Source organism: Pseudomonas sp. FW300-N2A2 (assembly GCF_017351735.1).
Lineage (GTDB): Bacteria > Pseudomonadota > Gammaproteobacteria > Pseudomonadales > Pseudomonadaceae > Aquipseudomonas > Aquipseudomonas migulae.
Genome location: NZ_JACNDU010000003.1, coordinates 114,317 through 229,659, shown reverse-complemented (window position 1 = coordinate 229,659; position 115,343 = coordinate 114,317). Strand labels below are relative to the sequence as shown.

Genomic DNA, 115,343 nt, shown 5'->3' with positions numbered 1-115,343 from the left:
CCAGCGGGCGCAATACAGACACCATTGGCGGCTACGTGCTGGGTCTGGCGGCGCTGATGTCGATCATCCTTATCGGGATGGTGATGGTGCGCGAAACCAATCGTCAGTTGCGCGAAACCGCCGAGAAGAACGAGCGCAACCAGAACGCGATCATGCGCCTGCTCGACGAGATCGAAGACCTGGCCGACGGCGACCTGACCGTAACCGCTTCGGTGACCGAAGACTTCACCGGGACCATCGCCGATTCGATCAACTATTCCGTGGACCAGCTGCGCGATCTGGTGGCGACGATCAACCTCACCGCCGGCCAGGTCGCCGCCGCCGTGCAGGAAACCCAGGCCACTGCCATGCACCTGGCGCAGGCCTCGGAGCATCAGGCGCAACAAATCAGCGAAGCCTCCACCGCGATCAACGACATGGCGCAGTCCATCGATCAGGTGTCGGCCAACGCCGCCGAGTCTTCGGCGGTGGCCGAGCGCTCGGTGGAAATCGCCAACAAGGGCAACGAGGTGGTGCACAACACCATCCACGGCATGGACAACATTCGCGAGCAGATCCAGGACACGGCCAAGCGCATCAAGCGCCTCGGCGAGTCTTCGCAAGAGATCGGCGACATTGTCAGCCTGATCGATGACATTGCCGACCAGACCAACATTCTTGCACTCAACGCCGCGATCCAGGCCTCCATGGCCGGTGATGCCGGGCGCGGTTTTGCGGTGGTGGCTGACGAAGTGCAACGGTTGGCCGAGCGCTCGTCCGCCGCGACGCGGCAGATCGAAACCCTGGTGCGGGCGATCCAGGCCGACACCAACGAAGCGGTGATTTCCATGGAGCAGACCACCACCGAAGTGGTGCGTGGCGCGCGTCTGGCGCAGGATGCCGGTGTGGCTCTGGAAGAAATCGAAGGCGTGTCGAAAACCCTCGCGGCGTTGATCCAGAGTATTTCCAACGCGGCACAACAGCAGACGTCTTCGGCCGGGCAGATTTCCCTGACGATGAACGTGATCCAGCAGATCACCACGCAGACCTCGTCCGGTTCCACCGCTACGGCCGAGAGCATCGGCAACCTGGCGAAAATGGCCAGCCAGCTGCGACGTTCGGTGTCCGGTTTCACCTTGCCGGCCGCCAAGGCGCAGACTGTGGATAAAGTGTGAGGCGCCCGAGGGCGTTCGAACGATGAACGGAGTGGTTATGGGTGATCGGCACGACTATGTGGCCCTCGAATGGGTCAAAGGCGAGATTGCCGAAACACTGAAAGTGGCGCACCAGGCGATTGAAACGTTGCTTGATGACCCTCAGGCGACGCACGCCCTCAGTGAATGCCTGGCGTGCATCCATCAGGTTCACGGCAGTTTGCAGATGGTCGAGTTCTACGGCGCGGCCCTGCTCGCCGAAGAAATGGAACAACTGACCGCCGCCTTGCAGCAGAACCGCGTCATTCATCGTGACGAAGCGATCCACTTGTTGCTGCAAGCGATCGGTCAATTGCCGATCTATCTCGACCGCGTACAAGGCGCGCGCCGCGACCTGCCGCTGGTGGTGTTGCCGTTGATCAACGACCTGCGCAGTGCCCGTGGCGAAAGCCTGTTATCGGAAACCAGCCTGTTCACCCCGCAATTACCGGACTTGCCGCCACTGGATGACGAGGCGCTGGCGCTGCTGGAGCCGGCGGATCTGCCGAACGTGCTGCGCAAATTGCGCCAGATGTTGCAGATGGCCCTGGTCGGGTTGCTGCGCGAACAGGATGACGACACCCATCTCGGTTACCTGAGCACCGTATTTTCACGCCTCGAAGGGCTGTGCGGGAATGCGCCGCTGAGCCCGTTGTGGCACGTTGCCTCGGCGCTGGTCGAAGGCATGCGCGGCGGCTCGATCGCCAACAGCCCGGCCCTGCGCAGCCTGTTCAAGGACGCCGACAAAGAACTCAAGCGCCTGCTTGAACAGGGCATGTGCGCGATCAATCAGCCGGCACCGCCGGAGTTGCTCAAGAGTTTGCTGTTTTACATCGCCAAAGCCGAACACCCCACCGGGCAGATGCTGACCATGAAAGATCGCTATGGACTGGACGATGCGCTGCCTGACAGCGCGATGGTCGACGAAGAACGGGCGCGGCTGGCCGGCCCAGATCGTGATGCCATGCGCTCGGTGCTGGCCGCGCTGTGCGAAGAACTGGTGCGGGTCAAAGAACGCCTCGACCTGTTCGTGCGCAGCGACCGCCAGCATGCCTCGGACCTCGATAGCTTGCTGGCACCCTTGCGGCAAATCGCCGACACCCTGGCGGTGCTCGGTTTTGGCCAGCCGCGCAAGGTCATCATCGATCAGCTCGCGGTGGTGTTGAGCCTCGCTCAGGGGCAACGCGAACCCAACGACGCGATCCTGATGGATGTCGCCGGCGCCTTGCTTTACGTCGAGGCGACGCTCGCCGGGATGGTCGGCACGGTCGAACCGGAGAGCCAGGAAGACAGCCGCCTGCCGACCACCGACCTGACGCAGATCCACCAGATCGTGATCAAGGAAGCACGCATCTGCCTGCAACAGGCCAAGGACATGATCGTCGACTACATCGACGCCGACTGGGACCGCCAGCATTTGCAACCGTTGCCGGCCTTGCTCACCCAGGTGCGCGGCGCGCTGGCGATGATCCCGCTGAGCCGTGCGGCGAGCCTGATCGACGCCTGCAATCACTTTATCCGCGAGCATCTGCTGCTGGACCCGGACCAGCCTGGCTGGCAGGCGCTGGATAGCTTGGCCGACGTCATCACCAGCATCGAGTATTACCTTGAACGCCTGAGCGACGACGCTGAAGCGTCCGGTGAACAATTGCTCGACGTTGCGGAAAAGAGCTTGGCAGCGCTCGGCTTTTTCCCCAGCGAACACAATGTCCCTGTGCTGGATGAAGTGCTCAGCCCGAGTGAGGCGCAGGTGATGCAGGACCAGCAGGAACTGGACGATCCCGACGTCGTCCAGACCCTGGCCGATGTCCTCGCCAACCCGGTGTCGGCGGTCAATCCACCCGCCCTGAATACGCCGGGCAGCCTGTTGCCACCGCCTCCGGGTGAAGAACCGGTGGACGATGAACTGCGTGAAGTCTTCCTCGAAGAAACCGACGAGGTCCTGGAAATCCTCCGGGAATACTTGCCGCGCTGGGCGGCCAACCCCGAGAGCGAATCGACCCTGGGCGAACTGCGCCGAGCTTTCCACACCCTCAAAGGCAGTGGCCGGATGGTGCGCGCGCTGGTGTTGGGTGAACTGGCGTGGGCCGTGGAAAACCTGCTCAACCGCGTGCTGGAACGCAGCGTTGAACCGGGGCCGGCGGTGCAGCAACTGCTCGGCGATGTATTGAATCTGCTGCCGGAACTGGTGGCTGAATTTGCCGGCAATGCTCAGCGTCAGCGCAACGACGTCGACCAATTGGCCGCCCGCGCACACGCACTCGCCAAGGGTGACAAGCCGTTGGCCGACGAGGACGTGCAGGATGTCGCCGCCCTCGATCCGTTGTTGCTGGAGATCTTCCGCAACGAAGCCGAAACCCATCTGGCCAGCCTCAACCGCTTCCTCGATCAGGCCGCCGAACATGTGCCGTTGCAGGCCAGCGACGAACTGCAACGTGCCTTGCACACGCTCAAAGGCAGCGCCTCGATGGCTGGCGTGTTGCCGATTGCCGAGCTGGCGACGCCGCTGGACAAACTGGCCCGTGAATACAAGGCGCACCTGATCGCGCTGGACCTCGACGAAGTCGAGCTGCTGCTGGAAGCCGAAGGCGTGTTTCGCGTCGGGCTGCGACAGCTCAAGGTCGATCCGTTGGCCGAGATTCCCGGGGCCCGTTCGTTGATCGATAGAATCCAGGCGCTGCTGGCCGAGCGCCTGGAAGCCCTGTTGAGCACGCCGAGCATGGCGCTCAGAACCAAGCGCGATCCGCAGTTGATCAACAATTTCCTGGCCCAGGGCATGGACATCCTGCTGGACGCCGAAAGCCTGTTGCAGCGTTGGCAGCAGCACCCCGGTGAACGTCAGGAACTCAGCGCGCTTCTGGATGAATTGACCACCCTCGGCGAAGGCGCGCACCTGGCCGATCTGCATCCGGTGGATGAGCTTTGTGAAGCCTTGCTCGATCTCTACGGCGCCGTGGAAGAAAGCAGCCTGGCAGTCAGCGACCGGTTTTTCCACGAGGCGCAAAGTGCCCACGAAGCGCTGATCAACATGCTCGACGAACTCGCGGCCGGTCAGGAAGTCAGCCCGCAACCGGAGCGCATCCGGGCCTTGCGCGGCTTGCTCGATGAGAGCCTCGACCCATCAGCCATGGGCCTGATTCGCAGCGACGGCAGCCGCACCCTGAGCATTCGCGAACTAAGCAGCGCCACCGCCGAACTGGCACAAACCCCTGTAGGAGCCGGCTTGCCGGCGATGGACTCACAGGCGCCGCATTCATCCAGTGAAAACGCGTCATCGTTAACGACCATCGCCGGCAAGCCGGCTCCTACAGTGGACAGCGCTGTTGATCTCGACGACGAGATCGTTTCGATCTTCCTCGAAGAAGCGGTGGACATCCTCGAAAGCGCCGGTCAGGCCTTGCAGCGCTGGCTGAAAGACCCGGACAACGCCGCGCCGTTGTTGTCGTTGCAGCGGGATCTGCACACGCTCAAGGGCGGTGCGCGTATGGCCGAAGTCGAGCCGGTCGCAGGCCTCGCCCATGAGCTGGAAAGCCTTTACGAAGGGCTTGTCGATCGCCGTTACTGCCACAACGAAACCCTGGCGCAGCTGTTGCAACAGAGCCATGACCGACTGGCGCAACTGCTTGAGCAATTGCAGCACCACAAACCACTGGATGATCCGGGTGAGCTGATCGAAGCCATTCGCCAGTTCCGCCAAGGCAACGCCAGTGCGCCAGAAGTCGCCGAGCCTGTGCGGGTCGAGGACTCGCCGGGGCATGATCCGGAGTTGCTGGAGATCTTCCTCGAGGAAGGTTTCGACATCATCGAAAACTCCGGCGCTGCGCTGGTTCGCTGGCAGGCCGAACCTGCCAATCGTCAGGAAATGGAAACCCTGCTGCGCGATCTGCACACCCTCAAGGGCGGTGCGCGGATGGTGGAAATCGGCCCGATCGGCGACCTCGCCCATGAGCTGGAATTTCTCTACGAAGGCTTGTCCGCCGGTGTGTTGAAACCGACCGCCGCGCTGTTCGGGCTGTTGCAAAGCAGCCATGACCGACTGGCGCAGATGCTCGACGCGACCCGCGCCGGTCAACCGTTGCCACCAGCGGATCGGCTGATCGACGCGATCAGGAATTTCAGCCATCCGGAAGTGCTGGAGTCACCCGTTGCCGCACCGGTTGCACCCAAGATCGAGCCGCTTGCGCCGCAAGCCGATACCGGTGCCGACATGGTCAAGGTCTCGGCAGAGCTGCTCGACGATCTGGTCAACCTGGCCGGGGAAACTTCAATCTTCCGTGGCCGAATCGAACAGCAGGTCAACGATGCGCGCGTGGCGCTGAACGAAATGGAAACCACCATCGAGCGCATGCGCGATCAATTGCGCCGGCTCGATACCGAAACCCAGGGCAGGATTCTCAGCCGCCAGCAAGTCGACGCCGAACGCTCGGGCTACGAAGAATTCGACCCGCTGGAAATGGACCGTCACTCGCAGTTGCAGCAGCTGTCGCGGGCACTGTTCGAATCTGCCTCTGACCTGCTCGACCTCAAGGAAACCCTCGACCGGCGCAATCAGGACGCGGAGAACCTGCTGCAACAGCAAGGCCGCATCAACACCGAATTGCAGGAAGGCCTGATGCGCTCGCGCATGGTGCCGTTCGAGCGGATGTTGCCGCGCTTGAAGCGCATCGTCCGCCAGGTCTCCAGCGAGCTGGGCAAGGAGGTGGAATTCGTGGTCGGCAACGCCGAAGGCGAGATGGACCGCAACGTCCTCGAACGCATGGCCGCGCCGCTGGAACACATGCTGCGCAACGCGGTGGACCATGGTCTCGAATCCGCAGACGTGCGCATCGCGGCCGGAAAACCGGCGCAAGGGCGGATCACCCTCGACCTGTCCCGCGAGGGCGGCGACATCATTTTCGACATCCGCGACGACGGCGCCGGCGTGCCGCTGGACGCGGTGCGGCGCAAGGCAATCAAGCGCGGGCTGCTCGCCGCCGACAGCGACATCAGCGACCGCGACGTGCTGCAGTTCATCCTGCAACCGGGGTTCTCCACGGCCGAGAAAATCACCCAGATTTCCGGGCGCGGCGTGGGCATGGACGTGGTTCATGAAGAAGTCCGGCAACTCGGCGGCACAATGAGCATCGACTCTGTGGCGGGGCAGGGCGTGCATTTTCGCATTCGCCTGCCGTTCACCGTGTCGGTCAACCGGGCGCTGATGGTGCAGTGCGCTGAGGATCAATATGCGATCCCGCTGAACACCATCGACGGCATCGTGCGTGTGTTGCCCAACGAACTCGAAGGGCATTACCGGCTCGATCCGCCGACTTACAAATACGCCGGGCAGCACTATGAACTGTGCTACCTCGGTGAACTGCTGAAAACCAGTACACGCCCGAAACTGTTGGGCCAGAGCCTGCCGTTGCCGGTATTGCTGGTGCAATGCAACGAGCGCCAAATCGCGGTGCAGGTCGATGCCATGGCCGGCACCCGCGAGATTGTGGTGAAAAGCCTCGGCCCGCAATTTGCGGCCGTGCAGGGTTTGTCCGGGGCGACGATTCTGGGCGATGGCCGCGTGGTGCTGATTCTCGATCTGCTGGCGCCGATCCGCGCGATGCAGGCGCAGGTGCCGCAACGACGGCTGCTTCAAGACCCTGAACCCGAGCCGCACAAGCCCTTGCTGGTCATGGTGGTCGACGACTCGGTCACCGTGCGCAAGGTCACCAGTCGTTTACTCGAACGCCACGGCATGAACGTGCTGACGGCCAAGGACGGCGTCGATGCCATGCTGCTGCTCGAAGACCACATGCCGGACCTGATGCTGCTGGACATCGAAATGCCGCGCATGGACGGTTTCGAAGTCGCCACCCAGGTGCGCGCCGACGAGCGACTGCAACACCTGCCGATCATCATGATCACCTCGCGCACCGGCCAGAAACACCGCGACCGCGCCATGGCCATTGGCGTCAACGACTACCTCGGCAAGCCGTATCAGGAATCGGTGCTGCTCGAAAGCATTGCCCTGTGGAGCAAAACCCATGCTTGAGCATCGCACCAGCAACCTCACCGGGCTGCTGCTACCCCTGGCCGACCGCAACCTGATTTTGCCCAACGTCGCGGTAGCGGAGTTGATCGACTATCAGCCGGGGGCTTTCGATCTCGATACTCCGCCGTGGTACCTGGGGCGGGTGAGTTGGCGGGAGCGGCAGATTCCGTTGCTCAGTTTTGAGTCGGCGTGCGGCGATAAAATCGTCATTGGCGAGCGCGCGCGGATCGTGATTCTCAATGCCCTGGGCGGGCGGCCTGAGCTGAAATTTATCGCGTTGCTGGTGCAGGGGATTCCTCGTTCCTACAAGCTCGACAGTCAGCTCAGCTATGTGGATGTGCCGTTATGTGCGCTGGAACAGGCGGCGGTGCAGGTGGGCGATCAAGTGGCCAAGGTGCCTGACTTGCTGGCGCTGGAGGAGTTGCTTGTGAGTGCCGGGTTGACCTGACTGGCCCCTTCGCGGGCAAGCCTCGCTCCTACAATGGATCGGGGCGCACACAAAACCCCTGTAGGAGCGAGGCTTGCCCGCGAAGGCGTCTGTCCTGCCAACCATTACCCTGACCGTAACGATCCGTCTCTCTGCTTGATTGATGCCCCCCACCCAACCCTCCTAATGTGACTCCCACGACAGCGAACCCGTGGAGTGGTCATGACAACAACAATATCCCCCGACTCGCGATGGACGCGGCGGCGCAGCGAAAAGCAGCGGCGTCTGGCGTTGGTCAAGGGCCTGGCTGACGGTGTGGTGCTGCCCACCGACAACATCGTGGCAGCGCTGGAGGCGTTAATCCTGCCCGGCGACCGCGTGGTACTGGAGGGCAACAACCAGAAGCAGGCGGATTTCCTTTCGCGCTCCCTGGCCAAGGCCGATCCTGCCAGGCTCCACGACCTGCACATGATCATGCCCAGCGTCGGGCGCTCCGAGCATCTGGACCTGTTCGAACGCGGCATCGCCCGCAAGCTCGATTTCTCTTTCGCCGGCACCCAGAGCCTGCGTATCAGCCAATTGCTGGAAGACGGCCTGCTGGAAATCGGTGCGATCCACACCTACATCGAGCTCTACGCACGATTGGTGGTCGACCTGATTCCCAACGTCGTGCTCTCGGCCGGTTTCATGGCCGACCGCGCCGGCAACATCTACACCGGCCCCAGCACCGAAGACACGCCTGCATTGATCGAACCAGCGGCCTTCAGCGACGGCATCGTCATCGTTCAGGTGAACCAGCTTGTAGACGACGTCACTGACCTGCCTCGCGTCGACATCCCCGCGTCCTGGGTCGATTTCGTGGTGGTGGCCGACAAGCCGTTCTACATCGAGCCGCTGTTCACCCGCGACCCACGGCACATCAAGCCTGTGCACGTGCTGATGGCGATGATGGCGATTCGCGGGATCTACGAAAAACACAACGTGCAGTCGCTGAACCACGGCATCGGTTTCAACACCGCCGCCATCGAATTGATCCTGCCGACCTACGGCGAATCCCTCGGCCTCAAAGGCAAGATCTGCCGCAACTGGACACTCAACCCGCACCCGACCTTGATCCCGGCGATTGAAAGCGGCTGGGTCGAAAGCGTGCATTGCTTCGGCACCGAACTGGGCATGGAAAACTACATTGCTGCGCGGCCGGACGTGTTCTTCACCGGGCGCGACGGGTCGCTGCGTTCCAACCGGATGTTCAGCCAACTGGCGGGGCAATACGCGGTGGACCTGTTCATCGGCGCGACCCTGCAAGTCGATGGCGACGGCCATTCTTCCACCGTGACTCGCGGGCGCCTGGCCGGTTTCGGCGGGGCACCGAACATGGGGCATGACCCGCGTGGGCGGCGTCACGGCACGCCGGCCTGGCTCGACATGCGCCACGGCGATGCGCCGGAACCCTTGCTCGAACGCGGCAAAAAACTCGTGGTGCAAATGGTCGAGACGTTCCAGGAGGGCGGCAAACCGACCTTCGTCGAAACCCTCGACGCGATTGAAGTGGCGAAGAAAAGCGGCATGCCGCTGGCGCCGATCATGATTTACGGCGACGACGTCACCCACCTGCTGACCGAAGAAGGCATCGCCTATTTGTACAAGGCGCGTTCGCTGGAAGAGCGTCAGGCAATGATCGCCGCCGTCGCTGGCGTGACTGCCATCGGCCTGCGTCACAACCCGAAAGACACCGCCCGGATGCGTCGCGAAGGCTTGATCGCCTTGCCTGAAGACCTCGGCATCCGGCGCACCGACGCCACCCGCGAATTGCTCGCCGCCAAAAGCGTGGCCGATCTGGTCGAGTGGTCCGGTGGTCTCTACAACCCGCCCGCCAAGTTCAGGAGCTGGTAATGCACGCATTCAACCTGCAACCCAAACCTCTGTCGCTGGCCGAACGGCTGGCGGACCTGGCAGTGGACGCGCTGATCGACGAAGCGGACCTGTCGCCGAAACCGGCGCTGGTGGATCGTCGCGGCAATGGCGCACACACCGATTTGCACCTCGGGCTTATGCACGCTTCGGCGTTGTCGCTGTGGCCAGCATTCAAGGAAATGGCGGAATCGGCCATCGCGTTTGGCGAAGTCGGTGTACCGCTGCGCGAAGCGATTGGGCGGATTGGCCGGGAAGGCGAGCAAACCATGCTCGGCACCACTAACGGTGTGAATACACATCGGGGCGCGATCTGGGCGTTGGGCCTGCTGGTCACTGCCGCCGCGCTGGACTGCTCGAATATCCACGCAAGCACGGTGACGTTGCGCGCCGCCCGACTGGCGATACTCGACGACCGTTTCGCCCCGCGTCCTCTGAGCCACGGCGCGCAAGTCGCCCAACGTTACGGCGCGCGCGGTGCCCGTGAAGAAGCCCAGCTCGGTTTCCCTTCGGTGATTCAACGCGCACTGCCGCAACTCAAACGCAGCCGCGCCGCCGGCCATGGCGAACAGAACGCCCGGCTCGATGCGCTGCTGGCGATCATGACTCAACTGAGTGACACCTGCGTGCTCTACCGCGCCGGCGAACAAGGCCTGCACACCATGCAACTCGGCGCCCAGGCAGTGCTCGACGCGGGTGGCAGCGCCAGCCTTGCCGGTCGCCGTCGCTTGCATGAACTGGACGAACAATTAATCGCGTTGAATGCCTCGCCCGGCGGCGCTGCGGACTTGCTCGCAGCCTGCCTGTTCATCGACCGCATTGCGTCGGCTGACGGCATCAACCAGGGAGCGTTTTGATGGAAACCTTATCCTTTGAATTCCCCGCCGGGCAGCCGCCACGCGGTCGCACGCTGGTGGGTTGTGTCGGTTCGGGCGATCTGGAAGTGCTGATCGAACCGGGTCAGGCCGGCAAGCTGACCATCAAGGTGCAGACCTCGGTCAATGGCGCCGAACAACGCTGGCAGCATCTGTTCGCACGGATGTTCGACGGCCAGACACCACCGGCAATGGCCATCGATATCCACGATTTCGGCGCGACCCCCGGCGTGGTGCGCTTGCGTCTGGAACAAGGCTTTGAGGAGATCGGCCATGACTGACAGTGCAGCGCTCCTCCACAAGCACAGCTTCATCGAGCTCGGCGCCCGACACCGGGCGAAAGCCTTGCTCGACGCCGGTACCTTCCGCGAATTGCTTGACCCGTTTCAACGCGTCATGTCGCCCTGGCTGTCGCGCCAGGGCGTGGTGCCGCAAGCTGATGACGGCGTGGTGATTGCCAAGGGCAGCCTCGGCGGTTTGCCGGTGGTGATCGCCGCCATCGAAGGCGCTTTCCAGGGCGGCAGCCTCGGTGAAGTCGGCGGGGCGAAGATTGCCGGTGCGCTGGAACTCGCCGCTGAAGACAACCGCAACGGCATTCCAACCCGCGCCGTGTTGCTGCTGGAAACCGGCGGCGTGCGCTTGCAGGAAGCCAACCTCGGGTTGGCGGCGATTGCCGACATTCATGCGGCGATTGTCGATCTGCGCCAGTACCAACCGGTGATCGGCGTGGTGGCGGGCAGCGTCGGCTGCTTTGGCGGGATGTCGATTGCCGCCGGGTTGTGCAGCTATTTGTTGGTGACTCAGGAAGCGCGTCTTGGCCTGAACGGCCCACAGGTGATCGAACAGGAAGCCGGGCTTGAGGAATACGACTCCCGCGACCGTCCGTTCATCTGGAGCCTGACCGGTGGCGAGCAACGCTTTGCCAGCGGTCTGGTGGATCGCTTTGTCGCTGATGACGTGGCGCAGGTCCGGCAACAGGTCAGTGAGTTGCTGCAACAGGGCTTGCCGGAACAACAACGCAGTCGTCAGGCCGATCTGTTCCTGCAACGGCTGGCCCGCCTGGACGCCGAACCGCAAATCGATGCGGCGACGGTTCGGGATCTGTATCAAGGAGAGCGCTCATGAGTTCGTATTCCCTGCGAGGTTTGAACTGGTTCAACGCCTTGAGTGCAGGCGCGAAACCGGTGGAGGGTTTGCCTGCATCACTGAAAGCCGCTGATGGTGTGGTGGGCGAACAACCGGTCCGGTTTATCGCGGTGGTGGCAGATCCCGACAACCGTTTCGTCCGCGCTCGCAACGGTGAAGTGGGTTTGCTGGAAGGTTGGGGGTTGGCCAAGGCTGTGGATGAAATCATCGTGGCTGACGCTGATAAATCGCATAAGCGCGCCGTGATCGCGATCATCGATGTGCCGAGTCAGGCTTACGGTCGGCGCGAAGAAGCGTTGGGCATTCATCAGGCACTGGCCGCTGCGGCGGACAGTTATGCCCGCGCCCGGTTGGCTGGCCACGCCGTGATTGGTTTGCTGGTGGGCAAGGCGATGTCCGGAGCGTTTTTGGCTCATGGCTACCAGGCTAACCGGCTGATCGCCCTGCGTGATCCGGGCGTGATGGTGCATGCGATGGGCAAGGCGTCAGCGGCGCGGGTGACCTTGCGCAGTGTCGAAGAATTGGAAGCACTGGCCGCCAGCGTGCCGCCGATGGCGTATGACATCGACAGTTACGCCAGTCTCGGTTTGCTGTGGGAAACCTTGTCGGTGGACCAGATTGAGCAGCCAACATCAGCGGATCTGGCGCGGGTGACGGAATGCCTGAATCTGGCGATTGGCGATGTTGCCGCAAGCGGTCGCGATTTGAGCAGCCGCTTGGGCGCGAGCAACCGCGCCGCGTCGAGCACGGTTCGCCAACTGCTGAGAGCGCAGTGGTGAGCACGTTTCTGGCTCACGACCTGCTGTGGGGGATGACCCCGGAGCAGTTGCCTGCGCAGGCGCCTGCGTGGGTGATCGAGTCGATCCGCGTGGGTCAGCCGGTGGTGGTTCGGCGTGCGTTGAGTACGCCGGGTTTCATCGCGGTCGGGGTGCGTGGACGGTTGCGTGAGCAGCGGTATGCGACGGTGATGGCGGTCGATGCGGTTCAGCGTCGGGTCACACCGGAAGCGCTGTGTCATGTCTCGATCGATCGGGATTTGCCCGCCGTGCAGGCCCTCAACCAGTTGCGGCCGTTGCTCGATGGCTGCGGTTGGGTGTGGGGCGTCAGCGGCAGTGCCGGATTTGAATTGGCCAGTGGCGTTGTTGCCTTGCATGAGGGCAGCGATCTGGATCTGATCCTGCGTACGCCGCAGGTTCTGGAACGGTTGAAGGCGCAGGAACTGCTGAAAATTCTGGACCGCGCCAAGTGCCAGGTGGACATGCAATTGCAGACGCCATTTGGTGCCGTCGCCCTGCGTGAATGGGCCGGTCCTGCGCGTCGGGTGTTGCTGAAAAACGCCAGTGAAGCCTGTCTTGTGATTGATCCGTGGAACCCGCAGGAGCAAGCAGCGTGAGCAGTTTGCTGGTGTTCCCCGGCCAGGGCGCGCAGCAGCCGGGCATGCTCCATCGTTTGCCTCGCGAGACGGTGATCGAGGCGAGCGAAGTGCTTGGCGAAGACGCATTGCAGCTGGATTGCGCTGAAGCATTGAAATCGACACGGGCGGTTCAGCTGTGCCTGTTGATTGCCGGTGTCGCGGCTTCGCGTCAGTTATCGATGACGCCGGATTACGTGGCGGGCTTGTCCATTGGTGCTTATCCGGCCGCCGTGGTTTCGGGTGCCTTGAGCTTCAGCGATGCGCTGCATCTGGTCAGCTTGCGCGGTGAATTGATGCAGCAGGCTTATCCACACGGCTACGGCATGACCGCGATCATCGGTCTCGATTTATCCACAGTGGAAGGCTTGCTGGCGCAGGTTCACAGCGTCGATACGCCGGTTTACCTGGCCAACATCAACGCCGATAACCAGGTGGTGATTGCCGGCAGCGACGGTGCGATGAAGGCCGTCGCCGAGTTGGCGAAAGGACGCGGCGCAGGCCTGGCCAAGCGCCTTGCCGTCAGCGTGCCGTCGCACTGTCCGTTGCTGGATGCGCCGGCGAAAACCCTGGCCGAAGCCTTCGCCAATGTGAAATTGAAAGCGCCGACGGTGGGCTACCTGAGCGGCAGTCGCGCGCGGCCAATCATCAACATCGAAGCCTTGCGCGAAGACCTGGCTTACAACATGTGCCGCATCGTCGATTGGCGCGGCACGGTACAAAGCGCCTACGAGCGCGGCGTACGGCTACAGATCGAACTGCCGCCCGGTGCGGTGCTGACCGGGCTGGCGCGCCGGGTGTTCGAGCAGGGCACCGTGATTGCCTTCGACGGGGCGCGGCTCGACACCTTGCAGGCGCTGTTGCGTGAGGAGGGAAGCCACCAACTCTAGACCTCCGACTCAGGCCTTCGAACAACAAAAACAACATTCGACGATGCACTTTGAGGACTACAACAATGATTATTTACGGTGTGGCGCTGTTGGCGATCTGTACGCTGGCTGGGGTGATTCTGGGCGATGCGCTGGGCGTATTGCTGGGCGTCAAATCCAATGTGGGCGGGGTCGGGATCGCGATGATCCTGCTGATCTGCGCACGGTTGTGGATGCAAAAGCGCGGCGGCATGACCAAGGATTGCGAGATGGGCGTCGGCTTCTGGGGCGCCATGTACATTCCGGTGGTGGTGGCGATGGCGGCACAACAGAACGTCGTGACCGCCTTGCACGGCGGCCCGGTGGCGGTGCTCGCGGCCATCGGTTCGGTGGTGCTCTGCGGCTGCACCATTGCCCTGATCAGCCGGACCCACAAAGGCGAACCGTTGCCTGATGAGCCTGCGGAACTCACGCCCCTCGGCACGCCAGTAGGAGGCCGCTGATATGTTGGAAGTCATCGAGAAAGGCTTGGCAACTAACGGTCTGGTCACGGCGTTCGCGTTCGTTGGCGTGATCATGTGGGTGTCGGTGGTGTTGTCCAAGCGCCTGACGTTCGGACGGATTCATGGCTCGGCGATTGCCATTGTCATCGGCCTGGTCCTGGCGTGGGTCGGCGGCACCATGACCGGCGGGCAAAAAGGCCTGGCGGACCTGACACTGTTCTCGGGTATCGGTTTGATGGGCGGCGCGATGCTGCGCGACTTTGCCATCGTCGCCACGGCGTTCGAAGTGCAGGCCACCGAAGCGAAAAAGGCCGGGATGATCGGCGTGATCGCGTTGTTGCTGGGCACGGTGTTGCCGTTCATTGTCGGGGCGAGCATTGCCTGGGTGTTCGGTTATCGCGATGCAATAAGCATGACCACCATCGGTGCGGGCGCGGTGACGTACATCGTCGGGCCGGTGACTGGCGCGGCGATTGGTGCGAGTTCCGATGTGGTCGCATTGTCGATTGCCACCGGGTTGATCAAGGCGATTCTGGTGATGGTCGGCACGCCGATGGCAGCGCGCTGGATGGGGTTGGATAACCCGCGCTCGGCGATGGTGTTTGGCGGGTTGGCCGGCACGGTCAGCGGTGTGACCGCCGGGTTGGCGGCGACGGATCGGCGGTTGGTGCCTTATGGGGCGCTGACGGCGACGTTCCACACCGGGCTTGGGTGCTTGCTTGGGCCATCGTTGTTGTACTTCATTGTTCGCGGGATTGTTGGTTAGTCCGGGAGTTGTAGCGATTGTTATGACGCCATCGCGAGCAGGCTCGCTCCCACAGGGGATTGCATTCCAAATGTGGGAGCGAGCCTGCTCGCGATGGCCGCGCCTCGGTCTTAAGCCTGGCGATTGGCATACATCCGACACTCCGCCAGCAGCGCGAGCAAATTCGGATCGCGCTCCTTGGCCTTCAAAAACACCACGCCGATGTGCTGCTGCAACCGATACTTTTCCTGCAACGGAATCAGTTTCACCCGGTTCTCATACACCGCTGCAATCCTTCCTGGCAGCAACGCATAACCCACCCCCGAACTGACCATGCTCAGCAGGGTGAAGATGTCGTTGACCTGCATCGCCACCTTTGGCTCGAACCCCGCCTGTTTGAACACCCGATTGCCATCCTGGTGCGTGGCGAAGCCTTGGGTCAGGGTAATGAACGTCTCGTCGCGGACTTCGGCCAGATCGACTTCCGTGCGTTGGGCAAACTTCGAGTCCGCCGGGGTGGCCAGGAAGATGTCATCGGAAAACAGCGGGATCTGCTCGCAATCCGGGTCATTCACGCTCTCGTCCAAAGACACCAGGATCGCGTCGACTTCCATGTTCTTGAGCTTGTACAACAGGTCGAAGTTCGAGCCGAGGATCAGGTCGATGTTGAGTTCGCTGCGGCGGATTTTCAGGCCCATGATCAGTTGCGGCACGGTCTTCACCGTCAACGAATACAACGACCCCAGCTTGAAGCGCTCAGCCGAGAAGCCAGCGGCTTCGCGGGTCAGGCGCACGGTTTCGACTACGTCCTGAATCAGCTTTTGCGCCCGTTCTTCCAGCACGTAAGCACTTTCCAGCGGCGTCAGGTTACGGCCTTCGTGCTTGAACAGCGGGCAGCGCAGGGCACTTTCCAGGGAGTGGATCGCCCGGTGCACGCTGACGTTGCTGGTCTGCAATTCGGCAGCGGCGCGAGCCAGATTGCCGGTGCGCATGAAGGCGAGGAACACCTCGAGTTTTTTCAGGGTCAACTCTTCATCGATCAGCATGGGCGTGACTCTTATTCGAATGGCTCGATTGTGCCTAATTCCTCAAGAAGACGCAGACCTTTGTAGGAGCCAGCTTGCTGGCGATGGCGGCCTTGAAATTATCGTAACGCTTGAGGGCCAATCGCCGGCAAGCCGGCTCCTACAGGGTGCGAGGGTGTACTGAAGAGTTGCGCTTTTACGCTTGAGGCCTGAGCCTTGCGCAACGCTGCATTGGATTGTGAGGTGAGCAACACATGTACCACGGGGAAAGATTGAACGCCTGGACGCATCTGGTCGGGGCGGTGGCGGCGACGGTCGGGGTGGTGTGGATGCTGGTGATCGCCGGCATGGACGGCAGCCCTTGGAAGATCGTCAGCGTGGCGATTTACGGGTTTACCTTGATGGTGCTCTACAGCGCGTCCACCGTTTACCACAGCGTGCGCGGGCGCAAGAAAGCGATCATGCAGAAGGTCGATCACTTTTCGATCTACCTGTTGATCGCCGGCAGCTACACACCGTTTTGCCTGGTGACCCTGCGCGGGCCGTGGGGCTGGACGCTGTTCGGGATTGTCTGGGGGCTGGCGTTGATCGGCATCCTTCAGGAGATCAAGCCGCGTTCGGAAGCGCGGATCCTGTCGATCGTGATTTACGCGGTGATGGGCTGGATCGTGCTGGTGGCGGTCAAGCCGCTATTGGCGGCGCTGGGCACGGCCGGGTTTGCCTGGCTGGCGTCGGGCGGGATTTTGTACACCGTAGGGATTATCTTTTTTGCCCTGGATCATCGGTTGCGGCATGCGCACGGGATCTGGCATTTGTTCGTGATCGCGGGGAGTTTGCTGCACTTTGTGGCGATTATGTTTTACGTCCTGTAAACCGCGTCGCGGCCATCGCCGGCAAGCCGGCTCCTACAAGGATATGTGTTGCGAATACGAACCCTGTAGGAGCCGGCTTGCCGGCGATGGCGTCCTAGAAGTCACCCCACAACTGCTGGGCCACCGCCAATGCCACCACCGGCGCGGTCTCGGTGCGCAACACCCGAGGCCCCAAGCGCGCAGCGTGGAACCCCGCAGCCTTGGCCTGATCAACCTCAGCATCGGACAACCCACCTTCCGGCCCGATCAGAAACGCCAGCGTCGCCGGTTTGGCATGACTCACCAACGGCTCAGCCACCGGATGCAGCACCAGCTTCAACTCTGCCTCGGTCTGCTTCAACCAGTCCGCCAACAACACCGGCGGGTGAATCACCGGCACCCGTGAACGCCCGCATTGCTCGCACGCGCTGATCGCCACCTGGCGCCAGTGCATCAGGCGTTTGTCGGCGCGCTCGTCCTTCAAGCGGACTTCACAGCGGTCGCTGAAGATCGGGGTGATTTCGGTCACGCCCAGTTCGGTGGCTTTCTGAATCGCCCAGTCCATCCGCTCGCCACGGGACAGGCCCTGGCCGAGATGGATCTGCAGCGGCGATTCGATTTGCCCGGCGAAGCTTTCGTCGATCTGTACCACGACGCGCTTCTTGCCGACCTCGACCAGCTTCGCGCGAAACTCATGACCCGAACCGTCGAACAGTTGCAACGCATCACCCTCGGCCATGCGCAGCACGCGGCTGATGTAATGGGCCTGGGCCTCGGGCAATTCGTGCTCGCCAGTGCTCAGGGGGGCGTCGATAAAGAAGCGGGACAGTCTCATGCGGGTTCTCTGAAAAAGGTGTTGGTCGTCTTTGTGGGAGCGAGCCTGCTCGCGATAGCATCACCGAGGATGATCAGAAAGACCTCGGCGTCTGCATCGCGAGCAGGCTCGCTCCCACATTGATCGCTGTGTGTGATCAATCAACCCGGATCGCGGAAACCGGGGTGGAAATCCTGCGGCACCGACACGCTCACACTGTTGCGTGTCGCAATGTCGATCCCTTCACTGGCCACTTGCGCCAGAAAGTCGATCTGCTCCGGGGTGATCACGTACGGCGGCAGGAAATACACCACGCTGCCGAGCGGTCGAAGTAAAGCACCGCGCTCCAGCGCGTGCTGGAACACCTTCAAGCCACGACGTTCCTGCCACGGATAAGCTTCCTTGGTCGCCTTGTCCTTGACCATCTCAATGGCCAGCACCATACCGGTCTGACGCACTTCCGAGACGTTCGGATGATCGGCCAGGTGCGCGGTGGAGGAGGCCATGCGCTGGGCCAGCGCCTTGTTGTTCTCGATCACGTTGTCTTCTTCGAAGATATCCAGCGTCGCCAACGCCGCCGCGCACGCCAGCGGATTGCCGGTGTAGCTGTGCGAATGCAGGAACGCACGCAAGGTCGGGTAGTCGTCGTAAAACGCGCTGTAGACATCTTCCGTCGTCACGCACGCCGCCAGCGGCAGGTAACCGCCGGTCAGGGCCTTGGACAGGCAGAGGAAATCCGGGCGGATGCCGGCCTGTTCGCAGGCGAACATCGTTCCGGTGCGGCCGAAGCCGACGGCGATTTCGTCGTGGATCAGGTGCACGCCATAACGGTCGCAGGCTTCGCGCAGCAGTTTCAGGTAAACCGGGTGATACATGCGCATGCCGCCGGCGCCCTGGATCAGCGGCTCGACGATCACCGCCGCGACGGTGTCGTGATTTTCGGCCAGGGTCTGTTCCATCGCGGCAAACATGTTCCGCGAGTGTTCTTCCCAGCCCATGCCTTCAGGGCGCAGGTAACAATCGGGGCTCGGCACCTTGATGGTGTCCAGCAGCAACGCCTTGTAGGTTTCGGTGAACAGCGGCACATCGCCCACCGACATCGCCGCCATGGTTTCGCCGTGGTAACTGTTGGTCAGGGTGACAAAGCGCTTCTTGTTCGGCTGGCCGCGGTTGAGCCAGTAGTGAAAGCTCATTTTCAGCGCGACTTCGATGCAGGACGAACCGTTATCGGCGTAGAAGCATCGGGTCAGGCCTTCCGGCGTCATCTTCACCAGACGCTCGGACAACTCGATCACCGGCTGATGGCTGAAACCGGCGAGGATCACGTGTTCCAGCTGATCGACCTGATCCTTGATGCGCTGGTTGATGCGCGGGTTGGCGTGGCCGAACACGTTGACCCACCAGGAGCTGACGGCGTCGAGGTAGCGTTTGCCTTCGAAGTCTTCCAGCCACACGCCTTCACCGCGCTTGATCGGGATCAGCGGCAGCTGTTCGTGGTCTTTCATCTGGGTGCAGGGATGCCACAACACGGCGAGATCGCGTTGCATCCACTGATTATTCAGGCCCATTTCCAGTCTCCTCGAGGCGGTCCGCGACAGGCGCGGACATACAATCGCGCAAGCCTATGCAATGCGTGGCATCGGGACAACCCATTGTGTCGAATGAGCTACTTTGTATAGGGCGATAGACGTCGCTGGCGGGCCTTTGATGGCTGACGTATTCTTCGCGGTTCTTTGAGTCGTCTGACTCGCAAAACCGCTTTTTTCTACGTGTATTTCCGGAGTTCGCTGAATGTCTGCTGGTTGGCTGCGCGCCTGTGCGCTGGTGATGTTGGGGCTGTTCAGCGTGTCTGCGCTGGCCAAGGATAAAACGGCGATCGTGATCGGCGGCGGGCTCTCGGGCCTGACGGCGGCCTACGAACTGCAGAACAAAGGCTGGCAGGTGACCCTGCTGGAAGCCAAGCCGACCCTGGGCGGTCGTTCCGGCATGGCCACCAGCGAATGGATCGGCAACGACAAGACTCAGCCGGTTTTGAACAAGTACGTATCGACCTTCAAGCTGAGCACCACGCCGGCCCCTGAATTCGTGCGCACACCGAGCTACCTGATCGACGGCGTGTATTACACCGCCGCTGACCTGGCCACCAAAGAGCCGGCCACCGCTGATGCGCTCAAGCGTTACGAGAAGACCCTGGACGACCTGGCGCGCTCGATCGAAGACCCGCTGAACCCTGCCGCGACCAGCGCGCTGCATGCCCTGGATCAGATCAACGTCTCCAACTGGCTCGACCGTTTGACGTTGCCAGCCACGGCTCGCCAATTGATCAATCAGCAAATCCGTACCCGTTATGACGAACCTTCGCGCCTGTCGTTGCTGTACTACGCACAACAGAGCCGGGTTTACCGTGGCGTGTCCGACCGAGACCTGCGCGCTTCGCGCCTGCTGGGCGGCAGCCCGGTGCTGGCACAAGCCTTCGTCAAACAGCTGAAAACCATCAAGACCAGTTCCCCGGTCTCGTCCATCACCCAGGACAAGGACGGCGTGACCGTCAAGGTCGGCAGCGTCGGCTATCAGGCTGACTACGTCGTGGTCGCGGTGCCGTTGCGCGCCCTCAACAAAATCGTGATGACCCCGGCACTGGATGCCCAGCACATGGGCGCGATCAAAGGCACCAACTACGGTTGGCGCGACCAGATCATGCTGAAGTTCAAGACGCCGGTCTGGGAAAGCAAGGCGCGCATGTCCGGCGAGATCTACAGCAACACCGGCCTGGGCATGTTGTGGGTCGAGCCGGCGCTGAAGGGTGGCGCCAACGTGGTGATCAACCTGTCCGGCGACAACGCACGAGTGATGCAGGCCTTCGGCGACAAGCAGATGGCCGATCAGGTGCTGATTCGCTTGCACACGTTTTATCCACAGGCGCGCGGTTCGTTCACCGGTTATGAAATCCGTCGCTACAGCACCGACCCTTCGATGGGCGGCGCTTACCTGGCCTTCGGTCCGGGCCAGATCAGCAAGTTCTGGCGCCTGTGGGAACGTCCGCTGCAACGCGTAGCGTTCGCTGGCGAACACACCGACACCTTGTACCCGGGCACTCTGGAAGGTGCGTTGCGCACTGGTCAGCGTGCAGCCGGTCAGGTTGAAGACCTGGCGGCCGGCAAGTCGTTTGAACCGGCGAAGGTTGTTCCGGCAGCGACTGCTGCAGCAGCCGGCGCAGTGGCGGCGAAGAAAGGCAACTTCTTCAGCAACCTGTTCGGTGGTTCTTCGGACGACGACAAGAAGCCGGAACCCGTGAAAGCGCCAGAGCCCGTCACACCGCCAGCCCCGGCACCGGCTCCAGTAGCAGCCCCGGCCCCTGCGCCAGTTGAAGCGCCGAAACCTGCCGCCCCGGTGAAAGCCGAGCCGGCCAAGAAGGCTGCGGCCAAGGCTCCGGCGAAAAAGCCTGCTGCCGAAACCAAAAAAGCTCCGGCGAAACCGGCGGCAAAGAAAGCTGAACCGGCGAAGAAACCAGCAGCCAAACCTGCTGCGACCCCGGTAGCTGATACCAAAGCGCAGTAAGCGTCTGGATTAAAGAAACGCGGCGCAAATGCCGCGTTTTTTTATGCCCGAAGAAAAGAATTGAATAAATCTCATGGCATTGGTGTTCTTGATCTGGACGTCATTTTTTTTCACACATTGGTCGTTAATCTTTCCTTAACTCACCGATTTCAGACTCTTGATCGTATTTCTCGATATTTCAAAGCGAAATTTTCCGCTTTAATTCGATAGATAACTCGATAGTCTTGGTCGCAATTCTCACAGGATTTGGGCATGCAGCTACGTAACTCTTCTTCCCGCTACGGTTGGGTCAGCATCTTCATGCACTGGGGCGTGGCGCTGGCGGTCTTCGGTCTGTTTGCACTGGGCCTGTGGATGGTCGATCTCGACTACTACAGCACCTGGCGCAAAGATGCGCCGGAGCTGCACAAGAGCATTGGCCTGGTGTTGCTGGCCGTGATGGTGCTTCGGGTGCTGTGGCGCTTTATCAGCCCACCACCGCCAACGCTGGAAAGCTATGGCCGGCTGACGCGCATGGGCGCGAAGTTTGGCCATTCGTTCCTGTACCTGGGTCTGTTTGCTGTGATGATTGCCGGTTACCTGATTTCCACCGCAGATGGTGTCGGGATTCCGGTGTTTGGCCTGTTCGAAGTTCCTGCACTGGTTTCCGGACTACCGGACCAGGCAGACACCGCCGGTGAGATTCATCTGTATCTGGCATGGGTGCTGGTAATTTTTTCCGGTCTCCATGCGTTGGCAGCATTGAAGCACCACTTTATCGATCGTGATGCGACCCTTACTCGAATGCTGGGTCGCAAAGCCTGAAGTTCAACCTCGACTCCAAAGGAATAGAAAGCATGTTGAAAAAGACCCTCGCCGCTTTGGCAATCGGTTCCGCTCTGCTGTCCGCCGGTAACGTAATGGCCGCTGATTATGTCGTCGACAAGGAAGGCCAGCACGCCTTCGTTGACTTCAAGATCAGCCACCTGGGCTACAGCTTCATCACCGGTACCTTCAAGGATATCGATGGCAAGTTCAGCTTCGACGCTGCCAAGCCTGAAGAAGCCAAGATCGAGTTCAATGTGAACACCGCCAGCGTCTTCACCAACAACGCCGAACGCGACAAGCACATCGCCAGCGGTGATTTCCTGAACGCGAGCAAATTCGCTAAAGCCACCTTCGTTTCCACCAGCGTCAAATCCACCGGCAAAAACGCCGCTGGCAAAGACACTGCGGACGTGGCGGGTGATCTGACCATCGCTGGCGTGACCAAGCCAGTCGTGGTCAAGGCGACCTTCCTGGGTGAAGGCAAGGATCCATGGGGCGGCTACCGTGCCGGCTTCGAAGGCACCACCAACCTCAAGCGTTCCGATTTCGGCAAGCAGAAAGACCTGGGCCCAGCGTCCGACGCGGTTGAACTGTACGTGACGTTTGAAGGTGTCAAAGCGAAGTAATTTTCGCGCCTGACACAAAAACGCCCCCGATCTCACGATCGGGGGCGTTTTTTATTGCCTGCCAAAAGAATGGGTACTGCACATCCCTTGTGGGAGCGAGCCTGCTCGCGATGAGGCCATCACCTTCGATAGATATGTTGGCTGACAGTCCGCCATCGCGAGCAGGCTCGCTCCCACAGGGGGTTTGCGTCATGCAGAAAAAAATGCCCCGGATCGTGAGATCAGGGGCATTTTTCATGGCTGGGTAAAACTCAGCGGTTGCGAGTCAGCAACGCTGGCTTTTCACCGCGCGGACGGCCTGGCAATTGATCAAGCTGTTCAGGTGTCGGGAAACGATCGGTTTTCGACTCCTTGTGAATGATCTTCGGAGCCGGGCCGCGCGGGTTCTGCACAGCCGGTTCCGAGCGTGACTGCTCGTCACGTGCCGGGCGACGGTTGCGGCCTTCTTCGCGACGGGCCTGACCGTCACGTGGCGCACCGTTGCGTGGACCGCTGCGCTTGGCTGGCGGCGTGCCAGTGGTGGCGCCGTCGCTGCTGCGTGGACCGCTTTGGCGACCCTGAGGCTTGCCGCCGGTGCGTGGAGCACCTGCGCCAGCGGCCGTGCCTTGTGCCGGAGCACCCGGACGGCGGCCACGGCCCTGGGCCGGTTTGGCTTGAGGCACGTAGTCGACGCGGTTACCGAAGTTATCGATATCGTCGTCCAGGAACTCGTCCGGAGCGCGATCAGCGGCAGCGCGTGGCGCCGGGCGTTGTTGCTCGCGGGCAGGCGTGCCTTCGCGTGGCTTCTGCTCACGTGCCGGGCGCTCGCCACGGCCGCTGGCCGCCGGTTTTTCCTTGCCGCCCTTGTCCTTGCCCTTGTCTTTACGACCGCCGCCACCGCCGCTGCCGTTCGGACCGTCGCCGCGCGGGCCACGTGGGTTGCGCGGGTTACGCACGTCCGGACGCTCGCGCACTTCCGGTTTCTCGGCTTCCACGGCGCTGGAATCGAAGCCCATCAGGTCGCCGTCGGCGATTTTCTGCTTGGTCATGCGTTCGATGCTTTTCAGCAGTTTTTCTTCGTCCGGAGCCACCAGCGAGATCGCCTCGCCCGAACGACCGGCACGGCCAGTACGGCCGATACGGTGCACGTAATCTTCGTCGACGTTCGGCAGTTCGAAGTTGACCACGTGTGGCAACTGGTCGATGTCGAGGCCGCGCGCGGCGATGTCAGTAGCGACCAGGATGCGCACTTCGCCGGCCTTGAAGTCGGCCAGGGCTTTGGTGCGCGCGTTCTGGCTCTTGTTACCGTGGATGGCAACGGCGCTGAGGCCATGTTTATCCAGGTATTCGGCCAGGCGGTTGGCGCCGTGCTTGGTGCGAGTGAACACCAGCACCTGTTCCCAGGCGCCCGCGGTAATCAGGTGCGCCAGCAGCGAACGCTTGTGGTTGGCTGGCAGGCGGAAAACCCGTTGCTCGATACGCTCGACCGTGGTGTTCGGCGGCGTCACTTCGATGCGTTCCGGGTTGTGCAGCAGCTTGCCGGCGAGGTCGGTGATGTCCTTGGAGAACGTCGCCGAGAACAGCAGGTTCTGACGCTTGGCCGGGAGGCGGGCCAGGACCTTCTTCACGTCATGGACAAAGCCCATGTCGAGCATACGATCGGCTTCGTCCAGCACGAGGATTTCCACGTGTGACAAATCGACGCTGCCTTGGCCGGCGAGGTCGAGCAGGCGGCCAGGGCAGGCCACCAGCACGTCAACGCCACGGGACATGGCCTGAACCTGTGGGTTCATGCCGACGCCGCCGAAGATGCAGGCGCTGACGAACTTCAGGTCACGGGCATAGACCTTGAAGCTCTCGTGTACTTGAGCCGCGAGTTCGCGGGTAGGGGTCAGGACCAGTACGCGCGGTTGGCGCGGGCCGTGACGCTGGGATTTGTCCGGGTGACCGTTAGGGAACAACCGCTCCAGGATCGGAAGGGCGAAGCCACCGGTTTTGCCAGTACCTGTCTGAGCCGCAACCATCAGGTCGCGACCTTGCAACACGGCGGGAATGGCCCGCTGTTGCACCGGAGTAGGCTCGGTATAGCCCGCTGCCTCGATGGCGCGGACTAAAGCCTCGGAGAGACCGAGGGAAGCAAAGGACATGAGTAATCCTGTTTTAGTTAGGGCTTGGCCCAATGGGAGTCTTGCCTGGCGCGAATGGCGTTTAAGAGGACGCAATCCCGTCCGGTCCTGCTGGGCCTCGAAGGCTCGTCTGGAGCGCTCGCGCGGGCTGAAAAGCTGCGCTGTAGCGGGGTCGAGATGCCTTGAACAAGTCCGAGCGTCCGGGCGTGAGCCTGGCGGGAAGGCCGGAGTATAACAGAGCAATCACTGCGCGCCGCTTTCCTGCTGCTCAACGGTTTTTTCGCGGGCAGCGGTGGCCCCGGCAGTTTTCGTGCTGGTAGCCGGACCGGCGCCATAACGGGCGCTGAGTTCGGCGTACGCGGGTTCACGCTTGAATCGTTTGAGCTCGGCGCCGAAACGCTGCACCAGCAAATCCATGCCCGCGTTGCGGCGCACCGCCAGAAACTGGCTCTGCTGGCTGATGACGGTCGGGTTTTCGCTGATCTGGTCGCGGATATTCAATTCGTCGAGCAAATGCTGGCCCACCCGGCGGTCGGTGATCAGCAGGTCGATCCTGCCGCGCACCAGTTTGCCGAAGTTGGCTTCATGGGTGGGCGCCGGTTCGCGCGTGAACAGCGTCGATTCACGGAAGTCCGGGCTGTACAGATAACCCGGCGAGGTGCCTATCGTCAGGCCTTTCAGGTCGTCGAGGGTGCTAAATGGATGCGGGCGTTCGTTGGCGTAGAACAGCACGAACTGGACTTCCGAGAGCGGTTCGCTGGGGTAGAGCAGGGTCGCCTCGCGCTCGTCGCTGTGAAAAATGTCCAGCGCGCCATCGGCCTGGCCGGTTTCAAGCATCGACAGGCAGCGTTTCCACGGCAGGAACTGCCACTCGACTTCGATCCCCAGGCGCTTGAAGACGATGGCCGTGGTTTCGTAGTCCAGGCCCAGTGATTTGCCATTTTCCTCGTAGACATAAGGCGCCCACGGTTCAGTGACAATGCGTAGCTTCTCGCCCCGAGCGGCGAAGCTCAGGCAAGTGAAAACCAGCACGGCAATTAACTGTGGGATCAAAGGCATGGGCTTGAGATTACGACGAGAAACGGGAAAGAGCCAGAAACCGACTGCAGATGCTCTATCTCCGTGTGTTGCATCACAATAAAAGTACGTAGAAAGCAAAAAATCGCAGCCTTCGACCGCTCCTACAGGGATTAAACATGCCCGAATGTAGGAGTGGCCGAAGGCTGCGATCTTTTGATCTTGCTTTAAACGTTTATCAGCGCGGCAACTTCAGGTTGTTCCACACCGCCAGACTCGCTTCAGCCTGGTTCAGTGTGTAGAAGTGCAGCCCTGGCGCACCACCTTGCAGCAGGCGTTCGCACATTTCGGTGATGACTTGTTCACCAAAGCCTTGAATGCTCTGGGTGTCGTCGCCGTAGGCTTCCAGTTGCTTGCGGATCCAGCGCGGGATTTCCGCACCGCAGGCATCGGAGAAACGCGCCAGCTTGCTGTAGTTGGTGATCGGCATGATGCCCGGCACGATCGGGATGTTCACGCCCATCGCCCGTACACGCTCGACGAAGTAGAAATAGCTGTCGGCGTTGAAGAAGTACTGGGTGATCGCGCTGTCGGCGCCAGCGTTGGCTTTGCGCACGAAATTGGTCAGATCGTCTTCGAAATTGCGCGCTTGCGGATGCATTTCCGGGTAAGCGGCGACTTCGATGTGGAAATGATCACCGGTCTCTTCACGAATGAATTCGACCAGGTCGTTGGCGTGGCGCATTTCGCCGCTGGCCATGCCCATGCCCGAAGGCAGGTCACCGCGCAGGGCAACGATGCGCTTGATGCCGGCAGCCTTGTATTGCGCCAGCAGGCCGCGCAAGTCGTCCTTGCTGTCGCCTACGCAGGACAGATGCGGTGCGGCAGGGACTTTGACTTCGCTTTCGAGCTGCAACACGGTGTTGAGGGTTCGATCACGGGTCGAACCGCCAGCGCCATAGGTGCAGGAGAAGAAATCGGGGTTGTACGTGGCCAGCTGACGAGCAGTGGCGAGCAGCTTTTCATGCCCAGCGTCGGTCTTCGTAGGGAAGAACTCGAAGCTGTAGCGACGGTCTTGGGACATGGTCATATCCTTGGAAACGCGTAAGCCTGTGGGGCCGGTTTGTCCGCAATCGCCAGCAAGCCGGCTCCTACAGGGTTGCGTCCGTACACGTTACTCGCATACGACCGCTCCCCTGTAGGAGCCGGCTTGCTGGCGATGCAGGCGACGCGGTGCATCAGAACACCGCGCAGCCGGCCAGCGAATCAGTAGCGGTAAGCGTGCGGCTTGAACGGACCTTCGACAGTCACGCCGATGTAGTCGGCCTGGGTCTTGGTCAGTTGAGTCACGACGCCGCCGAAACCGCGGACCATTTCCAGGGCCACTTCTTCGTCGAGCTTCTTCGGCAGTACTTCAACAGTCAGGCGCTCGGCTTTCTGGGCTGGCGACAGGTCGGCGTACTTCTGACCGAACAGGAAGATCTGCGCCAGAACCTGGTTGGCGAACGAACCGTCCATGATGCGGCTTGGGTGACCGGTGGCGTTACCCAGGTTAACCAGACGGCCTTCGGCCAGCAGGATCAGGTAGTCGTCGTTCTGGGCATCGAATGCGCCAGGACCGGTACGGTGGATTTTGTGAACCTGTGGCTTCACTTCTTCCCATGCCCAGTTCTTGCGCATGAAAGCGGTGTCGATTTCGTTGTCGAAGTGGCCGATGTTGCAGACAACAGCGCGCTTCTTCAGGGCTTTGAGCATGTTCGCATCGCAAACATTGACGTTACCGGTGGTGGTCACGATCAGGTCGATCTTGCCCAGCAGCGCTTTGTCGATGCTTGCTTCGGTACCGGTGTTGATACCGTCGATGAACGGCGAAACCAGTTCGAAACCGTCCATGCAGGCTTGCATGGCGCAGATCGGGTCGACTTCGGAGACTTTAACGATCATGCCTTCCTGACGCAGGGACTGAGCGGAGCCCTTGCCCACGTCGCCGTAACCGATGACCAGCGCTTGCTTGCCGGACAGCAGGTGGTCGGTGCCGCGCTTGATCGCGTCGTTCAGGCTGTGACGGCAGCCGTACTTGTTGTCGTTCTTGCTCTTGGTCACCGAGTCGTTGACGTTGATGGCCGGGATTTTCAGCTCGCCCTTGGCCAGCATGTCCAGCAGGCGGTGAACGCCAGTGGTGGTTTCTTCGGTCACGCCGTGAACGCGATCCAGAACCTGTGGGTACTTGTCGTGCAGCAGCTGGGTCAGGTCGCCGCCGTCGTCGAGGATCATGTTGGCATCCCAAGGCGCGCCATCTTTCAGGATGGTTTGCTCCAGGCACCACTCGTACTCTTCTTCAGTCTCGCCTTTCCAGGCGAAAACCGGGATGCCAGCAGCGGCGATAGCAGCAGCGGCCTGATCCTGAGTCGAGAAAATGTTGCAGGACGACCAGCGAACTTCGGCACCCAGGGCAACCAGGGTTTCGATCAGCACGGCAGTCTGAATGGTCATGTGGATGCAGCCGAGAATCTTGGCGCCTTTGAGCGGCTGCTCACCGACGTACTTGCGGCGCAGACCCATCAGGGCTGGCATTTCGGATTCAGCGATGATGGTTTCGCGACGGCCCCAGGCAGCCAGGGACATGTCGGCGACTTTGTAATCGTTAAAATCTGCAGGCGTGATAACAGCGCTCATGAAGAGCCTCCATTCGTAATGTATGCGAATGGGCGCCGTTGTGCGTTTAGTGTCTGGCCGTGGCCAGTCAACGCCCCATCCGAGCCTGACAGGTTGAACCTGCTGCAGCGCCCCTCGGACAGGTGGCGGGAAAACGGTATCAATGGAACGTTACCGTTTTGAAACGGGGGCGATTATAGCGGGCTATGCTGATCTTCCAAAGCGTTTCTGTCGGTCAATGTCCGAACGGTAATCGTGACCATAGACGATGCTTAATAGAGCTCTAGTCCGGGCTCTGCCATGATGGCACCCATCATTCGGCAAGACGCTCAGGAGTGAATATGAATTTCCACACCCGCAAATGGGTAAAACCCGAAGACCTCAACCCCAACGGCACGCTGTTCGGCGGCAGTCTGTTGCGCTGGATCGACGAAGAAGCGGCGATCTACGCCATCGTCCAGTTGGGCAATCAGCGCGTGGTGACCAAGTACATTTCCGAAATCAACTTCGTCAGCGCCTCGCGCCAGGGCGACATCATCGAACTGGGCATCACCGCCACCGAGTTCGGCCGCACCTCGATCACCCTGACCTGCGAAGTGCGCAACAAGATCACCCGCAAAAGCATCCTGACGGTGGAGAAGATGGTCTTCGTCAACCTAGGTGAAGACGGCCTGCCCGCCCCACACGGCCGGACCGAGATCAAGTACGTCAAAGACCAGTTCAAGGACGAGTAATGCGAGTTCCGTAGGAGCCGGCTTGCCGGCGATGGCGCCATAAGCGTCACCGCAAAAACCGAGTCGCCCCCATCGTCGGAACGCCGCCCGCAGCAAGCCGGCTCCTACAGAAACCAGCCAGTGCACTGAACAAGCGCCGAACCCCGCGTGTCGTACCTACATGACACGCCACCGGTTCCGGAGCTCTATGGACGCGCAAAAAGACGGCAAGACCCCGAACCTCTCGGCTGAAGAACGGCATGACGTCGAAAAAAGCCAGCCGCCACGTGCGGCTGTATTGCACGAAATCATCCGCACCCAGGGCGATCAGGAACTGGAACGCAGCGTCGCCGCACTATGGTGGTCAGCGCTCGCCGCCGGCCTGACCATGGGCCTGTCGCTGATGGCCATGGGGTTGCTCAACTCGCGCCTGCCGGACGACGAACACTTCAAGGTGATTGCCAGTTTCGGTTACTGCGCCGGGTTCCTTGCGGTCATCCTCGCCCGCCAGCAATTGTTCACCGAGAACACCCTGACGGCGGTGCTGCCGGTCATGACCAAACCCACCCTGAACAATTTCGGCCGATTGTTGCGGCTGTGGTCGGTGGTGCTGGTGGGCAACCTTTGTGGCACCTTGCTGGTCGCGTATGTGATGTTGCACCTGCCGATTTTCGACACCAGGACCGACCTGGCCTTCCTCGATATCGGGCGCAAGGTCATGGAGAACGATGCGAGCAAGATGTTCGCCAAAGGCATTGTGTCGGGCTGGATGATCGCGACCATGGTCTGGATGATCCCGTCCATGGAGAGCGCCAAGATGTGGATCATTATCCTCATCACCTACCTCATGGCGCTGGGGGATTTCACCCACATCGTCGTCGGTTCGGCCGAGGTGTCGTATCTGGTGTTTGCCGGCGAGTTGCCGTGGAAGGATTTCTGGCTGGTGTTCGCAGGTCCCACGCTGGCGGGGAACATCATCGGTGGCAGCTTTATCTTTGCGCTGTTGAGCCATGCGCAGATTCGCAGCGAAAGCGGGCCGCCGAAGCAGTCTGCGGATCGGGAGCCCGACCCGCAGAAGGTCAAAAAGTAATCAGTGATGCCCGGCCTGTGCCGCTGGCGCAGGCTCATCCCGGGTCACGTGCTTGACCAGTTTGCCGATGCTCAAGCCCTGCAACAGGATCGACGACAACACCACGATGTAGGTGATGCTCAGCAGCAAATCACGCTCCGGGCCCAATGGCAGCGCCAGGGCGAGCGCTACCGAAACACCACCGCGCAAACCACCCCAGGTCAGAATCCGGATCGTTCCGCGCGGCACTGTGCGCCAGCGTCGCAGCAGGAGGATGGCTGGTGCCACGGTCAACAGGCGCGAGAGCAGAATGGCCAGGGCCAGCAAACTTGCCGCCAGCACGTGCAGCCAGTTGAACGGCAGCAGCAACAGCTCCATGCCGATCAGGGCAAACAGCAGGGCGTTGAGCATGTCGTCGAGCAGCTCCCAGAAACCGTCCAGGTACTTTCGGGTCATGTCGTTCATCGCCAGGTTGCGCCCCAGATTGCCGATGATCAGGCCGGCGACCACCATCGCGATCGGTGCGGAAACATGCAGCTCCGACGCCATGGCCGAGCCGCCGATCACCAGTGCCAGGGTCAGCATGACTTCGATCTGATGCTGCTCGATGCTCTTGATCATCAGGTACACCAGGTAGCCGATCAGCCCACCAAACAGCACGCCGCCAATTGCTTCGTGCGCGAACAGCAGGGCCGTGGCGCCTACGGTCGGGGTTTCACCGAGTTGCGCGATACCCAGCAGCACGGTGAACACCACTACCGCGGTGCCATCGTTGAACAGCGATTCACCAACAATCGTGGTTTTCAGCGGTTTGGACGCGTTGGCGGTCCGCAACACGCCGAGCACCGCGATGGGGTCGGTCGGGGAAATCAGCGCGCCGAACAGCAGGCAGTACAGAAAGCTCACATGCCAGCCGAACAGGGCAAAGATGTAATACGCGAGGCTGCCGATCACGGCGGTGGCGATCAATACACCAAATGTTGCGAGCAGGCCGATGGGCCAGCGATAGCTGCGCAGGTCATTGAGATTGACGTGCAGCGCGCCGGCGAACAGCAGAAAGGACAGCATCCAGTTCATCAGCAGATCACCGAAATCGATCTGGCCGATCAGCTGTTGCACACGCTCTTCGAGGCCGGGGTAACCGAGGAAACTCAGGCCCTGCAACAGCAGGGAAAACATCAGCGCGGTGACCATGACGCCGATGGTCGGGGGCAGGCCGATGAAGCGGAAATTCACGTAGGTGAGGAGGGAGGTGAGGCAGATAAACGCAGCGACAAGTTCAAGCATCCGGGGTCCTTGGATGAGGGGAGAGATTAGTTTTCAGGTAGGTGCACCGAGTCGGCTTCTTCGCGGGCAAGCCTCGCTCCTACGGGATCTGCGCGATCCTGTAGGAGCGAGGCTTGCCCGCGAAGGCAATTATTCAGGCGGACACATTGACCGCAGCCGCACCGCGACGTTGCAGGTAAATGAAGAAAAGCGCTGTCAGCACCGTCAGGCCACTGACCAGCGCGCCGGTCCACGGCAAGTCCGCCAGATCCGCGCCGCTGGCGACCACCAGCCCGCCAATCCACGCGCCCGCCGCATTACCGAGATTGAAAGCGCTCTGGTTCAACGTTGAGCCGAGGTTCGGTGCTTCATGCGCCTGATCAATGATCAGCAGTTGCAGAATCGGGCACAGGGCGAAGGCAAAGATCCCCCACAACACCAGCGTGATCGCCGCCGGAATCACCGAGTGACTGGTCTGCGTGAACGCGGCCAGCACGACCACCACCGCCAACGCCATGCCCACCAGCGAAGGCAGCAAGCGACTGTCGGCCAGGCGGCCGCCGAGCATGCTGCCCGCCGTCAAACCGACGCCGAACAACAGCAACATAATGGTCACGCCGTGCGGGCTGACCCCGGTGATGTCCTGCAGGATCGGCGCGATGTAGGTGAACACGCTGAACAGGCTGGTCGACGCCAGTACGCTCATGCCCAGGGCCAGCAGCACATTGACCTTGCCCAGCACCTTGAACTCGCTGGCGAGGTTGGCCTTGTCCATGGCGATTTCCTTCGGCAGCCAGACCCACTGCGCAATCGCGGCGATCACCCCGATCACCGACACCGCCCAGAACGTCGAACGCCAACCGGCGTATTGGCCGAGCGCGGTGCCCAATGGCACGCCGAGCACATTGGCCAGGGTCAGGCCGGTGAACATCATGGCAATCGCCTGCGCCCGTTTGTTCGGCGCGACCAGACCGGCCGCGACCACCGAACCGATGCCGAAGAACGCCCCGTGGCACAACGCGGTAACCACTCGCGCGGCCATCAGCGTGGCGTAGTTTGGCGCCAACGCGCACAGCACGTTGCCGAGGATGAACATCAGTGTCATGCCCAGCAGGGTGGCTTTGCGCGGCATATTGGCGGTGCCGACCGCGAGGATCGGCGCGCCGAACACCACGCCCAGGGCGTAACCGGTGATCAACAGGCCGGCGTGGGGAATGCTCACGGCGAGGTCGCGAGCGACGTCGGGCAGCAAGCCCATGATGACGAATTCAGTGGTGCCGATGCCGAACGCGGCAACAGCGAGGGCAAGCAATGCGAGTGGCATGCGCAAGGTCTCTGTCGGTAGTCTTGACGCTGTGATCAGGCATACGCAGGCCGACGACCGTTCTCGAAGAGAGCGGGCCATGGCAGAAATTATTGGAATTAGTCTGTGCGCAACTGAGTGCGGCGTGGTCGCTTGCAGTATAAACAGCTGCTGACATATGGCGAATCAATTATCTCCCCCCGTCCCTGTAGGAGCACGGCTTGCCGGCGAAAGCGGTCTGAAGTACGCCTTCGCCGGCAAGCCGTGCTCCTACAGGGTGAGGATGATGAACAAAAGGAGTGTGCCGTGCTTGCGACGGCGTTGGTGTTGGTGGCGGCGCTGTTGCACGCGGCGTGGAACACCCTGATTAAATTCAGTGCGGAACGGTTGTTGGTCGTGGCCTGCATGGACAGCGTGGCGATGCTTTTTGTCGCGCTGATGCTGCCGTTCGTGGCGCTGCCACCGATTGAAATCTGGCCATGGATTCTCGCATCGGCCGCATTCGAATTGCTTTATCGCTATCTGCTGATTCAGGCCTATCGGGTGGGTGATCTCGGTTTGGTGTACCCGCTGATGCGTGGCTTGTCGCCGTTAGTGGTGCTGGCCTTGACGCTGATCTTTGCCGGGGAGGTGCTGACGAATCAGCAGATCTTCGGAATTCTGCTCATCCCGTTGGGCATGCTGTGCCTGCTGTGGCAGGGCGGTGGCGGTACGCGTTTGCCGTGGTCGATGCTGCCGGTGGTGGCGCTGATTGGCCTGTGCATTGGCTGCTACACCTTTATCGATGGCCAGGCGTTGCGGCGCTGGTCGCATCCGCTGGACTACCTGGTCTGGGTGACGTTGCTCAGCGCCTGGCCGTTTCCGCTGCTGGCGTTGGTGCGCAAGCGGCCGGCGTTCATGCTGTTCTGGCGTGAACAATGGCGCTTGGGATTGGCGGTCGGGTTCTGCGTGTTGTTCAGCTACGCTCTGGTGCTGTGGGCGATGCAGCTGGGGTCGATTGCAGAAGCGGCGGCATTGCGCGAGATCAGCGTGATTCTGGTGGTGCTGTTTGGCATGCGCTATCTGAAAGAACCTTTCGGTCGGCCGCGGCTCTTGGCCTGTGGGCTGGTGCTGATCGGCATGTTGGTGATGAAGTTTTGACCGGAATCCGGATTTTATAACTCGAAGAAAGGGACTGCGATATGACGGTTGCTCTGTGGTGCATTTTGATTGCGTTCTTCCTGCCCTATCTCTGCGTGGGGATTGCCAAGATCAGTGGCCGTTTTGGACTGAAAGACAACCATGACCCCCGGGATTTTCTCGAGTCACTGAATGGTTTGGGCCGGCGCGCCTATGCAGCGCAATTGAACAGTTTCGAAGTGACCCCGGCGTTCGCGGCGGCGGTGATCGTGGCCCACCTGGCCGGCAACGCCGAGCTGGTGACGATCAATGTGCTGTCGGTGTTGTTCATCACCAGCCGTCTGCTGTACATCATTTGCTACCTGGCGGACTGGGCGATTCTGCGGTCGCTGGTGTGGTTTGTGGGGATGGGGTTGATCGTGAGTTTCTTTGTGATTTCGGTCTGACATATCTGCGGTGTTTTTACTGACCCCTTCGCGGGCAAGTCGGATCGCCGCCCGCTCGCTCCTACAGGTATTACAGTCGATCACAATTGTGTGATCGCCGCAGATCCCTGTAGGAGCGTGGCTTGCCCGCGAAAGCTATCTATCTGCCGCCACAGTAATTAAGGGTTGGCTTTAACCGCATCAGCCACCTGAGGCACTTGCGGCAAGGCCGCGCCTTTGGGCCAGAGCATCCAGATCTGCCCCTGCTGCTTCATGTCGCCAGCCAGTTGACCCGCCGCTTCGCCGGTGCCCCAGAACAAATCCGCACGGACTTCACCGGCAATCGCGCCGCCAGTGTCTTGAGCTGCCACCGGACGAACCAGTGCAGTGCCGTCCGGCCGCGTTGTGGATAACCACAACAGGCTGCCCAGCGGAATCACTTTGCGATCCACTGCCGCGCTGTAACCCGCCGTCAGCGGTACGTTCAGCGATCCGCGAGGGCCTTCATTGCTGTCCGGGTTGCGGGTGAAGAACACATAGCTCGGGTTGCTGCCGAGCAGTTCCGGAATGCGCGCCGGATTGGCCTTGGCCCAGTCGCTGATTGCGCCCATGGTCACGTCTTCTTTCTTCAGTTCGCCTTGCTCTACCAGCCAGCGGCCGATGGGGCGATACGGATGACCGTTCTGGTCGGCATACGCAATGCGCAACTGGCGACCATCGTCGAGCTGAATGCGACCGGAACCCTGGATTTGCAGGAATTGCAGGTTCATCGGGTCGGTCAGCCACGCCACGACCGGCGCCTTGACCCCTTTGGTTTCGATGGTTGCTGCATCGTCGTAAGGCTTGAGCACGCGACCTTCGAGCCGTCCGCGCAGGCGTTTGCCTTTGAGCTCCGGGTAGATGCTGTCCAGAGAGACGATGATCATGTCTTCTGGAACCCCGTATACCGGGATGTTCGCCACGGCAGTTTGGGTCAGGCTGCCGGGGTAGACCGGTTCGTAGTAACCGGTGATCAAGCCGTTGGGATTGTCGTTGGCGGCGCGCAGGCCGTAGACGTCGAGGTTCTGTTTGAGGAAGCCGCGAATGTCACTGGCGGTTTGCGGCACGTTGGTGGCAGCAGCGCAGGTCGAGCCCCAGATCGGGTCGGCCTTGAGTCGGGTGCAGGCGCTGCGCCATGAACCGAAGCCGGCGACCAGGTCGTTATCGGACACCGTCGGCAGGGCTTCCCAGGTGGCGCTGGAATAAGTCGCCAGCGCGTGGGTCTTGGGTTTGTTGTTGTCACCGCCGGTGCAGCCTGCGAGCACGGCCACCATCGGGAGGGTCCAGGCGAGGCGGTGACGCCATGCCTTGAAACGGCTGTTCATGGAGTAATTCCTTTGTCGATTGCCTGAGTGCTCCATGCGCTCAAACAACCCGTATTGATAATAGGGCTATTGGTCTTTGCCGATGACGCGAGGATACTGGCCGCCGTTTCCCGTGACCTGAAGCCACCATGACTCTTAAAAGACTTTCCGTTGTATTGCTGGCCTGCCTGACCTTGTCCGCGTGCGGCGGTGTCGATCCGAATTCGCCACTGGGCCAGCGCAAGGCAATCTTCAAACAAATGCTCAAGACCGGCGAAGACCTGGGTGGCATGTTGCGCGGCCGCATTCCATTCGACGGCCCGAAATTCGCTGACGGCGCGGTGAAACTCGATGCGCTGTCCCAGGAACCGTGGAAGCATTTTCCGCAGGTGCGCGAAGAAGATCACACTAGCGCCAAGGGCGATGTGTGGCAGAAACAGGCACGCTTTCAGGAAATGGCCCGCACCCTTGAAGCCGCCACCGGTGAATTGGTGATTGCCAGCAAGGTTCAGCCATACAAGGCCAGCAACCTGGGGCCGGCGGTGCAGAAGGTCGAAGATGCCTGCAGTGCGTGCCATAAGGAATTTCGGGATCATTGATTTGCAGCGCTCTTGCTGACGCTTTCGCGAGCAGGCTCGCTCCCACATTGGAATGCATTCACCTGTGGGAGCGAGCCTGCTCGCGAAGCTCCCTGAAGAACGCTGCAAATTCCTGACTTTACCTTTTCTTATTTATCCAGCTCGTCGAGCGCGTCTTGCAGTTCCTTGCGCGACTCGGCCAGTTTGTCTTTGCGCTTGTTGATCTTCTCGGGGTCGCCTTTCTTCATGGCTTTGTCGAGGTCGGCCTGGCGCTGGCTGACGTCATGCTTGGCGTCGAGGACCTTGTTTTCCCGCTCCTTCTTCAGCGAAGCGTCGGTGCAATGCGCGGTGACTTCGCTCAGTGCCGTTTCCAGGCCTGCCTGCTGTTCGGCGTTGCCATGGGATTTGGCCAGTTCGATCTGGTTGATGATGCCCTGTTTCTTGGCGGCACAACCGGTCAGCCCCGGGGCCTCTTCGACGGCCATCAGTGGAGCGGCCATCACGCTGCAAAGGGTCAGCAGGGCGAGCGGTGAAAGAAATTTCATAAAAGCTCCATGTGCAGGTGCAATCGGGTCGATAGGGCGATGGGCGTTTGAGCTCGTCGGCCTCTTTGGGTTCCCGGGCGGGCGAGAATCTGCGGTTGCTAAAAACCGTCGATCCCCGCCGCACGTAATGTGTCGCTCAAGGCCAGGACCTGCGGGTCGCGGAAAAATGCGCTCAATTGCGCCGCGCGTCCCGGGCCGATGCCGGCTTCGGCCTGCCATTGTTCGGTGTTTCGTTGTGCCAGTTCCTGCCAGGAGTCGGCGAGGTTTGCCTGGCCGGTCGGTGGTAAACCCAGGGCTTTGAGCCAGCGAGCAAAAGGGCGTTGGCGGGCACTGTTGAAACTGTTTAGAAGACGAGTACTGCTGCGCTCGCCGAAGCCGTTAATGTTAGCAAGCTCTTGAGCATCGAGGGTCAACCAATCCAGCAGGCCGTTCAGGTGGCCTGTTTCGAAAAGTGTCTCCCATGTTCCCGGGCCGACATGAGGCATGGCCAACCCTTGCTTGCCACTGAGCCAGGTCAGTCGCGCGAGAAACTGGCTTTCGCAGCCCGGCGTCGGTTGCCAGCAACTCAAATGATGAAAGTCCGCTGCCAGCGGCGTGTTCAAGGCTGGGCGTTCGGCGGCGCGTAGTACGACGCCGTCGAGCCGGGGAATGGTCAGCCCCGCGAGGCTGATGGACACCTGATCACCGGGGCGGATGTCCAGCTCCTCCCAGCGCCGCAGTGAGCTGACGCTGACACGCTTGATCTGCCGGTCATCGAGCGTCACCGGTTTCAAGTCCAGCACGGGGGTGATCCGTCCGGTGCGGCCGACCTTGAAGTCGACTTTGCGTACTTCGGCCAGCGCCTGGGCAAAGGGGTATTTCCAGGCGACGGCCCAGTACGGTGTTTTTGCCTGCCAGCGCTCGGCCGAAGGCCGTTGGCTCTGGCGCAGGACCACACCGTCACTGGCAAAGGGCAGGGGCGAGCGGTACCAGTAATTGCGCCAGTGTTCAGCATCGGCAAACGTCTGTACCGGCTGACTGTAAGGCGCGATGCTCGGCAAACCCAGCTCATCCAGAGCGGCGATGCGAGCAGGCAAACCGGCCGGGCCTTGTGGCCAGTCCCAGATAAACAGGCCGATGCCGGTCGCCTGCTCAGGGCTGAGTTCCTTGCGCGCCATCAAACCGGCCACGGTGGCGCGGGCATTGAGGCTTCTCGCCTTGGCTTGCACATGGTCGGCCAGTCGCCAATAGAGTTCGCCTTGAACCAGCAGGTCCAGCGGTTGCGACAGTTGCCGGGGGATGGCGGGGATCAGTCGCGCCGAGGCCGTCCAGTCTTGCCCGTTTATTCCGTCGCCGCGACTGATTGCCTGGTGCAGTACGCCCTTGCGGTAGATCAGCGTCACCGCCACACCATCGACTTTGGGTTGTACCCAGAGGTCCTTGCGATCGCGCATCCAGGTTTCGGCTGCACGACCATCTCGCACTTTTTCCAGTCCGGTGTGGGCAATGGGGTGGGCAGTTTTGCCGCCAGCCGTGCGTAATGGTTCGGGCGTCAGGCCCAAGTCAAAGCAACTGCGCCATTCGGTGAGGCGAGCGAGGGCTTGATCGTAAAGTTCGTCGGCAACCAGCGAGCGGCCATGGTGGTGATAACTGTCATCCCAGGTGTCGATCTGTTTTTGCAGGGTGGTGATTTCGTCCAGAGCCCTGTCGGGTAGCCAGTCGGGGCAGTCGGCTGCCTTTGATATCGAGCAGACCAAGGTCAGGAAGAAAACAAAAAACAGGCGCAGAAGCATCGTGAGCGTCCTTGCTCAGGGGGATGCTTGAAGGCTAGTCAGTATTTTCTGGCGGGGACGGTGGGTGTTTTGCCTGGTGTTTCCGGGTGACTGGGCTGGCCTCTTCGCGAGCAGGCTCGCTCCTACAGGGAAATGCATTCCAATGTAGGAGCGAGACCGGCTTGCCGGCGATGGGGGCGACTCGGTCTCAAAGGCAAGACAATAAAAAGCCCCGCACGGCGAACCGTGCAGGGCTTTTGGTACCGCCGGGGAGGTCTTACAGGCCGGCAGCCGAACGCAGGTCGTCGGCGCGGTCGGTTTTTTCCCAGGTGAACGTGGTGAAGGTGTCTTCGCCCACGGTCTTGGTCGCCGGGGTGCGACCGAAGTGGCCGTACGCTGCGGTTTCCTGGTACATCGGGTGCAGCAGGTCAAGCATGGTGGTGATTGCGTATGGACGCAGGTCGAACACTTCGCGAACCAGTTTGACGATTTTGTCGTCGCTGATTTTGCCGGTGCCGAAGGTGTTCAACGAGATCGAAGTCGGCTGGGCAACACCGATCGCGTAGGAAACCTGAATCTCGCAACGCTCGGCCAGGCCAGCAGCGACGATGTTCTTCGCCACGTAACGACCGGCGTAGGCCGCGGAACGGTCAACCTTCGATGGATCTTTACCGGAGAACGCGCCGCCGCCGTGACGGGCCATGCCGCCGTAGCTGTCGACGATGATCTTGCGACCGGTCAGACCGCAGTCACCCACTGGGCCGCCAATGATGAACTGGCCAGTCGGGTTGATGTGGAACTGGGTGTCTTTGGTCAGCAGTTCGGCAGGCAGCACGTGCTTGACGATCAGCTCCATCACGCCTTCGCGCAGGTCTTTGTACGACACTTCAGGGTTGTGCTGGGTCGACAGTACAACGGCGTCGATACCGACAACCTTGCCGCCTTCGTAACGGCAAGTCACTTGCGACTTGGCGTCCGGGCGCAGCCAAGGCAGCAGGCCGGATTTACGGGCTTCGGCCTGGCGCTGAACCAGTTGGTGCGAGAACGTGATCGGTGCTGGCATCAGCACGTCGGTTTCGTTGCTGGCGTAGCCGAACATCAGGCCCTGGTCGCCGGCGCCCTGATCTTCAGGCTTGGCACGGTCAACACCCTGGTTGATGTCAGGGGACTGCTTGCCGATGATGTTCATCACACCGCAAGTGGCGCCGTCGAAGCCGACATCGGAGCTGTTGTAGCCGATGTCCAGAATGACGTTACGCACGATTTCTTCCAGGTCGACCCAGGCCGACGTGGTGACTTCACCTGCGATGATTGCCACGCCGGTTTTTACCAGCGTTTCGCACGCCACACGGGCGAACTTGTCTTCAGCAATGATGGCGTCCAGCACCGCATCGGAAATCTGGTCGGCGATTTTGTCCGGATGCCCTTCGGACACGGACTCGGAGGTGAAGAGGGAGTATTCGCTCATCTCGATTTTTTCCTGAATTTACCGATGGTGAGTGTCGCCAGTTGGCCGCTGAAAGTGGCGGACCTGAATCTGGAAACCATTACGTAAGCCTACATAGAGGCTTTCCCCGGGAACGAGTCCCGCAGCGGTGGCCCAACGGGCCAGATCGTCCTGTTCAAACCCCAACCAGAGATCACCGCAGGCCTCCCTGGCCCAACTCTGGTTGTGGCTACATAACTCTGTCACAAGCAGGCTACCGCCCGGTTGCAGCAATTTGGCCATGTGCTTGAGCGCATCGGCCGGCGCGGCAAAGTGGTGCAGCACCATGTTCAGTACAACGCAATCGGCCTTGAGGCTTACGCCATTCAATGCATCGGCCAGTTGCAGGCTGACGTTAGCCAGCGTTTCACGTTCGCAGACCTGCCGCGCCAATTCGAGCATCGCCTGGCTGTTGTCCAGCGCGGTGACGTGAGTGAAACGGCGCGCCAGTTCCGGCAGAAAAGCACCGTCGCCAGGGCCGACTTCGATGGCCGTGGCGCCTTCGCTGAAGCTCAGTTTATCGAGCAAGGCCACCACGCTTTCGCGGTACTGCGGCAGGCCGGCAATCAGGTCTTGCTGGGCGCGAAACTTCTCCGCGACCCGTGAGAAAAAGTCTTGGCTGGCCGCTGCGCGTTGCCCGTGGACCTGACCGATCCGCGACTGCACATCGGCAGGCAGGGTCAGGTTGTCCACTTCTTCGAGCAGCGCTGCGTGCAACTTGCCGCCGAGCAGGTCGGTGTGGGGCAGGGCGCGACGGTAGAAAATCGCGTTGCCTTCACGGCGCGTCGCCACCAGGTCGGCCTGGGCCAGTACCTTGAGGTGATGACTCATGCCCGACTGGCCAATACCGAAGATCTGCGCCAGCTCGAGTACGCCAAACGAGTCGTTGGCCAGCGCGCGCAATACATTCAGCCGCAGAGGATCGCCACCGGCCTTGCACAGGGCCGCCAGCTCATCGCTCTCGTCATGTTGAATGGAAGGCACGCGTAAATTCATAGGGCCAGCAGTCTAGTGACGGTCAGAAAGTACCGCAAGAGCAATATCAAAAAGTTTTGATATTGCTCGATGGGTGGCACTTCTGATGACTTGTTCCGCTCTACAAACGAATAGCAGAAAGGTTTCACCAGCCGAAACCGTCTTTATCCATTGGAAAAACGCCTTCAGATGACTATCTGTCATTGCCGCGAGGCATGCCTGTGAGGGAAAATGCTCGCCTTTTTTCCGTTTCGTTTTATTCAAACCCTAGGAGATCAGCGATGCCCAGCCGTCGTGAGCGTGCCAACGCCATTCGTGCCCTCAGCATGGATGCCGTGCAAAAAGCCAACAGCGGCCATCCCGGTGCCCCGATGGGTATGGCGGATATCGCCGAAGTACTTTGGCGTGACTACCTGAAGCACAACCCGAGCAATCCATCGTTCGCCGACCGTGACCGCTTCGTGCTGTCCAATGGCCACGGCTCGATGCTGATCTACTCGCTGCTGCACCTGACCGGCTACGACCTGTCGATCGATGACCTGAAGCAATTCCGTCAACTGCACAGCCGCACCCCGGGTCACCCGGAACTCGGCTACACCCCGGGCGTTGAAACCACCACCGGTCCACTGGGCCAGGGTCTGGCCAACGCCGTGGGTTTTGCCCTGGCTGAAAAAGTCCTGGCGGCGCAGTTCAACCGTCCGGGCCACAACATCGTTGACCACCACACCTATGTGTTCCTGGGTGATGGCTGCATGATGGAAGGCATTTCCCACGAAGTCGGCTCGCTCGCCGGTACTTTGGGCCTGGGCAAACTGATCGCCTTCTACGATGACAACGGCATCTCCATCGACGGCGAAGTCGAAGGCTGGTTCACCGATGACACGCCGAAGCGTTTCGAAGCCTACAACTGGCAGGTGATCCGCAACGTCGACGGTCATGATCCTGAAGAGATCAAAATCGCCATCGAGACCGCTCGCAAAAGCGCGCAGCCGACCCTGATCTGCTGCAAGACCACCATCGGTTTCGGTTCGCCGAACAAGCAAGGTAAAGAAGACTGCCACGGCGCCCCATTGGGTGACGCGGAAATCGCACTGACCCGTACTGCACTGAAGTGGAACCACGGTCCGTTCGAAATCCCGGCCGACATCTACGCCGAGTGGGACGCCAAGGAAGCCGGCCGCGCTGCCGAAGCCGAGTGGGACCAGCGTTTCGCTGCCTACTCCGCCGCTTTCCCGACCGAAGCGAACGAACTGATTCGTCGTCTGAGCGGTGATCTGCCGGCCGACTTCACCGAGAAAGCCGATGCTTATATCGCTGAAGTCGCTGCCAAAGGCGAAACCATCGCCAGCCGTAAAGCCAGCCAGAACGCTCTCAACGCGTTCGGCCCGTTGCTGCCTGAGTTCCTCGGCGGCTCCGCTGACCTGGCCGGTTCCAACCTGACCCTGTGGAAAGGCTGCAAAGGCGTCACGGCTGAAGACGCCAGCGGCAACTACATGTACTACGGCGTACGCGAGTTCGGCATGACCGCCATCATGAACGGCGTTGCCTTGCACGGCGGCCTGGTGCCTTACGGCGCGACCTTCCTGATGTTCATGGAATACGCCCGCAACGCTGTGCGCATGTCGGCCTTGATGAAGCAGCGCGTGATCCACGTCTACACCCACGACTCCATCGGTCTGGGCGAAGACGGCCCGACTCACCAGCCTATCGAGCAACTGGCCAGCCTGCGCTGCACGCCAAACCTCGACACCTGGCGTCCAGCCGACGCCGTGGAATCGGCGGTGAGCTGGAAGTGCGCACTGGAGCGCAAGGACGGTCCTTCGGCCTTGATCTTCTCGCGTCAGAACCTGCAGCACCAAACCCGCAACGCGATTCAGATCGAAGAGATCTCCCGTGGCGGTTACGTGTTGAAGGACTGTGCAGGCGAGCCTGAGCTGATCCTGATCGCCACCGGTTCCGAAGTCGGCCTGGCGGTTCAGGCTTATGACAAGCTGACCGAGCAGGGTCGTAAAGTACGCGTCGTTTCGATGCCGTGCACCAGCGTGTTCGATGCCCAGGACGCCGACTACAAGCAATCGGTCCTGCCGTTGCAGGTCAGCGCCCGCATCGCCATCGAAGCCTCTCACGCGGACTACTGGTACAAGTACGTGGGCCTGGAAGGTCGCGTCATCGGCATGACCACCTACGGCGAGTCGGCGCCTGCGCCAGCCTTGTTCGAAGAGTTCGGCTTCACCCTGGAAAACATCCTGGGTCAGGCTGAAGAGCTGCTGGAAGACTGATCCAGAAGTTGCGTCGTCTGATCTGACGCTATCGCGAGCAGGCTCGCTCCCACAGGGTTCTACACCGTCCATGTGGGAGCGAGCCTGCTCGCGATGACGATGGAACATTCAACGCTGCACTAACGGATTCACCACGGTAATCGAGAACCCCATGCCTCAACCGCGTCCCTACAAAGTTGCACTCAACGGCTACGGCCGGATTGGTCGTTGCGTCTTGCGTGCGTTGTTTGAGCGAGGCTCGGCGGCCGGGTTTGAAATTGTCGCGATCAACGATCTGGCGGACATGGCCAGCATCGAATACCTGACACGCTTCGACTCCACTCACGGGCGTTTTCCCGGCGAGGTGAAGGTCGACGGCGATTGTCTGCATATTAATGGCGACTGCGTGAAGGTCCTGCGCAGTGCCACCCCCGAAGGCATCGATTGGGCGTCCCTGGGCGTGGATCTGGTGCTGGAGTGCTCCGGCGCTTACCACACCCGTGAAGACGGTCAGCGTTTCCTCGACGCCGGCGCACCACGCGTGCTGTTTTCCCAGCCGATGGCCAGCGAGGCGGATGTCGACGCCACCATCGTCTACGGCGTGAACCAGGATTGCCTGACCGGCGACGAGCTGCTGGTGTCCAACGCATCCTGCACCACCAACTGCGGCGTGCCGCTGTTGCGCCTGCTGGATCAGGCCATCGGTCTGGAGTACGTGTCGATCACCACCATCCACTCGGCGATGAACGATCAGCCGGTGATCGACGCCTATCACCACGAAGACCTGCGCCGTACGCGTTCGGCGTTTCAGTCGGTGATTCCGGTGTCCACTGGTCTGGCGCGCGGCATCGAACGCCTGTTGCCGGAACTTGCCGGGCGAATTCAGGCCAAAGCCGTGCGGGTGCCGACGGTGAACGTGTCTTGCCTCGATATTACGATGCAGACCGTGAGCGATACCGACGCCACCGAGGTCAACCGGATTCTGCGCGAGGCTGCCACCAGCGGCCCGCTCAAAGGCCTGCTGGCCTACACCGAGCTGCCCCACGCAAGCTGTGATTTCAACCATGACCCACATTCGGCGATCGTCGATGCCAGTCAGACCCGAGTTTCCGGCCCACGGCTGGTGAACATCCTGGCCTGGTTCGACAACGAATGGGGTTTTGCCAACCGAATGCTGGACGTTGCAGAACACTATCTGCAAACAGCAACTTCAAAAAAACCGTAGGAAGTGCGACCCATGACCGTGTTGAAGATGTCCGACCTCGATCTGCAAGGTAAGCGCGTATTGATCCGCGAAGACCTCAACGTCCCAGTCAAGGACGGTGTTGTCACCAGCGATGCGCGAATCCTGGCCTCGCTGCCGACCATCAAGCTGGCCCTGGAAAAAGGCGCGGCCGTGATGGTCTGCTCGCACCTTGGCCGTCCGACTGAAGGCGAGTTCTCGGCCGAGAACAGCCTCAAGCCTGTCGCTGACTACCTGAGCAAGGCCCTGGGCCGCGAAGTGCCGCTGGTTGCCGATTACCTGGGCGGCGTTGACGTCAAGGCCGGCGACATCGTGCTGTTCGAAAACGTGCGCTTCAACAAGGGCGAGAAAAAGAACGCTGACGAACTGGCCGAGCAATACGCCGCCCTGTGCGACGTGTTCGTGATGGACGCCTTCGGCACCGCTCACCGCGCCGAGGGTTCGACCCACGGCGTGGCCAAGTTCGCCAAAGTCGCGGCCGCGGGCCCGTTGCTGGCCGCTGAACTGGACGCACTGGGTAAAGCCTTGGGCGCTCCGGCTCAACCAATGGCAGCCATCGTTGCCGGTTCCAAGGTATCGACCAAACTCGACGTGCTGAACAGCCTGAGCCAGATCTGCAACCAGCTGATCGTCGGCGGCGGCATTGCCAACACCTTCCTGGCCGCAGCCGGTCACCCGGTCGGCAAGTCCCTGTACGAACCGGACCTGCTGGACACCGCTCGCGCCATCGCCGCCAAAGTCAGCGTGCCGCTGCCGGTCGACGTGGTAGTCGCCAAGGAATTCGCTGAAAGCGCCACCGCCACCGTCAAGCTGATCGCCGATGTGGCGGCAGACGACATGATCCTGGACATCGGCCCACAGACCGCGGCGAATTTCGCCGAGCTGCTGAAGTCGTCCAAGACCATCCTGTGGAACGGCCCGGTCGGCGTGTTCGAATTCGACCAGTTCGGTAACGGCACCAAAGTCTTGGCCCAGGCCATCGCTGAAAGCTCGGCGTTCTCCATCGCGGGCGGCGGCGACACCCTGGCGGCCATTGATAAATATGGCGTAGCGGATCAGATCTCCTACATTTCTACCGGCGGCGGCGCATTCCTCGAATTCGTCGAAGGCAAAGTGTTGCCGGCCGTAGAAGTCCTGGAAAGTCGGGCCAAGGCCTGAGGTCGCTGATTTGACCAGGCAAAGGAGTGTTCAGATGGTCAAGACGCTAGCGCTGTTGATCGTCGCCGGTTCACTGGCGGCTTGCGGGAGTAACCCGAAGGCCGCACCGGAACCTGCGCCGCAATCGGTACAAAAAAGCTGCTACCAGGCTGACTGGCAAGCGGAAACCAACCCGGTGCTCAACAAGCGTTCCGGGCCTGATGGCCTGGACAAATACGAAACACAGACCCCCGCCAAGGAACATGGTTGTCCTTGACGGGTCTGACTCCTTACTCAGGGCTGGCAGCGTGCGCCGTCAGTCGAGGAACACGGATGAAAGGTTTTATCGCCATCACGGCGCTGGTGCTGCTGGCAGGTTGCTCGAATTTTGACCTGTTCAAGCCGGCCCAATCAACGGACAGCTGGGCCACCTGGACCTGCGACAGCCAGGCCAAAGTGGTCTGGCGCTACACTGACGACAGCCATAAGGCCGTCGACGTGCGCCTCGGTGGGGCCGATCAGGTCTATCGCCTGAAGCTTGAGCCAGGCGCCGAAGGTTCGCTGTACAGCAACGACATGCTGGCGTTTCACATAAAAGGTGAGGAAGGCCTGGTTTACTGGGTCGCCACCAACGATTTGATCGGCCGCGGTTGTAAAGCCGAGTAATTGAAGGCTTGTGCCAAGCTTGTAGGAGCGAAGCTTGCTCGCGAAGAGGGCGCCACATTCAACGCATGTGGTGTCAGTTAAACCGCTTTCGCGAGCAAGCTTCGCTCCTACAGGGTTTCTGCGTAATACCGAATGAGCGGACTGGATTAACCCCCGATCTGCAATAACTTGAATAGCCGCCGCCGCTCCGGCAGGCTGGCACGATTAACGACCCAAACCGGGAGAGACACACACAATGGCACTTATCAGCATGCGCCAGATGCTGGACCACGCAGCCGAGTTCGGCTACGGCGTTCCAGCCTTCAACGTCAACAACCTTGAGCAGATGCGCGCCATCATGGAAGCCGCTGACAAGACTGACTCCCCGGTGATCGTCCAGGCGTCGGCCGGTGCTCGCAAATACGCCGGCGCACCGTTCCTGCGTCACCTGATCCTGGCGGCAATCGAAGAATTCCCGCACATCCCGGTGTGCATGCACCAAGACCACGGCACCAGCCCTGACGTCTGCCAGCGCTCCATTCAACTGGGCTTCAGCTCGGTGATGATGGACGGCTCCCTGGGCGAAGACGGCAAGACGCCGACCGACTACGACTACAACGTCCGTGTTACCCAACAAACCGTAGCCATGGCTCACGCCTGTGGCGTATCGGTAGAAGGCGAGCTGGGCTGCCTGGGTTCGCTGGAAACCGGCATGGCCGGTGAAGAGGACGGCATCGGCGCTGAAGGCGTTCTGGATCACAGCCAGATGCTGACCGACCCGGAAGAAGCTGCCGACTTCGTCAAACGCACTCAAGTTGACGCCCTGGCCATCGCCATCGGCACCAGCCACGGCGCGTACAAGTTCACCAAGCCGCCTACCGGCGACGTGCTGGCCATCGACCGCATCAAAGAAATCCACAAACGCATCCCGAACACCCACCTGGTGATGCACGGTTCGTCTTCGGTTCCGCAAGAGTGGCTGGCGATCATCAACCAGTACGGCGGCGACATCAAAGAAACCTACGGCGTACCGGTTGAAGAAATCGTCGAAGGCATCAAGCACGGCGTGCGCAAGGTCAACATCGACACCGACCTGCGCCTGGCATCCACCGGTGCGATGCGTCGCCTGATGGCCACCAACCCGAGCGAATTTGACCCGCGTAAGTTCTTCGGCGCGACCGTGACTGCGATGCGTGATGTGTGTATCGCTCGCTACGAAGCCTTCGGCACTGCCGGTAACGCTTCGAAGATCAAAGCGATTTCGCTGGAAGGCATGTATCAGCGTTATCTGAAAGGTGAGTTGAACGCCAAGGTTAACTAAGCCTTCAGCGTTTGAGTTGCACAAAAAACCCGCCGAGAGGCGGGTTTTTTTATGGGCGATGACTCTTGGTTAAATGCGGTCATTGTAGGAGTGAGCCTGCTCGCGATGGCGGGGTGTCAGGCGACTTCAACGTTGAATGACACTCCGCCATCGCGAGCAAGCCCGCTCCCACAGGTTCAGCCGTGATTCACATCACTTATCGTGATCAATATCCAGTTTGCTAAATGTCACTTTACCGCCTTCACTGGTGTACCCGGTGTTGTCCTGCACATACACCCCGGCCTTGAAGTACAGGGGTTTGACCCGCCACGTGGCGCTGATGTTGGTGTCCCACTGATAACCCGCGGCACTGATGCCCAGCGCACCGCCAGGGCTGAGGTGGATGAGGTAGGAGAACTCCTGATCCAGTTTCACGCCGGTGGCGATGGTGATTACCCGGCCTACGTCGTCATCGGGGTGCATGCGCACTTTGGCGACGATGTTGCCGGTCTTGGTGGTGGTCTTGTACTGATACTCGACCTTCACCATGGGTTTCTGGCTTTCGTAGGCGTGGATCTGGCCGATGACGATTTTGCCGGAGCTCGGCACCTGGTTCACCGCCAGGGTGGCGCGCAGGGAATTGTCGGCGTCCGGGTAGTACCAGTTTTTCAGGGTGCCGTTGCTGTAGGTTTCCCGTAGTTCGGTGCGGGGGTATTTGGCATTTTCGGTGCGGGTGCCAGTCACCGGCGACCAGAAAAACAGTGTGCCGGTGTCGGAGTGGAAGTATTGATCCTTGAACCCATTCACCAGTTTGGCCGTTTCAACGGTGTACGGCGGGTTACCGACGGGAACGCTGAGGTTCCAGGATGCGAGATCGATCATAGGCAAAGCTTCCACGAATTTTTGCGGCACGGACGTACCAGAAGCTCTAGCACGCGCCTTTGGGGGCGGTCTTTATAAGCGTAGAAGGCTATTTTGTTAACGTCTGTCTGACAAATGGATGACGTCAAAATCCTGTTAAAAGGCCATCTTTCCCGGTTTTAGCGGGCTGTAGAGGCGACCGTTAGTCGGGCAATGAACCCTTTAGTTAAATGATGGCGTACTGATATCTTCTGCTTTCGCGAATCCCGGTCTAGAGTGAAGACGTAACATTTGTCCGGTTTTCACGAGAAACCGGCCTGACGCCCCGACATAGAGAAGCAGCATGGAATGCGCGCAACCCACGCCAGCCGAAGGCAGCTCAACCCTTTTAATCGTCGATGATTACCCTGAAAACCTGATCAGCATGCGCGCGTTGCTGCAGCGCCAGGACTGGCAGGTCATTACTGCTGCGTCCGGTTTCGAAGCCCTCGGCCTTCTGCTCGAACACGATATCGACCTGGTGCTGCTGGATGTGCAGATGCCGGGCATGGATGGCTTTGAAGTGGCGCGCCTGATGCGCGGCAGTCAGCGCACCCGTCTCACGCCGATCATTTTCCTCACCGCCAACGAACAGTCCCAGGATGCCGTGATCAAGGGCTACGCCAGTGGTGCGGTGGATTATCTGTTCAAACCGTTCGACCCGCAGATTCTCAAGCCCAAAGTCCAGGCGCTGCTGGAGCATCAGCGCAATCGCCGGGCGTTGCAGCGCCTGAGCCACGATCTGGAGGTCGCGCGCGCCTTCAACGCCTCGGTGCTGGACAATGCCGCCGAAGGCATCCTGGTGGTCGGCGAGGACGGCCTGATCCGCTTTGCCAACCCGGCGATGTCGCGACTGCTCAATGCCACGGTGCAAGACCTGCAAGGCAAAGAGTTTCTGGATTACCTGCAAAAGCCGCATATTCCGGTCTGGGCCGATTCAGAACTGCTGGCCGGTTACAAACGCGGCGAAACCCTGCGCCTGCACGATGCGCTATTGCGTACAGCGCCGGGCCAGCAGGTGCCTGTCGCACTTTCATGCGCGCCGTTGCCAACCGAGCAACACGCGATGGTGGTGACGGTGCTGGACATGTCGGTGGTGCGTCATCTGCATCAGCAGCTGGAGTTCCAGGCGGTGACCGACCCGTTGACCGGCCTGCTCAATCGCCGTGGTTTCTATCAGACCGTGGAAAACCTGCTGCTGCGCGGTGAGCGTAACGACAGCGCCTGGGTGTTGCTGTACCTCGACCTCGACGGTTTCAAACGGGTCAACGATTCCCTTGGTCACGATGCCGGTGACCGCGTGTTGCGCTGGGTGTCCGAACAGCTGAAGGCTTGCTTGCGACCCTTCGACATTCTGGCGCGCATGGGCGGCGATGAGTTCACGGCGCTGCTCGATCTGGAGTTCCCCGAGCAAGCGGCCAAGATTGCCGAGAAGCTGATTGAGCGGGTGTCGATCTGTCAGCAGATCGATGGGCTGGATATCGCCCTCGGGGCCAGCATCGGCATCGCCACGTATCCGGATTGCGGGGCCAATCTCGATGGTTTGCTGCGAGCGTCCGACATCGCCATGTACGAAGCCAAGCGTGCCGGGCGTCAGCAATATCGCTTCTATGACCATGACATGAACGGTCGCGCGCGCTCACGGCTGATGCTCGAAGAAAGTGTGCGCACCGCCATCGAAAACCGCGATTTCAATCTGGTGTATCAACCGCAGGTGGCCATTGCCGGAGGGCAGATTCGCGGGTTCGAAGCCCTGCTGCGCTGGCAGCATCCGAGCGTCGGCGACGTGCCGCCGGGGCTGTTTTTGCCGTTGCTGGAAGAGGCGCGGTTGATCAGTCGTCTGGGCAGCTGGATTTATCATCGCGGCGCCGGGCAACGCAAAGCCTGGGAAACCTTGTTTGCCGAAGATTTGGTGCTGGGCGTCAGCTTGAGCAGTACACAGTTCGGCATGCCAAATCTGGTCACCGAGTTGCGTCAGGTACTGGAGCGCCATGGCTTGCAGGCGCGGCATCTGGAGGTCGAGGTAACGGAAGAGGCCTTGATGCACAATCCCGATGAAACCCGCAAACAACTGCGCCTGCTGCGCAATCTGGGGGTGCGGGTGGCGCTGGATGATTTCGGCTCCGGGCCGTGCTCGTTATCGCATCTGCGGGACCTGGAACTGGACACGCTCAAGCTTGACCGGCATGTGATCGCCCGGTTGCCGGACTCTTCGCGGGATGCGGCGTTGGTGCGCAATGTGATCGACTTGTGCAAGCAGTACGGAATGCTGGTGATCGCCGAAGGCGTGGAAACCGTCGCGCAATATGAATGGCTGCAAGCCAATGGCTGCGAGTACGTGCAAGGTTTCCTGGTGGCGCGGCCGATGATGGCCGAGGACGTCGGCGACTTTGCGCGGCCCTTCGACTGGAGCACGTTGGTCGACTGAATTCGCTACACTGGCGGCCTTTCAGTAATTGATGTTGCCTATCCCGATGACCGCGTTGAAATACCTTCAGGCCTATCCCGTAGAGTTGCAGGACCAGGTGCGCTGGCTGATCACCGAAGGTCGGCTGGGCGATTACCTGGACAAACGCTACCCGCAAAAGCACGACGTGCAGAGTGACAAGGCGCTGTATGCCTATGCCCTGGACCTCAAGCAGGAATACCTGCGTAACGCCCCGGCCATCGACAAAGTGTTGTTCGACAACCGTCTGGACCTGACCCACCGCGCCCTCGGCCTACACACCACGATCTCGCGGGTGCAGGGCGGTAAACTCAAGGCCAAGAAAGAAATTCGCGTGGCCTCGCTGTTCAAGGAAGCGCCTTGCGAGTTCCTGAAGATGATCGTGGTGCATGAGCTGGCGCACTTCAAGGAATCGGATCACAACAAGGCGTTCTACAAGCTGTGCGAACACATGTTGCCGGGGTATCACCAGGTCGAATTCGATTTGCGGGTGTACCTGACGTGGCGGGAAATGCAGTAGCCAAGGAGTGTGTGGATGGACGTGAGCAAGACCAAGAGCAGCTTCTATCGCCGTTTGTACGTGGCGTACCTGATCGACAGTGGGCTGGCCAGCAGCGTCCCGGCATTGACCGACGTGACCGGCATGCCCCGGCGCACGGCGCAGGACACCATTGCGGCGTTGGCGGATCTGGATATCGTTTGCGAGTTCAAGCAGGAAGAGGGCGCGCGCAACCATGCGGGGCGTTATCGGATTCGCGAGTGGGGAGCGATTGATCGGGGATGGATCGAGCGGAATCTGCGGCAGATTAAAGCGGTGTTGGAATATCCCTAGCTCCTGCGGTGTTTGATCTGGCGCCTTCGCGGGCAAGCCTCGCTCCTACAGAAACAGTGAAGTCTGTGTAGGAGCGAGGCTTGCCCGCGAAGAGGCCCTCAAGAACGACGCATCCCGATATGCGGAATACCATCTTCCACGTATTCCTCACCCGCCACGACAAACCCGTACCGCCCGTAATACCCCTGCAAATGCGCCTGCGCCGACAGATAAACCGGCACATCAGGCCAACGCTTCGCAGCCTGCTTCAACGCCAGGGCGATCAGCTCATGACCCAACCCTTTGCCGCGCGCCTGCGGGGCGGTAAGCACCCGGCCGATCACCACATCGCCGCCCTGTAATTCCGGGTCGAGCAAGCGCAGGTACGCCACCAGCCGATCGCCGTCCCAGGCCATCAAGTGGCAGGTGTCACCCTCCAGATCCTGGCCGTCCACGTCCTGATAGACGCATTTCTGCTCCACAACGAAAACCTCTGAGCGCAACTGCAGAATGGCGTACAGCTGCTCTTTGCCCAGATCACTGTGGTGCTTGCAGATCCAATCGATTGTCATCTTCACATTCCGTTGACCTAGTCGCTCCGATACTAATCGCCTGGGCGAAAGATGTCTTTATGGCAGAGAAATCTGTGACAAAGGCCAAAATGCCATCATTCAATTCGCGCGGCGTTGTCTTCTTTGTGTAATCTGGGCTGAAGCGCTGTGCAGTGGCTTCGATGAGCTAATGTTGGTACCTGGGTTTCGCCGTTACGGGGCCTTGGAGTTTTGGCTGAAAACACGTCGGGCAGCCGCCCGCTAAGGATTTTCGAGCATGCCGCGATTGCATCGAGCTTTGGCCTTGATCGGATTGCTGTTGCTGACTCAGAGCGCGGCAGCGGAAAAGCTGCGACTGGTAGCCGATGCCTGGCCACCCTTTACTGATGCGACGCTGCTCAATGGCGGCCTGGCGACGGACATTGTCAGCACCGCGCTGGCGCGAGCTGGCTATGCCAGTGACTTTGAACAGGTGCCCTGGGCACGTGCCCTGATGGGTGTGGGCGAAGGCCGTTACGATGTGCTGGTGAACGCCTGGTATACCGAAGAGCGCACCAGGCTCGGCCGGTTTTCCGGCGAGTACCTGCTCAACCGCGTGCGCTTTCTCAAGCGCAAGGACGCACCGATCGAATACAACAACCTGCAGCAACTGCACACCTACCCGATTGCAGTGGTACGCGGTTACGCCTATTCACCGGCGTTCGATGAGGACGCCTCGCTACAGAAGGTCCCGGTGCACAGCTTCGCCATGGCCGTGCGCATGGTCGCTGCCGATAGGGTCAAGCTGACGCTGGAAGACGAATACGTCGCGCGTTATTACCTGGCCCGGGAGTCCGCCAAGGTGCGCAATGCCGTGGAGTTCCTGCCCAAGCCGTTGAGCGAGAACAGCCTGCACATTCTGGTCAGCCTGAAAAATCCGCACCATGAAGAGATCGTGGCCAGTTTCGACCGTGAGATTGCGGAGATGAAAGCGGATGGCAGTTATGAGCAGTTGATGAAGCAGCACGGGATGTAGTTTTTGCGGTGTTGCTGATGGCCTCTTCGCTGGCAAGCCTAGCTCCTACAGGTATCGCGGCGATACTTGTAGGAGCGAGGCTTGCCCGCGAAGAGGCCGGCCCACTCACCACACATCTCAATCCTCGCCGGTGTCCTTGATCAAATGCGCCGCCAACGTCCGTAACGGCCCCAACTGCCGGCAGATCAACGCCAACTGCGTCTGCACCAGCCGCTGCCCTTCATCGATTTCATCCGGCATCTGCTCCAGCTCATTGGCCAGAGCCTCTTCCTCATCACTCTGAATCGCAATCGGCAGTTTGCTCGCCAACCCTTGAGCGATTTCATCGATGCTCGCCGCCAGTTTCACGCCGGCCCCTTCGATCAATTGCTCGCGCACGTCCGTCGGCAGTTGGGTTTCACGGTGCGCCCCCAGTCCTGACAAATAGCTGAGCAAGGTGTGCGACAACACCAGGAAACGGAACCCGACATCCGCTTCCTTACGAAAATGCCCCGGCTCCATCAGCATGTTGGCGAGCGTGGTCGAGAGCGCCGCGTCGGCGTTGTGCGCGTTGCGCCGGGCCAGGCGATAAGCCAGGTCGTCGCTCTTGCCGGCGGCGTATTGCTGCATGATCTGGCGCAGGTAAATGCTGTTGCAGGTGAGGGTGTTGGCCAGCACTTTGTTCAAGCGTCGGCCCTGCCAGTCCGGCAGGAACAGGAACACCGCCAGGCCGGCGATCAGGCTGCCGAGCAAGGTATCGAACAGGCGCGGCAGGAACAGGCCGTAACCGTCGCCGACCTGGTTGAAGCAGAACAGCACCATCAGCGTGATCGCGGCCGTGGCCAGGGTGTAACGGGTGGTGCGGTTGATAAAGAACACCACGCCGGCGGCGATGGCGAAGCACGACTGGATCAGCGGGTTCGGGAACAGATCGAACAGCGCCCACGCCACGGTCAGGCCGATGGCGGTGCCGATGATCCGCTGACCGAGCTTGCGGCGGGTCGCGCCGTAGTTCGGTTGGCAGACGAACAGCGTGGTGAGGATGATCCAGTAACCCTGCGACGGGTGAATCAAATGCACCATGCCGTAGCCGATGCTCAACGCCAGGGGCAAACGCAGGGCATGGCGGAACAGCAGCGAGGTCGGCGTCAGCTGCGTGCGCAAGCGAATCCACACATCCTTGAGGCTGCGTGGCGAACGGTCGAGCAGGCTGCTGTCGGTGGCGTCGGCGAGGGCGTCGGGGTTGCTCGCATCGCTGAGCAAACGGTCGAGGGTGCCGAGGTTGGCGGCCAGTGCGCGCAAGGAGCGCAGCAGTCCGCGCCAGGCCGGGTTGCTCTGGACACGCAGGTGTTCGAGGGATGCATGCAAGTCGCTGAGGGCTTCGGCAAAGCTGGCGTCATAGATGAATGGCTGGCGCATCTGGATCGATTCCGCCAGCGCTCGGCAAGCCTTGCCCTGTTGGCGCAGCAGGCGCTGACAGCGGAACAGCACGTCGCTGTGGAAAAAGGCGTCGGCCAGCGCGTTGTACGGATAGTGCGAGGAGCTGGCGCGCTCGTGGATGTCCTGAGCGAGGAAGTAGAGCTTCAGGTAACGGCTGACTTTCGAGCCCGGTCGACCGTTGCCGACCCGGTGCAGAATGATTTCCTTGGCAGCGTTCAGGGCTGCCACGACCCGACCGTTCTGCTGGGCCAGTTCCAGTCGGCGCGCTTCCACGTCCATCTGCCGGATCGGCTCGAACAGCGACGATTTCAGCTTCAGGTAAAAGCCCAGTTCGCGGAACAACCGCGCCAGGCTCTGCTGCACCGGCTGGTTGGAAAACATCGCCTGCCACAACACCGAAAGCAAACCGTACCAGGCCGCGCCGGCCACCAGCAGCACCGGTTCGTGCCAGAAATCGGTCACTGCGCCGCCGCGCTGGTCCACGCCGATCATGGTGTAGACCGACAGAATCAACGTCGCCGAGGCAATCGCGCCATAACGTTCGCCGAGCGCACCGAGCATGGTCAGGCAGAAAGCGGCCAATGCGAAAGCGATGATGAATAGGACGGGGTAGGGGAAGAGCAGTTCGACGGACAGGGCCGCGACGATGAAGCAGACCAGCGTTACGGCCAGCGAATTGAGGCGGCCCTGCCAGCTGTCGTCGGTTTCGGCCAGGGCGCTGGCGATGATCCCCAGGAACAACGGGATCAGCAGCCCCATTTCATCCTGATACCAACACAGCGCCATGCTGCCGGTCAGGGCGATGAACACCCGCACGCTGTAACTGAATTTATCCAGCGCCCAGAGGCGACGCAGGGACTGACGAAAAGGGGTCGATGGCATGAAGTGCGAGGGCCTTCCGAGGCAATGACGCTAAATTGAGCCAGTAATGACGCCGACGCAATGGCGCCGATCACATCTGACAGCAAAATCTGTTCCTTTATCGAACCACCCATAACCAATGTGGGAGCGAGCCTGCTCGCGATAACGGCCTGACAGTCGACATCAATGTCGAATATACCGGCCTCATCGCGAGCAGGCTCGCTCCCACAGGTTATTGGTTGTGTCAGACGAATTGCGCTGCGGCGTACCCGGAGGCCCACGCCCACTGGAAGTTGAAACCGCCCAGATGCCCGGTCACGTCGAGCACTTCGCCGATGAAATACAGCCCAGGGCTTTTCAGCGATTCCATGGTCTTGGACGAGACTTCGTTGGTGTCGACGCCGCCCAAGGTCACTTCGGCCGTGCGGTAGCCTTCGGTCCCGGCCGGCACCACTTTCCAGCTCGCCAGCTTCTCGGCGATGTCGGCAATTTCCGCGTGGGTGTATTGCTTCATCGGTTTGGAGACGAACCAGTTGTCCGCCAGCAGGTTGGCCATCTTCTTGGTGAAGATTTCGCCGAGCAGGGTTTTCAGCTCGCTGTTCGGACGTTCGGCCTGCTGCTGTTGCAGCCAGCTCGGCACATCGTGATCCGGCATCAGGTTGATCTCTACCGGGTCGCCGGATTCCCAGAACGAGGAAATCTGCAAAATCGCCGGACCGCTAAGGCCGCGATGGGTAAACAGGATGTTCTCGCGAAAGCTCTGATCGTTGCAGCTCACCAGGCAATCCACCGACGTACCGGACAGTTCGGTGCAAAGCTCTTTGAGCTGATCAGTGATGGTGAAGGGCACCAGGCCGGCGCGGGTCGGCAGCAGTTCGTGGCCAAACTGCTTCGCGACCTGGTAACCGAAGCCGGTGGCGCCGAGGGTCGGGATCGACAGGCCGCCCGTGGCGATCACCAAGGATTCACAGGTGATCTGGCCCAGTGTGGTGTCCAGCAGATAGCCGCTTTCCAGCTTCTCGATGGTCTGGATCGATGTGTCCAGGTGCAGGCTGGCGCCAACCTGATCGCACTCGTTGAGCAGCATTTCGAGGATGTCGCTGGATTTGTTATCGCAGAACAACTGGCCGAGTTTCTTCTCGTGGTACGGCACGCCGTGCTTGGCGACCATGCCGATGAAATCCCACTGCGTGTAGCGCGCCAGTGCGGATTTGCAGAAGTGTTCGTTCTGCGAGAGAAAATTGCCCGGTTCGGTGTACATGTTGGTGAAATTACAGCGGCCACCGCCCGACATCAGGATTTTCTTGCCGGCCTTGTTCGCATGGTCGAGCAACATCACCTCGCGTCCGCGCCCGGCGGCGGTCAGCGCACACATCAACCCTGCGGCGCCAGCGCCAATGATCACGACTTCGGTAGAGCGCAAAACGGTGTCCTCCAGTTGTCTCACCACAAAACTAACTGTGGGAGCGAGCCTGCTCGCGATAGCGGGGTGTCAGACAACTAAATGTCATCTGATACTCCGCTATCGCGAGCAGGCTCGCTCCCACAGGGGGATGTGCGTTGTTCTTACAAGATACGCACGCGCAGCGAACGGCCTTTGATCTTGCCGTCGTTCAGGCGTTGCACTGCCTGCTTGGCAACTGCGCGTTCCACGGCCACGAACGCCTGGAAGTCGAAAATCGCGATCTTGCCAACCTGCGCGCCCGGAATCCCGGCATCGCCAGTCAACGCACCCAGAATATCGCCCGGACGCACTTTGTCTTTACGGCCAGCGCCGATGACCAGCGTGCTCATTTGCGGCAGCAACGGACCACCGCCCTGGGACTTGAGGTTGTCCAGCTGATCCCAGCTCAACGGCGACTTCTGCAGTTGCTCGATGGCCTGGGCGCGGTGCGCTTCGGACGGGGCGACCAGGCTGATCGCGATGCCTTTTTCACCGGCGCGGCCAGTACGGCCAACGCGGTGAATGTGGATTTCCGAATCACGGGCCAGTTCGACGTTGATCACCATGTCCAGCGCATCGATGTCCAGGCCGCGGGCGGCGACGTCGGTGGCAACCAGTACCGAAGTACTGCGGTTGGCAAACATCGTCAGCACCTGGTCACGATCACGTTGTTCCAGATCGCCGTGCAGGCCGACAGCGGAGATGCCTTTGGCGGTCAAGTGATCGACGGTTTCCTGAACCTGCTGCTTGGTGAAGCAGAAGGCCACGCAAGAGGCCGGGCGGTGATGCGCGAGGACCTTGACCACGGCGTCCATGCGCTCTTCCGGAGAGATCTCGTAGAAGCGCTGCTCGATCTGCGTGTCGTCGTGGAACGCCTCGGCCTTCACTTGCTGCGGGTTGCGCATGAACTTCGACGCCAACTGCTTGATGCCCACCGGGTACGTGGCGGAGAACAGCAGGGTCTGACGACGCTCCGGGCATTGGGCGATGATTTCTTCGATGGAATCGTAGAAACCCATGTCGAGCATGCGGTCGGCTTCATCGAGGATCAGCGTGTTCAGGCCATGAAGCACCAGCGAACCTTTGCGCAGGTGCTGCTGGATGCGGCCCGGAGTGCCGACGATGATGTGCGCGCCGTGCTCCAGCGAACCGATCTGCGGACCGAACGACACGCCGCCGCACAAGGTCAGGACCTTGATGTTGTCTTCGGCGCGGGCCAGGCGACGGATTTCCTTGGCGACCTGGTCAGCCAGTTCACGCGTCGGGCAAATGACCAGCGCCTGGCAGCCGAAGAAGCGCGGATTGATCGGGTTCAGCAGGCCGATGCCGAAGGCCGCGGTCTTGCCGCTGCCGGTCTTGGCCTGGGCGATCAGGTCCATCCCCTTGAGGATCACCGGCAAGCTTTGCGCCTGGATCGGCGTCATCTGGGCATAACCGAGGGAGTCGAGGTTAGCCAGCATGGCGGCGGACAGCGGCAAAGTATTAAAAGCGGTGGCGATGGTGGTCACGGGACTGGCCTGCAAAACAAAATGTCGCGCAGTGTACCAGCCCAGTGGCCATTCGCCCTAAGGCTCTATGTGCTCTTCCGGACGCTTGACGCGCCGTCCGTCTTCCTTTGAGAGCTGCGAGAAGATCGTCGCGGCCAGCATCGCCATGATTCCGACGGTCACAAACGTGAGTTGGAACGCGCCCAGCACCGTGTCCACGCCGTCGTTTCCGATCTCTGCCGTGAACCCGCCGAGCAGCGCACCGGCGCATGCAACGCCCAGGCTGAGGGACAATTGCGCGACCACCGACAGCAGGCTGTTGCCGCTGCTGGCGCTGGCGTCGTCGAGGTCGATCAGGGTCACGGTGTTCATCGCGGTGAACTGCAACGAGTTGATCGCGCCGAGAATCGCCAGCATGCCCAGCAGCAGCCAGTACGGCGTCTGCTCGCTGACCAGGCCCATGCTTGCCAGCATCAGCCCCAGCGCCAGGGTGTTGCCGGTCAGCACAATGCGATAACCCAGGCGCTCGATCAGCGGCCGCGCCACCGACTTGGCGACCATCGCCGCCGCTGCCAGCGGCAGCATGCTCATCCCCGCCTGCGACGGCGAGTAGCCCAGCGCCACTTGCAGCAGCAACGGCACGAGGAAGGGCAGTGCGCCGCTGCCGAGACGGGCGAACAGGTTGCCGAGGATGCCGACGGCGAACGTGCGGGTCTTGAACAGCGACGGCGCGAACAGCGGATTGTCGATGTGCCCGGCCCGCAACCAGTACGCCGCCAGGCACGCCATGCCGCCGAACAGCAGCAACATCACGCGCAGGTGCGGCAGGTGCAGTTCGCCGAGGCCTTCCATGGCGATGGTGATCAGCACCATCGCTGCGCCAAACAGCAAAAAGCCGAGGCTGTCGAACCGTGTGCGTTCAGTGCCGCGCAGGTCGGGGATGAATTTCCATACGGCGTAGCAACCGACGACGCCGACCGGCAGGTTGATCAGGAAGATCCAGTGCCACGTCAGGTATTCCACCATCCAGCCGCCCATGGTCGGGCCGATCAACGGGCCGAGCAGGCCGGGAATGGTGATGAAACCCATGATCCGCACTAGTTCCGAGCGCGGATAGGCCCGCAGTACGACCAGCCGACCGACCGGCAGCATCAGCGCACCGCCCAGGCCCTGAATCACCCGGGCGCCGATCAGCATGCTCAGGCTGCTCGACAAGGCGCAGAGCAACGAGCCGAAGCTGAACAGCAGGATCGCACCGAAGAAGATTTTCTTGGTGCCGAAGCGGTCGGCGATCCAGCCGGAGGCGGGGATCAGCAACGCGACGGTGAGCATGTAGGCGATGATCACGCCCTGCATGCGCAGCGGGTCTTCCGCGAGATCGCGGGCCATGGCCGGCAGGGCGGTGTTGAGGATGGTCCCGTCGAGGGACTGCATGAAGAAGGCAATAGCGACGACCCACGGCAACCAGCGGGCGGTGACAGCGTCGAGAGGCGGGCGGTTGGGCATGGGACCTCAGGTTTTGAGTCGCAGGAATTTCGGTGTTTCCCCAATCCCTGTAGGAGCTGGCTTGCCAGCGATGAGGCCGGCGCATTCAACATAAGTGTTGTCTGACAGATCGCCATCGCTGGCAAGCCAGCTCCTACAGGTTTTGCGTCGTTACAGGTTTTGCGGGGTTACAGGGTCAACGTCAGGCGGCTGATCAGCGCGCCCGGCAACAGCGCCGATGCCGTGGCCCGCTGGCTGTAAGTGCTCGCCGACAGCAACAACTCGCGCTCTTCGGTCAACGCTTCCAGCTGCGAACCCAGCAAACTGTATGCACTGTCATCAAAACGCATGGTGCTGACCGGTGCCTGGATCTCGCCATTCTCGACCCAGAACGTCGCAAACCGCGTCATGCCGGTCATGCGTGCCATCGGTTGGTCCGAGTAATTCAGGTACCAGAGGTTGCTGATATACAAGCCCGTGCCCAGTTGCTTGAGGATCTCGGCATCGGCAAGCGCGCCTGGCGCCATGTTCAGCGCGGTCGGCGATTCACCGCCGCTGGCGCCGTTGGCCGTCAGGCCGTATTCGGCGGCGCTGCGTGAGCCGACCAATTGCGCGCGGGCCTTGCCTTCGACGATCAGCTTCAGGTCACTGCGTGGATAGCCTTCGCCAGAAAATGCCGGGCTCAACGAACCGCTGACTTGCTCGTCAAGGGACACCAGCGGACTGAACGAATGATCGCCCGCGTAGAGTTTCTGCAACGGACTGCTCTTGCTGGCAATCGACTGCGCCGAAAAGCCACCCCAGGACAACATGCCCATGATTTCTTCCAGCGCGGCCGGCGCCAGGTAAGCGCGATACTGACCCGGTGCCAACGTACGCAATGGTCGACCGAGAAACTCAAGCTGCTCACGCGCCTGCTGGAAGCGCCGGGCAAACCCTTCGCTGTTCCAGTCATGGCCCGCGTAGCTGGCTTTCACTGCCTGGCCGTTTGCATGAAACAGGCTGAAGTCGAAGTTGAAGCTGTTGGCCTGATGCCAGCCGAACGCGCCTGAAGAACTGGCGAAACCGCGACTGATCGGGCCGGCGGCGTAGAAACCCACCAGATCCAGCCCTTCGGCGGCCCGGGTGATTTCGGCGACCACCTGCTCGGTGTCCGGCAGCGGATGCTCCTGCACATTCTTGCTTTGCCAGCCGGTGTAGTTGAGCAGCAAGTACGGATCCTGCGGCAGCAGCGGCAGGGTGTCGCGCAACTGTTGCAGGCCTTCGGCCAGACGCTGGGCGTCAACGTGCGCATCGCCCGACAGCGTGATGTCGAGGTCAGCGTGGCGTCCGCCGTTGATCAGCTTGAGACCGACGCTCGCCTGTTGCACCTGCCCGGCCTGCCGCACCTTGGCATGATTGAAACGCACGAAGGCCGACGATTCGGCGGCGTAGCTGAGGGTGAATTGCTCCGGTTCGCGAATCGCCTCGCGCAACCCGTTGACCAAGGCCTTGAACGAATCAGCCTGACTTTTTGAAGTGCTCATCAGGCGTCTCCCCCAAATACATCCACGTTGCTGAACACGCAGGCCGGTGATGCATGGCCGACACGGATCACCTGATTCGGTTCGCCCTTGCCGCAGTTCGGCGTGCCCAGAACCTTGAAGGTGCTGGCGTCGCCAACGGCGCTGAGGCTTTTCCAGAACTGCGCGGAAATTGCCCGGTAGTTCGGGTTTTTCACCACGCCTTTGAGTTCGCCGTTTTCGATCAACTGGCCCCATTCGCAGCCAAACTGGAACTTGTTACGCGCATCGTCGATGGACCAGGAACGGTTGGTGCTCATCAAAATACCGTGCTCGATGTTGCCGATCAGTTGTTCCAGCGGCTGATCGCCGGGCTCGATATTGAGGTTGGCCATGCGGTCGATCGGTGGGCGGTTCCAGCCGCAGGCGCGGCTGTTGGCAACACCGTCCATGCCGGCGCGGAACTGCGAAAGTGCACCGCCCAATGGACGCAGGAGCAAGCCCTGCTTGATCAGGAATTGCTTGCTCGCGGCAGTGCCGTCGTCGTCATGACCGTAGCTGGCGAGCTGCTCGGGAATGTCCGGGTCGAAGGTGACGTTCAGCAGTTTCGAACCGTACTGCAAATGGCCGAAGTCTTCGGCCTTGACGAAACTGGTGCCGGCGTAATTGCGCTCGTCACCGAGGATGCGATCGAGTTCCAGCGGGTGACCGATGGATTCGTGGATCTGCAGCATCATCTGATCAGGCATCAGCAGCAGGTCGCGCGGGCCTTGTGGCGTGTTCGGCGCGAGCAGCAATTGCAATGCTTGATCGGCAACTTTTGGCCCTGCGCCGATCAGGCCGCAACGGCTGATGACATCAGCGCTGCCCTGCTGACCGAAGTTCTCGCGGCCGAGGCTGCGGGTCTGGCTGTCGTTGCCGTCGTAGGCCGTGACATCGAGGCCCGGATAGACGAAGCGCTGGGCCTGGCGCAGTTCGGCGCCGGCGCTGTTGAGGTAGATCTGCTCGACATGGGTGATGCCGATGCTGACCTGCCAGTTCACCAGTCGCTCGTCCTTGGGCACCGCCGCGGATTCGGCGCCGAGCAGTTGGTAGCAATCGCTCAGGGACGGGAAGGGCTGCTCGAGGTTCGGCGAAAAATAGTCGGCGCGGTCGCTGGAAACGGCTTGCTCACGCAGGTCGAGCAACGCGTGAGGCTTGAGCAGGCGAGCTTGTTGCTCGGCTCGGTCCAGCGCCGATTGCAGGCCTTGCGGCGACAGGTCGTTGGTCGCGGCGTAGGCTTCAACGCCGTTGACACGAACGGTCAGCATTGCGCCTTCGTCACGGCTCAGGCTCGGAGGTTCGGCAACGTTCTTGCGCACCGACAGGTACTGGCCGGACTCGCGCACGTATCGCAGAGAAAAGAATTCAGCGCCCGTGCGCAAGGCAGCAAAGCGCTGCTTGAGCTGGGGGTGGAAATCGAACATTCGGGAACCTCCTTGGTCTGGAGTGGCGATGCAGCGGTGTTGCGAAGGGGGGGTGAAACGTTTGCGTGGCGCTAGATTAGGCCTGCGTGGGGGTAGGATCAAGCGCAGAGCTGCGTAGGAAATATTTAATCAGCGTGAAGGCCGAGGCTCGCGGGCAGACCGTGTCGTGATCTGCTCGCGATGGCATTGGTTACGGTGGTGAGAGGGGGCGGGGCTTACTGCCCGCCATAGAGATAGACGACCGCCGTCAGATAAATCATCAGGCTGGCCAGGAAAGCGGGAAGTATTTTTCTGGTTTTGGCGACCACAATGAAGGTCCCCAGCAGCAGGATCAGCTTCAGCGCATCCAGGCTTTCAAACTGTTGCATCAGGCTCGGCGCATCCTGTTTGTTGAAGGCCGTGTCATAAATGATTACCCCCAGCATGGCTTGTGCGCTGTAGTTGATAAACCGATAAAACGAACCGTGGGTGCGCGTCAGCGCCGTCGTGTTTTTAAAGGCAAAGGGCAGGGCGCGAAACGCCAGTGCGCTGACGGCGGCAAAGCCGATCAAAAACCAAACTGTCATTGGCTGCGCACTCCTTGTTCGGTCCAGGCGTTTTCAATCAACACGGTCACGCCACCGATCAAAAACGGTGTGATGAGCAAGCTGTAATCCTTGAAGAACAGCACCAGCACTGGCGCGCCGATGAAGCCCAGCCAGTAGCTGGACACTTCGGCGTAATGCGGCCAGTGTTTGCCGGCCAGTGCCGTGAACTGAAGCGGCAACAGCATCGTCATCACGGCCGTAGTCACCGGCGACGCCAGCCCGGCACCGGCGATGAAGCCGATGCAGGTACACACAATCGACACGGCAAATATCGGCAAGCCCACGCCGAGCATGTAAGTGAAGGGGTGATCGGTTCGTTGTTTGAAGCGGGTCATGCAGGCCGTGAATATCGACGGCGTTATCAGGATCAGCGAGGGCAGTATGTTGCTTGTCGAGACGTGCTTCAGGTACGGCGCCAGCGCGGCCGAGAGCAGCAGAAATCGCACGTTGAGCGCCAGAATGACCGGAATCAACAGCCAGCCATCGTTGTAGTTTTGCAGAAGCAAAAACTGGAGCGGCGTAGAAAAAATCAACAAGGTTGTTGCCAGGGTCTGCCCCAGGGTTAACGACTGTGCGGCGCCTACCATCCCGATCGACAAATACAGAAACAGGAAGGCGACACCGAAGCTGATCGCATCCCGTGCGCCTTCCTGGAAGACCTTGGCTGACGAATGACAAGGCGGTTTTCCAGCAACCATCAGCAAGTTTCCCGCGGACAGTCGGATGCATTCAGCGCGTAATACTGTTTCCTGGGGCCTTTGCTGCGAAACAGCAGGCGAGGTGTGGTGGCCAGTGTTGAAGTGGCGGCCTGGGTGCGCACTGCATCTTCACTCATGTTCAGCATGGGGCGTGCGTGCAGGATCTTATGGTTGGCCACGATCAGGAAGGTTCCGGTCTCGGCTGTCGAGACACTGTGCCTGGCGGTGGGCAACTGGGCTCTTATCTTGTCGAGGACATGTTGGCCGCCGTTGACGGCTCGCATCCGCTCACCGTTGTGCGGGTCGATCCGGAAGTCCAGAGAAAACCGGTAGCCGTAGTGGTCGTCGTATTCAACGACATTGCGAATTCGCTCTTTCGAACCCTTGACGTTTTTGCCTGAAATAAACCTGGCTTGCATGCCAAGCAGTGTTTCAATGTCTTCGTTATCAAGGTCGCAGAGCAAGTTTGCGGGAAAATAATAAGCCGTCGGCGTATGAGTAGTGTCTCGGCAAACTGTTAATGCCAGGAAGTCCACGCTGAGGTTTTCATACAAGTCGTCGGAGTGCGGTGTGATATCTCCATAGCCATTTCCCCATTCCCGATATTTTTCTGCCGCCGGTTTAAGATATAAGGCTTTGTGTTCTTCATAGTCGTATTTGATGTCAACCAGATGGAACAAATCGGCGAGCGCTTCATGCACCGTCAGGGCCAGCCTGGGTGAATCGAGGTGGAAGATATTCTTGATGCACACGGCGGCCACGCCGTCGTTTGCTTGCCCTAATTTATCGAAATAGTAGGCATCTTCCGGGTGGAGGTAGGTTGCAAAGATATTGATCAGCTGGATTTTCAGCTCATGAATACTCTGGTCGTGATTTTTCATCCACCACGCTTCGATCATGCCGCTGAGATAGTTGAAGTTCAGAGTGGTTGTTGTTTCTTTTGCTATTGCTTGTCGGAATAAGCTGGCTGATACAGTTGGGTTTGCATAGTGGGTATTCATTATCATCCTTGATAATCAGGTTTTTGTTTGGTGCTGATCTTAATGCAACTATTAAGTTTGAAGCCCCCTATAAGTGTTGCGAGTTTTGTTGCGGGCTGGACGGGGTGAGTGGCTTATTCAAGGCAATAAAAAACCGCCAGCCTCCGAAGAGGTGGCGGTTTGCGGTTTTGCAGAGCGGCTATCAGCGTGCTGTCGCGCTCACATCACGCAGAGGCTTGCCTTTCACCGGAGCGTCACCGGCCACGTAGTAGCTGGCAGTGCTGCGCGGCAATGGCTTGCGACCACGGATCTTGTCGGCGATTTTCTCGGCGATCATGATCGTCGGTGCGTTCAGGTTGCCGGTGGTGATGATCGGCATGATCGAGGCATCGACCACGCGCAGACCTTGCATGCCGTGCACACGGCCTTCGCCATCGACCACAGCCATCTCGTCGGTGCCCATCTTGCACGAGCAGGACGGGTGAAACGCGGTTTCGGCGTGTTCGCGGATGAACTTGTCGAGCTGCTCATCGGTTTGCACTTCAATGCCCGGGCTGATTTCGCGGCCACGGAAAGCGTCCAGTGCAGGCTGTTGCATGATTTCACGGGTCAGGCGGATGCCGTCGCGGAATTCCTGCCAGTCCTGCTCGGTGGCCATGTAGTTGAACAGGATGCTCGGGTACTCGCGCGGATCCTTGGACTTGGCCTGGATGCGACCACGGCTCGGCGAACGCATGGAACCCATGTGCGCCTGGAAACCGTGCTCTTTCACACCGTTGCTGCCGTTGTAGTTAATCGCGACCGGCAGGAAGTGGTACTGGATGTTCGGCCATTCGAATTCCGGACGGGTGCGGATGAAACCGCCGGCTTCGAACTGGTTGCTGGCGCCGATGCCGGTGCCGTTGAACAGCCACTCGGCACCGATGGCCGGTTGGTTGTGCAGGAGCAGCGACGGGTACAGCGAAACCGGCTGGGTGCAGGCGTATTGCAGGTACAGCTCGAGGTGATCCTGCAGGTTTTCGCCGACGCCTGGCAGGTCGTGCACCACCGGGATGTCGAGCTTGTTCAGCAGTTCGGCCGGGCCAACGCCGGAACGTTGCAGAATCTGTGGCGAAGCGATGGCGCCGGAGCACAGCAGCACTTCTTTGCGGGCGCGGACTTCAACGCGCTCTTCAGCGGCGCCGATCAGGTAACGCACGCCGACGGCACGCTTGCCTTCGAACAGGATCTTGTCGGTCAGGGCGTGAGTGACGATGGTCAGGGTCGAACGCTTTTTAGCAGTGTCCAGGTAGCCGCGAGCGGTGCTGGAGCGACGGCCTTTAGGCGTCACGGTGCGGTCCATCGGGCCGAAGCCTTCTTGCTGGTAACCGTTCAGGTCTTCGGTGCGCGGATAACCGGCTTGCACGCCGGCTTCAACCATGGCGTGGAACAGCGGGTTGTTGCCGGCTTTCGGCGTGGTCACGCTGACCGGGCCTTCGCCACCGTGGTAGTCGTTCGGGCCGATGTCGCGGGTTTCGGCCTTGCGGAAATACGGCAGGCAGTTCAGGTAGTCCCAGTCTTCCAGACCAGGCAGTTTGGCCCAGCCGTCGTAGTCCATCGCGTTGCCGCGGATGTAGCACATGCCGTTGATCAGCGAAGAACCGCCCAGGCCCTTGCCGCGACCGCATTCCATCCGGCGACCGTCCATGTGTGGCTCTGGATCGGTTTCGTACGCCCAGTTGTAGCGACGACCTTGCAGCGGGAACGCCAAGGCCGCTGGCATTTGCGTGCGGAAATCCATCCGGTAATCCGGGCCGCCTGCTTCGAGCAGCAGGACGGTGACGCCTTCGTCTTCAGTCAGACGGGTCGCCAGGGTGTTACCGGCCGAGCCGGCACCGATGATGATGTAATCGAATTCTTGGGACATTGAATGCACCCTCTTTAAATATGGTCAGGTCGGGCGAGTACTTCGCACTCGATCGCCAGCAGGCTGGCTCCCACATTGGAATGCGTACTCCTGTGGGAGCCAGCCTGCTGGCGATGACGGCCTCGCAGGCGAAGCGGATATCGCCTTAGAACACCGAGGCGTAATCGCCCAGCTCAACCTGTACCGATTTGATGCGTGTGAAGTTGTTCAGCGAGCTGATGCCGTTCTCACGACCCACACCGGATTGCTTGTAGCCGCCGACCGGCATCTTCGCGTCGGACTCGCCCCAGGCGTTGATCCAGCAGATACCGGCTTCCAGTTGATGAATCACGCGGTGAGCGCGGTTCAGGTCCTTGGTGACGACGCCCGCGGCCAGGCCGAAGTCGGTGTCGTTGGCACGACGGATCACTTCTTCTTCGGTTTCGTAGGTCAGGATCGCCATCACCGGGCCGAAGATTTCTTCGCGAACGATGGTCATCTCGTCGGTGCAATCGGTGAACACGGTCGGTGCGACGAACGCGCCTTTAGCGAATTCGCCGTCGGTCAGACGGCCGCCGCCGCACAGCACGCGAGCGCCTTCTTCTTTGCCTTTGGCGATGTAGCCCAGCACGCTTTCCATGTGGGCGAAGCTGACCAGCGGGCCGAAGTTGGTGTTTTCGTCTTCCGGATTGCCAACGCGGATGCGCGCAACGCGCTCAGCGATCTTGGCTTCGAACGCGGCTTTCAGGTGGCTCGGTACGAACACGCGAGTGCCGTTGGTGCAGACCTGGCCGGAGCTGTAGAAGTTGGCCATCATCGCGGTGTCGGCGGCACGATCGAGGTCGGCGTCGTCGAAAATGATCAGCGGGGATTTGCCGCCCAGTTCCATGGTCACGTCTTTCAACGACGAAGCGGAAGCGCTGGCCATGACCTTCTTGCCGGTGTCGGTGCCGCCGGTGAAGGAGATTTTTTCGATGCGCGGGTGCTCGGTCAACCAGGTGCCGACTTCACGGCCGCTGCCGGTCAATACGTTGAACACGCCGGCTGGCAGGCCTGCCTCGGTGTAGATCTCGGCCAGTTTCAGCGTGGTCAGGGAAGTGACTTCGCTTGGCTTGAAGATCATCGCGTTACCGGCCGCCAGGGCAGGAGCGGATTTCCACAGGGCGATCTGGATCGGGTAGTTCCACGCGCCGATACCGGCCACGACGCCCAGCGGCTCGCGACGGGTGTAAACGAAAGAAGTGGTGCGCAGCGGGATCTGCTCGCCTTCGATGGCTGGGACCAGGCCTGCGTAGTATTCCAGCACGTCGGCGCCGGTAACGATGTCGACATACTTGGTTTCGGAGAACGACTTGCCGGTGTCCAGGGTTTCCAGGGCGGCCAGTTCATCGTTGCGCTCGCGCAGGATGTCAACGGCGCGACGCAGGATGCGCGAACGCTCCATGGCAGTCATTGCAGCCCAGATTTTCTGGCCCTTTTCGGCGCTGACTACAGCGCGCTCAACGTCTTCCTTGGTCGCACGCTGTACTTTTGCGAGGACTTCACCGTTAGCCGGGTTGATGGCTTCGAAAGTGGCGTCGCTGCTGGCGTCGGAGTAACCGCCATCGATGTAGAGTTTTTGCAGTTCGAAACGGGCCATAGTGTCCTCGCAAGTGCATAAGTGGTTGGCGTTGACCACTGGGCGTGCCGTGTAGCGCTGGCACGCTGGTCAGTGGCGGTTCAGGGGTTGAGCGTTTTATGTGTGCTCTAACTCACCTGCTTGGCCAGTTGGAAATCCATGTATTCGTAAGCGATCCGGTGCGCCTGTTCCGTGTCGAAAGCATCTCCCGACAGCGCGCCGCGCAACCACAAACCGTCAATCAACGCCGCCAGGCCCCGGGCTGCACTGCGCGCGTCATCGAGCGGCAATACGCGGCGGAACTGGCAGCACAGGTTGGAATACAGACGGTGATCGTTGATCCGCTGCAACCTGTGCAAAGACGGGTGGTGCATGCTGGTGGCCCAGAAGGCCAGCCAGGTTTTCATTGCCGGGCCATTGACCTGGCTGGCGTCGAAGTTGCCTTCGATGATCACCTGCAGATGCGCCCGCGGGCTGGCATCTGTCAGCGCCTGACGGCGCGCGGTGACGTTCTCGCTGAGGACACTCATCAGGTACTGCGCCGTGGCAGCGATCAGGCCGTTCTTGTCCTGAAAATAGTGACTGATGATGCCGTTCGAGACACCGGCCAAACGGGCGATCAGCGCAATGCTGGCGTCCCCCATTCCGACCTGATCGACGGCCAGCAAGGTGGCTTCGATCAATTGCTGGCGGCGGATGGGTTGCATACCGACCTTGGGCATCTTGCACATCTCCTTAGGCCTTCCGGCAGACGCAAAACGTCTATCGGATTGAGGGCCAGTCTATTTTGTTTTGATTGAACGTTCAATCAACAAAGAATAAGATCTGCGACAAATCGTCGCTGCTTACAGGTTTCTCCTACGTGTAAATGGCGATAACCCGACATCCAAAACGGCTCGAAACCCCTACGCACTGGTGCTTAAGGGTTTCGGGCTTTTTTCGGGTTGTCTTTATATCACCCGCCGGTCGGCTGCCAACTAACCGATTGGTCGGGTAACGCGCTGCCTTGTGTTCTTCTCTCGCACTGCCTGGAGCATCTGTGCCATGAGTTCTGCCTCTCTAATAAAGACCCCGCCCGAGAAGGTGACGGTCAACGGTTGGGTGTTCTACACCTCTACCGCGCTGATTCTGCTGTTGACCGCCATTCTGATCATCGCCCCGCAAGAGGCTGGCAGATTGCTCGGTATCGCCCAGGCCTGGCTGTCCCGCAGCTTTGGCTGGTACTACATGGTGGTGATCGCCGCTTACCTGGTATTTGTGGTCGGCCTGGCGTTTTCGTCCTACGGCAAGCTCAAACTGGGCAGCAAGGACGATACCCCGGACTTTAGCTACGGCGCCTGGGCGGGGATGCTGTTCTCCTCGGGTATCGGCATCTCGCTGTTGTACTTCGGTGCGTCCGAGCCGCTGGACCACTACTTCAACCCGCCGGAAGGCGTTTCGGCCAGCAACCTGGCCGCGCGTCAGGCGGTACAGCTGACCTTCCTGCACTGGGGCCTGCACGGCTGGGCGATCTACGCCTTGGTCGGCCTGGCCGTGGCGTACTTTGCCTACCGTCATAACCAGCCGCTGGCGTTGCGTTCGGCGCTGTATCCGCTGGTCGGTGAGCGTTGGGTCAAGGGCGCGGCCGGTCACGCGGTGGACGGCTTCGGCATGTTCGTGACCCTGTTGGGTCTGGTGACGAACCTGGGGATTGGTTCGCTGCAAGTGTCGTCGGGCCTTGAAAACCTGTTCGGCATGGAACACAGCAATACCAACCTGCTGATCGTGATCATCGTGATGAGCACCGTGGCGACCATCGCTGCCGTGTCGGGTGTGGAAAACGGCATCCGTCGTCTGTCCAACCTGAATATCGTGCTGTTCAGCGGCCTGCTGATTTTCGTGCTGCTGTTCGGCCCGACCTTGCACCTGCTTAACGGTTTCGTGCAAAACGTCGGTGACTACCTGAACGGCGTGGTGCTGAAGACCTTCGACCTCTATGTGTACGAAGGCGACAGTGAGAAGTCCGACCGCTGGTTGGGCCTGTGGACTCTGTTCTACTGGGCCTGGTGGATTTCCTGGGCCCCATTCGTAGGCATGTTCATCGCGCGTATTTCCCGTGGTCGTACCGTGCGTGAACTGGTGGCCGGCGTGCTGCTGATTCCGTTGGGTTTCACCCTGGCGTGGCTGTCGATCTTCGGTAACTCGGCTCTGGACCTTGTGATGAACCACGGGGCGGTGGAGCTCGGGAAGACGGCGCTGCAACAGCCGTCCATGGCGATCTACCAGTTGCTTGAGCATTACCCGGCGTCGAAAGTGGTGATCGGCGTGTCGATTTTCGTCGGTTTTGTGCTGTTCCTGACCCCGGCGGATTCCGGCGCGGTGATGATGGCCAACCTTTCGTGCAAGGGCGGCAACGTCGACGAAGATGCGCCGCACTGGCTGCGAATCTTCTGGTCCGTTGTGATCACCCTGGTGACCATCGGCCTGCTGTTCGCCGGTAACTTCGAAGCCATGCAAACCATGGTGGTGCTGGCCGGTCTGCCGTTCTCGGTGGTGCTGGTGTTCTTCATGTTCGGCTTGCACAAGGCCATGCGCCAGGACGTGCAGATCGAACAGGAGCAAGCGGAACTGGCGGCGCGCGGTCGTCGTGGTTTCAGCGAGCGTCTGACTCAGTTGGACCTGCAACCGAACCAGTCGATCGTTCAGCGTTTCATGGACAAGCAAGTCAGCCCGGCGCTGGAAGAGGCCGTGGTGCAATTGCGTGGTAAAGGCCTGGACGTGCAAACGTTGTTGGGCAAGTCCAAGCGTTGCATGGGCGTGCGCATCGAGATGGAAGAGGGTAACCCTTTTGTCTACGAAGTGAGCCTGGACGGCTATCTGGCAGCGGCGAGCGACACGGTGTCGGCTGAAAGTGCCGATGAACCTCGCGCCCGTTACTACCGCGCCGAGGTGTACCTGCACAATGGCAGCCAGGACTACGACCTGATGGGCTTCACTCAGGATCAGATCACTCGTGACGTGCTCGATCAGTTTGAAAGCCATCGGCAGCTCCTTGGCCGGGTTTATAGCTAATAAGTTGTAAGTGACGCGGTGTTTCAGTCTGAAGCACCGCGTCGCCTTTATCGCCAGCAGGCTGGCTCCCACAAGAGAATGCATTTCAATGTGGGAGCCAGCCTGCTGGCGATGGGGGCTTCAACTTCAACACTGCATCACCCGATATCCACAAACAAAAACGCCGCGATCCTGTCGCGGCGTTTTTGTGTGTGTTGCCTTACCCCAGGTTCTTGCCGAGCAGTGCGTGATACAGCTCGCTGTCGCCGAGAATCCCGACCACTTTGTTGTTGTCGTGCAGCACCAGTTTGTTGCCGGTGTGATAACGAATCTGCAGCGCATCGCGCATGCCGATGTTGGAGTCCACCAGCGTTGGGCGACGGCCCAGGCCTTCAACGGCTTGCCCCGGGATCCAGTTCTGCAGGTCCAGGCTCGCACCGTTCTGGCGTGCGCCTTTGATGGTGTTGCCTTCCGCCAGGTCCAGCCACGAATCGCCGCCCGGATCCAGGCAGACCGAACCGTTGATGCGCTTGCAGTTGTCCAGGGTGCGCATCAGGCTGCGACCGCACAAAACGTTCAGCGGATTGGTGTGGGCGACAAAGGTCCGCACATAGTCGTCCGCCGGGTTGAGAACGATTTCTTCCGGCTTGCTGTACTGGACGATCCGACCGTCTTTCATGATCGCGATACGGCTGCCCAGCTTCAGTGCTTCATCGAGGTCGTGGCTCACGAAGACGATGGTTTTGTTCAGCTTGCTTTGCAGCTCCAGCAGTTCGTCCTGCAGGCCTTGGCGGATCAATGGGTCGAGGGCCGAAAACGGTTCGTCCATCAGCAGAATGTCGGCGTCCATCGCCAGCGCTCGGGCCAGGCCCACACGTTGTTGCATACCGCCGGAAAGCTCGTTGGGTTTCTTGTTGCGCCATTGGGTCAGGCCCACCAGCTCAAGTTTTTCATCGACCAGTCGTTTGCGTTCCTTCTCCGGCCGACCCTGCATTTCCAGACCGAAACTGATGTTCTCGCGCACCGTCAGCCATGGCATCAGGGCGAACTTCTGGAACACCATCGCAATGCGCTTGGTGCGCATCATTTTCAGTTCCGCCGGGGTGCAGGAAGCGATGTCGATCTGCTTGCCTTCATGCTCGACGAACAGCTTGCCACGGCTCACGGTGTTGAGGCCGTTGATGCAACGCAGCAGGCTGGACTTGCCGGAGCCGGACAGGCCCATCAGCACGCAGATTTCGCCTTTCTCGATATCCAGGCTGGCCTTTTCGACGCCGACGATCTGCCCGGTCTTTTTCAGGATCTCGTTACGGGTCATGCCCTGGTCGAGAAGTTTCAAGGCTTCGCGCGGATCTTTGGTGAAGATCACGTCGACGTCTTCGAAGCGAATAATGCTCATGCGTCACCCCCTACTTTAGCGTCGGGTTGTTTGCAGATACGGTCGAGCATGATCGCCAGCAATACGATCGCCAGGCCTGCTTCGAAGCCCAGGGCGATATCAGCAGTGTTCAGTGCGTTGACCACGGGTTTGCCCAGGCCGTCGGCGCCCACCAGTGCCGCAATCACCACCATCGACAACGACAGCATGATGCACTGGGTGATACCGGCCGCGATGCTTGGCATGGCGTGGGGCAATTCAATCCGTGAGAGCAGCTGACGTCGCGAGCAGCCAAAGGCTTTGCCTGCGTCCATCAATTCTTCCGGGACATCGCGAATACCCAGGTAGGTCAGGCGGATAGGCGCGGCAATCGCGAACACCACCGTGGAGATCAGACCCGGGACCACACCCAGACCGAAGAGGGTCAGGGTAGGAATGAGGTAAACGAAGGTCGGTACGGTCTGCATCAGATCGAGCACCGGACGCATCAGGGTGTAGAACATCGGTTTGTGCGCGGCGACGATGCCCAGCGGCACGCCGATGACCACGCAGACCAGGGTGGCGAACAACACCTGGGCTAGGGTTTCCATGGTTTCCTGCCAGTACCCCAGATTGAGGATCAGCAGGAAGGAAGCGATGACGAAAGCAGTCAGCCCCCATTTTCGTTGAATAAAGTGTGCCAGTAGCGCGATGAGGCCGATCAATGCCAGCGGGTTGAACCAGGTCAGCGCAAAAGTCACGCCGTGGATCATCGTTTCCAGTGACACGGCGATTGCGTCGAAGGTGTTGGCGCCGTGTTGCGTCAACCATTCAACGAAGCCCGCGATGTACTGGCCTAGAGGTATTTTCTGATCAATCAGCATGGTAGTGAACGTCCGCATGCAAGGAAATAAACAGCCCGGGCGGGCGAGCCCGCCCGGCGTAAGCGGTGCTTCTTAATTCAAGGCTGCGCGAGCTTGGCTTTAACGGCCTCCAGGCCTGGTTTACCGTCAATGGTGGTCACGCCAGCGAGCCAGGTATCGAGCACCTGTGGATTCTTCTTCAGCCAGGCCTTGGCGGCCGCGTCAGGCTTCATTTTGTCGTCCAGGACGTTGCCCATCAGCGTGCTTTCCATGTCGAGGGTGAACACCAGGTTTTTCAGCAACTGTCCAACGTTGCTGCATTCCTGGGCATAACCCTTGCGGGTATTGGTGAAGATGGTCGCCTGACCGAAGTTGGGGCCGAAGAACTCGTCGCCGCCAGTCAGGTACTTCATCTTGAATCGTGTGTTCATCGGGTGCGGTTCCCAGCCCAGGAACACCACGGCGGTGTTGCGGCGCTGGGCGCGATCGACTTGCGAGAGCATGCCGGCTTCGCTGGATTCGACCACCTTGAAACCGGCGGCTTTCAAGCCGAAGGCGTCTTTGTCGATCATGCTCTGGATCAGACGGTTGCCGTCGTTACCCGGTTCGATGCCATAGATCTTGCCGTCGAGTTCTTTCTTGAACTTGGCGATGTCGGCGAAATCTTTCAGACCTTTGTTATACAACTCTTCCGGGACGGCGAGTGTGTATTTTGCGTTTTCGAGGTTGGCACGCAGGGTGTCCACGGTGCCGGCATCGCGGTAGGCCTTGATGTCGTTTTCCATGGTCGGCATCCAGTTACCCAGGAATACGTCCATGTTCTTGCCGTCGGCCAGCGACTTGTAGGTCACCGGCACGGAAATCATTGTGGTTTTGGTTTTGTAGCCCAGGGCATCGAGCACGACGCTGGTGGTGGCGGTGGTGACAGTAATGTCAGTCCAGCCGACATCGGAGAAGTTTACGGTACTGCACTGAGCGGGTTCTGCGGCTTGAGCCAGTAACGGCAGACTCAGCATGGCGGCCAACAACAACGACGGGGAACCTTTCATGGATGGACTCCTTGGTGTTTTTTTTGGCAGTGTTCCGACTGTGGACCACCGCACTTATAGGTTGCGGTTGGATGGCGTTTTGGAGACAGCTCTACCACGGCGCCTTGCAATCGAGTCGATACGATCATGTACCAGTGAAAATCTGACGCCTACAGGGTGCGTCGTATCCAGTACAGGGATGGTCGCATCCAGTGTCGGTGACGTCGTTTACAGATTTTTTCAGCCCCGTTTGCCCACCTGAACCGCAAAAAAACGGCGAAAAAGCAGCGTAAAACGCACACGGCGCTGGTGGACAAGAGTGCGTCGGTACTGGACGTCGAGCGACACGGTAAAAGCCTGATGATGCAGCCATACCGGCGGATTGCAGCTTGAGCGTAGCAGCTCCGTCACCGGGCGCTTTTGCGCCCGGAGTTGGCATATCCAGGAGTTCGGCAGTAATGGCTATCAGCGTTTTCGACCTGTTCAAAATCGGCATCGGCCCTTCCAGTTCGCACACCGTGGGGCCGATGCGCGCCGCGGCGCTGTTCGTGCAAGGTTTGCGTGAACAGGGGCTTTTGGAGCAAGTGCGGCGTGTCGAGGTCCAGCTTTATGGTTCGTTGTCGGCCACCGGCATCGGGCACGGCAGCGACAACGCGGTGATCATGGGCCTGATGGGCGAATGGCCGGACGCGATCGACCCGTCGCAAATCGGCATCCGCATTGAAACCCTGCGCGAAACCCACACCCTGCTGCTGGACGGCCGCTTGCCGGTGCCGTTCATCTGGGCGCGGGACATGCGCCTGATCGACGAAAACCTGCCGTTCCATCCGAACGCCATGACCCTGGTCGCCGAAGGCGATGACGGTGAGCTGCATCGCGACACCTACTATTCCGTCGGCGGCGGCTTTGTCGTCGATGAAGCACAAGCCACCAGCGGTGTGGTGGATCTGGATCGCACGGTGTTGCCGTACGATTTCTCCAGCGCCGCCGAGCTGCTCAGCCTCTGCCAGAAGCACAACCTGCGCGTGGCCGAATTGATGATGGCGAACGAGAAGGTCTGGCGCAGCGAAGACGAAATCCGCGCCGGCCTGATGAAACTCTGGCGGGCCATGCAGGATTGCGTCGAGCAAGGCCTCAAGCACGAAGGCATCCTGCCGGGTGGCCTGAACGTGCGCCGTCGCGCGGCCAAATTGCACCGCAGCCTGCAGGAACTGAACAAGCCCAACGTCATCGGCTCGACCCTGAGCGCGATGGAATGGGTCAACCTGTTCGCCCTCGCGGTCAACGAAGAAAACGCGGCCGGCGGGCGCATGGTCACGGCGCCGACCAATGGCGCGGCGGGGATCATTCCGGCGGTGTTGCACTACTTCATGAAGTTCAGCGAGGTGGTGACGGACGCTAACGTGGTCGACTATTTCCTCGGTGCCGCAGCTGTGGGGATTCTGTGCAAGAAGAACGCCTCCATCTCCGGCGCGGAAGTCGGTTGCCAGGGCGAAGTCGGATCGGCTTGCGCGATGGCGGCGGCCGGGTTGGCGGAGATTCTCGGCGCCACGCCGGAGCAGCTGTGCAACGCGGCGGAAATCGGCCTGGAACACAACCTCGGCCTGACCTGCGACCCGGTCGGCGGGTTGGTGCAGGTGCCGTGCATCGAGCGCAACGCGATTGCTGCGGTGAAAGCGATCAACGCGGCGCAGATGGCGTTGCGTGGCGACGGCCAGCACTTTATTTCGCTGGACCGGGTGATCCGCACCATGCGAGATACCGGGGCGGATATGCATGACAAATATAAAGAGACATCGCGGGGCGGGTTGGCGGTTAGCGCGGTTGAGTGCTGAGTCGCCCAATCTCTGTAGGAGCCGGCTTGCCGGCGATGAACGATAACGCGGTCATTCTGTAAAACCGTGTCGATCCGATCGCCAGCAAGCTGGCTCCTACAAAAAACACTGGACCAGTCAAAACTGCGCGCTAAGTGAACACCGTATTGAAAACGCGCCACGTTTTGGCGCGTCGCTTACAGATAAGCGCATTGCTACACGTCAGGGATCCAACCCGGCCCTGACCGTCCGTCCCCTGTGCCTGCGGTGACACTCTTTCCGAAGTCGTCGCAGGCCTGTTCCCACAAGTGCTACCGATTTGCTCACACGCAACGCGGCAGAGCGCTTACCCCTGTGAATGCCACTTATAACCCCTACTCGTGACGCGGCTTATATAGACAGGCTGCGACGTCGTTTTCAGGAGTTATTGAACGCGTATTCAATTTTAGGCATGGCAATTGCTCTGTCATTACAAAGCCCGTCTCCCACGCGAGAACGATGGCAATAACAAGAGCCTCCGCCTGAGGCCATCACCTGCTTTGTGTGAGGAGATACCGCGATGACGACGTTCAACTCCGGGGCTCAACCCCAGAACCGTGCGCCTCAATCCATCGGCTTTCTGCTGCTGGACAATTTCACGCTTATTTCTCTGGCCTCCGCCGTAGAACCCCTGCGCATGGCCAACCAATTGTCCGGTCGCGAGCTGTATCGCTGGACCACGCTCACCGTCGATGGTGGTCAGGTCTGGGCCAGTGACGGTCTGCAGATCACCCCCGACGCCTCCATGCACAAAGCACCTTCCATGGACACCATCATTGTCTGCGGCGGTATCGGTATTCAGCGCACGGTAACTCGCGAACACGTCTCATGGCTGCAAAGCCAGGCGCGTCAATCCAAGCGTCTGGGTGCGGTCTGCACCGGTAGCTGGGCCCTGGCCTGCGCCGGCCTGCTGGACGGTTTCGATTGCAGCGTGCACTGGGAATGTCTGGCCTCGATGCAGGAAGCTTTCCCGCGTGTGGCGATGAGTACCCGCCTGTTCACCCTCGACCGTAACCGTTTCACCAGCTCCGGCGGCACCGCGCCGCTGGACATGATGCTGCACCTGATCAGCCGCGATCACGGGCGTGAACTGTCCGCCGCGATTTCGGAGATGTTCGTCTACGAGCGTATCCGCAACGAACAGGATCACCAGCGCGTGCCGCTCAAGCACATGCTCGGCACCAACCAGCCGAAGTTGCAGGAAATCGTCGCGCTGATGGAAGCCAACCTCGAAGAGCCGATCGACCTCGACGAGCTGGCGGTGTACGTCGCCGTGTCACGTCGGCAACTCGAGCGGTTGTTCCAGAAATACCTGCACTGCTCGCCGTCGCGTTACTACCTGAAACTGCGCCTGATCCGTGCCCGGCAGTTGCTCAAGCAAACGCCGATGTCGATCATCGAAGTGGCGTCGGTGTGCGGTTTCGTATCCACGCCGCACTTCTCCAAGTGCTACCGCGAATACTTCGGCATTCCGCCGCGTGACGAACGCGTAGGCTCTAACACCACGCAACAGGTGGCGATGATGCCGCTGCCGCAAGCGTTGGTGCTGTCTCCGTTGTCCGGGCCGTTGTCGGCATTGAGTCAGGCGCGCAACGAGTCGACCTTCGCCAGCGTAAGGCTCTGATCAGAGCTGACGCCTGAAAAACACGACGCGCTCGGTTTCCTCGAAACCGAGCGCTTTGTGCGTCCCCTGGCTCGGCAGGTTATCGACGTCGGTGTCCGATGCCATTTCCACGCAACCGCGTTCCCGTCCCCATTGCGCCACGTGTTCGATCAGTCGTGCGGCCACTCCATGGCGGCGCTGCTGCGGCACCACGTAGATACCTTCCAGGAACACCACCGGCGAGCTGTCGGTGCCATTGACGTAATCGTGGCGCAATGAGGCTTCGGCCAGGCCGACGGGTTGCTCACCCGCGTCGTAGGCGACGAAGTTGATATAGCGTTGCGGCTGACGCAGCTGTTCGGCGATTTCGTCCCGATGCTCCTGTTCCGAAGCATCAGGCCAGAGTGCCTGGCGCAAAGGCAGCCAGCCCGCTTGTTCGCCGGACTGGCAGTGTTGGATTCGGAACATCGGCGATCGCTTGTGGTGGTCAGGAAGCCACCACTCTAGCAAACCGCCGAAGTGTCAGGCGCGGTGGCTTTGTTGGTATTCAGCCAATGCCGGCAGCAGCTGCTTGTCGATGGCCTGACGCACTGCCGGCAGGATGGTCGCGCTGCTGGTGTACATCTGCTTGACCATGGTGCGCAGCACGGTCGCCCGTTCGTTGTTCAATCCTCTCACCGCGCACTCGCAAGCCTGCTCGGCGGTGGAGCCGTTCGGTACTTGAAAGCCCAACGATTTCAGCTGGCCCAACAGGTCTTCCTGGTCAATCAAATCGGCGTGCATCATGACGCAATCCTTCTTCAGGGAACGGTGTCGTGGTTCGATTCTCGTAGGGGCCGTTGGCATCGGCAAGGACGATTTGTCGCAATGGCCGCAATACCTATGAACAGGTCGTTTTCGGCTAACTCGCAAGAGGGGAGAGTGGGCACACTGGATTCAGCTGGCTTCACGAAGGTTTGGTCACCCTCGCGCAACGGCTCCTCAACAGTACCCACCTCTGCCCCGATCCTGTCACGGCTTGATCGGGGTTTTTTTTGCCTGTGCATCCGGGGAATAGGGGGTGTCTGTGCTGGCGCCTTCGCGGGCAAGCCTCGCTCCTACAGAAGCAGCGCTAACTCTGTAGGAGCGAGGCTTGCCCGCGAAAAACGATGACACGGTCTAGCGTTGTAGCACGAGGATCCGCGACAACAACTCATCCCGGTCGATGTAGCAGCCCTGGAAATGCCGGGCACCACTGGCGGGATCAAACGCATTGCGCGCATGCAGCGTGCGACGGTTGTCGAAGCACCAGAGTTCGCCGGGGTTGAGCCGTTGCATCAGCCTGAAACGAGGCTCGCGAGTCATGGCAATAAAGCGGCGATAAGCGCGGTATAACTTGGGCATGTCCTCGATCGAGGCATCGAACGGCCCGCGCAAAAAGTTCGCCATACGAATTTCAGACACCTGCCCCAGTGCATCCAGGGCGATGACCGGCGCGAGGCAGCGATAGTCGCTGTGACGGTCCTTGTTGCGAAACTCCACGGGGATTTCGCACAGGGCCTTGAACGATTCGGGATCTTCCTCGCGCAGCGCTTGGGCGATGGCAAAACCGTCGACGAAAATACTCTCGCCACCGTCGGCGTCATTGACCAGGCAATGCAGAAATTGCAGCCCCGGTTGCAACTCCCGCGTCGGCAAATCGCTGTGTAACGGCAGGTTGAAAGCGGTGTAGGCGTTGCTGTCGGCATCGGCCTTGGATTGCACGTTGAACAGCACGCCGAAATTGCTCTCGCGAATGAAGGAAATCCGCTGGGCGATCAGCTTCAACGAACCGGGTTCGGTGGGTACGCCGCGCACTTGCGTCAGGCCGATATCGCGTACCGCCAACAGCCATTGCAACAAGGCGTCGTTGTCGTCCATCAGCGCTTGATAATCGAACACCGGCAGCGACAAGTCGCTTTTCCATAGACGGGATTTTGGCTTTGCGGCGCGGCGTTCGGCGCGGGATTCGTCGTCATAAGCGTGGGCCCGCAACCAGCCTGGATCGAAGCGGCTGAGGTGACCATCCTGCCACTGGATGCAGAGGCAACCTTCAGGGTCGACGCTTGTCTCTGCGGGCATCAGGTCTTGCGCAACGTCGACGATTTCCAGCACTTGCTCACGGGTTACCGTGTAGACGCACTGCGGGCAAGGGCAGTTGTCACGCAACCACTGGTGATGGAAGGGGCTGACACGGTCATCGGCCCATTTCACGAGAACGCGATCCGCCAGGGCCTGCACGCCACTCAGCGCGCTGATCAACGGATAAGTACGAAAGTCAGCAAAAGCGGCGGCGGTGTTCATGGCGATCTCCTTGTTATTTTTTTGGGGGTAAAGCGATCACTCGGCCAATGTAGTCAGGGGTGGGCAGGTCGGTTTGTTGCGCAACGATGGCTTGCAGCTTGCCCAGCGTGTCTTCGCTGAACGGCGCGGAGCGGGGGCCTGCGAGGTCGACGTGCAGCAACATCTGCTCGTTGCCCGCCAGCTCTTTGTCGTCACCGACCAGGTGCAGGCTGTGATAGAGGTGCAGGCGTTTACTGTCGTGAGCGATGATCTGGGTGTGCACTTCTACGTCGGCGTCGAGCTTCACTTCATGCAAGTAATTGAGGTGCAGTTCGAGGGTGAACAGCGAATTGCCGCTGGCTTCGCGGTTGTTGCTGTCCATGCCCAGCCGGTCCATCAGCGCGTCGGTGGCGTAGCTGAAAATCAGCAGGTAAAACGCATCGCGCAGGTGGCCGTTGTAGTCGACCCAGTCGGGGATGATTTTGGTTTGGTAGGTGGTCAGTGCGGGCATGTCGTCATATCCGAAAATGGGTGAAACCTGTAGGAGCGAGGCTTGCCCGCGAAGGCGGTATTCCTGCCACAAGAGATCCGTCGGATGTACCGGCCTCTTCGCGGGCAAGCCTCGCTCCTACAAGTGGCGGCGGGGCTTAGTCGGCGAACGCCATCCCGTGCTTCTCTTTGGTGGTCTTCACCGCCTCCAGCACCGCCAGCAGGCAGTTATCACGATAGCGCTCCAGCGCCGAAATGCTGTGTTTGCCCAACTGATCGCTGGTGCCATCCACCACATCATCAATCAGCTTGTCGGTCAGCTCCGGCGCCGGCAGATACGTCCACGGCAACTGCAATGCCGGACCGAACTGTGCCATGAAATGGCGCATGCCCGCGTCGCCGCCCGCCAGGGTGTAGGTCAAGAAGGTACCCATGAACGACCAGCGCAGACCCGCACCAAAGCGAATCGCATCGTCGATTTCACCGGTCGTCGCCACACCGTCGTTGACCAGGTGCAGGGCCTCACGCCACAGCGCTTCGAGCAAACGGTCGGCGATGAATCCTGGCACTTCCTTGCGCACGTGCAGCGGGCGCATGCCCAAGGATTCGTAGACTTTCATGGCCGCTTGTACGGCTTCGGGGGCCGTGTTCTTGCCGCCGACCACTTCCACCAATGGCAGCAGGTAAACCGGGTTGAACGGGTGACCGACGACGCAGCGTTCCGGGTGGGTCGAGCTCTCGTAGAACTCGCTCGGCAACAGGCCCGAGGTACTGGAGCCGATCAGTGCATTTGGTTTGGCCGCGGCGCTGATTTTGCTGTGCAGTTCCAGTTTCAGGTCGAGGCGTTCAGGGGCACTTTCCTGGATGAAATCGGCGTCGCGAACACACTCTTCAATCGTCGCGACGAAGCGCAGCCGATCCTGCGACGCGCCGGGTGCCAGGCCTTGTTTCTCCAGTGCGCCCCAGGCATTGGCGACGCGTTTGCGCAGGGCGGCTTCAGCGCCAGGCGCCGGGTCCCAGGCCACAACATCGAGGCCGTGGGCGAGGGCGCGGGACACCCAGCCGCTGCCGATGACACCGCTGCCGAGGGCGGCGAAGGTTTTGATATCAGTGATAAAGCTCATGGCAACTTCCTAAAAAATTCGGTGATCTTTGTAGGAGCGAAGCTTGCTCGCGAAGGCGATATTCCTGCCGCTATATCCATGGCGGGTGTACCGGCCTCTTCGCGGGCAAGTCGGATCGCCGCACCGCTCGCTCCTACAGGTTTTGTGTGGGGCTTAACCGCGCTTGGTCAGGCCCATTTTTGCCCGGCCCTCAGCCGGTGTCAGAACCCGGGCGCCGAGGCGGCTGAGGATTTCCGAGGCGCGTTCGACCAGTTGGCCATTGGTCGCCAACACGCCCTTGTCCAGCCAGATGTTGTCTTCCAGACCGACACGCACGTTGCCGCCCAGCAGCACCGCTTGCGCCGCCATCGGCATCTGCATGCGACCGATGCCGAATCCGGCCCACACGGCGTTTGCCGGCAGGTTGTCGACCATGGCTTTCATGGTGGTGGTGTCAGCCGGTGCGCCCCACGGGATGCCCAGGCACAGCTGGAACAGCGGGTCGTCGAGCAGGCCTTCCTTGATCATCTGTTTGGCGAACCACAGGTGACCGGTGTCGAAAATTTCCAGCTCGGCTTTTACGCCCAGCTCTTGAATGCGTTTGGCGCCAGCCCGCAGCTGCGCCGGGGTGGAGACGTAAATGGTGTCGCCGTCGCCGAAGTTCAGGGTGCCGCAATCGAGGGTGCAGATTTCCGGCAGCAGTTCTTCGACGTGGGCCAGACGGGTCAGCGGGCCGACCAGATCGGTGTTCGGGCCGAACTCCATCGGGTTCTCGCCCGCACCGATTTCCAGGTCGCCGCCCATGCCGGCAGTCAGGTTGACGATGATGTCGACGTCAGCTTCGCGGATGCGCTCCATGACTTCGCGGTACAGCGCCACGTCACGGCTGAATTTGCCGGTTTGCGGGTTGCGAACATGGCAGTGGACCACGGTGGCGCCGGCCTTGGCGGCTTCCACGGCGGCAGCGGCGATTTGTTTCGGGGTGACCGGCACGTGTGGGCTTTTGCTGGTCGTGTCGCCAGCACCGGTAAGTGCGCAGGTGATGATGACGTCGTGGTTCATGAGGTGGTTCCTTGCAGGCGTGGTGGTCCCGTTCGCAGCCCGGTCGGGCTGCGAATCGGTGGTTCGGGTCTGTTTGCTGAAGAGTTACTTGCTGGTGAGTTGCAGGTTTTCAGCCGCTGGTTTGCCATCGAAGGTGGTTACACCTTCCAGCCAGCGCTGCTTGTCTTGCGGGTGATCTTTCAGCCATTGCTTGGCCGATTCGAAGGCGTCCTTGTGATCCAGCAGCGGCTGCATCATCCGGCTCTCGTCTTCGGCGGTGTAGGTCAGGTTGCTCAGCAAGCGGCCGATGTTCGGGCATTGCTCGGCGTAGGTCGGCGAAGTGACGGTCCAGACAGTCGCCATGCCTTCGTTCGGGCCCAGGGCGTCGTCGCTGCCGGTGAGGTAAGTCATCTTCACGTTGACGTTCATCGGGTGCGGCGCCCAGCCGAAGAACACGATGGCTTCGTTGCGTTTGGTCGCCCGGGTCACCGCCGACAGCATTCCGGCTTCGCTGGACTCGACCAGCTGGAATTTGCCGAGACCGAACTGGTTCTTGGTGATCATCTCTTTGATCTGCGTGTTGGCGCCCGAGCCTGGCTCGATGCCGTAGATCTTGCCGCCCAGCTCTTTCTCGAATTTTGCGATGTCGGCGAAGGTTTTCAGGCCCTTGTCGGCGAGGTAAGTCGGAACCGCGAGGGTGGCGCGGGCGTCTTTCAGGCTGGGCGCCTCAAGCACTTTGACCTGCTTGCCATCGACGAACGGCGTGATGGTTTGAGTCATCAGCGGGTTCCAGTAGCCCAGGAACAGGTCCAGGCGCTGGTCGCGGATCCCGGCGAAAATGATTTGCTGGGAGGCGCTGGTTTGTTTGGTGTTGTAGCCGAGGCCGTCGAGCAAGACCTGGGTCATGGCGCTGGTGGCGATCACGTCGGTCCAGTTCACGACGCCCATGCGTACGTTCTGGCACGATGCAGGTTCGGCGGCCATGACGCTGGCGCTCAGGAAAGCGGTACCGCTGAGTGCAAGAACACAGCTGCTGATCAGTCGTTTCATCTCAGGTTTCCTCGGCAGTTCGTTATTGTGGGTCCGGTCGTCTTTGTGCGCCGGTGATGCCAAGTTACGCAGCTAAAGCCCGGTGAAAACGCACTGCGGCGACCAGCTCTTGCACTGCAGCGACCTGTCCACTTGAATGCCGCTCGCAAGTGGCGTATCAACAGCACACGCTACCCGCGAATCGAGTGCGCTCCATGTCCCAGGATTTCTACTTCATGTTGATGCCGGGTTTCTCGGCCATCGGTTTCATCTCGGCCATCGAGCCGTTGCGGGTCGCCAATCGCTTTCGCGGCGAGCTGTATCGCTGGCACGTGCTGAGCGCGGATGGCGGGGCGGTTTTGGCCAGCAACGGCATGTCGGTCAACGCCGATGCAGCACTGGAACCGCTGAAGAAAGGCGCGACCTTATTGGTGGTCGCCGGTTTTGAACCGCTGAAATTCGCCACTCCGGCGCTGGAGCACTGGCTGCGCCGACTGGACAACGAAGGCGTGACACTCGGCGCCATCGACACCGGCAGCTTCGTCCTCGCCGAAGCCGGCCTGCTCGACGGCCATCGCCTAACCCTGCACTGGGAAGCCATCGACGCGTTCAAGGAATCTTATCCACAGCTCAGCGTCACTCAGGAACTGTTCGAGATCGACCGTCGGCGCATCACCTCCGCCGGTGGCACCGCCTCCATCGACCTGATGCTCGACCTCATCGCCCAGGCCCACGGCCCGGAACTGGCGATCCAGGTCAGCGAACAATTCGTACTCGGCCGCATCCGCCCGCGCAAAGACCACCAGCGCATGGAAGTCGCCACGCGCTATGGCATCAGCAACAAGAAGCTCGTTCACGTGATCGGCGAGATGGAACAACACAGCGAACCGCCGCTGACCACGCTGGAGCTGGCGGAGTCGATCAAGGTGACACGGCGGCAGTTGGAGCGATTGTTTCGGTTGCACCTGAACGACACACCGAGCAATTTCTACCTGCGGTTAAGGCTGGAGAAGGCGCGTCAGTTGCTGCGGCAGACCGATATGAGCGTGCTGGAAGTGAGTATTGCGTGCGGGTTTGAGTCGCCGTCGTATTTCACCCGCAGTTATCGGGCGAAGTTTGAGCGGTGTCCACGAGAAGACCGGCGACAAACCCAAAAGGCCTGAAACTACCAACGGAAAAAACCGAATCCTGTAGGAGCGAGGCTTGCCCGCGAAGAGGCCGCCTCAATCGAAATCACCGTCGTTTGACACTCCGCCTTCGCGGGCAAGCCTCGCTCCTACAGGTCGTGTCGCGTTTACTTTTTCATCAGTGCCGAACAGGCGGCTTTGTAAGCCTCATGCTGATACTTGTTCAGCGTCGCCGGCAGCTCAAAATCAAACTTCTTGTTCTGCGCATTGATCGTCTGCGGTGACAGCAGGATTACCTCGCAATTCTCCAGCAACTGAAAAACGCCCTCGATCTTGAACGTGGTCGGCCCGCCGGCGAATTCGCCTTTCTTGCTGCGCTTCTTGATCGCGATCCGGTCGATTGAATTCTCACGGACAAACGATGCGACCTGAGCGGCAAAGACTTTGACGTTGGCGGCTTCGTCGTCATCGTCGAGGGCGATTTTCTTGGTGTTCAGCGCGACGTGGCTCAGTACCTGATCGTCGAGGGAGGCCACGGCGATGATCGCTTCGCTGCCTTTGATTTCGATGCCGCAGATTTTCATTTCGATCCCTTTCACAAATGGTTGTGTGCAGCCTACAGCTCAAGTTGACTGGCCGTGATGCCAAAAGCTGCAGCAATTCTCTCGCGAGTGGCCTTGCGAGGCTTCGCGACGGTCTCCTGCTGGGCAAAAGCCGGTTGAGAAATGCCCATTCGTTTGGCCACTTCATCCTGTGTAAGGTTCAAGTGTTCGCGCCAGGCGCGAATCGGTGTTGCACCATCGACGATGCGACTGACCACTTCGTGAGGGATCAGGTTGGGCTCGATTTTTTGCGCCACGTACTGCGCGTAAGGAATAACCACGAACGCGGGGTTTCCGTCTGCGTCATTGATAATTTGAACGTCAGTAGGTGCGTTCATCACGTTTTTTGACCTCTTGAATACTGACCACTTTGATTGCGCCATCCCAGTCGAACATGACTCGATAGTTACCCACTCGAAGTCGATAGGCATAGTCATGACCGATGAGCGCTTTGACATTGCCTGTATCAGGCATGCCTGTCAGCGCCGTGACGGCATCACGAACCTGGATCTGGTGAACGGAATGCAATTTCAAAAGCTGCTTAACGGCCTTTCGAGTCCAGTGAATGCTGTTCATGGGAGAATATAAGTCTTTTATAAGATTTGCGAATCTTTGCTTATATTTTCACGTCGGCCAATTAACGAAGCATGTCGGGATGTTGCCCGACTAACAGGGTCTGCTCCGAGGTGCAGGGAGCGCTGTAGGCGTGGTCAGCCACGCCTGTGGGAAACATCATTTCTTGAGAGGTGAAAGCTGGCGGCGGTGCCGGCAGAGTAGCCGACAAACTGAAAACATCACTCCTGCCCAATCGACTCCAAAAACTCCGACCGCTCATCACTCATCCGCGCCACGCAATCGTTCTGCGCAATGGTGAACGCCTTGCTGCCGCTGGTCGCCGGAAACGCTTCAACTGTGCAATCCGCATCCCGGGTTTTCAGCCATTGCTGCTGGGCGGTTTTGAGTTTGGCGGTGATGTCGGCCAGTTGTGTCGGATTTTTGCCGTAGAGCGTTTGCATGCGCTCGGTCAGGCTCTGGTAGTTGTCTTTGAGCAGGTCTTCGGCGGTGGTTCGGCTGTAGACCGAGCATTCCAGGGTCTGGACTTCGTTTTCGACCGCATCGCAGGGGTTGATGTCGGACTCTTCAGCCGCCTGTACGCCGGTCGCTATCAGTGCCATTGCCAGTAAGATCGATTTCATTGCGCCTCAGCCCCTTTTTTGGCCCAAATTCCGTAATGCGGCGAATTCTGGCCCATGCGCAAGTCCTTGAACAGGTGGCCCGCGACGTTCAACGACGACCCTTTGTCGCAGATTGACGCTTTCGGCAAACCCCCTGTCGTTTTTGCACCCGGCTGCACCGGTACTCAGGCATATGCTGGCCCCAAAGCGCCGGCACACGATTCGGCGCATGAATCGCTAATAGGGGACAGCCTGATGAGCCCAGCCGAATTGCACGCCGACAGCATCGTTATCGACGGGCTGATTATTGCCAAGTGGAACCGCGAGCTGTTTGAAGACATGCGCAAGGGCGGTCTGACCGCGGCCAACTGCACCGTGTCGGTGTGGGAGGGCTTTCAGGCCACCGTCAACAACATCGCCGCCAGCCAGAAGCTGATCCGCGAGAACAGCGACCTGGTGATTCCGGTTCGCACCACCGCCGACATCCGTAAAGCCAAGGAGCAGGGCAAGACCGGCATCCTGTTCGGCTTCCAGAATGCTCACGCCTTCGAAGACCAGATCGGCTATGTCGAGGTGTTCAAGCAGCTCGGCGTCGGTATCGTGCAGATGTGCTACAACACCCAGAACCTGGTCGGTACCGGTTGCTACGAGCGTGATGGCGGCCTGTCGGGCTTCGGTCGCGAAATCGTTGCCGAGATGAACCGCGTCGGGGTCATGTGCGACCTGTCCCACGTCGGTTCCAAGACTTCCGAAGAAGTCATCCTCGAATCGAAGAAACCGGTCTGCTACTCCCATTGCCTGCCGTCGGGTCTGAAAATTCACCCGCGCAACAAATCCGATGAAGAACTGAAGTTCATCGCCGACCACGGCGGTTTCGTCGGCGTGACCATGTTCGCGCCGTTCCTCGCCAAGGGCATCGATTCGACCATCGACGACTACGCCGAAGCCATCGAATACACCATGAACATCGTCGGCGAAGACGCCATCGGCATCGGCACCGACTTCACCCAGGGCCATGGCCAGGACTTCTTCGAATACCTGACCCATGACAAGGGCTACGCCCGCCGTCTGACCAGCTTCGGCAAGATCATCAACCCGCTGGGCATCCGCACCGTCGGCGAGTTCCCGAACCTGACCGAAACCCTGCTCAAGCGCGGCCATTCCGAGCGCGTGGTCCGCAAGATCATGGGCGAGAACTGGGTCAACGTCTTGAAAGATGTCTGGGGCGAATAAGCCGCCGCACCTCTGAATTCTTTCCCCCGGCCATCCGTGCCGGGGGCAACACAAAAATTTTTCTGGAGTTAAGTTTCCATGGCCAAGATCGCCCCGCAATTGCCTATCGAAGTCGACAGCGAAACCGGTGTCTGGACCTCCGACGCCCTGCCGATGCTGTACGTGCCGCGTCATTTTTTCGTCAACAACCACATGGGCATCGAGGAAGTGCTGGGCGCCGACGCCTACGCCGAAATTCTCTACAAGGCCGGCTACAAGTCCGCCTGGCACTGGTGTGAAAAAGAAGCTGAATGCCACGGCCTGGAAGGCGTCGCGGTGTTCGAGCACTACATGAAGCGCCTGTCGCAGCGCGGCTGGGGCCTGTTCAAGATCCAGGACATCGACCTCGACAAAGGCACCGCCAGCGTCAAGCTCGAACACTCCGCTTTCGTCTACGTGTACGGCAAGGTCGGGCGCAAGGTCGACTACATGTTCACTGGCTGGTTTGCCGGTGCCATGGACCAGATTCTGCAAGCCCGCGGCAGCAAGATTCGCACCGTTGCCGAACAAGTCTACGGTGGCTCCGAAGAAGGCCACGACGACGGTTTGTTCACCGTCAAGCCGTTGTAAGTCGAGGAACCCGCCATGGCTTTCGAAGCAATGTTCCAGCCGATCCAGATCGGCAAACTGACCATCCGTAACCGCGTGCTCAGCACCGCGCATGCCGAGGTCTACGCGACCGACGGCGGCATGACCACCGATCGGTACGTCAAGTATTACGAAGAGAAAGCCAAGGGCGGGATCGGCCTGGCGATTTGCGGCGGTTCGTCCGTGGTGGCTATCGATAGCCCGCAGGAGTGGTGGAGTTCGGTGAACCTGTCCACCGACCGCATTATTCCGCACTTCCAGAATCTGGCCGACGCCATGCACAAGCACGGCGCCAAGATCATGATTCAGATTACCCACATGGGCCGGCGCTCGCGCTGGGACGGTTTCAACTGGCCGACGCTGATGTCGCCGTCCGGTATCCGTGAACCGGTGCACCGCGCCACCTGCAAAACCATCGAGCCGGAAGAGATCTGGCGGGTGATCGGCAACTACGCCCAAGCGGCCCGTCGTGCCAAGGCCGGTGGCCTGGACGGTGTCGAGCTGTCGGCCGTGCACCAACACATGATCGACCAGTTCTGGAGCCCGCGGGTCAACAAGCGTACCGACGAATGGGGCGGCAGCTTCGAAGGCCGCATGAAGTTCGGTCTGGAAGTGTTGAAAGCCGTGCGCGCCGAGGTCGGTGACGATTTCTGCGTGGGCATGCGTATCTGTGGTGACGAATTCCACCCGGACGGCCTGTCCCACGAGGACATGAAGCAGATTGCCAAGTATTACGACGACACCGGCATGCTCGATTTCCTCGGCGTCGTGGGTTCGGGTTGCGACACCCACAACACCCTGGCCAACGTGATTCCGAACATGAGTTATCCGCCGGAGCCGTTCCTGCACCTGGCGGCCGGCATCAAGGAAGTGGTCAAGGTTCCGGTGCTGCACGCACAGAACATCAAGGACCCGAACCAGGCGACCCGTATTCTGGAAGGCGGTTACGTCGACATGGTCGGCATGACTCGCGCACACATCGCTGACCCGCACCTGATTGCCAAGATCAAGATGGGCCAGATCGACCAGATCAAACAATGCGTCGGCGCGAACTACTGCATCGACCGTCAGTATCAAGGCCTGGATGTGTTGTGCATCCAGAACGCGGCGACCTCCCGTGAATACATGGGCCTGCCGCACATCATCGAAAAAACCACCGGCGTGAAACGCAAGGTGGTGGTGGTCGGTGCCGGTCCAGCGGGGATGGAAGCCGCCCGTGTGGCCGCCGAACGTGGCCACGACGTGACCCTGTTCGAGAAAAAGGAATTCATTGGCGGGCAGATCACCACGGCGTCGAAAGCGCCGCAGCGTGACCAGATCGCCGGTATCACCCGCTGGTATCAGCTGGAACTGGCACGGTTGAAAGTTGACCTGCGCCTGGGCACTGCGGCTGATGCACCGACCATCATGGACCTGCGTCCAGATGTGGTGGTGCTGGCGGTTGGCGGTCATCCGTTCCTTGAGCAGAACGAACACTGGGGCGCGGCTGAAGGCCTGGTGGTCAGCAGCTGGGACGTGCTCGACGGCAAGGTCGCGCCGGGCAAGAACGTGCTGGTCTACGACACTATTTGCGAGTTCACCGGGATGTCGACCGCCGACTTCCTCGCCGACAAGGGCAGCCAGGTCGAGATCGTCACCGACGACATCAAGCCCGGGGTCGCGATTGGCGGCACGTCGTTCCCGACTTACTACCGCAGCATGTACCCGAAAGAAGTGATCATGACCGGGGACATGATGCTGGAGAAGGTCTACCGCGAAGGCGACAAGCTGGTGGCGGTGCTGGAAAACGAATACACCGGCGCCAAAGAGGAGCGGGTGGTCGACCAGGTGGTCGTGGAAAACGGCGTGCGCCCGGACGAAGAAATCTACTACGCGCTGAAGGACGGCTCGCGCAACAAAGGCCAGATCGACGTCGAAGCCTTGTTCGCGATCAAGCCGCAGCCATGCCTTGAGCAGAGCGGTGACGGCTACCTGCTGTTCCGCATCGGCGACTGCGTGGCCCAGCGTAACGTGCACGCGGCGATCTACGACGCGCTGCGGCTGTGCAAGGATTTCTAAGAGCTTGTGGATAACCCTGTAGGAGCGAGGCTTGCCCGCGAAGGCGTCCTGACATTCAACATTGTTGTCGGCTGACCCATCGCTTTCGCGGGCAAGCCTCGCTCCTACAGGAATCGGGCAAGGCATCCAGGTAGTTTGGCCTGCAAGACCCTGCGGTCTTTGGGAGCTCCACCATGTTGAACACCCTTCTTCCAATCCTGTTGTTCGCTGCCCTGGGCCTTGCTGTCCTCGGCGCGTTGCGGCGGGTGGCCATGTGGCGCCGGGGCCGAGCCTCCAAGGTCGACCTGATCGGTGGCCTGTTCGCCATGCCCAAGCGCTACATGGTCGATTTGCACCATGTTGTCGCGCGGGACAAATACATCGCCAACACCCACGTGGCCACGGCCGGTGGTGCGGTGGCGTCCATCGTGCTGGCGATTCTGGTGCACGGTTTCGGCCTGCATAACCGCATCCTCGGTTACGCGCTGTTGTTGATGACAGTGGTGATGTTCGTCGGTGCGATCTTTGTGTACCTGCGTCGTCGCAACCCGCCGGCTCGCCTGTCCAAAGGGCCGTGGATGCGCCTGCCGAAAAGCTTGTTGGCGTTCTCGGCGAGCTTCTTCCTGTTGACTCTGCCGGTCGCCGGCATCCTTCCGGAGAATTTCGGCGGTTGGGTGGTGGCAGCGATCCTCGGGATCGGCGTGCTGTGGGGCGTTTCGGAATTGTTCTTCGGCATGACCTGGGGCGGGCCGATGAAGCACGCCTTCGCCGGTGCGCTGCACCTGGCCTGGCACCGTCGCGCCGAGCGTTTTGGCGGCGGTCGTTCCACCGGTTTGAAACCGCTCGACCTGAACGATCCAAGCGCACCACTGGGCGTGGAAAAACCCAAGGATTTCACCTGGAACCAACTGCTCGGTTTCGATGCCTGCGTGCAATGCGGTAAATGTGAGGCCGCGTGCCCGGCGTTCGCCGCTGGCCAGCCGCTGAACCCGAAAAAACTCATCCAGGACATGGTCGTCGGCCTTGCCGGCGGCACCGATGCCAAGTTCGCCGGCAGCCCCTATCCGGGCAAAGCCATCGGCGAACACGCGGGCAACCCGCATCAACCGATCGTCAACGGTCTGGTGGACGCCGAAACCCTGTGGTCCTGCACCACCTGCCGTGCCTGCGTCGAGGAATGTCCGATGATGATCGAGCACGTCGATGCCATCGTCGACATGCGTCGCCATCTGACCCTGGAAAAAGGCGCGACCCCGAACAAGGGCGCCGAAGTCCTGGAAAACCTGATTGCCACCGACAACCCTGGCGGTTTCGCACCGGGTGGCCGGATGAACTGGGCAGCGGATTTGAACCTCAATCTGCTCAGCGAGAAGAAATCCACCGACGTGCTGTTCTGGGTCGGCGACGGCGCCTTCGACATGCGTAACCAGCGCACCTTGCGTGCCTTCGTCAAAGTGCTGAAAGCGGCCAAGGTCGACTTCGCGGTACTCGGTCTTGAAGAACGCGACAGCGGTGACGTGGCCCGACGTCTGGGCGATGAAGCGACCTTCCAGTTGCTGGCCAAGCGCAACATCCAGACCCTGGCCAAGTACAGTTTCAACCGCATCGTCACCTGCGACCCGCACAGCTTCCACGTGCTGAAAAATGAGTACGGCGCCTTCGACGGCAACTACCTGGTGCAGCACCACAGCACCTACATGGCCGAAATCATCGACGCCGGCGCGCTCAATCTTGGCCAGCACAAAGGCAGCAGCGTGACCTATCACGACCCGTGCTACCTCGGTCGCTATAACGGCGAATACGAGGCGCCGCGAGAAGTGCTGCGCGCCCTCGGGATTGAAGTGAAAGAGATGCAACGCTCCGGTTTCCGTTCACGCTGCTGCGGCGGCGGTGGCGGCGCGCCGATCACCGACATTCCGGGCAAGCAGCGGATCCCCGACATGCGCATGGAAGACATCCGCGAAACCGGCGCCGAACTGGTGGCCGTGGGTTGTCCACAATGCACCGCGATGCTCGAAGGCGTGGTCGAACCACGGCCGTTGATCAAGGACATCGCCGAGCTGGTGGCGGACGCACTGCTTGAAGACGCAGCGCCAAGCAAACCGTCCACACCGGCCCAACGTGAACCTGCGGAGGCCCACTGATGAGCGACATTATCCGCCGCGACCCCCGCGCCGAATGGATTGCCCGTAACCGCCTGCACCCGCTGCACGCGGCCATGCAGCCGGCGCAACACAGCTGGATGGGGCCGAACGGCGTCATCCGCAAGAACCCGCATGGCATCGGTTTTATCGGTCCCAATGGCATCAAGCGCATCGACCGCAGCGGCGCGCAGCAGGGCGGGGCAACCAAACGCTCGGCTGCTGTTGAAGTGCAATTGCCGCTGCATCAAGTGCCAGCACCTGCGTTTTACATCAGCGTGGTGCCGGACATGGTCGGCGGCCGCTTGAGCAGCCACGACAAGGATTTGCTCGGCCTGGCCCACCAGTTGGCCGGCAAGGAGGGCGCGGTGTTGGCCGTGGTCTTCGGCGAACACAAGGAAAACGCCTTTGCCACCGCCGGCGTCGATCGCTTGCTGGTGCTCGAAGGCGACGAATTCAGCGGTTATGCACCGGAGCAACGTGTCCAGGGCCTGCGGGCTGTGGATAACCAGTTCAGCCCGCGTCACTGGCTGCTGCCGGACAGCCGCAGCGGTGGCGGCGAACTCGGTCGGCGCTTTGCCGCTGCACTGGGCGAACGCCCGGCCACGCGGGTCTGGCAGGTCAAGGATCAGGAATGCATCGGCCGCGCTGGTGCCGGGTTGCAAGACCTTGCACGTCCCGTCGCACGCTTGATTCTGGCCGCCGCCGAATGCGCCGAGCCGGTCAGCGAAACCCGTCATGAAGCCTTGCCGGTGGAGTTATCCACAACCGTGGCGCGCAGCTTGTCGCGGATCGAGGATCTGGGCGCTGTGGCCGTGGACCCGGCAGCCATTCCGATGGCCGAAGCCGAGTTCATCTTCTCCGGCGGCAACGGCGTCAAGGACTGGGGACTTTTCCACAGGACTGCCGAAGCGCTCGGCGCCACCGAAGGCGCATCCCGTGTGGCGGTGGACGATGGCTTCATGGCCCGTGACCGTCAGGTCGGCGCGTCCGGCACGTGGGTCACTGCGAGGGTCTACGTGGCGGTGGGGATTTCCGGGGCGATCCAGCACCTGCAAGGCATCGGTGCCTGCGACAAGGTGGTGGCGATCAACCTCGACCCAGGTTGCGACATGATCAAACGGGCCGACCTGTCGGTGATCGGCGAGAGTGCCGAGATTCTTCAAGCCTTGATCGATGCGATAGCGGCTTATCGCGACGACGCCAAGCGCGATGCGGCTTAAGGGAAGGAAAGGGTTATGAGCACGAAAATCATCAGCCTGGTGTCCATCGGCGCCCACCCGACCTCCGGCCGGCCACGTCGCGCGGAGCAGGATGCGCGGGCGGTGGAACTGGGTCTGCAACTGGCTGGGGATAACCTGCAAGTGCTGCATGCCGGCGACGTCGCGGAGCCAGCGCTGCGCGCCTATCTGGGCATGGGCCTGGAACAACTGCACGTGCTGGAACAACCATCCGGTGCCGATGCCTTGCCGGCGTTGACCGCCTATTTGCGCGATGCCGGAGCACAAGTCGTGCTGACTGGCAGCCAGGCAGAAACCGGCGAAGGCTCGGGCATGCTGCCGTTCCTGCTGGCGGAAAACCTCGGCTGGCCGCTGGTGGTCGGGCTGGCTCAGGTGGAGTCCATCGATGGCAGTTCGGCGCTTGTCCTTCAAGCGTTGCCCCGTGGTCAACGCCGTCGTTTGAAGGTGCGGCTGCCGTTCCTGGCGACTGTGGATAACGCGGCGCCGAAGCCCCGTCAGAGCGCGTACGGCCCGGCCCGGCGTGGTGTGTTGCAGGCGGATGAAGTCGAAGTGATCGATGATGAGTTGCTGGCCGTATCGACGCTGCAACCGGCCAAGCCTCGGCCTAAACGCTTGAAAGTGATCAAGGCCAAAAGCGGCGCGGACCGGATGAAAGCGGCGACAGCCAAAGCCAGTGGCGGCGGCGGGCAGGTGCTCAAAGGCGTCACGGCGCAAGCGGGTGCCGAAGCGATTCTCAAATTGCTGATCGAAGAAGGCGTGGTCCGCTAACCGCGAATCTGCACAGAACTAATGTAGGAGTGAGCCTGCTCGCGATAGCGGTGGGTCAGTCAACATCATCGGCGACTGATCCACCGCTATCGCGAGCAGGCTCACTCCTACAGGGGACAAAATAATGACCGTCAAATTTCGTTCGGCCCTGCGCGCGGATGCGCGGGAAATTGCCCGTTTGTTCCAGATTTCCTCGGAAGGCGCTTCGGATTACATCTGGAGCCAACTCGCCGAACCCGGCCAGGATCTATTGGATGTCGGCGCCCTGCGTTACGCCCGTGACGACGTGGATTTCTCCTACCAGAACTGCCTCATCGCCGAGGCCGACGGCCACGTCATCGGCATGATGCACAGCTACGTGATGCGCCACGATCCACTGGCTGAGCCCACCACCGACCCAGTGCTGGCGCCGTATGCCGACATGGAAATCCCCGACACGCTCTACATCTCCAGCCTCGCGCTGCATGAAGGCTGGCGCAACCAGGGCCTTGGCAAGCAGTTCCTCGCCCACGCTCACGAACGCGCCCGCCAGTTGGGGCTCAAGGGCTTGAGCCTGATCGACTACGCCGTCAACACCGGCGCCCGTCGTTTCTATGAGCGGCATGGTTTCCGCATCGTCGATACGTGCCAGATCACGCCACACCCGATGATTCGGGTGACCGGCGACGCTTACCTCATGCAGTGGCCCTAGTGAGCTACATTTCTTAATGAGCGGCCCGAGGCGGCAGCAGCGCTGATTCATAAAACTCGTTTTCAGGAATGGGTTGTCGATGAACGCGGTCAGTCGGCGTGAGACATGTCTGATCTGTGGCGTGATGCTGGTTGTGATGGTTGCGGCCGCTGAAACCCGCCAGGGCGATCCGGATTTCTATCAATGGATCGACTCTGCGCAGGGGCGGCATGCCTCCCTGGCGCAAATGAAGCAACACTGCGATCAGGTGTTGGCGCCTGATAAAAACCTCAATTGTTCAGTCACCGTTCTCGCCAGAATGTTCGAGACCAAGGCCGCCAACCAGCTACCCGATTACTACCTGGCAATCAAGCGGCGCCACGCTCAGGCCATCGCCAATGACCCTGAACTCCAACAGTTGTTCTCCATGTTCGGCCGTGAATCGATCGCGACCTTGCGGCAGGTCGCCGATTTCTCGCTGACAAGATCACCGCGACGCGAAGTGCTGCCGATTCATCCTTCCCCAAACGATGGCCACGAGACGAATGAAGTGCTGCCGTACCTCGATGTCAAAGCCGCCAACGGTGTTTCGGCGCGGTTCATTCTTGATACGGGCGCCCCGCAAACCCGGGTCAACAGCGAAACCGCGAAGCAGATGGGCATCAAGCTGCTGACCGACTCTGATTACGGCTACAGCACTTTCTACGGCGAGCGGGACCTGGCGGCCAAACTCGGAATCCTTGAGTCCCTGAAGATCGGTGCTAGCGAGTTCAGGAACGTCCTGGTGTTTGTCAGTGACCGGGATAACTTATTGGGGCTCGACCTGATCGGTAAGCTGGGACGATTGACCATTACGAAAAAGACGCTGGAGATCAACGCTGCAGCGCCCACACGATGTGATTCGCCGGTCACCTTCGTCCGTATCGACATCAATCAACGATTGACCCTTGCTGCGCGGCTGGATCGGCGTGCGACCGTGGCGATTATCGACACCGGCAATGTGGATTACCTGACATCCGCCTCGCCCGGCACTTCACCTGTTCATGTCATCGATAAGCCGCACCACCAGATCTTCAAGGGCGAGTTGAGCTTGTCCGGGCGTACGCGTCTGATCGCCTACAAGTACTACCCGGACTTTACGATCCCGCCGTCGATGCTGCTTGGGCAGTACGTGCCGTCGATTTTGCTCGGATGGCGTGCATTCAATGATTACGAGTTGAATCTGGATATTGCTTCAGGCTTGTCCTGTTTCAACAGGGTTTGATCACGGTTACCCACAATCCCTGTTAGCGCTTCTGTGGATAACGTGTTCGCCCATCGCTACACGCCATACAAATCAAGCCCTGCAAGCCTTCGTACAAAAAACAACCAGCTTAAGTTGCGGTTTTTTCGGGCTTTTTCCAGAGGATAAGTCTGTTCGTTCGCCAATACTTGCCCCCAATCTCTGTTGGCGCTTCTGTGGATAAGATGTTCGCTGTCCGCTACAGGCCATATAAACCGGGCCTGTACGCTGCATGATTAAAAAATGATCAATTTGCCGGTTTGGAGGGGCGAACCTCGCGCAAACCCTGATTTATCGCGGCTTTCGGCGGTTTTCCACAGAGGCGGCGAAGTTGCCCCCAAAGTCTGTTGGCGCTTCTGTGGATAAGGTGTTCGCCATCCGCTACAGGCCACGTGTTGCGTGGCTTTCAGGTGTCAGGTCAAAAAACAACCAATCGCTGTTCAAAACCCTGCTTCTGGATAAGTCACGGATTTTCTTCGGTTTCTGTGGAGAAAGTTAGGGGGTGTCGCACACTTGTCCCCATTAGCTGTGGGTGGAGGTGTGGATAACTTGTTTGCGGAAGGCTGGAAGCCACGAACGGCATAGCGCTGAACGCAATAGATCATATTTCGTACAGTTCTATGGAGGGGAGGGGTATTGCAGATAGTGATGCGGTGATCAGTCGGACGCTATCGCCGGCAAGCCGGTCTCGCTCCCACATTGGATCTGTGTCGATCACAAATCCCCTGTGGGAGCGAGACCGGCTTGCCGGCGATGCTTTTGATCTTTAACCCTGAACCGGAACCCCTTTGAGGTAAGGCGCAGGCTCAGCGCCGAGGTTGTTCAGCAGACGCTCGCTGTACCAGTCCACAAAGTTCACCACACCAAACTCATAGGTCTTGGAGTAAGGCCCTGGCTGGTAAGCCGAGGAGTTGATCCCGCGCTGGTTTTCTTCAGCCAGGCGACGGTCCTGGTCGTTGGTGGCATCCCAGACCTGGCGCATGCGCTCCACGTCGTAGTCGACGCCTTCGACGGCATCCTTGTGCACGATCCACTTGGTGGTGACCATGGTTTCCTGCGCGCTGATCGGCCACACCGTGAAGACGATGATGTGGTCGCCCATGCAGTGGTTCCACGAGTGCGGCAGGTGCAGGATGCGCATCGAGCCCAGGTCCGGGTTCTTGATGCGGCCCATGAGTTTGGCGCAACCCTGTTTGCCGTCCATGGTCATCGACACGGTGCCCTTGAGCAGCGGCATGCGCACGATGCGGTTACGCAGGCCGAAGCTGGCGTGGGCGTAAGGGATCTTCTCGGCTTCCCAGGCAGCGGCGGAAGCGGCGACGTGGTCCTTGAACGCCTGGTCGGCGCGCGGGTCGGTAACGTCGTCCCATTCCAGCAGGGTTTTCAGCAGTTCCGGGTGCGACGCGTTGCAGTGGTAGCACTCGCGGTTGTTTTCCAGCACCAGTTTCCAGTTGGCCTTTTCCATCAAGGTGGTTTGCACCGCCACCTTGGTGTTTTCCATGTCGTACGGTTCCATGTAATGGTTCAGCGTCGACAGGAAGTCATCGATGGCCGGCGGGTTCTCCGACAGGCTGATGAAGATATAGCCGCCGGCGGTCTTCACGTTCACCGGTTTGAGGCCGTACTGCTTCATGTCGAAATCGGCGCCCATCTCGGTGCCGGCGAACAGCAGGCGGCCGTCCAGCTCGTAGGTCCACTGGTGGTAGTGGCAGACCAGCTTGGCGACTTTGCCTTTATCACTGGTGCACAGCCGCGAACCGCGGTGACGGCAGACGTTGTGGAAGGCGTGAACCACGCCTTCGGCGCCGCGAATCACGATGATCGGGTTCTTGCCGACTTGCAGGGTCAGGTAGTTGCCCTTGGTCGGGATTTCGCAGGTCATGCCGGCAATCAACCACTCTTTCTGGAAGATCTCCTGCATGTCGATATCAAACAGCCGCTCGTCAGAGTAAAACGGCTGCGGCAGCGAGAAGGTGCGCTCGCGCTCTTGCAGCATCTGCGCGGTGGCCTTGCGTGCGGGTTCCAGCGGATCGCCCAGGCTGATTTTTGCGGTGACGTCCATCGTGTATATCCTCAAGGCCATCTGCGTGGCCGCGAAAGTGGCTGATCAGGGTTGCTACGCAAGGTGTAAAGGTTATGTCTTGGTATGGGGCGAGTGTGGGGCCGGCGTTGCCCGGAACCTTATCCATGGGCGACATGGCCCAATCTGTTCCCGACGCGTAACCCCCGGCAGTTGGGGGCTGGTCGCGATAAGTATGTGAATGTCGCAGATAGGTAAATGGGTGGTCTGCGCTATACGCAGAATCGTCAACATAAGGCCGACCATCGGCGGTGGAGAACAGCATGTCCAACAGCTTCCTGAATCCGGTAACCACCCAGACCTGGGCCAATGGCCGACACATCGTCCGTTGCGTCAAAGTCATCCAGGAAACCTGGGATGTGCGCACCTTCTGCTTTATGGCCGACCAGCCGATCATGTTCTTCTTCAAGCCGGGGCAATTCGTCACCCTGGAGCTGGAAATCGATGGCCAGCAGATCATGCGTTCGTACACCATTTCCAGTTCGCCCTCGGTGCCGTACAGCTTTTCGGTAACGATCAAGCGCGTGCCGGGCGGCAAGGTCTCGAACTGGCTGCACGACACCCTGCATGAAGGCTACGAACTGGCGGTGCACGGCCCGGTCGGGCTGTTTAACGCGATCGACTTCCCGAACCCGAAAGTGCTGTACCTCAGTGGCGGCGTGGGCATCACGCCGTGCATGTCCATGGCCCGCTGGTTCTTCGATACCAACGGCAATGTCGACATGGCGTTTATCCACAGCGCCCGCTCGCCGAAAGACATCATTTATCACCGCGAGCTGGAACACATGGCCGCGCGGATCGAAAATTTCAGCCTGCACCTGATCTGTGAAAAACATGGTTTCGGTGAGCCATGGGCCGGTTATCGCGGTTATCTGAACCACAAGATGCTGGAACTGATGGTTCCGGACTTCCTTGAGCGCGAAGTGTTCTGCTGCGGCCCGACGCCTTACATGAACGCGGTCAAGCGCCTGCTGGAAAACGCCGGCTTCAATATGAAGCACTACCACGAGGAATCGTTCGGCGCCACGCCGCCAGAGGCGATCGCCGATGCCGTGGAGAATGCCGAGCAGGCCGCTGAGGCGCCGGAAATCGATGCGGCTGATTTGCATGAGGTGGAATTCACCGCCTCGGGCAAGAGCATCCGCGTGGCACCGGGCGAGACCGTGCATGCGGCGGCCGCCAAGGTCGGCCTGATGATTCCGAAAGCTTGCGGCATGGGCATTTGCGGCACCTGCAAGGTGCTCAAGCTTGGCGGCGAAGTGGAGATGGACCACAACGGCGGGATCACCGAAGAAGACGAAGCCGAAGGGTTCATCCTGTCGTGCTGCAGCGTGCCGAAGGGCGACGTTCGCATCGAGTATTGATGGTCGCACGATAAACCTGTAGGAGCTGTCGAGTGAAACGAGGCGGCGATCTTTTGACCTTGATTTTTGAAGTCAAAAGATCGCCGCCTCGTTTCACTCGACAGCTCCTACAAGGTTGTGGATATCTCAGTCGACGAATAGGTCTGGCATCAGCTTGTCGTTGGTGCCGGGCTCAAAGCGGTAATGATCGAATTCGGTTACGCCGTGCTCCCGCAGAATTTCCTCATCAATCAGCAGCCGACCGGTGATGCTGCGACCGCTGCTGTCCAGGATGGCGTGAGCAGCATCCGCCATGATTTCCGGCGTGCGCGCATGTTTGAAGGATTCACGCGAACCTAGCTGAAATTCGATGGCGGCGGTGGCGATCATCGTCTGCGGCCACAGCGAGTTGACACTGATCCCGTAATTCTTGAATTCCTCGCTCATGCCCAACGTGAGCATGCTCATGCCGTATTTGGTCACGGTGTACGGGCTGTATTGGGCGAACCACTTGGTTGCCAGGTTCAGTGGTGGTGACAAGTTGAGGATATGACCGCTGCTTTTCTTCAGGTAAGGCAGGGCTGCCTGGCTGCACAGCAATACGGCGCGGGTGTTGATCTGGTGCATCAGGTCAAAGCGCTTGAGCTCGATGTGCTGAACCCCGGTCAGCTTGATCGCGCCGGCGTTGTTGACCAGTGCATCGATGCCGCCGAAATGCTCGTTGGCCTGGGCCAGTGCCTCACGCACCGCGACTTCATCTCGAACGTCTACCTGCAGCGCCAGCGCCTTGCCGCCAGCGGCTTCGACTTCCTTTGCGACGCTGAAAATCGTGCCCGGCAATTTGGCGTGCGGCTCGGCACTTTTGGCTGCAATCACGATGTTCGCCCCATCGCGCGCGGCCCGCAGCGCGATCTCACGACCAATCCCGCGGCTGGCGCCGGTGATGAACAGGGTTTTGCCTTGAAGGGACATGCGTGCGCTCCTGATTATTGTTATCTGAGCGCTTCAATGTAGACCAACATGCTTGGTGCATCTTGCTGGCGAGGGCGGTGTGTCAGGTGCACCGCGTTGCGGCAATCGCCAGCAAGCTGGCTCCTACAGGGTTTGTGTCGTACGCAGGATGGGAGGCAGGGCGCGAATTTGTAGGAGCCGGCTTGCCGGCGATGGCGGTGTGTCAGGTGCACCGCGTCGTCTGGATCGCCAGCAAGCCGGCTCCTACAGGGTTTGTGTCATACGCGGGATGGGAGGTAGGGCGGGGATTTGTAGGAGCCGGCTTGCCGGCGATGGCGGTGTGTCGGGTGTACCGCGTTGCGGCGATCGCCAGCAAGCTGGCTCCTACAGGGTTTGTGTCGTACGCGGGATGGGAGGCGGGGCGCGAGTGTGTAGGAGCTGGCTTGCTAGCGATGGCGGTGTGTCGGGTGTACCGCGTTGCGGCGATCGCCAGCAAGCTGGCTCCTACAAGGTTTGTGTCGTACGCGGGATGGGAGGCGGGGCGCGAGTGTGTAGGAGCTGGCTTGCTAGCGATGGCGGTGTGTCGGGTGTACCGCGTGGTAGCAATCGCCAGCAAGCTGGCTCCTACAGGGTTTGTGTTGTTAGCGGGACATCACTTCGCGAATATCCGCTGCCAATTCACGTACGCGTTCTTCCTCGGTGTCCCAAGAGCACATGAAGCGGGCGCCGCCGTTGCCGATGAAGGTGTAGAAGCGCCAGCCCTTGGCGGTCAGTGCGGCGATGGCCGGTTCCGAGAGTTGCAGGAACACGCCGTTGGCCTGCACCGGGAACATCAGTTCCACGCCCTGGATATCGCTGACCAGTTCCGCCAGCAGTTGCGCACAATGGTTGGCGTGGCGGGCGTATTTGAGCCAGGCATCGTTTTCCAGGATCCCGACCCACGGTGCCGAGAGGAAACGCATTTTCGAGGCCAGTTGCCCGGCCTGTTTGCAGCGGTAGTCGAAGTCTTCGGCCAGTTTGTGGTTGAAGAACAGAATCGCCTCACCCACTGCCATGCCGTTTTTCGTGCCGCCGAAGCACAGCACGTCAACGCCGGCCTTCCAGGTCAGGTCGGCCGGTGTGCAGCCGAGGAACGCGCAGGCGTTGGAGAAGCGCGCGCCGTCCATGTGCAGGTTCAGGCCGAGTTCTTTGCAGGTTGCGCTGATGGCGCGGATTTCTTCCGGGGTGTAGACGCTGCCGACTTCGGTGGCCTGGGTCAGGGTCACGACGCGCGGTTTCGGGTAGTGAATGTCCTGGCGCTTGAGGGCCACTTCGCGGATCGATTCCGGGGTCAGCTTGCCGTTCTCGGTGCGGGCGACCAGCAGCTTGGAGCCGTTGGAAAAGAATTCCGGCGCGCCGCATTCGTCGGTTTCGACGTGGGCGGTTTCCGAGCAGATCACGCTGTGGTAACTCTGGCACAACGACGACAGGGCCAGGGAGTTGGCGGCGGTGCCGTTGAAGGCGAAGAACACTTCGCAGTCGGTTTCGAACAGTTTGCGGAAATCATCGGACGCGCGAGCGGTCCATTCATCGTCGCCGTAGGCGCGCTGGTGGCCGTGGTTGGCCTGTTCCATCGCCGCCCAGGCTTCAGGGCAGATACCGGAATAGTTGTCGCTGGCGAATTGTTGGCTCTTATCGGTCATGGCCCTGCTTTCCGTGGTCGGGACGCTTATGGTGAAGCGTCTCGTGGTCAATGATGGTGCGCACTTTACCGAAGATCATCCGGCGAGCACACAGGATGCGTCTGACAGAAAAATACAAAGACGACGGGCGATTATGCACATGACTCAACGGGATGGGGCACTGGATCTGCTCAAGTGGCTGGCGCTGCTGAGCATGGTGCTCGATCACCTGCGATATGTCGGTTATTCCCTCGATCTGCTGTATGTGCCCGGACGACTGGCGTTTCCGTGGTTTTGTCTGGCAATGGCGGCGAACCTGTCGCGTTCACGACAAGTCACACATCAATGGCGGTATCTGGGCTGGTTGATTCTGTTTAGTGCTATCAGCGAAATCCCTTACAGGATGTTCATCCCCGATCCCGACACCTTGAACGTGCTGCCTACACTGGCGCTCGGATTGTTGGTCGCGCGTGGCTGGCAGCAAAAAACGCTGCCATCGCGCCTGCTTGCGGTTGCTGTCTTAGTGCTGGCAGCAGTGTTCACGGAATACCTGATGTTCGGCGTTTTTGGTGTGTTGTTGCCGCTGGCGATGTTGCTGGTGATCAAGCGGCCCTGGTATTTCAGCCTGTTGCCGGGGTTGATCTGTCTGGCCGCCAATCAGTGGGAGGTGCTGTATTACTCCGCCCGGTTGGGTAACGGTGCGGCGATCCTCGGCATTGCCACTTGCTTGGTCGCACCGCTGTTGGGAATGTTCCTGTTGCGACATACGCGACAAATAACGCCACCACCGATGCGGCGTTGGGCGTATGCCCTTTATCCGCTGCATTTCCTGCTGCTGCTACTCGTCCGTCAAATCGTCACCTAACCCCTGTAGGAGCGAGCCTGCTCGCAATGGCGGCGGGTCAGTCGACATCAATGTTGAATGTAAGGCCGCTATCGCGAGCAGGCTCACTCCCACAGGGATCTCTACTGGTTCAAGGATCGTGTTCGTTCAGCCATTTCGGTCTATGTCGTAAACGCACCTTTGCGTGGCGTCCGTAGGCATTTGACCTGTCTGCGCCGGTCATACCATCGCTATCAAAGGGCACTGCCGAAACGCCGTGCCTTACCGAGACGAATGGCGCACAGATGCCGCTGGGAGAGACGCGATGTTCAGCAAGCAAGACCAGATCAAAGGTTACGACGATGCACTGCTGGCGGCGATGAATGCCGAGGAGCAACGCCAGGAAGATCACATCGAGCTGATCGCGTCCGAAAACTACACCAGCAAACGCGTCATGGAAGCGCAGGGCAGCGGCCTGACCAACAAATACGCCGAAGGCTATCCGGGCAAGCGCTACTACGGTGGCTGCGAGCACGTCGACAAGGTTGAAGCGCTGGCCATCGAACGCGCCAAGCAACTGTTCGGCGCCGATTACGCCAACGTGCAGCCGCACTCCGGTTCTTCGGCCAACAGCGCCGTATACCTGGCCCTGCTGCAAGCCGGCGACACCATTCTGGGCATGAGCCTGGCCCACGGCGGTCACTTGACCCACGGCGCCAAGGTTTCCTCCTCGGGCAAGCTGTACAACGCCGTGCAGTACGGCATCGATACCAAGACCGGTCTGATCGACTACGACGAAGTCGAGCGCCTGGCCGTCGAGTGCAAGCCGAAAATGATCGTTGCCGGTTTCTCGGCTTACTCCAAGACCCTCGACTTCCCACGCTTCCGTCAGATCGCGGACAAGGTCGGTGCGCTGCTGTTCGTCGACATGGCCCACGTTGCCGGTCTGGTCGCTGCCGGTCTGTACCCGAACCCGCTGCCGTACGCCGACGTGGTGACCACCACCACCCACAAGACCCTGCGCGGTCCGCGTGGCGGCCTGATCCTGGCCAAGGCCAACGAAGAAATCGAGAAGAAGCTCAACGCAGCCGTGTTCCCGGGTGCCCAGGGCGGCCCGCTGATGCACGTCATCGCCGGTAAAGCGGTGTGCTTCAAGGAAGCGCTGGAGCCAGGTTTCAAGGCTTACCAGCAACAAGTGATCGATAACGCCCAGGCCATGGCCGGCGTATTTATCAAACGCGGCTACGATGTAGTGTCCGGCGGCACCGATAACCACCTGTTCCTGGTCAGCCTGATTCGTCAGGGCCTCACCGGCAAAGAGGCGGATGCAGCACTCGGTCGCGCCCACATCACTGTGAACAAGAACGCTGTCCCGAACGATCCTCAGTCGCCGTTCGTCACTTCCGGCCTGCGCATCGGCACCCCTGCGGTGACCACGCGCGGCTTCAAGGTGACCCAGTGCGTCACGCTGGCCGGCTGGATCTGCGACATCCTCGACAACCTCGGCGACGCCGATGTCGAAGCGAACGTCGCGCAGCAAGTGTCGGCCCTGTGCGCGGACTTCCCGGTTTATCGCTGAGCGCGGTTTTGGAGTAAATGACTATGCAACGCTACTCGGGCTTCGGCCTCTTCAAACACTCCCTCAGCCATCATGAAAACTGGCAGAAAATGTGGCGCACGCCGACCCCTAAAAAGGTCTATGACGTGGTCATCGTCGGCGGTGGCGGGCATGGTCTCGCCACGGCTTACTACCTGGCCAAGGAACACGGCATCACCAACGTGGCCGTGGTCGAAAAAGGCTGGCTGGGCGGCGGTAACACCGCGCGCAACACCACCATCGTTCGCTCCAACTACCTGTGGGACGAGTCGGCGCACCTGTACGAACACGCGATGAAACTGTGGGAAGGCCTGTCCCAGGACCTGAACTACAACGTGATGTTCTCCCAGCGCGGCGTCTACAATCTGTGCCACACCTTGCAGGACATTCGTGATTCCGAGCGTCGGGTCAGCGCCAACCGCCTCAACGGCGTGGACGGCGAACTGCTCGATGCCAAGCAAGTAGCGGACGAGATTCCGTACCTCGACTGCTCCAAGAACACTCGCTACCCGGTGATGGGCGCTACCGTCCAGCGTCGCGGCGGCGTCGCCCGTCACGATGCCGTGGCATGGGGCTTTGCCCGTGCCGCTGACGCACTCGGCGTGGACCTGATCCAGCAGACCGAAGTGATCGGTTTCCGCAAGGAAAACGGCGTGTGCATCGGCGTTGAAACCAACAAGGGCTTCATCGGCGCCAAGCGCGTCGGCGTGGTCACGGCCGGTAACTCCGGGCACATGGCCAAACTCGCCGGTTTCCGTCTGCCGATCGAATCCCACCCGCTGCAAGCGTTGGTGTCCGAGCCGATCAAGCCGATTATCGACAGCGTGATCATGTCCAACGCCGTACACGGTTACATCAGCCAGTCCGACAAGGGCGACCTGGTGATCGGCGCCGGTATCGACGGCTACAACGGCTACGGCCAGCGTGGTTCGTACCCGGTGATCGAGCACACCATCCAGGCCATCGTCGAGATGTTCCCAGTGCTGTCCCGCGTACGCATGAACCGCCAGTGGGGCGGCATCGTCGACACCACGCCGGATGCCTGCCCGATCATCTCGAAAACCCCGGTACCAAACATGTTCTTCAACTGCGGTTGGGGCACCGGTGGCTTCAAGGCAACACCTGGTTCGGGCAACGTGTTTGCCGCGAGCCTGGCCAAGGGTGAAATGCACCCATTGGCCGCACCTTTCTCCATCGACCGTTTCCACAACGGTGCGTTGATCGATGAACACGGCGCTGCTGCGGTTGCCCACTAACAGGAGAAATCCCCATGTTGCATATCTTCTGTCCTCACTGCGGCGAGCTGCGCTCTGAAGAGGAATTCCACGCATCCGGCCAGGCGCACATCCCGCGTCCACTGGATCCGAACACCTGCACCGACGAGGAGTGGGGCGACTACATGTTCTTCCGCGATAACCCTCGCGGTCTGCACCACGAGCTGTGGGATCACGTTGCCGGTTGCCGTCAGTACTTCAACGTCACCCGCGACACCGTGACCTACGAGATTCTCGAGACTTACAAGATCGGCACCAAGCCACAATTCACCGACAAGACCGATAGCTCGAAAGCGGCTACGACGGCTCTGGGAGAGAAGGTATGAGCCAGATCAATCGCCTGTCCAACGGCGGACGGATCGACCGCAACAAAGTGCTGAGCTTCACCTTCAACGGCCAGACCTACAAAGGCTTTGAAGGCGATTCCCTGGCCGCTGCACTGCTGGCCAACGGCGTTGACATCATCGGTCGCAGCTTCAAGTATTCCCGTCCGCGCGGCATCTTCGCCGCCGGTGCCGAAGAGCCGAACGCCGTGCTGCAGATCGGCGCGACCGAAGCCACGCAAATCCCGAACGTACGCGCCACGCAACAAGCGCTGTACCAGGGCCTGGTCGCCACCAGCACCAACGGCTGGCCGAGCGTGAACAACGACATGATGGGGATTCTCGGCAAGGTCGGCGGCAAGCTGATGCCACCGGGCTTCTACTACAAAACCTTCATGTACCCGCAATCGTTCTGGATGACTTACGAGAAGTACATTCGTAAGGCTGCCGGTCTTGGTCGCTCGCCGACCGAGAACGATCCGGACACCTACGACTACATGAACCAGCACTGCGACGTGCTGATCGTCGGCGGTGGCCCGGCTGGCCTGGCAGCTGCTTTGGCAGCCGCTCGCAGCGGTGCTCGCGTCATTCTGGCCGATGAGCAGGAAGAGTTCGGCGGCAGCCTGCTCGACTCCCGCGAAAGCCTCGATGGCAAGCCCGCCGTGGAATGGGTCGCCAGTGTCCTCGACGAACTGAAGAACACCCCGGACGTGCTGCTGTTGCCGCGCGCCACGGTCAACGGCTACCACGACCATAACTTCCTGACCATTCACGAGCGCCTGACCGATCACCTCGGCGACCGCGCCCCGATTGGCCAGGTGCGTCAGCGCATCCACCGGGTTCGCGCCAAGCGCGTAGTCCTGGCGACCGGCGCTCACGAGCGTCCACTGGTCTACGGCAACAACGACGTGCCGGGCAACATGCTCGCCGGCGCTGTGTCGACTTACGTCCGTCGCTACGGCGTGGCACCGGGTAAAAAACTGGTGCTGTCGACCAACAACGATCACGCCTACCGCGTTGCACTGGATTGGCTCGACGCCAGCCTGCAAGTGGTGGCCATCGCCGACGCCCGCAGCAACCCGCGTGGTGCACTGGTTGAAGAAGCCCGTGCCAAAGGCATTCGCATCCTGACCGGCAGCGCCGTGATCGAGGCCCGTGGCAGCAAGCACGTGACCGCCGCTCGCGTTGCAGCGATCGACGTCAAAGCCCACGCCGTGACCAGCCCAGGCGAGTGGCTCGAATGCGACCTGGTTGCCAGTTCCGGCGGTTACAGCCCGGTGGTTCACCTGGCTTCGCACTTGGGTGGCAAGCCAATCTGGCGTGAAGACATCCTCGGTTTTGTACCGGGCGAAGCACCGCAGAAACGCGTGTGCGTCGGTGGCATCAACGGCGTCTACGGCCTCGGCGATTCGCTGGCCGACGGTTTTGAAGGCGGCGCTCGCGCAGCCAGCGAAGCCGGTTTCAGTGTGGTCGAAGGCTCCTTGCCGAAAGCCCTGAGCCGCCTGGAAGAGCCTACGTTGGCGCTGTTCCAGGTGCCGCACGAAAAGAACACCGCACGTGCGCCGAAGCAATTCGTTGACCTGCAAAACGACGTCACCGCCGCCGCCATTGAACTGGCGACCCGCGAGGGCTTCGAGTCGGTCGAGCACGTCAAACGCTACACCGCACTGGGCTTCGGCACCGACCAGGGCAAGCTCGGCAACGTCAACGGCCTGGCCATCGCGGCCCGTTCGCTGAACGTGACCATCCCGCAGATGGGCACCACCATGTTCCGTCCGAACTACACGCCGGTGACTTTCGGCGCCGTGGCCGGCCGTCACTGTGGGCACATCTTCGAACCTGTACGCTTCACTGCGCTGCATCACTGGCACGTGAAGAACGGCGCCGAGTTCGAAGACGTCGGTCAGTGGAAACGTCCTTGGTACTTCCCGAAAAACGGTGAAGACATTCACGCCGCCGTGAAACGCGAATGCAAAGCCGTGCGCGACAGCGTCGGCCTGCTGGATGCGTCGACCCTCGGCAAGATCGACATTCAAGGCCCGGATGCGCGTGAGTTCCTCAACCGCGTCTACACCAACGCCTGGACCAAGCTCGACGTGGGCAAGGCGCGTTATGGCCTGATGTGCAAAGAAGACGGCATGGTCTTCGACGACGGCGTGACTGCCTGCCTCGCCGACAACCATTTCGTGATGACCACCACCACCGGCGGCGCTGCACGCGTGCTGCAATGGCTGGAAATCTACTCACAGACCGAATGGCCAGAGCTGAAGGTGTACTTCACTTCCGTGACGGATCACTGGGCAACCATGACCCTGTCCGGGCCGAACAGCCGCAAGCTGCTCAGCGAAGTCACCGACATCGACCTGAGCAACGAAGCCTTCCCGTTCATGACCTGGAAAGAAGGTCTGGTCGGCGGTGTACCGGCGCGGGTGTTCCGGATCTCGTTTACCGGTGAGCTGTCGTACGAAGTCAACGTGCAAGCCGACTACGCCATGGGCGTGCTCGAAAAAATCGCTGAGGCCGGCAAGCAGTACAACCTGACGCCGTACGGCACCGAAACCATGCACATCCTGCGTGCGGAGAAGGGCTTCATCATCGTCGGTCAGGACACTGACAGCTCGATGACCCCGGACGACCTGAACATGGGCTGGTGTGTCGGTCGCACCAAACCGTTCTCGTGGATCGGCTGGCGTGGCATGAACCGTGAAGACTGCGTGCGTGATCAACGTAAACAACTGGTGGGCCTGAAGCCGATCGATCCGACCAAATGGCTGCCGGAAGGTGCGCAACTGGTGTTCAACACCAAGCAGACGATCCCGATGACGATGGTCGGTCACGTCACCTCCAGCTACCTGCACAACTCCCTCGGCTATTCGTTTGCCATGGGCGTGGTCAAGGGCGGCTTGAAGCGGATCGGCGAGCGCGTATTCGCACCGCTGGCCGACGGCAGCGTGATCGAGGCGGAAATCGTTTCTTCGGTGTTCTTCGATCCGAAAGGCGATCGCCAGAACGTGTGATTGCCGGATGTGGTGCATCTGATGCACCGCATCGCCGGCAAGCCGGCTCCTACAGGATGTATGCGATTTGTAGGAGCCGGCTTGCCGGCGATGACGCCAGATCAGTCACCGCAAGCCTCACAACAGAATTCAGGAAAGGTGCTTTATGACCGCAGCCAATGTTTACCAACAACGCCCAACCACCGGGGCCAAGGCCGAGTCGTCGCTGCATCATGCCGACCTCGCCAGCCTGGTCGGCAAGGGTCGCAAAAACGCCGGCGTGATCGTGCGTGAGAAAAAACTCCTCGGCCACCTGACCATCCGTGGCGATGGCCACGATGCCGCGTTTGCCGCTGGCGTGCACAAGGCCCTGGGCATCGAATTGCCGAGCGCGCTGACCGTCATCGTCAAGGGCGAAACCAGCCTGCAATGGATGGGGCCGGATGAGTATTTGCTGATCGTGCCGACCGGCGAAGAATTTGCCGCCGAGAAAAAACTCCGTGAAGCGCTGGGCGACCTGCATATCCAGATCGTCAACGTCAGCGGTGGCCAGCAGATCCTCGAACTGAGCGGTCCGAACGTGCGCCAGGTGCTGATGAAGTCCACCAGCTACGACGTACACCCCAACAGCTTCCCGGTCGGCAAGGCTGTCGGCACCGTGTTTGCCAAGTCGCAACTGGTGATCCGCCACACCGCCGAAGACACCTGGGAACTGCTGATCCGTCGCAGCTTCTCGGATTACTGGTGGTTGTGGTTGCAGGATGCGGCGGCCGAGTACGGGCTTAGCGTTCAGGCCTGAGATTTTATCGCCGGCAAGCCGGCTCCTACAGTTGTTCATCTGACCTGTAGGAGCCGGCTTGCCGGCGATCAACCGCGCAGCGGTTGCCCATAACAACAGGAGTCACCGCACTATGAGCCGCGCCCCAGACACATGGATTCTGACCGCCGACTGCCCAAGCGTCCTCGGCACCGTGGACGCGGTGACCCGCTTTCTGTTCGAGCAGGGCTGCTACGTCACCGAGCACCATTCGTTCGATGACCGGCTCTCGGGTCGTTTCTTCATTCGCGTGGAATTCCGTCAGCCTGACGGCTTCAACGAACAAGCCTTCCGCGCCGGGCTGGAAGAGCGTGGCCAGGCGTTCGGCATGATCTTCGAGCTGACCCCGCCGCATCACCGCCCGAAAGTGGTGATCATGGTCTCCAAGGCCGATCACTGCCTCAATGATTTGCTCTACCGCCAACGCATCGGCCAGTTGTCGATGGACGTCGCCGCCGTGGTTTCCAACCACCCGGACCTCAAGCCGTTGGCCGACTGGCATCAGATTCCGTACTACCACTTCCCGCTCGACCCGAACGACAAACCGTCGCAAGAGCGCCAGGTGTTGCAGGTGATCGAAGAATCCGGTGCCGAGCTGGTGATCCTTGCGCGCTACATGCAGGTGTTGTCGCCGGAGCTGTGCCGCAAACTCGATGGCAAGGCGATCAATATTCACCACTCCCTGCTGCCCGGTTTCAAAGGCGCCAAGCCGTATCACCAGGCCTACAACAAGGGCGTGAAACTGGTCGGCGCCACGGCGCATTACATCAACAACGACCTGGACGAAGGCCCGATCATCGCCCAGGGCGTGGAGGTGGTGGACCACAGTCATTACCCGGAAGATTTGATCGCCAAGGGGCGGGATATCGAGGGGCTGACGTTGGCCAGAGCGGTTGGGTATCACATTGAGCGACGGGTGTTCCTCAACGCCAATCGCACGGTTGTTCTTTAGATTTTGAGGCTGCTTCGCAGCCTATCGCCGGCAAGCCGGCTCCTACAGTTGATTGCGGTTCCCTGTAGGAGCCGGCTTGCCGGCGATGAGGCCATAACAAACAACACAAGACACACAGGCAATAACCCGAGCAATCAACGCGCCGCCGATCCTGGGCGACGCGGCTATTACATAAAAACAACAGCGAGGTGAAAGCATGTCTGGCAATCGTGGTGTGGTGTATCTCGGCGCTGGCAAGGTCGAAGTACAGAAAATCGACTATCCGAAAATGCAGGACCCGCGTGGCAGGAAGATCAACCACGCCGTGATCCTGCGCGTGGTTTCCACCAACATCTGTGGTTCCGACCAGCACATGGTGCGCGGTCGTACCACTGCTCAAACCGGTCTGGTACTGGGTCACGAAATCACCGGTGAAGTGATCGAGAAGGGCAGCGACGTCGAGAACCTGCAGATCGGCGACCTGGTGTCCGTTCCGTTCAACGTGGCTTGCGGGCGCTGCCGTTCCTGCAAGGAAATGCACACCGGCGTCTGCCTCAGCGTTAACCCGGCACGTCCGGGCGGTGCTTACGGTTACGTCGACATGGGCGACTGGACCGGCGGCCAGGCTGAGTACGCAATGGTGCCGTACGCTGACTTCAACCTGCTGAAACTGCCTGACCGCGATCGCGCGATGGAAAAAATCCGCGACCTGACCTGCCTCTCCGACATCCTGCCGACCGGTTACCACGGCGCAGTGACTGCCGGCGTTGGCCCAGGCAGCACGGTGTACATCGCCGGTGCCGGTCCGGTTGGTCTGGCGGCTGCCGCTTCCGCTCGCCTGCTGGGTGCGGCAGTGGTCATCGTCGGTGACGTCAACACCGTTCGCCTGGCGCACGCCAAGGCGCAGGGCTTTGAAATCGCCGACCTGTCCCTGGACACGCCACTGCACGAACAAATCGCCGCATTGCTGGGCGAGCCAGAAGTGGATTGCGCCATCGACGCCGTGGGCTTCGAAGCGCGTGGTCACGGCCATGACGGCGTGAAGCACGAGGCTCCGGCCACCGTACTCAACTCGTTGATGGGCGTGGTTCGGGTAGCCGGCAAAATCGGTATCCCAGGCCTGTACGTGACTGAAGACCCGGGTGCCGTGGACGCGGCCGCGAAAATGGGCAGCCTGAGCATTCGCTTCGGTCTGGGCTGGGCCAAATCCCACAGCTTCCACACCGGCCAGACTCCGGTGATGAAGTACAACCGCCAGCTGATGCAGGCGATCATGTGGGACCGCATCAACATCGCCGAAGTGGTGGGCGTTCAGGTGATCAGCCTGGATCAAGCACCTCAGGGCTACGGTGAGTTCGATGCAGGCGTGCCGAAGAAGTTTGTGATCGATCCACACAAACTGTTCAGCGCGGCATAAGGCTTCACGCAATGCAAAACGGCGACCCTCGGGTCGCCGTTTTTGTTTGAGTCATCCATCTGTCCAGTGACGAACGGGCTCAAAATGGGCGTAGCGCTGAGGAACATGCCGGCAGAAGCCGAGTCAAATCGGCAGGTTTTTCCGCCCATTGCCGGGCGGTTTTCATGGCGCAAGAGGATGTCTGGATGAAGTTTTCACGTGGTTTTGTACTGGCATCGCTCATGACTCTGGTGGCCAGTCCGGTCTTCGCTCAGTTCAGCTTGAGCGATGCAGCCAGTGCCATTTCCGGCATGAAGGACGATAACGCCACCACAGCGGCAGCGCCGACTGCTGAAACAGCCGATCTGCTGGGTGCGCTCAGCGAGTTGAACCTGACGCCACAACAATTGCTTGGCGGTACCGGAGCGATGCTCGGCCTGGCGAAGAATCAATTGAGTTCAACCGACTATTCGGAACTGGCCCAAAGCGTACCGGGCATCGACATGCTGTCCGGCGGCGGTGAACTGGGGGCCATCGCCGGTTTGCTCGGTTCGTCCGGCAAGGTGGCCGGGCTGGACAATGTCTTGGGCAACGTCAAGGACACCAATGACCTTAACAATGCGTTCAGCGCATTGGGCATGGAAAGCGGCATGATCGGTCAGTTTGCCCCGCTGATTCTGCAATACCTCGGTCAGCAGGGCGTCGCCGGTTCGCTGCTGCAGAACCTGGGCGGGATCTGGGGCGCCGGCACCTGATTCAGCGGCGCTCGGCGCGCAAGGCGTCGATGCGCCGGTCCTTCTCGATCCAGAGCTGGTTGACCCAGTTCTGGACCGTTTCGCGAAACACCGGATCGTTCTCGTAATCGCCCTGCCACAGCGCGGGGTCGAGTTCGCGGGTCTTGATGTCAATGATGACCCTCGGCACGTTGCCGCTGATCAAATCCCAAAACCCCGGAATCTTCTGCTGCGGATACACCACCGTCACATCGAGAATGGCGTCCAACTGTTCACCCATTGCCGCCAGCACAAACGCCACGCCGCCAGCCTTGGGCTTGAGCAAATGGGTGAACGGTGACTGCTGCTGAGTGCTTTTCGCCGCCGTGAACCGGGTGCCTTCCAGGTAATTGACCACCGTCACGGGCTGGCGCTTGTACAGTTCGCACGCCGCTTTGGTGATCTCCAGGTCCTTGCCGGCAAGCGTCGGGTTCTTCGCCAGAAATGCCTTGGTGTAACGCTTCATGAACGGGTAATCCAGCGCCCACCACGCCAGGCCCAGGAATGGCACCCAAATCAGTTCTTTCTTGAGGAAGAACTTGAAGAACGGCGTGCGCCGGTTGAGCGTCTGGATCAGTGCCGGAATGTCCACCCAGGATTGGTGGTTGCTGATCACCAGGTACGACGTGTCGACCCGCAGGTCATCGCCGCCTCGCACGTCCCATTGCGTGGGGATGCACAGACGGAAGATCAGCTTGTCGATCTCGGCCCAGGTCTCGGCGATCCACATCACTGCCGCTGATGCGTAATCACGCAAGCGGCCGGGCAGGACCAGTTTGAGCAGGGCAAACACCATCAGCGGCCCGAACAGGACCAGGGTGTTGAGCAACAGCAGCAGGGTAACGAAACAGCCGGTGAGCAGGCGGCGCATAAGTAACTCTTGAAAGCGTTTGGGCGCGCCATGATAAGCAGCTTCGGGCGACAG

Annotated in this window: 99 protein-coding genes and 1 riboswitch (1 of these 100 cut by a window edge); of the genes, 53 read left to right on the top strand and 46 right to left on the bottom strand. The window is 60.4% G+C overall.

The window, feature by feature from the left end; translation table 11 throughout:
• The 12 genes from J4E42_RS06635 to madM form a co-directional block, all read left to right on the top strand.
• Positions 1-1,154, top strand: the 3' portion of a protein-coding gene (locus J4E42_RS06635; protein ID WP_008026203.1) for a methyl-accepting chemotaxis protein. Its footprint begins 904 nt before the window's first position; only the last 1,154 of its 2,058 coding nucleotides appear in the window; the start codon falls outside the window, past its left edge; its stop codon occupies positions 1,152-1,154.
• 37 nt (positions 1,155-1,191) lie between these two features.
• On the top strand, positions 1,192-7,197 hold the full coding sequence (locus tag J4E42_RS06630; protein WP_207284874.1) for an Hpt domain-containing protein: 6,006 nt from the start codon (positions 1,192-1,194) through the stop codon (positions 7,195-7,197).
• Positions 7,190-7,645, top strand: coding sequence for a chemotaxis protein CheW (locus tag J4E42_RS06625; RefSeq protein WP_008045056.1), 456 nt, complete (start codon positions 7,190-7,192; stop codon positions 7,643-7,645). The genes J4E42_RS06630 and J4E42_RS06625 overlap by 8 nt, the downstream gene beginning before the upstream one ends.
• A 201-nt stretch (positions 7,646-7,846) precedes the next feature.
• A complete protein-coding gene (mdcA, locus tag J4E42_RS06620) occupies positions 7,847-9,517 on the top strand; it encodes a malonate decarboxylase subunit alpha (protein ID WP_008026213.1) in 1,671 nt (556 codons plus the stop codon).
• The gene (locus J4E42_RS06615) at positions 9,517-10,392 is read left to right on the top strand and encodes a triphosphoribosyl-dephospho-CoA synthase (protein WP_207284873.1); all 876 of its coding nucleotides are present in this window, start codon (positions 9,517-9,519) and stop codon (positions 10,390-10,392) included. The genes mdcA and J4E42_RS06615 overlap by 1 nt, the downstream gene beginning before the upstream one ends.
• Entirely contained in the window at positions 10,392-10,691 is a 300-nt protein-coding gene (locus J4E42_RS06610; RefSeq protein WP_008026217.1) for a malonate decarboxylase subunit delta, read from the top strand. Before J4E42_RS06615 ends, J4E42_RS06610 begins: the two co-directional genes overlap by 1 nt.
• A complete protein-coding gene (locus J4E42_RS06605) occupies positions 10,684-11,535 on the top strand; it encodes a biotin-independent malonate decarboxylase subunit beta (RefSeq protein WP_008026220.1) in 852 nt (283 codons plus the stop codon). The genes J4E42_RS06610 and J4E42_RS06605 overlap by 8 nt, the downstream gene beginning before the upstream one ends.
• A complete protein-coding gene (gene mdcE, locus J4E42_RS06600) occupies positions 11,532-12,335 on the top strand; it encodes a biotin-independent malonate decarboxylase subunit gamma (RefSeq protein ID WP_192227554.1) in 804 nt (267 codons plus the stop codon). The genes J4E42_RS06605 and mdcE overlap by 4 nt, the downstream gene beginning before the upstream one ends.
• On the top strand, positions 12,329-12,949 hold the full coding sequence (locus tag J4E42_RS06595; protein WP_207284872.1) for a malonate decarboxylase holo-ACP synthase: 621 nt from the start codon (positions 12,329-12,331) through the stop codon (positions 12,947-12,949). The genes mdcE and J4E42_RS06595 overlap by 7 nt, the downstream gene beginning before the upstream one ends.
• Positions 12,946-13,857: a malonate decarboxylase subunit epsilon gene (mdcH, locus tag J4E42_RS06590; RefSeq protein ID WP_207284871.1), complete on the top strand. Its 912-nt coding sequence runs from the start codon at positions 12,946-12,948 to the stop codon at positions 13,855-13,857. The genes J4E42_RS06595 and mdcH overlap by 4 nt, the downstream gene beginning before the upstream one ends.
• A 65-nt stretch (positions 13,858-13,922) precedes the next feature.
• Positions 13,923-14,339, top strand: a complete 417-nt coding sequence (madL, locus tag J4E42_RS06585) for a malonate transporter subunit MadL (protein WP_207284870.1) — start codon at positions 13,923-13,925, stop codon at positions 14,337-14,339.
• 1 nt (position 14,340) lies between these two features.
• Positions 14,341-15,105 carry a malonate transporter subunit MadM gene (madM, locus tag J4E42_RS06580; protein WP_008026230.1) on the top strand — a complete coding sequence of 255 codons (765 nt, stop codon included), beginning with the start codon at positions 14,341-14,343 and terminating at the stop codon, positions 15,103-15,105.
• A gap of 110 nt (positions 15,106-15,215) precedes the next feature.
• Here the strand turns inward: madM and J4E42_RS06575 are convergent, their stop codons facing one another.
• On the bottom strand, positions 15,216-16,130 hold the full coding sequence (locus tag J4E42_RS06575) for a LysR substrate-binding domain-containing protein (protein ID WP_008033325.1): 915 nt from the start codon (positions 16,128-16,130) through the stop codon (positions 15,216-15,218).
• A 233-nt stretch (positions 16,131-16,363) separates the two neighbouring features.
• On the opposite strand from J4E42_RS06575, the gene J4E42_RS06570 reads away from it, so the two are divergent.
• On the top strand, positions 16,364-16,981 hold the full coding sequence (locus J4E42_RS06570) for a hemolysin III family protein (RefSeq protein ID WP_008033324.1): 618 nt from the start codon (positions 16,364-16,366) through the stop codon (positions 16,979-16,981).
• A gap of 94 nt (positions 16,982-17,075) precedes the next feature.
• On the opposite strand, the gene J4E42_RS06565 is transcribed toward J4E42_RS06570, so the two are convergent.
• Positions 17,076-17,795 carry a 16S rRNA (uracil(1498)-N(3))-methyltransferase gene (locus J4E42_RS06565; RefSeq protein ID WP_008045041.1) on the bottom strand — a complete coding sequence of 240 codons (720 nt, stop codon included), beginning with the start codon at positions 17,793-17,795 and terminating at the stop codon, positions 17,076-17,078.
• 140 nt (positions 17,796-17,935) lie between these two features.
• Positions 17,936-19,342, bottom strand: coding sequence for an adenosylmethionine--8-amino-7-oxononanoate transaminase (locus J4E42_RS06560; protein WP_207284869.1), 1,407 nt, complete (start codon positions 19,340-19,342; stop codon positions 17,936-17,938).
• A 223-nt stretch (positions 19,343-19,565) separates the two neighbouring features.
• Here J4E42_RS06560 and J4E42_RS06555 point away from each other — a divergent pair, with 223 nt between their 5' ends.
• The 3 genes from J4E42_RS06555 (at position 19,566) to J4E42_RS06545 (ending at position 22,765) form a co-directional block, all read left to right on the top strand.
• A complete protein-coding gene (locus J4E42_RS06555; protein ID WP_207284868.1) occupies positions 19,566-21,332 on the top strand; it encodes a flavin monoamine oxidase family protein in 1,767 nt (588 codons plus the stop codon).
• A gap of 252 nt (positions 21,333-21,584) precedes the next feature.
• The gene (locus J4E42_RS06550) at positions 21,585-22,136 is read left to right on the top strand and encodes a cytochrome b (protein WP_008033319.1); all 552 of its coding nucleotides are present in this window, start codon (positions 21,585-21,587) and stop codon (positions 22,134-22,136) included.
• A 32-nt stretch (positions 22,137-22,168) separates the two neighbouring features.
• Positions 22,169-22,765, top strand: a complete 597-nt coding sequence (locus J4E42_RS06545; protein ID WP_207284867.1) for a YceI family protein — start codon at positions 22,169-22,171, stop codon at positions 22,763-22,765.
• 251 nt (positions 22,766-23,016) lie between these two features.
• Here J4E42_RS06545 and J4E42_RS06540 read toward each other — a convergent pair whose 3' ends face one another.
• The 4 genes from J4E42_RS06540 to ahcY form a co-directional block, all read right to left on the bottom strand.
• Positions 23,017-24,891: a DEAD/DEAH box helicase gene (locus J4E42_RS06540; protein WP_008045030.1), complete on the bottom strand. Its 1,875-nt coding sequence runs from the start codon at positions 24,889-24,891 to the stop codon at positions 23,017-23,019.
• A gap of 222 nt (positions 24,892-25,113) precedes the next feature.
• Positions 25,114-25,929 carry an ABC transporter substrate-binding protein gene (locus J4E42_RS06535; RefSeq protein ID WP_008045028.1) on the bottom strand — a complete coding sequence of 272 codons (816 nt, stop codon included), beginning with the start codon at positions 25,927-25,929 and terminating at the stop codon, positions 25,114-25,116.
• Positions 25,930-26,125: 196 nt separating this feature from the next.
• Entirely contained in the window at positions 26,126-26,971 is an 846-nt protein-coding gene (gene metF, locus J4E42_RS06530) for a methylenetetrahydrofolate reductase [NAD(P)H] (RefSeq protein ID WP_207284866.1), read from the bottom strand.
• Between the two features lie 182 nt (positions 26,972-27,153).
• Positions 27,154-28,563, bottom strand: coding sequence for an adenosylhomocysteinase (gene ahcY / locus J4E42_RS06525; RefSeq protein ID WP_008045025.1), 1,410 nt, complete (start codon positions 28,561-28,563; stop codon positions 27,154-27,156).
• A 23-nt stretch (positions 28,564-28,586) separates the two neighbouring features.
• A riboswitch (S-adenosyl-L-homocysteine riboswitch) is annotated at positions 28,587-28,685 on the bottom strand.
• A gap of 198 nt (positions 28,686-28,883) precedes the next feature.
• Here ahcY and J4E42_RS06520 point away from each other — a divergent pair.
• Together J4E42_RS06520 and J4E42_RS06515 are read left to right on the top strand one after the other, a co-directional pair.
• On the top strand, positions 28,884-29,276 hold the full coding sequence (locus J4E42_RS06520) for an acyl-CoA thioesterase (RefSeq protein ID WP_008033312.1): 393 nt from the start codon (positions 28,884-28,886) through the stop codon (positions 29,274-29,276).
• 187 nt (positions 29,277-29,463) lie between these two features.
• Positions 29,464-30,345 carry a formate/nitrite transporter family protein gene (locus J4E42_RS06515; protein ID WP_207284865.1) on the top strand — a complete coding sequence of 294 codons (882 nt, stop codon included), beginning with the start codon at positions 29,464-29,466 and terminating at the stop codon, positions 30,343-30,345.
• On the opposite strand, the gene J4E42_RS06510 is transcribed toward J4E42_RS06515, so the two are convergent.
• Complete coding sequence (locus J4E42_RS06510) at positions 30,346-31,611, bottom strand: sodium:proton antiporter (protein WP_207284864.1); 1,266 nt, start codon at positions 31,609-31,611, stop codon at positions 30,346-30,348.
• Between the two features lie 133 nt (positions 31,612-31,744).
• A complete protein-coding gene (locus J4E42_RS06505; protein WP_207284863.1) occupies positions 31,745-32,914 on the bottom strand; it encodes an MFS transporter in 1,170 nt (389 codons plus the stop codon).
• Between the two features lie 285 nt (positions 32,915-33,199).
• On the opposite strand from J4E42_RS06505, the gene J4E42_RS06500 reads away from it, so the two are divergent.
• Together J4E42_RS06500 and J4E42_RS06495 are read left to right on the top strand one after the other, a co-directional pair.
• A complete protein-coding gene (locus tag J4E42_RS06500) occupies positions 33,200-34,033 on the top strand; it encodes an EamA family transporter (protein WP_008033307.1) in 834 nt (277 codons plus the stop codon).
• A gap of 41 nt (positions 34,034-34,074) precedes the next feature.
• Positions 34,075-34,458, top strand: a complete 384-nt coding sequence (locus J4E42_RS06495; protein WP_008045013.1) for an MAPEG family protein — start codon at positions 34,075-34,077, stop codon at positions 34,456-34,458.
• Between the two features lie 158 nt (positions 34,459-34,616).
• Here J4E42_RS06495 and J4E42_RS06490 read toward each other — a convergent pair whose 3' ends face one another.
• Positions 34,617-35,801, bottom strand: a complete 1,185-nt coding sequence (locus J4E42_RS06490; protein ID WP_008045012.1) for a murein transglycosylase A — start codon at positions 35,799-35,801, stop codon at positions 34,617-34,619.
• Between the two features lie 128 nt (positions 35,802-35,929).
• Here J4E42_RS06490 and J4E42_RS06485 point away from each other — a divergent pair, with 128 nt between their 5' ends.
• Positions 35,930-36,379, top strand: coding sequence for a cytochrome c (locus J4E42_RS06485; protein WP_008033302.1), 450 nt, complete (start codon positions 35,930-35,932; stop codon positions 36,377-36,379).
• Positions 36,380-36,507: 128 nt separating this feature from the next.
• Here J4E42_RS06485 and J4E42_RS06480 read toward each other — a convergent pair whose 3' ends face one another.
• The 4 genes from J4E42_RS06480 to J4E42_RS06465 form a co-directional block, all read right to left on the bottom strand.
• Positions 36,508-36,903, bottom strand: coding sequence for a DUF1090 domain-containing protein (locus J4E42_RS06480; protein WP_008045011.1), 396 nt, complete (start codon positions 36,901-36,903; stop codon positions 36,508-36,510).
• A gap of 98 nt (positions 36,904-37,001) precedes the next feature.
• Positions 37,002-38,675, bottom strand: a complete 1,674-nt coding sequence (gene ligB, locus J4E42_RS06475) for an NAD-dependent DNA ligase LigB (protein ID WP_207284862.1) — start codon at positions 38,673-38,675, stop codon at positions 37,002-37,004.
• A gap of 256 nt (positions 38,676-38,931) precedes the next feature.
• The gene (gene metK / locus J4E42_RS06470) at positions 38,932-40,122 is read right to left on the bottom strand and encodes a methionine adenosyltransferase (protein ID WP_008033298.1); all 1,191 of its coding nucleotides are present in this window, start codon (positions 40,120-40,122) and stop codon (positions 38,932-38,934) included.
• 18 nt (positions 40,123-40,140) lie between these two features.
• The gene (locus tag J4E42_RS06465) at positions 40,141-41,136 is read right to left on the bottom strand and encodes a metalloregulator ArsR/SmtB family transcription factor (RefSeq protein WP_207284861.1); all 996 of its coding nucleotides are present in this window, start codon (positions 41,134-41,136) and stop codon (positions 40,141-40,143) included.
• A 260-nt stretch (positions 41,137-41,396) separates the two neighbouring features.
• Here J4E42_RS06465 and tkt point away from each other — a divergent pair, with 260 nt between their 5' ends.
• The 6 genes from tkt to fba all read left to right on the top strand — a co-directional run bounded on the left by tkt (position 41,397) and on the right by fba (position 47,719).
• The gene (tkt, locus tag J4E42_RS06460; protein ID WP_207284860.1) at positions 41,397-43,394 is read left to right on the top strand and encodes a transketolase; all 1,998 of its coding nucleotides are present in this window, start codon (positions 41,397-41,399) and stop codon (positions 43,392-43,394) included.
• Between the two features lie 151 nt (positions 43,395-43,545).
• Complete coding sequence (epd, locus tag J4E42_RS06455) at positions 43,546-44,598, top strand: erythrose-4-phosphate dehydrogenase (protein ID WP_008033294.1); 1,053 nt, start codon at positions 43,546-43,548, stop codon at positions 44,596-44,598.
• A 12-nt stretch (positions 44,599-44,610) separates the two neighbouring features.
• The gene (locus J4E42_RS06450) at positions 44,611-45,774 is read left to right on the top strand and encodes a phosphoglycerate kinase (RefSeq protein ID WP_207284859.1); all 1,164 of its coding nucleotides are present in this window, start codon (positions 44,611-44,613) and stop codon (positions 45,772-45,774) included.
• Between the two features lie 34 nt (positions 45,775-45,808).
• Positions 45,809-46,030: a hypothetical protein gene (locus J4E42_RS06445; protein ID WP_008033291.1), complete on the top strand. Its 222-nt coding sequence runs from the start codon at positions 45,809-45,811 to the stop codon at positions 46,028-46,030.
• Between the two features lie 56 nt (positions 46,031-46,086).
• Positions 46,087-46,419: an MliC family protein gene (locus tag J4E42_RS06440; protein ID WP_008045002.1), complete on the top strand. Its 333-nt coding sequence runs from the start codon at positions 46,087-46,089 to the stop codon at positions 46,417-46,419.
• Between the two features lie 235 nt (positions 46,420-46,654).
• On the top strand, positions 46,655-47,719 hold the full coding sequence (gene fba / locus J4E42_RS06435) for a class II fructose-bisphosphate aldolase (RefSeq protein ID WP_007981624.1): 1,065 nt from the start codon (positions 46,655-46,657) through the stop codon (positions 47,717-47,719).
• A 192-nt stretch (positions 47,720-47,911) separates the two neighbouring features.
• On the opposite strand, the gene J4E42_RS06430 is transcribed toward fba, so the two are convergent.
• The gene (locus tag J4E42_RS06430) at positions 47,912-48,580 is read right to left on the bottom strand and encodes a polysaccharide lyase family 7 protein (RefSeq protein ID WP_207284858.1); all 669 of its coding nucleotides are present in this window, start codon (positions 48,578-48,580) and stop codon (positions 47,912-47,914) included.
• A 322-nt stretch (positions 48,581-48,902) separates the two neighbouring features.
• Here J4E42_RS06430 and J4E42_RS06425 point away from each other — a divergent pair, with 322 nt between their 5' ends.
• From J4E42_RS06425 to J4E42_RS06415, 3 genes are read left to right on the top strand one after another with little or no spacing between them, the layout of a single operon-like run.
• Positions 48,903-51,026: a bifunctional diguanylate cyclase/phosphodiesterase gene (locus J4E42_RS06425; RefSeq protein ID WP_207284857.1), complete on the top strand. Its 2,124-nt coding sequence runs from the start codon at positions 48,903-48,905 to the stop codon at positions 51,024-51,026.
• A 46-nt stretch (positions 51,027-51,072) separates the two neighbouring features.
• Entirely contained in the window at positions 51,073-51,564 is a 492-nt protein-coding gene (locus J4E42_RS06420; RefSeq protein WP_032832888.1) for a YgjP-like metallopeptidase domain-containing protein, read from the top strand.
• A 15-nt stretch (positions 51,565-51,579) separates the two neighbouring features.
• Positions 51,580-51,876: a helix-turn-helix domain-containing protein gene (locus tag J4E42_RS06415; RefSeq protein ID WP_207284856.1), complete on the top strand. Its 297-nt coding sequence runs from the start codon at positions 51,580-51,582 to the stop codon at positions 51,874-51,876.
• Between the two features lie 98 nt (positions 51,877-51,974).
• Here J4E42_RS06415 and J4E42_RS06410 read toward each other — a convergent pair whose 3' ends face one another.
• The gene (locus J4E42_RS06410) at positions 51,975-52,427 is read right to left on the bottom strand and encodes a GNAT family N-acetyltransferase (protein ID WP_008033285.1); all 453 of its coding nucleotides are present in this window, start codon (positions 52,425-52,427) and stop codon (positions 51,975-51,977) included.
• A gap of 256 nt (positions 52,428-52,683) precedes the next feature.
• Here J4E42_RS06410 and J4E42_RS06405 point away from each other — a divergent pair, with 256 nt between their 5' ends.
• Entirely contained in the window at positions 52,684-53,421 is a 738-nt protein-coding gene (locus J4E42_RS06405; protein ID WP_008033284.1) for an ABC transporter substrate-binding protein, read from the top strand.
• 117 nt (positions 53,422-53,538) lie between these two features.
• Here the strand turns inward: J4E42_RS06405 and yccS are convergent, their stop codons facing one another.
• The 12 genes from yccS to betI form a co-directional block, all read right to left on the bottom strand.
• Positions 53,539-55,722 carry a YccS family putative transporter gene (yccS, locus tag J4E42_RS06400; RefSeq protein ID WP_207284855.1) on the bottom strand — a complete coding sequence of 728 codons (2,184 nt, stop codon included), beginning with the start codon at positions 55,720-55,722 and terminating at the stop codon, positions 53,539-53,541.
• Between the two features lie 223 nt (positions 55,723-55,945).
• Positions 55,946-57,124 (bottom strand): NAD(P)/FAD-dependent oxidoreductase, encoded by a 1,179-nt coding sequence (locus J4E42_RS06395; protein ID WP_207284854.1) that lies wholly within the window; start codon positions 57,122-57,124, stop codon positions 55,946-55,948.
• A 143-nt stretch (positions 57,125-57,267) separates the two neighbouring features.
• Entirely contained in the window at positions 57,268-58,605 is a 1,338-nt protein-coding gene (gene dbpA, locus J4E42_RS06390; protein ID WP_230427581.1) for an ATP-dependent RNA helicase DbpA, read from the bottom strand.
• Positions 58,606-58,710: 105 nt separating this feature from the next.
• A complete protein-coding gene (gene mdtD / locus J4E42_RS06385; RefSeq protein ID WP_008033279.1) occupies positions 58,711-60,138 on the bottom strand; it encodes a multidrug transporter subunit MdtD in 1,428 nt (475 codons plus the stop codon).
• A gap of 167 nt (positions 60,139-60,305) precedes the next feature.
• On the bottom strand, positions 60,306-61,643 hold the full coding sequence (locus tag J4E42_RS06380; protein ID WP_207284853.1) for a TldD/PmbA family protein: 1,338 nt from the start codon (positions 61,641-61,643) through the stop codon (positions 60,306-60,308).
• Complete coding sequence (locus tag J4E42_RS06375; RefSeq protein ID WP_207284852.1) at positions 61,643-63,085, bottom strand: TldD/PmbA family protein; 1,443 nt, start codon at positions 63,083-63,085, stop codon at positions 61,643-61,645. Before J4E42_RS06375 ends, J4E42_RS06380 begins: the two co-directional genes overlap by 1 nt.
• 215 nt (positions 63,086-63,300) lie before the next feature.
• Complete coding sequence (locus tag J4E42_RS06370; RefSeq protein WP_259331664.1) at positions 63,301-63,636, bottom strand: AzlD domain-containing protein; 336 nt, start codon at positions 63,634-63,636, stop codon at positions 63,301-63,303.
• A gap of 11 nt (positions 63,637-63,647) precedes the next feature.
• Positions 63,648-64,370: an AzlC family ABC transporter permease gene (locus tag J4E42_RS06365; RefSeq protein WP_207284851.1), complete on the bottom strand. Its 723-nt coding sequence runs from the start codon at positions 64,368-64,370 to the stop codon at positions 63,648-63,650.
• On the bottom strand, positions 64,370-65,371 hold the full coding sequence (locus J4E42_RS06360; RefSeq protein ID WP_207284850.1) for a hypothetical protein: 1,002 nt from the start codon (positions 65,369-65,371) through the stop codon (positions 64,370-64,372). The genes J4E42_RS06365 and J4E42_RS06360 overlap by 1 nt, the downstream gene beginning before the upstream one ends.
• 181 nt (positions 65,372-65,552) lie before the next feature.
• Positions 65,553-67,256: a choline dehydrogenase gene (betA, locus tag J4E42_RS06355; RefSeq protein ID WP_207284849.1), complete on the bottom strand. Its 1,704-nt coding sequence runs from the start codon at positions 67,254-67,256 to the stop codon at positions 65,553-65,555.
• 145 nt (positions 67,257-67,401) lie between these two features.
• Positions 67,402-68,874, bottom strand: a complete 1,473-nt coding sequence (gene betB, locus J4E42_RS06350; protein WP_008033273.1) for a betaine-aldehyde dehydrogenase — start codon at positions 68,872-68,874, stop codon at positions 67,402-67,404.
• 107 nt (positions 68,875-68,981) lie between these two features.
• Positions 68,982-69,575: a transcriptional regulator BetI gene (betI, locus tag J4E42_RS06345; RefSeq protein ID WP_008033272.1), complete on the bottom strand. Its 594-nt coding sequence runs from the start codon at positions 69,573-69,575 to the stop codon at positions 68,982-68,984.
• A 379-nt stretch (positions 69,576-69,954) separates the two neighbouring features.
• Here betI and J4E42_RS06340 point away from each other — a divergent pair, with 379 nt between their 5' ends.
• The gene (locus J4E42_RS06340; RefSeq protein WP_223413660.1) at positions 69,955-71,904 is read left to right on the top strand and encodes a BCCT family transporter; all 1,950 of its coding nucleotides are present in this window, start codon (positions 69,955-69,957) and stop codon (positions 71,902-71,904) included.
• Positions 71,905-72,103: 199 nt separating this feature from the next.
• On the opposite strand, the gene choV is transcribed toward J4E42_RS06340, so the two are convergent.
• The 3 genes from choV to J4E42_RS06325 form a co-directional block, all read right to left on the bottom strand.
• Entirely contained in the window at positions 72,104-73,282 is a 1,179-nt protein-coding gene (gene choV, locus J4E42_RS06335; RefSeq protein ID WP_008044794.1) for a choline ABC transporter ATP-binding protein, read from the bottom strand.
• A complete protein-coding gene (gene choW / locus J4E42_RS06330) occupies positions 73,279-74,124 on the bottom strand; it encodes a choline ABC transporter permease subunit (RefSeq protein ID WP_008033268.1) in 846 nt (281 codons plus the stop codon). Before choW ends, choV begins: the two co-directional genes overlap by 4 nt.
• Positions 74,125-74,201: 77 nt before the next feature.
• Positions 74,202-75,152 (bottom strand): choline ABC transporter substrate-binding protein, encoded by a 951-nt coding sequence (locus J4E42_RS06325; protein WP_008044795.1) that lies wholly within the window; start codon positions 75,150-75,152, stop codon positions 74,202-74,204.
• Between the two features lie 437 nt (positions 75,153-75,589).
• Here J4E42_RS06325 and J4E42_RS06320 point away from each other — a divergent pair, with 437 nt between their 5' ends.
• The gene (locus J4E42_RS06320) at positions 75,590-76,966 is read left to right on the top strand and encodes an L-serine ammonia-lyase (protein WP_207284848.1); all 1,377 of its coding nucleotides are present in this window, start codon (positions 75,590-75,592) and stop codon (positions 76,964-76,966) included.
• Positions 76,967-77,504: 538 nt separating this feature from the next.
• Entirely contained in the window at positions 77,505-78,608 is a 1,104-nt protein-coding gene (locus J4E42_RS06315; RefSeq protein ID WP_008033265.1) for a GlxA family transcriptional regulator, read from the top strand.
• Here the strand turns inward: J4E42_RS06315 and aac(6') are convergent, their stop codons facing one another.
• The 7 genes from aac(6') to J4E42_RS06280 all read right to left on the bottom strand — a co-directional run bounded on the left by aac(6') (position 78,609) and on the right by J4E42_RS06280 (position 84,571).
• Complete coding sequence (gene aac(6') / locus J4E42_RS06310; protein WP_207284847.1) at positions 78,609-79,055, bottom strand: aminoglycoside 6'-N-acetyltransferase; 447 nt, start codon at positions 79,053-79,055, stop codon at positions 78,609-78,611.
• A gap of 54 nt (positions 79,056-79,109) precedes the next feature.
• Positions 79,110-79,373 (bottom strand): hypothetical protein, encoded by a 264-nt coding sequence (locus tag J4E42_RS06305; RefSeq protein ID WP_008033263.1) that lies wholly within the window; start codon positions 79,371-79,373, stop codon positions 79,110-79,112.
• Positions 79,374-79,745: 372 nt separating this feature from the next.
• Entirely contained in the window at positions 79,746-80,909 is a 1,164-nt protein-coding gene (locus J4E42_RS06300; protein ID WP_207284846.1) for a gamma-butyrobetaine dioxygenase, read from the bottom strand.
• 13 nt (positions 80,910-80,922) lie between these two features.
• The gene (locus J4E42_RS06295; RefSeq protein ID WP_207284845.1) at positions 80,923-81,399 is read right to left on the bottom strand and encodes a thioesterase family protein; all 477 of its coding nucleotides are present in this window, start codon (positions 81,397-81,399) and stop codon (positions 80,923-80,925) included.
• Between the two features lie 136 nt (positions 81,400-81,535).
• Positions 81,536-82,501 carry an L-carnitine dehydrogenase gene (locus J4E42_RS06290; protein ID WP_207284844.1) on the bottom strand — a complete coding sequence of 322 codons (966 nt, stop codon included), beginning with the start codon at positions 82,499-82,501 and terminating at the stop codon, positions 81,536-81,538.
• Between the two features lie 153 nt (positions 82,502-82,654).
• On the bottom strand, positions 82,655-83,542 hold the full coding sequence (locus tag J4E42_RS06285; RefSeq protein ID WP_008033258.1) for a 3-keto-5-aminohexanoate cleavage protein: 888 nt from the start codon (positions 83,540-83,542) through the stop codon (positions 82,655-82,657).
• 84 nt (positions 83,543-83,626) lie between these two features.
• Positions 83,627-84,571: a choline ABC transporter substrate-binding protein gene (locus J4E42_RS06280; protein WP_207284843.1), complete on the bottom strand. Its 945-nt coding sequence runs from the start codon at positions 84,569-84,571 to the stop codon at positions 83,627-83,629.
• A 194-nt stretch (positions 84,572-84,765) separates the two neighbouring features.
• Between J4E42_RS06280 and J4E42_RS06275 the strand changes: the two genes are divergently transcribed.
• The gene (locus J4E42_RS06275; protein ID WP_008033255.1) at positions 84,766-85,713 is read left to right on the top strand and encodes a GlxA family transcriptional regulator; all 948 of its coding nucleotides are present in this window, start codon (positions 84,766-84,768) and stop codon (positions 85,711-85,713) included.
• Positions 85,714-85,844: 131 nt separating this feature from the next.
• On the opposite strand, the gene J4E42_RS06270 is transcribed toward J4E42_RS06275, so the two are convergent.
• The 4 genes from J4E42_RS06270 to J4E42_RS06255 all read right to left on the bottom strand — a co-directional run bounded on the left by J4E42_RS06270 (position 85,845) and on the right by J4E42_RS06255 (position 87,475).
• Entirely contained in the window at positions 85,845-86,261 is a 417-nt protein-coding gene (locus J4E42_RS06270; protein ID WP_008044810.1) for a DUF3010 family protein, read from the bottom strand.
• 32 nt (positions 86,262-86,293) lie between these two features.
• Positions 86,294-86,617 (bottom strand): helix-turn-helix domain-containing protein, encoded by a 324-nt coding sequence (locus J4E42_RS06265; RefSeq protein ID WP_207284941.1) that lies wholly within the window; start codon positions 86,615-86,617, stop codon positions 86,294-86,296.
• Positions 86,601-86,855, bottom strand: coding sequence for a type II toxin-antitoxin system RelE/ParE family toxin (locus tag J4E42_RS06260; protein WP_207284842.1), 255 nt, complete (start codon positions 86,853-86,855; stop codon positions 86,601-86,603). Before J4E42_RS06260 ends, J4E42_RS06265 begins: the two co-directional genes overlap by 17 nt.
• Positions 86,856-87,073: 218 nt before the next feature.
• Positions 87,074-87,475 (bottom strand): lysozyme inhibitor LprI family protein, encoded by a 402-nt coding sequence (locus tag J4E42_RS06255; RefSeq protein ID WP_192227587.1) that lies wholly within the window; start codon positions 87,473-87,475, stop codon positions 87,074-87,076.
• Between the two features lie 234 nt (positions 87,476-87,709).
• On the opposite strand from J4E42_RS06255, the gene J4E42_RS06250 reads away from it, so the two are divergent.
• From J4E42_RS06250 to J4E42_RS06215, 8 genes are all read left to right on the top strand, one after another.
• Positions 87,710-88,687, top strand: coding sequence for a dipeptidase (locus tag J4E42_RS06250; protein WP_008033250.1), 978 nt, complete (start codon positions 87,710-87,712; stop codon positions 88,685-88,687).
• 78 nt (positions 88,688-88,765) lie between these two features.
• Positions 88,766-89,296, top strand: a complete 531-nt coding sequence (locus J4E42_RS06245; protein WP_008033249.1) for a DUF5943 domain-containing protein — start codon at positions 88,766-88,768, stop codon at positions 89,294-89,296.
• Between the two features lie 15 nt (positions 89,297-89,311).
• On the top strand, positions 89,312-91,372 hold the full coding sequence (gene dgcA / locus J4E42_RS06240; RefSeq protein WP_008033247.1) for a dimethylglycine demethylation protein DgcA: 2,061 nt from the start codon (positions 89,312-89,314) through the stop codon (positions 91,370-91,372).
• Between the two features lie 173 nt (positions 91,373-91,545).
• Positions 91,546-93,495, top strand: a complete 1,950-nt coding sequence (gene dgcB / locus J4E42_RS06235; protein ID WP_192227589.1) for a dimethylglycine demethylation protein DgcB — start codon at positions 91,546-91,548, stop codon at positions 93,493-93,495.
• Positions 93,495-94,715 (top strand): electron transfer flavoprotein subunit alpha/FixB family protein, encoded by a 1,221-nt coding sequence (locus tag J4E42_RS06230; protein WP_207284841.1) that lies wholly within the window; start codon positions 93,495-93,497, stop codon positions 94,713-94,715. Before dgcB ends, J4E42_RS06230 begins: the two co-directional genes overlap by 1 nt.
• Before the next feature lie 15 nt (positions 94,716-94,730).
• The gene (locus J4E42_RS06225; RefSeq protein ID WP_008044824.1) at positions 94,731-95,501 is read left to right on the top strand and encodes an electron transfer flavoprotein subunit beta; all 771 of its coding nucleotides are present in this window, start codon (positions 94,731-94,733) and stop codon (positions 95,499-95,501) included.
• Between the two features lie 124 nt (positions 95,502-95,625).
• Positions 95,626-96,192: a GNAT family N-acetyltransferase gene (locus J4E42_RS06220; protein ID WP_008044826.1), complete on the top strand. Its 567-nt coding sequence runs from the start codon at positions 95,626-95,628 to the stop codon at positions 96,190-96,192.
• A gap of 79 nt (positions 96,193-96,271) precedes the next feature.
• Positions 96,272-97,435, top strand: coding sequence for a retropepsin-like aspartic protease (locus tag J4E42_RS06215; RefSeq protein ID WP_207284840.1), 1,164 nt, complete (start codon positions 96,272-96,274; stop codon positions 97,433-97,435).
• 784 nt (positions 97,436-98,219) lie between these two features.
• Here the strand turns inward: J4E42_RS06215 and gbcA are convergent.
• Complete coding sequence (gbcA, locus tag J4E42_RS06210) at positions 98,220-99,515, bottom strand: glycine-betaine demethylase subunit GbcA (protein WP_008033238.1); 1,296 nt, start codon at positions 99,513-99,515, stop codon at positions 98,220-98,222.
• Positions 99,516-99,796: 281 nt separating this feature from the next.
• On the opposite strand from gbcA, the gene gbcB reads away from it, so the two are divergent.
• The gene (gene gbcB, locus J4E42_RS06205) at positions 99,797-100,897 is read left to right on the top strand and encodes a glycine-betaine demethylase subunit GbcB (protein WP_008033237.1); all 1,101 of its coding nucleotides are present in this window, start codon (positions 99,797-99,799) and stop codon (positions 100,895-100,897) included.
• A 126-nt stretch (positions 100,898-101,023) separates the two neighbouring features.
• On the opposite strand, the gene J4E42_RS06200 is transcribed toward gbcB, so the two are convergent.
• Together J4E42_RS06200 and J4E42_RS06195 are read right to left on the bottom strand one after the other, a co-directional pair.
• Entirely contained in the window at positions 101,024-101,848 is an 825-nt protein-coding gene (locus tag J4E42_RS06200; RefSeq protein WP_207284839.1) for an NAD(P)-dependent oxidoreductase, read from the bottom strand.
• A 620-nt stretch (positions 101,849-102,468) separates the two neighbouring features.
• Positions 102,469-103,509: a low specificity L-threonine aldolase gene (locus J4E42_RS06195; RefSeq protein WP_008035042.1), complete on the bottom strand. Its 1,041-nt coding sequence runs from the start codon at positions 103,507-103,509 to the stop codon at positions 102,469-102,471.
• A 133-nt stretch (positions 103,510-103,642) separates the two neighbouring features.
• Here J4E42_RS06195 and J4E42_RS06190 point away from each other — a divergent pair, with 133 nt between their 5' ends.
• The 9 genes from J4E42_RS06190 to J4E42_RS06150 all read left to right on the top strand — a co-directional run bounded on the left by J4E42_RS06190 (position 103,643) and on the right by J4E42_RS06150 (position 114,400).
• The gene (locus J4E42_RS06190) at positions 103,643-104,353 is read left to right on the top strand and encodes a TraX family protein (protein ID WP_207284940.1); all 711 of its coding nucleotides are present in this window, start codon (positions 103,643-103,645) and stop codon (positions 104,351-104,353) included.
• A 283-nt stretch (positions 104,354-104,636) separates the two neighbouring features.
• Positions 104,637-105,890: a serine hydroxymethyltransferase gene (gene glyA, locus J4E42_RS06185; protein WP_008035038.1), complete on the top strand. Its 1,254-nt coding sequence runs from the start codon at positions 104,637-104,639 to the stop codon at positions 105,888-105,890.
• Between the two features lie 23 nt (positions 105,891-105,913).
• Positions 105,914-107,164 (top strand): sarcosine oxidase subunit beta, encoded by a 1,251-nt coding sequence (locus tag J4E42_RS06180; RefSeq protein WP_007947735.1) that lies wholly within the window; start codon positions 105,914-105,916, stop codon positions 107,162-107,164.
• Positions 107,165-107,178: 14 nt separating this feature from the next.
• Entirely contained in the window at positions 107,179-107,508 is a 330-nt protein-coding gene (locus J4E42_RS06175) for a sarcosine oxidase subunit delta (protein ID WP_008035036.1), read from the top strand.
• Positions 107,505-110,522: a sarcosine oxidase subunit alpha gene (locus J4E42_RS06170; RefSeq protein ID WP_207284838.1), complete on the top strand. Its 3,018-nt coding sequence runs from the start codon at positions 107,505-107,507 to the stop codon at positions 110,520-110,522. Before J4E42_RS06175 ends, J4E42_RS06170 begins: the two co-directional genes overlap by 4 nt.
• Before the next feature lie 145 nt (positions 110,523-110,667).
• Positions 110,668-111,300: a sarcosine oxidase subunit gamma gene (locus J4E42_RS06165; RefSeq protein WP_008035033.1), complete on the top strand. Its 633-nt coding sequence runs from the start codon at positions 110,668-110,670 to the stop codon at positions 111,298-111,300.
• A gap of 112 nt (positions 111,301-111,412) precedes the next feature.
• The gene (gene purU / locus J4E42_RS06160) at positions 111,413-112,270 is read left to right on the top strand and encodes a formyltetrahydrofolate deformylase (protein ID WP_207284837.1); all 858 of its coding nucleotides are present in this window, start codon (positions 111,413-111,415) and stop codon (positions 112,268-112,270) included.
• A gap of 196 nt (positions 112,271-112,466) precedes the next feature.
• Positions 112,467-113,666, top strand: coding sequence for a formaldehyde dehydrogenase, glutathione-independent (gene fdhA / locus J4E42_RS06155; protein ID WP_008035029.1), 1,200 nt, complete (start codon positions 112,467-112,469; stop codon positions 113,664-113,666).
• Between the two features lie 185 nt (positions 113,667-113,851).
• Complete coding sequence (locus tag J4E42_RS06150) at positions 113,852-114,400, top strand: DUF2780 domain-containing protein (protein ID WP_207284836.1); 549 nt, start codon at positions 113,852-113,854, stop codon at positions 114,398-114,400.
• Position 114,401: 1 nt separating this feature from the next.
• Here J4E42_RS06150 and J4E42_RS06145 read toward each other — a convergent pair whose 3' ends face one another.
• Entirely contained in the window at positions 114,402-115,289 is an 888-nt protein-coding gene (locus tag J4E42_RS06145; RefSeq protein ID WP_192416781.1) for an acyltransferase, read from the bottom strand.
• Positions 115,290-115,343: the final 54 nt, after the last annotated feature.

What these genes read in the sequence shown, in the direction of transcription:
- J4E42_RS06630 (WP_207284874.1), top strand. Translation starts at nt 1,192, where the DNA reads ATGGGTGATCGGCACGACTATGTGGCCCTCGAATGGGTCAAAGGCGAG.
- J4E42_RS06625 (WP_008045056.1), top strand. Translation starts at nt 7,190, where the DNA reads ATGCTTGAGCATCGCACCAGCAACCTCACCGGGCTGCTGCTACCCCTG.
- mdcA (WP_008026213.1), top strand. Translation starts at nt 7,847, where the DNA reads ATGACAACAACAATATCCCCCGACTCGCGATGGACGCGGCGGCGCAGC.
- J4E42_RS06615 (WP_207284873.1), top strand. Translation starts at nt 9,517, where the DNA reads ATGCACGCATTCAACCTGCAACCCAAACCTCTGTCGCTGGCCGAACGG.
- J4E42_RS06610 (WP_008026217.1), top strand. Translation starts at nt 10,392, where the DNA reads ATGGAAACCTTATCCTTTGAATTCCCCGCCGGGCAGCCGCCACGCGGT.
- J4E42_RS06605 (WP_008026220.1), top strand. Translation starts at nt 10,684, where the DNA reads ATGACTGACAGTGCAGCGCTCCTCCACAAGCACAGCTTCATCGAGCTC.
- mdcE (WP_192227554.1), top strand. Translation starts at nt 11,532, where the DNA reads ATGAGTTCGTATTCCCTGCGAGGTTTGAACTGGTTCAACGCCTTGAGT.
- madL (WP_207284870.1), top strand. Translation starts at nt 13,923, where the DNA reads ATGATTATTTACGGTGTGGCGCTGTTGGCGATCTGTACGCTGGCTGGG.
- madM (WP_008026230.1), top strand. Translation starts at nt 14,341, where the DNA reads ATGTTGGAAGTCATCGAGAAAGGCTTGGCAACTAACGGTCTGGTCACG.
- J4E42_RS06575 (WP_008033325.1), bottom strand. Translation starts at nt 16,130, where the DNA reads ATGCTGATCGATGAAGAGTTGACCCTGAAAAAACTCGAGGTGTTCCTC.
- J4E42_RS06570 (WP_008033324.1), top strand. Translation starts at nt 16,364, where the DNA reads ATGTACCACGGGGAAAGATTGAACGCCTGGACGCATCTGGTCGGGGCG.
- J4E42_RS06565 (WP_008045041.1), bottom strand. Translation starts at nt 17,795, where the DNA reads ATGAGACTGTCCCGCTTCTTTATCGACGCCCCCCTGAGCACTGGCGAG.
- J4E42_RS06560 (WP_207284869.1), bottom strand. Translation starts at nt 19,342, where the DNA reads ATGGGCCTGAATAATCAGTGGATGCAACGCGATCTCGCCGTGTTGTGG.
- J4E42_RS06555 (WP_207284868.1), top strand. Translation starts at nt 19,566, where the DNA reads ATGTCTGCTGGTTGGCTGCGCGCCTGTGCGCTGGTGATGTTGGGGCTG.
- J4E42_RS06550 (WP_008033319.1), top strand. Translation starts at nt 21,585, where the DNA reads ATGCAGCTACGTAACTCTTCTTCCCGCTACGGTTGGGTCAGCATCTTC.
- J4E42_RS06545 (WP_207284867.1), top strand. Translation starts at nt 22,169, where the DNA reads ATGTTGAAAAAGACCCTCGCCGCTTTGGCAATCGGTTCCGCTCTGCTG.
- J4E42_RS06540 (WP_008045030.1), bottom strand. Translation starts at nt 24,891, where the DNA reads ATGTCCTTTGCTTCCCTCGGTCTCTCCGAGGCTTTAGTCCGCGCCATC.
- J4E42_RS06535 (WP_008045028.1), bottom strand. Translation starts at nt 25,929, where the DNA reads ATGCCTTTGATCCCACAGTTAATTGCCGTGCTGGTTTTCACTTGCCTG.
- metF (WP_207284866.1), bottom strand. Translation starts at nt 26,971, where the DNA reads ATGTCCCAAGACCGTCGCTACAGCTTCGAGTTCTTCCCTACGAAGACC.
- ahcY (WP_008045025.1), bottom strand. Translation starts at nt 28,563, where the DNA reads ATGAGCGCTGTTATCACGCCTGCAGATTTTAACGATTACAAAGTCGCC.
- J4E42_RS06520 (WP_008033312.1), top strand. Translation starts at nt 28,884, where the DNA reads ATGAATTTCCACACCCGCAAATGGGTAAAACCCGAAGACCTCAACCCC.
- J4E42_RS06515 (WP_207284865.1), top strand. Translation starts at nt 29,464, where the DNA reads ATGGACGCGCAAAAAGACGGCAAGACCCCGAACCTCTCGGCTGAAGAA.
- J4E42_RS06510 (WP_207284864.1), bottom strand. Translation starts at nt 31,611, where the DNA reads ATGCTTGAACTTGTCGCTGCGTTTATCTGCCTCACCTCCCTCCTCACC.
- J4E42_RS06505 (WP_207284863.1), bottom strand. Translation starts at nt 32,914, where the DNA reads ATGCCACTCGCATTGCTTGCCCTCGCTGTTGCCGCGTTCGGCATCGGC.
- J4E42_RS06495 (WP_008045013.1), top strand. Translation starts at nt 34,075, where the DNA reads ATGACGGTTGCTCTGTGGTGCATTTTGATTGCGTTCTTCCTGCCCTAT.
- J4E42_RS06490 (WP_008045012.1), bottom strand. Translation starts at nt 35,801, where the DNA reads ATGAACAGCCGTTTCAAGGCATGGCGTCACCGCCTCGCCTGGACCCTC.
- J4E42_RS06485 (WP_008033302.1), top strand. Translation starts at nt 35,930, where the DNA reads ATGACTCTTAAAAGACTTTCCGTTGTATTGCTGGCCTGCCTGACCTTG.
- J4E42_RS06480 (WP_008045011.1), bottom strand. Translation starts at nt 36,903, where the DNA reads ATGAAATTTCTTTCACCGCTCGCCCTGCTGACCCTTTGCAGCGTGATG.
- ligB (WP_207284862.1), bottom strand. Translation starts at nt 38,675, where the DNA reads ATGCTTCTGCGCCTGTTTTTTGTTTTCTTCCTGACCTTGGTCTGCTCG.
- metK (WP_008033298.1), bottom strand. Translation starts at nt 40,122, where the DNA reads ATGAGCGAATACTCCCTCTTCACCTCCGAGTCCGTGTCCGAAGGGCAT.
- J4E42_RS06465 (WP_207284861.1), bottom strand. Translation starts at nt 41,136, where the DNA reads ATGAATTTACGCGTGCCTTCCATTCAACATGACGAGAGCGATGAGCTG.
- tkt (WP_207284860.1), top strand. Translation starts at nt 41,397, where the DNA reads ATGCCCAGCCGTCGTGAGCGTGCCAACGCCATTCGTGCCCTCAGCATG.
- epd (WP_008033294.1), top strand. Translation starts at nt 43,546, where the DNA reads ATGCCTCAACCGCGTCCCTACAAAGTTGCACTCAACGGCTACGGCCGG.
- J4E42_RS06450 (WP_207284859.1), top strand. Translation starts at nt 44,611, where the DNA reads ATGACCGTGTTGAAGATGTCCGACCTCGATCTGCAAGGTAAGCGCGTA.
- J4E42_RS06445 (WP_008033291.1), top strand. Translation starts at nt 45,809, where the DNA reads ATGGTCAAGACGCTAGCGCTGTTGATCGTCGCCGGTTCACTGGCGGCT.
- J4E42_RS06440 (WP_008045002.1), top strand. Translation starts at nt 46,087, where the DNA reads ATGAAAGGTTTTATCGCCATCACGGCGCTGGTGCTGCTGGCAGGTTGC.
- fba (WP_007981624.1), top strand. Translation starts at nt 46,655, where the DNA reads ATGGCACTTATCAGCATGCGCCAGATGCTGGACCACGCAGCCGAGTTC.
- J4E42_RS06430 (WP_207284858.1), bottom strand. Translation starts at nt 48,580, where the DNA reads ATGATCGATCTCGCATCCTGGAACCTCAGCGTTCCCGTCGGTAACCCG.
- J4E42_RS06425 (WP_207284857.1), top strand. Translation starts at nt 48,903, where the DNA reads ATGGAATGCGCGCAACCCACGCCAGCCGAAGGCAGCTCAACCCTTTTA.
- J4E42_RS06420 (WP_032832888.1), top strand. Translation starts at nt 51,073, where the DNA reads ATGACCGCGTTGAAATACCTTCAGGCCTATCCCGTAGAGTTGCAGGAC.
- J4E42_RS06415 (WP_207284856.1), top strand. Translation starts at nt 51,580, where the DNA reads ATGGACGTGAGCAAGACCAAGAGCAGCTTCTATCGCCGTTTGTACGTG.
- J4E42_RS06410 (WP_008033285.1), bottom strand. Translation starts at nt 52,427, where the DNA reads ATGACAATCGATTGGATCTGCAAGCACCACAGTGATCTGGGCAAAGAG.
- J4E42_RS06405 (WP_008033284.1), top strand. Translation starts at nt 52,684, where the DNA reads ATGCCGCGATTGCATCGAGCTTTGGCCTTGATCGGATTGCTGTTGCTG.
- yccS (WP_207284855.1), bottom strand. Translation starts at nt 55,722, where the DNA reads ATGCCATCGACCCCTTTTCGTCAGTCCCTGCGTCGCCTCTGGGCGCTG.
- dbpA (WP_230427581.1), bottom strand. Translation starts at nt 58,605, where the DNA reads ATGCTGGCTAACCTCGACTCCCTCGGTTATGCCCAGATGACGCCGATC.
- mdtD (WP_008033279.1), bottom strand. Translation starts at nt 60,138, where the DNA reads ATGCCCAACCGCCCGCCTCTCGACGCTGTCACCGCCCGCTGGTTGCCG.
- J4E42_RS06380 (WP_207284853.1), bottom strand. Translation starts at nt 61,643, where the DNA reads ATGAGCACTTCAAAAAGTCAGGCTGATTCGTTCAAGGCCTTGGTCAAC.
- J4E42_RS06375 (WP_207284852.1), bottom strand. Translation starts at nt 63,085, where the DNA reads ATGTTCGATTTCCACCCCCAGCTCAAGCAGCGCTTTGCTGCCTTGCGC.
- J4E42_RS06365 (WP_207284851.1), bottom strand. Translation starts at nt 64,370, where the DNA reads ATGGTTGCTGGAAAACCGCCTTGTCATTCGTCAGCCAAGGTCTTCCAG.
- J4E42_RS06360 (WP_207284850.1), bottom strand. Translation starts at nt 65,371, where the DNA reads ATGAATACCCACTATGCAAACCCAACTGTATCAGCCAGCTTATTCCGA.
- betA (WP_207284849.1), bottom strand. Translation starts at nt 67,256, where the DNA reads ATGTCCCAAGAATTCGATTACATCATCATCGGTGCCGGCTCGGCCGGT.
- betB (WP_008033273.1), bottom strand. Translation starts at nt 68,874, where the DNA reads ATGGCCCGTTTCGAACTGCAAAAACTCTACATCGATGGCGGTTACTCC.
- betI (WP_008033272.1), bottom strand. Translation starts at nt 69,575, where the DNA reads ATGCCCAAGGTCGGTATGCAACCCATCCGCCGCCAGCAATTGATCGAA.
- choV (WP_008044794.1), bottom strand. Translation starts at nt 73,282, where the DNA reads ATGAGCATTATTCGCTTCGAAGACGTCGACGTGATCTTCACCAAAGAT.
- choW (WP_008033268.1), bottom strand. Translation starts at nt 74,124, where the DNA reads ATGCTGATTGATCAGAAAATACCTCTAGGCCAGTACATCGCGGGCTTC.
- J4E42_RS06325 (WP_008044795.1), bottom strand. Translation starts at nt 75,152, where the DNA reads ATGAAAGGTTCCCCGTCGTTGTTGTTGGCCGCCATGCTGAGTCTGCCG.
- J4E42_RS06320 (WP_207284848.1), top strand. Translation starts at nt 75,590, where the DNA reads ATGGCTATCAGCGTTTTCGACCTGTTCAAAATCGGCATCGGCCCTTCC.
- J4E42_RS06315 (WP_008033265.1), top strand. Translation starts at nt 77,505, where the DNA reads ATGACGACGTTCAACTCCGGGGCTCAACCCCAGAACCGTGCGCCTCAA.
- J4E42_RS06305 (WP_008033263.1), bottom strand. Translation starts at nt 79,373, where the DNA reads ATGATGCACGCCGATTTGATTGACCAGGAAGACCTGTTGGGCCAGCTG.
- J4E42_RS06300 (WP_207284846.1), bottom strand. Translation starts at nt 80,909, where the DNA reads ATGAACACCGCCGCCGCTTTTGCTGACTTTCGTACTTATCCGTTGATC.
- J4E42_RS06295 (WP_207284845.1), bottom strand. Translation starts at nt 81,399, where the DNA reads ATGCCCGCACTGACCACCTACCAAACCAAAATCATCCCCGACTGGGTC.
- J4E42_RS06290 (WP_207284844.1), bottom strand. Translation starts at nt 82,501, where the DNA reads ATGAGCTTTATCACTGATATCAAAACCTTCGCCGCCCTCGGCAGCGGT.
- J4E42_RS06285 (WP_008033258.1), bottom strand. Translation starts at nt 83,542, where the DNA reads ATGAACCACGACGTCATCATCACCTGCGCACTTACCGGTGCTGGCGAC.
- J4E42_RS06280 (WP_207284843.1), bottom strand. Translation starts at nt 84,571, where the DNA reads ATGAAACGACTGATCAGCAGCTGTGTTCTTGCACTCAGCGGTACCGCT.
- J4E42_RS06275 (WP_008033255.1), top strand. Translation starts at nt 84,766, where the DNA reads ATGTCCCAGGATTTCTACTTCATGTTGATGCCGGGTTTCTCGGCCATC.
- J4E42_RS06270 (WP_008044810.1), bottom strand. Translation starts at nt 86,261, where the DNA reads ATGAAAATCTGCGGCATCGAAATCAAAGGCAGCGAAGCGATCATCGCC.
- J4E42_RS06265 (WP_207284941.1), bottom strand. Translation starts at nt 86,617, where the DNA reads ATGAACGCACCTACTGACGTTCAAATTATCAATGACGCAGACGGAAAC.
- J4E42_RS06260 (WP_207284842.1), bottom strand. Translation starts at nt 86,855, where the DNA reads ATGAACAGCATTCACTGGACTCGAAAGGCCGTTAAGCAGCTTTTGAAA.
- J4E42_RS06255 (WP_192227587.1), bottom strand. Translation starts at nt 87,475, where the DNA reads ATGAAATCGATCTTACTGGCAATGGCACTGATAGCGACCGGCGTACAG.
- J4E42_RS06250 (WP_008033250.1), top strand. Translation starts at nt 87,710, where the DNA reads ATGAGCCCAGCCGAATTGCACGCCGACAGCATCGTTATCGACGGGCTG.
- J4E42_RS06245 (WP_008033249.1), top strand. Translation starts at nt 88,766, where the DNA reads ATGGCCAAGATCGCCCCGCAATTGCCTATCGAAGTCGACAGCGAAACC.
- dgcA (WP_008033247.1), top strand. Translation starts at nt 89,312, where the DNA reads ATGGCTTTCGAAGCAATGTTCCAGCCGATCCAGATCGGCAAACTGACC.
- dgcB (WP_192227589.1), top strand. Translation starts at nt 91,546, where the DNA reads ATGTTGAACACCCTTCTTCCAATCCTGTTGTTCGCTGCCCTGGGCCTT.
- J4E42_RS06230 (WP_207284841.1), top strand. Translation starts at nt 93,495, where the DNA reads ATGAGCGACATTATCCGCCGCGACCCCCGCGCCGAATGGATTGCCCGT.
- J4E42_RS06225 (WP_008044824.1), top strand. Translation starts at nt 94,731, where the DNA reads ATGAGCACGAAAATCATCAGCCTGGTGTCCATCGGCGCCCACCCGACC.
- J4E42_RS06220 (WP_008044826.1), top strand. Translation starts at nt 95,626, where the DNA reads ATGACCGTCAAATTTCGTTCGGCCCTGCGCGCGGATGCGCGGGAAATT.
- J4E42_RS06215 (WP_207284840.1), top strand. Translation starts at nt 96,272, where the DNA reads ATGAACGCGGTCAGTCGGCGTGAGACATGTCTGATCTGTGGCGTGATG.
- gbcA (WP_008033238.1), bottom strand. Translation starts at nt 99,515, where the DNA reads ATGGACGTCACCGCAAAAATCAGCCTGGGCGATCCGCTGGAACCCGCA.
- gbcB (WP_008033237.1), top strand. Translation starts at nt 99,797, where the DNA reads ATGTCCAACAGCTTCCTGAATCCGGTAACCACCCAGACCTGGGCCAAT.
- J4E42_RS06200 (WP_207284839.1), bottom strand. Translation starts at nt 101,848, where the DNA reads ATGTCCCTTCAAGGCAAAACCCTGTTCATCACCGGCGCCAGCCGCGGG.
- J4E42_RS06195 (WP_008035042.1), bottom strand. Translation starts at nt 103,509, where the DNA reads ATGACCGATAAGAGCCAACAATTCGCCAGCGACAACTATTCCGGTATC.
- J4E42_RS06190 (WP_207284940.1), top strand. Translation starts at nt 103,643, where the DNA reads ATGCACATGACTCAACGGGATGGGGCACTGGATCTGCTCAAGTGGCTG.
- glyA (WP_008035038.1), top strand. Translation starts at nt 104,637, where the DNA reads ATGTTCAGCAAGCAAGACCAGATCAAAGGTTACGACGATGCACTGCTG.
- J4E42_RS06180 (WP_007947735.1), top strand. Translation starts at nt 105,914, where the DNA reads ATGCAACGCTACTCGGGCTTCGGCCTCTTCAAACACTCCCTCAGCCAT.
- J4E42_RS06175 (WP_008035036.1), top strand. Translation starts at nt 107,179, where the DNA reads ATGTTGCATATCTTCTGTCCTCACTGCGGCGAGCTGCGCTCTGAAGAG.
- J4E42_RS06170 (WP_207284838.1), top strand. Translation starts at nt 107,505, where the DNA reads ATGAGCCAGATCAATCGCCTGTCCAACGGCGGACGGATCGACCGCAAC.
- J4E42_RS06165 (WP_008035033.1), top strand. Translation starts at nt 110,668, where the DNA reads ATGACCGCAGCCAATGTTTACCAACAACGCCCAACCACCGGGGCCAAG.
- purU (WP_207284837.1), top strand. Translation starts at nt 111,413, where the DNA reads ATGAGCCGCGCCCCAGACACATGGATTCTGACCGCCGACTGCCCAAGC.
- fdhA (WP_008035029.1), top strand. Translation starts at nt 112,467, where the DNA reads ATGTCTGGCAATCGTGGTGTGGTGTATCTCGGCGCTGGCAAGGTCGAA.
- J4E42_RS06150 (WP_207284836.1), top strand. Translation starts at nt 113,852, where the DNA reads ATGAAGTTTTCACGTGGTTTTGTACTGGCATCGCTCATGACTCTGGTG.
- J4E42_RS06145 (WP_192416781.1), bottom strand. Translation starts at nt 115,289, where the DNA reads ATGCGCCGCCTGCTCACCGGCTGTTTCGTTACCCTGCTGCTGTTGCTC.